The 115,343-nt window shown below is 56.8% G+C and carries 87 protein-coding genes, 2 tRNA genes, 3 rRNA genes and 3 pseudogenes (2 of these 95 only partly in view); 37 read left to right on the top strand and 58 right to left on the bottom strand.

The genetic code is table 11. The features are described 5' to 3' along the window. The 12 genes in view from DAI21_RS05885 to acpT are tightly spaced (at most 3 nt apart) and all read left to right on the top strand, a layout consistent with a single transcriptional unit that may run on beyond the window. Positions 1 to 1,258, top strand: partial view of an AMP-binding protein gene (locus DAI21_RS05885; protein ID WP_107702685.1) — the 3' portion only. 104 nt of this gene lie to the left of the window's left edge; 1,258 of the gene's 1,362 nt are visible here — the last part of the coding sequence; the start codon falls outside the window, past its left edge; its stop codon occupies positions 1,256 to 1,258. Further along, positions 1,245 to 1,598 (top strand): hydroxymyristoyl-ACP dehydratase, encoded by a 354-nt coding sequence (locus tag DAI21_RS05880; RefSeq protein ID WP_100778534.1) that lies wholly within the window; start codon positions 1,245 to 1,247, stop codon positions 1,596 to 1,598. Before DAI21_RS05885 ends, DAI21_RS05880 begins: the two co-directional genes overlap by 14 nt. Further along, positions 1,589 to 3,280 (top strand): glycosyltransferase, encoded by a 1,692-nt coding sequence (locus DAI21_RS05875; RefSeq protein WP_107702684.1) that lies wholly within the window; start codon positions 1,589 to 1,591, stop codon positions 3,278 to 3,280. The genes DAI21_RS05880 and DAI21_RS05875 overlap by 10 nt, the downstream gene beginning before the upstream one ends. A gap of 3 nt (positions 3,281 to 3,283) precedes the next feature. Next, the gene (locus DAI21_RS05870) at positions 3,284 to 3,706 is read left to right on the top strand and encodes a thioesterase family protein (RefSeq protein ID WP_102105299.1); all 423 of its coding nucleotides are present in this window, start codon (positions 3,284 to 3,286) and stop codon (positions 3,704 to 3,706) included. Beyond that, the gene (locus tag DAI21_RS05865) at positions 3,703 to 4,308 is read left to right on the top strand and encodes an outer membrane lipoprotein carrier protein LolA (RefSeq protein ID WP_107702683.1); all 606 of its coding nucleotides are present in this window, start codon (positions 3,703 to 3,705) and stop codon (positions 4,306 to 4,308) included. Before DAI21_RS05870 ends, DAI21_RS05865 begins: the two co-directional genes overlap by 4 nt. Next, positions 4,277 to 6,598 (top strand): MMPL family transporter, encoded by a 2,322-nt coding sequence (locus DAI21_RS05860; RefSeq protein ID WP_107702682.1) that lies wholly within the window; start codon positions 4,277 to 4,279, stop codon positions 6,596 to 6,598. Before DAI21_RS05865 ends, DAI21_RS05860 begins: the two co-directional genes overlap by 32 nt. After that, the gene (locus DAI21_RS05855; RefSeq protein WP_107702681.1) at positions 6,598 to 7,179 is read left to right on the top strand and encodes a DUF3261 domain-containing protein; all 582 of its coding nucleotides are present in this window, start codon (positions 6,598 to 6,600) and stop codon (positions 7,177 to 7,179) included. Before DAI21_RS05860 ends, DAI21_RS05855 begins: the two co-directional genes overlap by 1 nt. Before the next feature lies 1 nt (position 7,180). Further along, entirely contained in the window at positions 7,181 to 8,350 is a 1,170-nt protein-coding gene (locus tag DAI21_RS05850) for a beta-ketoacyl-[acyl-carrier-protein] synthase family protein (RefSeq protein ID WP_107702680.1), read from the top strand. Further along, entirely contained in the window at positions 8,347 to 8,820 is a 474-nt protein-coding gene (locus DAI21_RS05845) for a 3-hydroxy-fatty acyl-ACP dehydratase (RefSeq protein WP_199908236.1), read from the top strand. The genes DAI21_RS05850 and DAI21_RS05845 overlap by 4 nt, the downstream gene beginning before the upstream one ends. Beyond that, a complete protein-coding gene (locus DAI21_RS05840) occupies positions 8,817 to 9,548 on the top strand; it encodes a 3-ketoacyl-ACP reductase FabG2 (protein WP_107702678.1) in 732 nt (243 codons plus the stop codon). The genes DAI21_RS05845 and DAI21_RS05840 overlap by 4 nt, the downstream gene beginning before the upstream one ends. After that, positions 9,545 to 10,774 (top strand): beta-ketoacyl-ACP synthase, encoded by a 1,230-nt coding sequence (locus DAI21_RS05835; RefSeq protein ID WP_100778525.1) that lies wholly within the window; start codon positions 9,545 to 9,547, stop codon positions 10,772 to 10,774. The genes DAI21_RS05840 and DAI21_RS05835 overlap by 4 nt, the downstream gene beginning before the upstream one ends. Positions 10,775 to 10,776: 2 nt before the next feature. Next, a complete protein-coding gene (gene acpT, locus DAI21_RS05830) occupies positions 10,777 to 11,376 on the top strand; it encodes a 4'-phosphopantetheinyl transferase AcpT (protein WP_107702677.1) in 600 nt (199 codons plus the stop codon). On the opposite strand, the gene arnF is transcribed toward acpT, so the two are convergent. From arnF to arnB, 7 genes are read right to left on the bottom strand one after another with little or no spacing between them, the layout of a single operon-like run. After that, entirely contained in the window at positions 11,342 to 11,731 is a 390-nt protein-coding gene (arnF, locus tag DAI21_RS05825) for a 4-amino-4-deoxy-L-arabinose-phosphoundecaprenol flippase subunit ArnF (RefSeq protein WP_107702676.1), read from the bottom strand. The two genes, acpT and arnF, sit on opposite strands and share 35 nt — an antisense overlap. Further along, on the bottom strand, positions 11,728 to 12,066 hold the full coding sequence (arnE, locus tag DAI21_RS05820; RefSeq protein WP_107702675.1) for a 4-amino-4-deoxy-L-arabinose-phosphoundecaprenol flippase subunit ArnE: 339 nt from the start codon (positions 12,064 to 12,066) through the stop codon (positions 11,728 to 11,730). The genes arnF and arnE overlap by 4 nt, the downstream gene beginning before the upstream one ends. Beyond that, the gene (arnT, locus tag DAI21_RS05815; protein ID WP_107702674.1) at positions 12,063 to 13,718 is read right to left on the bottom strand and encodes a lipid IV(A) 4-amino-4-deoxy-L-arabinosyltransferase; all 1,656 of its coding nucleotides are present in this window, start codon (positions 13,716 to 13,718) and stop codon (positions 12,063 to 12,065) included. Before arnT ends, arnE begins: the two co-directional genes overlap by 4 nt. After that, positions 13,715 to 14,617: a 4-deoxy-4-formamido-L-arabinose-phosphoundecaprenol deformylase gene (gene arnD, locus DAI21_RS05810; protein WP_107702673.1), complete on the bottom strand. Its 903-nt coding sequence runs from the start codon at positions 14,615 to 14,617 to the stop codon at positions 13,715 to 13,717. The genes arnT and arnD overlap by 4 nt, the downstream gene beginning before the upstream one ends. Continuing rightward, positions 14,614 to 16,596, bottom strand: a complete 1,983-nt coding sequence (arnA, locus tag DAI21_RS05805) for a bifunctional UDP-4-amino-4-deoxy-L-arabinose formyltransferase/UDP-glucuronic acid oxidase ArnA (protein WP_107702672.1) — start codon at positions 16,594 to 16,596, stop codon at positions 14,614 to 14,616. Before arnA ends, arnD begins: the two co-directional genes overlap by 4 nt. Continuing rightward, on the bottom strand, positions 16,593 to 17,576 hold the full coding sequence (gene arnC, locus DAI21_RS05800) for an undecaprenyl-phosphate 4-deoxy-4-formamido-L-arabinose transferase (RefSeq protein WP_100778518.1): 984 nt from the start codon (positions 17,574 to 17,576) through the stop codon (positions 16,593 to 16,595). The genes arnA and arnC overlap by 4 nt, the downstream gene beginning before the upstream one ends. Beyond that, entirely contained in the window at positions 17,569 to 18,717 is a 1,149-nt protein-coding gene (arnB, locus tag DAI21_RS05795; protein WP_107702671.1) for a UDP-4-amino-4-deoxy-L-arabinose aminotransferase, read from the bottom strand. Before arnB ends, arnC begins: the two co-directional genes overlap by 8 nt. Before the next feature lie 527 nt (positions 18,718 to 19,244). Here arnB and DAI21_RS05790 point away from each other — a divergent pair. Further along, positions 19,245 to 20,039, top strand: a complete 795-nt coding sequence (locus DAI21_RS05790; RefSeq protein ID WP_100778516.1) for an SDR family NAD(P)-dependent oxidoreductase — start codon at positions 19,245 to 19,247, stop codon at positions 20,037 to 20,039. Here DAI21_RS05790 and DAI21_RS05785 read toward each other — a convergent pair. Next, entirely contained in the window at positions 20,036 to 20,563 is a 528-nt protein-coding gene (locus DAI21_RS05785; protein ID WP_102105285.1) for a C40 family peptidase, read from the bottom strand. The two genes, DAI21_RS05790 and DAI21_RS05785, sit on opposite strands and share 4 nt — an antisense overlap. 240 nt (positions 20,564 to 20,803) lie before the next feature. Between DAI21_RS05785 and DAI21_RS05780 the strand changes: the two genes are divergently transcribed. Next, positions 20,804 to 21,463 (top strand): HAD family hydrolase, encoded by a 660-nt coding sequence (locus DAI21_RS05780; RefSeq protein ID WP_100780795.1) that lies wholly within the window; start codon positions 20,804 to 20,806, stop codon positions 21,461 to 21,463. A 75-nt stretch (positions 21,464 to 21,538) separates the two neighbouring features. Here DAI21_RS05780 and DAI21_RS05775 read toward each other — a convergent pair whose 3' ends face one another. The 3 genes from DAI21_RS05775 to DAI21_RS05765 all read right to left on the bottom strand — a co-directional run bounded on the left by DAI21_RS05775 (position 21,539) and on the right by DAI21_RS05765 (position 26,449). Further along, positions 21,539 to 22,564, bottom strand: coding sequence for a TerC/Alx family metal homeostasis membrane protein (locus DAI21_RS05775; RefSeq protein ID WP_100778514.1), 1,026 nt, complete (start codon positions 22,562 to 22,564; stop codon positions 21,539 to 21,541). A gap of 128 nt (positions 22,565 to 22,692) precedes the next feature. Further along, the gene (locus DAI21_RS05770) at positions 22,693 to 25,116 is read right to left on the bottom strand and encodes a DUF3772 domain-containing protein (protein ID WP_107702670.1); all 2,424 of its coding nucleotides are present in this window, start codon (positions 25,114 to 25,116) and stop codon (positions 22,693 to 22,695) included. Between the two features lie 142 nt (positions 25,117 to 25,258). Next, complete coding sequence (locus tag DAI21_RS05765; RefSeq protein ID WP_107702669.1) at positions 25,259 to 26,449, bottom strand: NAD(P)/FAD-dependent oxidoreductase; 1,191 nt, start codon at positions 26,447 to 26,449, stop codon at positions 25,259 to 25,261. A gap of 230 nt (positions 26,450 to 26,679) precedes the next feature. Here DAI21_RS05765 and pitA point away from each other — a divergent pair, with 230 nt between their 5' ends. From pitA to DAI21_RS05750, 3 genes are all read left to right on the top strand, one after another. Next, a complete protein-coding gene (pitA, locus tag DAI21_RS05760) occupies positions 26,680 to 28,179 on the top strand; it encodes an inorganic phosphate transporter PitA (protein WP_100778511.1) in 1,500 nt (499 codons plus the stop codon). 189 nt (positions 28,180 to 28,368) lie between these two features. Continuing rightward, complete coding sequence (locus DAI21_RS05755; protein WP_199174676.1) at positions 28,369 to 28,758, top strand: polymorphic toxin type 44 domain-containing protein; 390 nt, start codon at positions 28,369 to 28,371, stop codon at positions 28,756 to 28,758. Then, on the top strand, positions 28,736 to 29,143 hold the full coding sequence (locus DAI21_RS05750; RefSeq protein ID WP_107702668.1) for a hypothetical protein: 408 nt from the start codon (positions 28,736 to 28,738) through the stop codon (positions 29,141 to 29,143). Before DAI21_RS05755 ends, DAI21_RS05750 begins: the two co-directional genes overlap by 23 nt. Positions 29,144 to 29,180: 37 nt before the next feature. Here the strand turns inward: DAI21_RS05750 and uspB are convergent, their stop codons facing one another. Further along, positions 29,181 to 29,516 carry a universal stress protein UspB gene (gene uspB, locus DAI21_RS05745; RefSeq protein WP_095283811.1) on the bottom strand — a complete coding sequence of 112 codons (336 nt, stop codon included), beginning with the start codon at positions 29,514 to 29,516 and terminating at the stop codon, positions 29,181 to 29,183. A 282-nt stretch (positions 29,517 to 29,798) separates the two neighbouring features. On the opposite strand from uspB, the gene uspA reads away from it, so the two are divergent. Then, the gene (uspA, locus tag DAI21_RS05740) at positions 29,799 to 30,236 is read left to right on the top strand and encodes a universal stress protein UspA (RefSeq protein WP_003861223.1); all 438 of its coding nucleotides are present in this window, start codon (positions 29,799 to 29,801) and stop codon (positions 30,234 to 30,236) included. An 86-nt stretch (positions 30,237 to 30,322) separates the two neighbouring features. Here the strand turns inward: uspA and rsmJ are convergent. Together rsmJ and prlC are read right to left on the bottom strand one after the other, a co-directional pair. Then, positions 30,323 to 31,074: pseudogene (gene rsmJ / locus DAI21_RS05735) on the bottom strand (16S rRNA (guanine(1516)-N(2))-methyltransferase RsmJ). An 8-nt stretch (positions 31,075 to 31,082) separates the two neighbouring features. Then, positions 31,083 to 33,125 (bottom strand): oligopeptidase A, encoded by a 2,043-nt coding sequence (gene prlC, locus DAI21_RS05730; RefSeq protein WP_100778509.1) that lies wholly within the window; start codon positions 33,123 to 33,125, stop codon positions 31,083 to 31,085. Positions 33,126 to 33,309: 184 nt separating this feature from the next. Here prlC and DAI21_RS05725 point away from each other — a divergent pair, with 184 nt between their 5' ends. The 3 genes from DAI21_RS05725 (at position 33,310) to DAI21_RS05715 (ending at position 37,504) form a co-directional block, all read left to right on the top strand. Beyond that, entirely contained in the window at positions 33,310 to 34,152 is an 843-nt protein-coding gene (locus DAI21_RS05725) for a 23S rRNA (adenine(2030)-N(6))-methyltransferase RlmJ (RefSeq protein ID WP_100778508.1), read from the top strand. A gap of 71 nt (positions 34,153 to 34,223) precedes the next feature. After that, positions 34,224 to 35,576, top strand: a complete 1,353-nt coding sequence (gene gorA / locus DAI21_RS05720) for a glutathione-disulfide reductase (protein ID WP_107702667.1) — start codon at positions 34,224 to 34,226, stop codon at positions 35,574 to 35,576. A 278-nt stretch (positions 35,577 to 35,854) separates the two neighbouring features. Then, positions 35,855 to 37,504, top strand: coding sequence for an alpha,alpha-trehalase (locus DAI21_RS05715; protein WP_100778506.1), 1,650 nt, complete (start codon positions 35,855 to 35,857; stop codon positions 37,502 to 37,504). 40 nt (positions 37,505 to 37,544) lie between these two features. On the opposite strand, the gene DAI21_RS05710 is transcribed toward DAI21_RS05715, so the two are convergent. Further along, positions 37,545 to 39,140, bottom strand: coding sequence for an STY4199 family HEPN domain-containing protein (locus tag DAI21_RS05710; RefSeq protein ID WP_102105279.1), 1,596 nt, complete (start codon positions 39,138 to 39,140; stop codon positions 37,545 to 37,547). Positions 39,141 to 39,288: 148 nt separating this feature from the next. On the opposite strand from DAI21_RS05710, the gene DAI21_RS05705 reads away from it, so the two are divergent. Further along, positions 39,289 to 39,828: a GNAT family N-acetyltransferase gene (locus DAI21_RS05705; RefSeq protein WP_107702666.1), complete on the top strand. Its 540-nt coding sequence runs from the start codon at positions 39,289 to 39,291 to the stop codon at positions 39,826 to 39,828. A gap of 4 nt (positions 39,829 to 39,832) precedes the next feature. On the opposite strand, the gene DAI21_RS05700 is transcribed toward DAI21_RS05705, so the two are convergent. Further along, positions 39,833 to 40,591 carry an SDR family NAD(P)-dependent oxidoreductase gene (locus DAI21_RS05700; protein ID WP_107702665.1) on the bottom strand — a complete coding sequence of 253 codons (759 nt, stop codon included), beginning with the start codon at positions 40,589 to 40,591 and terminating at the stop codon, positions 39,833 to 39,835. Positions 40,592 to 40,710: 119 nt separating this feature from the next. Between DAI21_RS05700 and DAI21_RS05695 the strand changes: the two genes are divergently transcribed. The 3 genes from DAI21_RS05695 (at position 40,711) to DAI21_RS05685 (ending at position 44,285) form a co-directional block, all read left to right on the top strand. After that, positions 40,711 to 41,610, top strand: coding sequence for a LysR family transcriptional regulator (locus DAI21_RS05695; RefSeq protein WP_100778502.1), 900 nt, complete (start codon positions 40,711 to 40,713; stop codon positions 41,608 to 41,610). 52 nt (positions 41,611 to 41,662) lie between these two features. Next, positions 41,663 to 42,688, top strand: coding sequence for an inner membrane protein YhjD (gene yhjD / locus DAI21_RS05690; protein WP_107704219.1), 1,026 nt, complete (start codon positions 41,663 to 41,665; stop codon positions 42,686 to 42,688). Between the two features lie 274 nt (positions 42,689 to 42,962). Then, complete coding sequence (locus DAI21_RS05685) at positions 42,963 to 44,285, top strand: MFS transporter (protein WP_100778501.1); 1,323 nt, start codon at positions 42,963 to 42,965, stop codon at positions 44,283 to 44,285. A gap of 89 nt (positions 44,286 to 44,374) precedes the next feature. Here DAI21_RS05685 and DAI21_RS05680 read toward each other — a convergent pair whose 3' ends face one another. Both DAI21_RS05680 and pdeH read right to left on the bottom strand, forming a co-directional pair. Further along, entirely contained in the window at positions 44,375 to 46,435 is a 2,061-nt protein-coding gene (locus tag DAI21_RS05680) for an AsmA family protein (RefSeq protein WP_100778500.1), read from the bottom strand. Positions 46,436 to 46,557: 122 nt separating this feature from the next. Then, the gene (gene pdeH, locus DAI21_RS05675) at positions 46,558 to 47,331 is read right to left on the bottom strand and encodes a cyclic-guanylate-specific phosphodiesterase (protein WP_100778499.1); all 774 of its coding nucleotides are present in this window, start codon (positions 47,329 to 47,331) and stop codon (positions 46,558 to 46,560) included. Positions 47,332 to 47,562: 231 nt separating this feature from the next. Between pdeH and DAI21_RS05670 the strand changes: the two genes are divergently transcribed. Further along, complete coding sequence (locus DAI21_RS05670) at positions 47,563 to 48,492, top strand: sugar kinase (RefSeq protein WP_123429833.1); 930 nt, start codon at positions 47,563 to 47,565, stop codon at positions 48,490 to 48,492. 74 nt (positions 48,493 to 48,566) lie between these two features. Here DAI21_RS05670 and DAI21_RS05665 read toward each other — a convergent pair whose 3' ends face one another. The 9 genes from DAI21_RS05665 to bcsR all read right to left on the bottom strand — a co-directional run bounded on the left by DAI21_RS05665 (position 48,567) and on the right by bcsR (position 64,456). Beyond that, the gene (locus tag DAI21_RS05665; RefSeq protein ID WP_100778497.1) at positions 48,567 to 50,057 is read right to left on the bottom strand and encodes a pitrilysin family protein; all 1,491 of its coding nucleotides are present in this window, start codon (positions 50,055 to 50,057) and stop codon (positions 48,567 to 48,569) included. A 224-nt stretch (positions 50,058 to 50,281) separates the two neighbouring features. Next, positions 50,282 to 51,568, bottom strand: a complete 1,287-nt coding sequence (gene dctA / locus DAI21_RS05660; RefSeq protein ID WP_100778496.1) for a C4-dicarboxylate transporter DctC — start codon at positions 51,566 to 51,568, stop codon at positions 50,282 to 50,284. Between the two features lie 159 nt (positions 51,569 to 51,727). Then, entirely contained in the window at positions 51,728 to 53,734 is a 2,007-nt protein-coding gene (hmsP, locus tag DAI21_RS05650; protein WP_233210367.1) for a biofilm formation regulator HmsP, read from the bottom strand. 119 nt (positions 53,735 to 53,853) lie between these two features. Then, positions 53,854 to 57,351 (bottom strand): cellulose synthase complex outer membrane protein BcsC, encoded by a 3,498-nt coding sequence (gene bcsC / locus DAI21_RS05645; protein ID WP_107702664.1) that lies wholly within the window; start codon positions 57,349 to 57,351, stop codon positions 53,854 to 53,856. Then, positions 57,333 to 58,439, bottom strand: coding sequence for a cellulose synthase complex periplasmic endoglucanase BcsZ (gene bcsZ / locus DAI21_RS05640; protein ID WP_102105272.1), 1,107 nt, complete (start codon positions 58,437 to 58,439; stop codon positions 57,333 to 57,335). The genes bcsC and bcsZ overlap by 19 nt, the downstream gene beginning before the upstream one ends. A 6-nt stretch (positions 58,440 to 58,445) precedes the next feature. Continuing rightward, positions 58,446 to 60,878: a cellulose biosynthesis cyclic di-GMP-binding regulatory protein BcsB gene (bcsB, locus tag DAI21_RS05635; RefSeq protein WP_102105271.1), complete on the bottom strand. Its 2,433-nt coding sequence runs from the start codon at positions 60,876 to 60,878 to the stop codon at positions 58,446 to 58,448. Positions 60,879 to 60,888: 10 nt separating this feature from the next. Beyond that, the gene (gene bcsA / locus DAI21_RS05630) at positions 60,889 to 63,507 is read right to left on the bottom strand and encodes a UDP-forming cellulose synthase catalytic subunit (RefSeq protein ID WP_100778490.1); all 2,619 of its coding nucleotides are present in this window, start codon (positions 63,505 to 63,507) and stop codon (positions 60,889 to 60,891) included. Beyond that, on the bottom strand, positions 63,504 to 64,256 hold the full coding sequence (gene bcsQ, locus DAI21_RS05625; RefSeq protein ID WP_100778489.1) for a cellulose biosynthesis protein BcsQ: 753 nt from the start codon (positions 64,254 to 64,256) through the stop codon (positions 63,504 to 63,506). The genes bcsA (DAI21_RS05630) and bcsQ (DAI21_RS05625) overlap by 4 nt, the downstream gene beginning before the upstream one ends. An 11-nt stretch (positions 64,257 to 64,267) precedes the next feature. Further along, positions 64,268 to 64,456 (bottom strand): cellulose biosynthesis protein BcsR, encoded by a 189-nt coding sequence (gene bcsR / locus DAI21_RS05620; RefSeq protein ID WP_100778488.1) that lies wholly within the window; start codon positions 64,454 to 64,456, stop codon positions 64,268 to 64,270. Positions 64,457 to 64,634: 178 nt separating this feature from the next. Here bcsR and bcsE point away from each other — a divergent pair, with 178 nt between their 5' ends. Genes bcsE through bcsG form a run of 3 tightly spaced genes read left to right on the top strand, consistent with a single transcriptional unit; the run spans position 64,635 to position 68,060 of the window. Beyond that, positions 64,635 to 66,197 carry a cellulose biosynthesis c-di-GMP-binding protein BcsE gene (bcsE, locus tag DAI21_RS05615; RefSeq protein WP_107702663.1) on the top strand — a complete coding sequence of 521 codons (1,563 nt, stop codon included), beginning with the start codon at positions 64,635 to 64,637 and terminating at the stop codon, positions 66,195 to 66,197. Beyond that, entirely contained in the window at positions 66,194 to 66,388 is a 195-nt protein-coding gene (gene bcsF / locus DAI21_RS05610; RefSeq protein WP_100778486.1) for a cellulose biosynthesis protein BcsF, read from the top strand. Before bcsE ends, bcsF begins: the two co-directional genes overlap by 4 nt. Next, positions 66,381 to 68,060: a cellulose biosynthesis protein BcsG gene (gene bcsG / locus DAI21_RS05605; protein WP_100778485.1), complete on the top strand. Its 1,680-nt coding sequence runs from the start codon at positions 66,381 to 66,383 to the stop codon at positions 68,058 to 68,060. Before bcsF ends, bcsG begins: the two co-directional genes overlap by 8 nt. Before the next feature lie 67 nt (positions 68,061 to 68,127). Here bcsG and DAI21_RS05600 read toward each other — a convergent pair whose 3' ends face one another. From DAI21_RS05600 to pepQ, 18 genes and pseudogenes are all read right to left on the bottom strand, one after another. Continuing rightward, positions 68,128 to 69,120, bottom strand: a complete 993-nt coding sequence (locus tag DAI21_RS05600) for a glycosyl hydrolase family 8 (RefSeq protein ID WP_107702662.1) — start codon at positions 69,118 to 69,120, stop codon at positions 68,128 to 68,130. A 7-nt stretch (positions 69,121 to 69,127) separates the two neighbouring features. Continuing rightward, the gene (gene bcsD, locus DAI21_RS05595; RefSeq protein ID WP_107702661.1) at positions 69,128 to 69,607 is read right to left on the bottom strand and encodes a cellulose biosynthesis protein BcsD; all 480 of its coding nucleotides are present in this window, start codon (positions 69,605 to 69,607) and stop codon (positions 69,128 to 69,130) included. Next, positions 69,607 to 73,632 (bottom strand): cellulose biosynthesis protein BcsC, encoded by a 4,026-nt coding sequence (locus DAI21_RS05590; protein ID WP_107702660.1) that lies wholly within the window; start codon positions 73,630 to 73,632, stop codon positions 69,607 to 69,609. Before DAI21_RS05590 ends, bcsD begins: the two co-directional genes overlap by 1 nt. After that, positions 73,629 to 75,911 (bottom strand): cellulose biosynthesis cyclic di-GMP-binding regulatory protein BcsB, encoded by a 2,283-nt coding sequence (bcsB, locus tag DAI21_RS05585; protein WP_107702659.1) that lies wholly within the window; start codon positions 75,909 to 75,911, stop codon positions 73,629 to 73,631. Before bcsB (DAI21_RS05585) ends, DAI21_RS05590 begins: the two co-directional genes overlap by 4 nt. Then, positions 75,908 to 78,007: a UDP-forming cellulose synthase catalytic subunit gene (gene bcsA / locus DAI21_RS05580; RefSeq protein WP_107702658.1), complete on the bottom strand. Its 2,100-nt coding sequence runs from the start codon at positions 78,005 to 78,007 to the stop codon at positions 75,908 to 75,910. Before bcsA (DAI21_RS05580) ends, bcsB (DAI21_RS05585) begins: the two co-directional genes overlap by 4 nt. A gap of 18 nt (positions 78,008 to 78,025) precedes the next feature. Continuing rightward, positions 78,026 to 78,829 (bottom strand): cellulose biosynthesis protein BcsQ, encoded by an 804-nt coding sequence (gene bcsQ, locus DAI21_RS05575; RefSeq protein WP_107702657.1) that lies wholly within the window; start codon positions 78,827 to 78,829, stop codon positions 78,026 to 78,028. Then, the gene (gene bcsO / locus DAI21_RS05570) at positions 78,820 to 79,317 is read right to left on the bottom strand and encodes a cellulose biosynthesis protein BcsO (RefSeq protein ID WP_107702656.1); all 498 of its coding nucleotides are present in this window, start codon (positions 79,315 to 79,317) and stop codon (positions 78,820 to 78,822) included. The genes bcsQ (DAI21_RS05575) and bcsO overlap by 10 nt, the downstream gene beginning before the upstream one ends. A 530-nt stretch (positions 79,318 to 79,847) precedes the next feature. Then, positions 79,848 to 80,810 (bottom strand): bifunctional biotin--[acetyl-CoA-carboxylase] ligase/biotin operon repressor BirA, encoded by a 963-nt coding sequence (gene birA, locus DAI21_RS05565; RefSeq protein ID WP_100778477.1) that lies wholly within the window; start codon positions 80,808 to 80,810, stop codon positions 79,848 to 79,850. Further along, a pseudogene (murB, locus tag DAI21_RS05560) lies at positions 80,807 to 81,834 on the bottom strand (UDP-N-acetylmuramate dehydrogenase). The gene birA and the pseudogene murB overlap by 4 nt, the downstream one beginning before the upstream one ends. A gap of 146 nt (positions 81,835 to 81,980) precedes the next feature. Next, positions 81,981 to 82,096 (bottom strand): 5S ribosomal RNA (rrf, locus tag DAI21_RS05555). 92 nt (positions 82,097 to 82,188) lie between these two features. Then, positions 82,189 to 85,093, bottom strand: a 23S ribosomal RNA gene (locus DAI21_RS05550). A 207-nt stretch (positions 85,094 to 85,300) separates the two neighbouring features. After that, a tRNA-Ala gene (locus tag DAI21_RS05545) sits at positions 85,301 to 85,376 on the bottom strand. A 110-nt stretch (positions 85,377 to 85,486) separates the two neighbouring features. Then, positions 85,487 to 85,563 (bottom strand) — tRNA-Ile (locus DAI21_RS05540). A 71-nt stretch (positions 85,564 to 85,634) separates the two neighbouring features. After that, positions 85,635 to 87,174 (bottom strand): 16S ribosomal RNA (locus DAI21_RS05535). The 16S, 23S and 5S rRNA genes sit together here with 2 tRNA genes alongside, the layout of an rRNA operon. A 380-nt stretch (positions 87,175 to 87,554) precedes the next feature. Continuing rightward, positions 87,555 to 88,096 (bottom strand): annotated as a pseudogene (gene hemG / locus DAI21_RS05530) (menaquinone-dependent protoporphyrinogen IX dehydrogenase). An 11-nt stretch (positions 88,097 to 88,107) separates the two neighbouring features. Further along, a complete protein-coding gene (gene trkH / locus DAI21_RS05525) occupies positions 88,108 to 89,559 on the bottom strand; it encodes a Trk system potassium transporter TrkH (RefSeq protein ID WP_100778474.1) in 1,452 nt (483 codons plus the stop codon). A 39-nt stretch (positions 89,560 to 89,598) separates the two neighbouring features. Next, positions 89,599 to 90,213: an IMPACT family protein gene (locus tag DAI21_RS05520; protein ID WP_107702655.1), complete on the bottom strand. Its 615-nt coding sequence runs from the start codon at positions 90,211 to 90,213 to the stop codon at positions 89,599 to 89,601. Then, the gene (pepQ, locus tag DAI21_RS05515) at positions 90,213 to 91,544 is read right to left on the bottom strand and encodes a Xaa-Pro dipeptidase (protein ID WP_107702654.1); all 1,332 of its coding nucleotides are present in this window, start codon (positions 91,542 to 91,544) and stop codon (positions 90,213 to 90,215) included. The genes DAI21_RS05520 and pepQ overlap by 1 nt, the downstream gene beginning before the upstream one ends. 188 nt (positions 91,545 to 91,732) lie before the next feature. Between pepQ and fadB the strand changes: the two genes are divergently transcribed. Then, the gene (gene fadB, locus DAI21_RS05510; RefSeq protein WP_107702653.1) at positions 91,733 to 93,922 is read left to right on the top strand and encodes a fatty acid oxidation complex subunit alpha FadB; all 2,190 of its coding nucleotides are present in this window, start codon (positions 91,733 to 91,735) and stop codon (positions 93,920 to 93,922) included. A gap of 9 nt (positions 93,923 to 93,931) precedes the next feature. Beyond that, positions 93,932 to 95,095 carry an acetyl-CoA C-acyltransferase FadA gene (gene fadA / locus DAI21_RS05505; protein ID WP_100778470.1) on the top strand — a complete coding sequence of 388 codons (1,164 nt, stop codon included), beginning with the start codon at positions 93,932 to 93,934 and terminating at the stop codon, positions 95,093 to 95,095. A 92-nt stretch (positions 95,096 to 95,187) separates the two neighbouring features. On the opposite strand, the gene fre is transcribed toward fadA, so the two are convergent. Together fre and ubiD are read right to left on the bottom strand one after the other, a co-directional pair. After that, positions 95,188 to 95,889: an NAD(P)H-flavin reductase gene (gene fre / locus DAI21_RS05500; protein WP_100778469.1), complete on the bottom strand. Its 702-nt coding sequence runs from the start codon at positions 95,887 to 95,889 to the stop codon at positions 95,188 to 95,190. Positions 95,890 to 95,919: 30 nt separating this feature from the next. Then, positions 95,920 to 97,425 carry a 4-hydroxy-3-polyprenylbenzoate decarboxylase gene (gene ubiD, locus DAI21_RS05495; protein ID WP_100778468.1) on the bottom strand — a complete coding sequence of 502 codons (1,506 nt, stop codon included), beginning with the start codon at positions 97,423 to 97,425 and terminating at the stop codon, positions 95,920 to 95,922. Between the two features lie 170 nt (positions 97,426 to 97,595). Between ubiD and rfaH the strand changes: the two genes are divergently transcribed. Next, a complete protein-coding gene (rfaH, locus tag DAI21_RS05490; RefSeq protein WP_102105636.1) occupies positions 97,596 to 98,087 on the top strand; it encodes a transcription/translation regulatory transformer protein RfaH in 492 nt (163 codons plus the stop codon). On the opposite strand, the gene tatD is transcribed toward rfaH, so the two are convergent. The 9 genes from tatD to udp form a co-directional block, all read right to left on the bottom strand. Next, positions 98,084 to 98,866, bottom strand: coding sequence for a 3'-5' ssDNA/RNA exonuclease TatD (tatD, locus tag DAI21_RS05485; protein ID WP_107702652.1), 783 nt, complete (start codon positions 98,864 to 98,866; stop codon positions 98,084 to 98,086). The two genes, rfaH and tatD, sit on opposite strands and share 4 nt — an antisense overlap. A gap of 41 nt (positions 98,867 to 98,907) precedes the next feature. Further along, the gene (gene tatC / locus DAI21_RS05480) at positions 98,908 to 99,678 is read right to left on the bottom strand and encodes a Sec-independent protein translocase subunit TatC (protein WP_100778465.1); all 771 of its coding nucleotides are present in this window, start codon (positions 99,676 to 99,678) and stop codon (positions 98,908 to 98,910) included. Between the two features lie 2 nt (positions 99,679 to 99,680). Further along, the gene (gene tatB, locus DAI21_RS05475) at positions 99,681 to 100,220 is read right to left on the bottom strand and encodes a Sec-independent protein translocase protein TatB (protein ID WP_102105638.1); all 540 of its coding nucleotides are present in this window, start codon (positions 100,218 to 100,220) and stop codon (positions 99,681 to 99,683) included. A 3-nt stretch (positions 100,221 to 100,223) separates the two neighbouring features. Further along, complete coding sequence (gene tatA, locus DAI21_RS05470) at positions 100,224 to 100,478, bottom strand: Sec-independent protein translocase subunit TatA (RefSeq protein ID WP_100778463.1); 255 nt, start codon at positions 100,476 to 100,478, stop codon at positions 100,224 to 100,226. A gap of 73 nt (positions 100,479 to 100,551) precedes the next feature. Then, complete coding sequence (gene ubiB / locus DAI21_RS05465) at positions 100,552 to 102,192, bottom strand: ubiquinone biosynthesis regulatory protein kinase UbiB (RefSeq protein ID WP_107702651.1); 1,641 nt, start codon at positions 102,190 to 102,192, stop codon at positions 100,552 to 100,554. Continuing rightward, a complete protein-coding gene (ubiJ, locus tag DAI21_RS05460; RefSeq protein ID WP_100778461.1) occupies positions 102,189 to 102,794 on the bottom strand; it encodes a ubiquinone biosynthesis protein UbiJ in 606 nt (201 codons plus the stop codon). The genes ubiB and ubiJ overlap by 4 nt, the downstream gene beginning before the upstream one ends. Positions 102,795 to 102,807: 13 nt before the next feature. Then, positions 102,808 to 103,563 carry a bifunctional demethylmenaquinone methyltransferase/2-methoxy-6-polyprenyl-1,4-benzoquinol methylase UbiE gene (ubiE, locus tag DAI21_RS05455; protein ID WP_100778460.1) on the bottom strand — a complete coding sequence of 252 codons (756 nt, stop codon included), beginning with the start codon at positions 103,561 to 103,563 and terminating at the stop codon, positions 102,808 to 102,810. 66 nt (positions 103,564 to 103,629) lie between these two features. Next, positions 103,630 to 105,087, bottom strand: coding sequence for a DNA recombination protein RmuC (rmuC, locus tag DAI21_RS05450; protein ID WP_107702650.1), 1,458 nt, complete (start codon positions 105,085 to 105,087; stop codon positions 103,630 to 103,632). A 140-nt stretch (positions 105,088 to 105,227) separates the two neighbouring features. After that, the gene (gene udp, locus DAI21_RS05445) at positions 105,228 to 105,989 is read right to left on the bottom strand and encodes a uridine phosphorylase (RefSeq protein ID WP_095283865.1); all 762 of its coding nucleotides are present in this window, start codon (positions 105,987 to 105,989) and stop codon (positions 105,228 to 105,230) included. Between the two features lie 251 nt (positions 105,990 to 106,240). Here udp and DAI21_RS05440 point away from each other — a divergent pair, with 251 nt between their 5' ends. The 4 genes from DAI21_RS05440 to DAI21_RS05425 all read left to right on the top strand — a co-directional run bounded on the left by DAI21_RS05440 (position 106,241) and on the right by DAI21_RS05425 (position 111,358). Continuing rightward, positions 106,241 to 107,047 carry a dienelactone hydrolase family protein gene (locus tag DAI21_RS05440; RefSeq protein WP_107702649.1) on the top strand — a complete coding sequence of 269 codons (807 nt, stop codon included), beginning with the start codon at positions 106,241 to 106,243 and terminating at the stop codon, positions 107,045 to 107,047. 177 nt (positions 107,048 to 107,224) lie between these two features. Beyond that, entirely contained in the window at positions 107,225 to 109,036 is a 1,812-nt protein-coding gene (locus tag DAI21_RS05435) for a beta-glucoside-specific PTS transporter subunit IIABC (protein WP_107702648.1), read from the top strand. A gap of 7 nt (positions 109,037 to 109,043) precedes the next feature. Then, complete coding sequence (locus DAI21_RS05430) at positions 109,044 to 110,498, top strand: glycoside hydrolase family 1 protein (protein ID WP_107702647.1); 1,455 nt, start codon at positions 109,044 to 109,046, stop codon at positions 110,496 to 110,498. A 23-nt stretch (positions 110,499 to 110,521) separates the two neighbouring features. Continuing rightward, the gene (locus DAI21_RS05425) at positions 110,522 to 111,358 is read left to right on the top strand and encodes a PRD domain-containing protein (protein ID WP_107702646.1); all 837 of its coding nucleotides are present in this window, start codon (positions 110,522 to 110,524) and stop codon (positions 111,356 to 111,358) included. Positions 111,359 to 111,385: 27 nt separating this feature from the next. On the opposite strand, the gene metE is transcribed toward DAI21_RS05425, so the two are convergent. Beyond that, a complete protein-coding gene (metE, locus tag DAI21_RS05420) occupies positions 111,386 to 113,647 on the bottom strand; it encodes a 5-methyltetrahydropteroyltriglutamate--homocysteine S-methyltransferase (protein ID WP_107702645.1) in 2,262 nt (753 codons plus the stop codon). Between the two features lie 115 nt (positions 113,648 to 113,762). On the opposite strand from metE, the gene metR reads away from it, so the two are divergent. Continuing rightward, on the top strand, positions 113,763 to 114,716 hold the full coding sequence (gene metR, locus DAI21_RS05415; RefSeq protein WP_107702644.1) for an HTH-type transcriptional regulator MetR: 954 nt from the start codon (positions 113,763 to 113,765) through the stop codon (positions 114,714 to 114,716). Here metR and DAI21_RS05410 read toward each other — a convergent pair. Continuing rightward, positions 114,604 to 115,343: the 3' portion of a carboxylate/amino acid/amine transporter gene (locus DAI21_RS05410; RefSeq protein WP_107702643.1), read on the bottom strand. Its footprint extends 160 nt past the window's final position; 740 of the gene's 900 nt are visible here — the last part of the coding sequence; the start codon falls outside the window, past its right edge; its stop codon occupies positions 114,604 to 114,606. The two genes, metR and DAI21_RS05410, sit on opposite strands and share 113 nt — an antisense overlap.

Below are 115,343 nucleotides of genomic sequence, written 5' to 3'. Positions count from 1 at the left end.
TCACGACGTCTCCTCCCTGACCAACATGCTCCGTCAGCAGGAGGGCGAGCGCTGGGCGCTGTGCTTTGAAAACAGCTACCTGTTTATCGTCGCCCTGCTCTCGACGCTGCATGCGGGAAAAACGCCGGTGATCCCCGGCCATAGCCGCGTGTCGCTGCTTGAAGAGCAGCGCGCACTGTTCAGCGGCGTGCTGAGCGATCAAACCCTGAGCTATCAGGGCCGTCTGATCGTGGTGAATTCAGCCCGTCGCAGCGCAGACGCCTTTACGCCGTTGCCGCCGATTGGCGAAGACAGTTTTGTCGAGCTGTTCACCTCCGGCTCGACCGGCGCACCGCGACGCATCATAAAACCTGTCGCCCGCCTCGATCGCGAAGCCAGCCTGCTGGCCGACCGTTTTGGCGAGCGTCTGACGGGCTGCAGTATTGTCGCCTCCGTGGTGCCACAGCATTTGTATGGCCTGACGTTCCGCATCTTTTTACCCCTGTCGCAGGGGCTGCCGCTGCACGCGGCAATGCTCTACTACGCCGAACAGCTGGCGGCGCTGCCTCATGACCGACGCTACGTATTTATCAGCAGTCCGGCGTTTCTGAAGCGTCTCGACACCCAGCTTGCACCGCCTCCCGTGGCGATGCTGCTCTCTGCGGGCGGTATGCTGCCGTGGGATGATGTCACCGCCACGCATCGCTGGATGAACGTCTGGCCGGATGAAATTTACGGCAGCACTGAGACCGGCATTCTGGCCTGGCGGCATCGTCAGGAGGCGTCGATTCCGTGGCTTCCGTTCCCCGGCGTGCATTTCCGTCACGACGGGGAGACCTGCCATGTCACCTCGCCGCTGATCCACGAGGCCGAAGGCCTACCGCTCGACGATATCCTGCACTTTGAGGATAACGGGACGTTCAGCATCGCCGGTCGCCGTGGCCGGGTGGTCAAAATCGAAGAGAAGCGCGTTTCGCTCAATGAAATTGAGCAGCGTCTGCTGATGCTGGACGGCATTCGCGAAGTCGCCGCCCTGCCCGTCACACGCGGGGGTCGCCAGGGTATCGGCGTACTGCTGGTGCTCAACGACGACGCGCGTCAACGTCTGCATCAGCAGGGCAATAAAGCGCAGGAGTTTGCCTGGCGCCGCGCCTTGCTGCCGTGGCTTGAGCCGGTCGCCGTGCCGCGCTACTGGCGGATCATCGATGAGATGCCCGTCAACAGCATGAACAAGCGTGTCTATGCGCAGTTACAGGAGTTGTTTCATGAAAATCCATGAAATCGAGCGCCACCAGTCGCAGCCACAGAATCTTGAGATTGTCCTGCATCTCGACCCGATGCTGTTCTGGTTCCAGGGCCATTTTGCCGTGCAGCCGCTGCTGCCGGGCGTCGCACAGCTCGACTGGGTGATGCACTACGCCACCACGCTGCTGGCTCCGGAATACCGTTTTCACAGCATTCAGAATGTGAAGTTCCAGGCGCCGCTGCTGCCGGATGCCACCGTCACGCTGACGCTCAACTGGAATGCCGAACGCCAGATCCTCACCTTTAGCTATCAGCGTCACGACGGCGACGCGCGCCACACCGCCAGCAGCGGGAAGATCCGGTTATGTCGCTGACGTTCCGCCCCTGCGTGCTGATCCCCTGCTACAACCACGGCGCGATGATGGCGAGCGTGCTGTCGCGGCTGGAATCGTGCGCGCTGCCGTGCCTGATCGTCGATGACGGCAGTGACGAGCGCACCCGTCTGGAGCTGGAACGCCTGGCGGGTGCCTATCCGCAGGTCACACTCATCCGGCTGCCGGAAAATGCCGGCAAAGGCACGGCGGTTATTCGTGGGCTGGAGGCGGCTTCTCGCGCAGGGTTTACCCACGCGGTGCAGGTGGATGCCGACGGACAGCACGCCATTGAAGATATTCCGCAACTGTTAGCGCTGGCCGAACGCCACCCGGATGCGCTGATCTCCGGCCAGCCCATTTATGATGATTCGATCCCCCGCTCGCGCCTCTATGGCCGCTGGATCACCCACGTCTGGGTGTGGATCGAAACCCTGTCGCTGCAGCTGAAAGACAGCATGTGCGGGTTCCGCGTCTATCCCGTGGCCCCCACGCTGAAACTGGCAGAACACGCCACCCTCGGCAAGCGGATGGATTTTGATACGGAAGTGATGGTCCGCCTCTACTGGCAGGGCAACACCAGCTATTTTGTGCCGACGCGGGTGACCTATCCCCACGATGGCCTGTCCCATTTCGATGCCCTGAAAGACAACGTCCGCATCTCCCTGATGCACACCCGCCTGTTCTTCGGCATGCTGCCGCGTATTCCTTCGCTTCTGCTGCGTCGCCGTCGCGAACACTGGGCCGAGCAGCAGGAAGTAAAAGGGCTGTGGGGCATGCGCCTGATGCTGCGCGTCTGGCAGCTTTTTGGACGCCGCGCCTTCAGCCTGCTGCTGTGGCCGGTGATCGGTGTTTACTGGCTGATCGCCCGCCCGGCGCGACAGGCGTCGCGGCAGTGGCTGGCGCGCGTGGCTGACGTGCTTCACGCACAAAACCGCCCGCTGCCGCCGCGCTTTAACAGCTTTTTCCACTTTATGCGCTTCGGCAATTCGATGCTGGATAAAGTCGCGGGCTGGCGCGGCGAGCTAAAGATGAACCGGGATGTGGTCTTTGCACCCGGCGCGCGCGAAGCGCTGAACGTTGACGCCCCGCAGGGCAAGCTGCTGCTGGCCTCGCATCTCGGCGATGTCGAAGCCTGCCGCGCGCTGGCGCAACTCGACGGCAGCAAAACCATCAACGCGCTGGTGTTCAGCGATAACGCCCAGCGCTTTAAACAGATCATGCAGGAGATGGCTCCGCAGGCCGGGCTGAACCTGATGCCCGTCACCGATATCGGGCCGGAGACCGCCATCGCCCTGAAAGAGAAGCTCGATCGCGGTGAATGGGTGGCGATCGTCGGCGATCGTATCGCCGTCAATCCACAGCGCGGCGGCGAGTGGCGCGTGATCTGGAGCGAATTTATGGGAAAACAGGCTCCGTTCCCGCAGGGGCCGTTTATTCTCGCCTCTATTCTGCGCTGCCCGGTGGAGCTGATTTTCGCGCTGCGCCAGCAGGAGAAGCTGCACATTCACTGCGAAACCTTTGCCGATCCGCTGCTACTGCCGCGCGGCGAGCGCCAGCAGGCGTTGCAGCAGGCCGTTGATCGCTATGCACAACGCCTCGAGCATTACGCGCTCATGTCGCCGCTCGACTGGTTTAATTTTTTCGATTTCTGGCATCTGCCGGATGCCAAAGAGAAGGAGTAAAGGGTGCTGACCGATCCCCGTTTTACGACTGACGTCGAGCTGACCGTCCCTTTCCACGACGTGGATATGATGGGCGTGGTCTGGCACGGTAACTATTTCCGCTACTTTGAGATCGCCCGCGAGGCGCTACTCAACCAGTTTAATTATGGCTATCGGCAGATGAAGGAATCCGGCTACGTCTGGCCGGTGGTCGATACGCGGGTGAAGTACCGCGATGCGGTGAAATTCGAACAGCGCATCCGCGTCCGGGCGCAGATCGAAGAGTTTGAAAACCGCCTGCGTATCGCCTACCAGATTTTCGACGCCGAAACCGGAAAGCGAACCACCACCGGGTACACCATCCAGGTGGCCGTGGAAGAGAGCAGCCAGGAGTTGTGTTTCGTCAGCCCGGCGATTTTGTTTGAACGAATGGGAGTTACGCCATGAAATGGTTGCCATTGCTGGCGCTGCTGGTCAGCCCGCTGGTCAGCGCGGTTACGCTCGATGAACTGCAGCAGCGCTTTACCGAGCAGCCCGTGGTGCGCGCGCATTTCGAGCAGACCCGCACCATCAAAGACCTGCCGCAGCCGTTGCGCTCGCAGGGCGAAATGCTGATCGCCCGCGACGACGGTCTGCTGTGGGATCAGAAAGCCCCGTTCCCGATGACCCTGCTGCTGGACGACAAACGCATGGTGCAGGCGATCAACGGCCAGCCGCCGCAGACGATCACCGCCGAGAACAACCCGCAGATGTTCCAGTTTAACCATCTGCTGCGCGCCCTGTTCCAGGCCGATCGCCACGTGCTGGAAGAGAACTTCCGCATTGATTTTAAGGATCTCGGCGCGGGCCGCTGGTCGCTGGTGCTCACGCCCATCACCACGCCGCTGGACAAGATTTTCGCCACTATGAATCTGGGTGGCGCGACCTATCTGGAGTCGATCCAGCTCAACGACAAGCAGGGCGACCGCACAGATATCGTCCTTTCCCGCCATCAACTGACGCCCGCCAGCCTGACTCATGACGAACGCCAACGCTTTGCCGCACCGTAACACCCGGCGCCCGGCGCTGCTCTGGGGTGTGGTATGCCTGGTTCTGCTGGGCGTCCTGCTGTCGCTGCTGCCCGGCGCGCGACTCAACAGCAGCGTGCTGGCGATGCTGCCCAAGCAGACGCTCGGGGCGATCCCGCCTGCGCTCAACGACGGGTTTATGCAGCGTCTGGACCGTCAGCTGGTGTGGCTGGTCAGCCCCGGTAAAACGCCGGACCCGCGCGTGGCTCAGCGGTGGTTAACCCTGCTGCAAAAATCGGACGCCCTCAGCCAGGTCAAAGGTCCGATGGATGCCAACAGCCAAAAAGCCTGGGGCGAATTTTTCTGGCAGCACCGTAACGGCCTGCTCGACAGCGCCACCCGCGCCCGCCTGCAAAACGGCGGTGAGGCACAGGCCCAGTGGATCTTATCTCAGCTGTACTCGGCCTTCTCCGGCGTCAGCGGCAAAGAGCTGCAAAACGACCCGCTGATGCTGATGCGCGGTTCGCAGCTGGCGCTGGCGCAAAACAGCCAAAAACTGCGGCTAATGGACGGCTGGCTGGTGACCCAGGACGCCGCCGGAAACTACTGGTATCTGCTGCACGGCGAGCTGGCGGGGGACTCGTTCGATATGCAGCAAACGCACCGTCTGGTGACAACGCTACAGGGTCTGGAAAGTGAGCTTAAAACGGCTTTCCCGCAGGCTCAGCTGTTATCGCGCGGCACCGTGTTTTACAGCGACTACGCCAGCCAGCAGGCAAAACAGGATATTTCGACTCTCGGCGTCGCCACCCTTCTGGGGGTGATTTTACTGATTGTGGCGGTGTTCCGCTCCCTGCGCCCGCTGCTGTTATGCCTGATTTCCATCGGCATCGGCGCGCTGGCCGGAACCGTCGCCACGCTGACAATCTTTGGCGAATTGCATCTGATGACGCTGGTGATGAGCATGAGCATCATCGGGATTTCAGCGGATTACACGCTTTATTACCTGACCGAACGGATGGTCCACGGCGCGCAGGATTCGCCGTGGCAAAGCCTGGCGAAAGTGCGTAACGCCCTGCTGCTGGCCCTGCTGACCACCGTGGCGGCTTACTTCATCATGATGCTCGCCCCGTTCCCTGGCATTCGTCAGATGGCGGTGTTTGCCGCCGTGGGGCTGAGCGCCTCCTGCCTGACAGTGATTTTCTGGCATCCGTGGCTGTGCCGTGGGCTGCCTGTTCGCCCGGTGCCAGCGATGGTGCTGATGCTGCGCTGGCTGGCCGCCTGGCGGCGCAACAAGGCGCTCTCCGTCGGGCTGCCGCTGGTGCTGGCCGTGGTCTCCGTGGTCGGGATCGCCAGCCTGCGGGTGGATGACGATATCGCCCAGCTCCAGGCGCTGCCGAAAGCGATTCTGGCGCAGGAAAAAACCATTACCGCCCTCACCGGGCAGAGCGTCGATCAGAAGTGGTTTGTGGTCTACGGTGATTCCGCCCAGCAAACGCTGGAGCGGCTGGAAGCCTTCACCCCTGCGCTGTCACAGGTGCAAAAAGCCGGTGAAATAAAAGCGTTCCGCACCCTTCCCCTGAACTCGCTGACGCGGCAGAAAAGTGATTTGGCCTTGCTGCACAAGGCCGCGCCGGCAGTGACGAAAGTCTTACAAGACGCGGGGCTGACGAGCGTATCACCCGATCTGAACGCCATGCCCGTGACCACAGACGCCTGGCTCGCCAGCCCGGCGAGTGAAGGCTGGCGTCTGCTGTGGCTGACGCTGCCCGACGGTCACAGCGGCGTGCTGGTGCCGGTCGACGGCGTGAAAAACAGCGCAGCGCTGAGTCAACTGGCGGCAGCGCATCCGGGTGTGGCGTGGGTGGATCGCAAAGCGAGCTTCGACAGCCTGTTTTCCCTGTACCGCAACGTGCTGACGGGCCTGCTGTTGGTCGCGCTGGCGGTGATCGCCTGCGGGGCGATGGTGCGTCTCGGCTGGCGTAAGGGGCTGATAAGCCTGGTGCCATCGGTGCTGTCGCTCGGCTGTGGTCTGGCAGCGCTGGCGGTAACCGGCCATCCGGTGAATCTGTTTTCGCTGCTGGCCCTCGTGCTGGTGCTGGGGATTGGCATTAACTACACCCTGTTCTTCAGCAATCCGCGCGGTACACCGCTTACTTCCATGCTGGCGATTACGCTGGCGATGATGACCACCTTACTGACCCTCGGCATGTTGGTCTTTAGCGCCACGCAGGCGATCAGCAGCTTCGGCATTGTGCTGGTCAGCGGTATTTTCACCGCCTTCCTGCTGGCTCCGCTGGCGATGCCAGCTAAAAGAGAGAGAAAACGATGATGATCCCGTTTGGTCGCGCGCTCGCCCTGATGGCGACTCTGCTGCTGGCAGGCTGTAGCCACTCCACGCAAAACAGTGACGGCACGCGCCCGCAGGCCTGGTTGCAGCCGGGTACCAAGGTGACGCTGCCTGCACCGGGGATTTCTCCGGCGGTCAATTCTCAGCAATTGCTGACCGGCAGCTTCAACGGCCAGACGCAATCGCTGCTGGTGATGCTCAACGCCGACGCGGATAAAATCACGCTGGCCGGGCTGTCGTCGGTGGGGATCCGCCTGTTTCTCGCCACCTATGACAAGACAGGTATTCACACCGAGCAGTCGATTATCGTGCCGCAACTGCCGCCCGCCAGTCAGGTACTGGCCGATGTGATGCTCAGCCACTGGCCGATCGGCGCCTGGTTGCCGCAGCTGCCGAAGGGCTGGACGCTGACGGATAAAGGCGATCGCCGCGAGCTGCGCAACGCCAGCGGTACGCTGGTAACCGAGATTGTCTATCTGCAGCGCAAAGGCAAACGCGAGCCGATCAGCATCCAACAGCACGTCTTTAACTACCACATCACCATTCAATATCTGGGTGACTAAGATGATCTATATTTCTGCCGTGGGCATGGTGAATGCGCTGGGTAATTCGGCCAACGAGATCGCCGAAAACCTGGCGCGTGGCGTCGCACCGGGCATGCACAGCCGCGCAGGCTGGCTTCAGGGCGGTGAGGAGATCGTGCTCGGCGGCGTCGAGGGCGAACTGCCGCCGATTCCGGATCACGCCGCCGCTCACCGCACGCGCAATAATCAGCTGCTGCTGGCTGCGCTGGCGCAGATCCAGCCCGCCGTTGACGAGGCGATTGCCCGTTTCGGCCACGACCGCGTGGCCGTGGTACTCGGCACCAGCACCTCGGGGCTGGATGAGGGCGATGAGCACGTGCGTCTGTCCCTGAACGGCGAAGCGAGTACGCGCTGGCAGTACCCGCAGCAGGAGCTGGGCGATCCGTCGCGCTTTCTCGCCAACTGGCTGAAGCTCGAAGGCCCGGCGTTTACGCTCTCTACAGCCTGTTCCTCAAGCGCGCGCGCAATCATCAGCGGCCGTCGTCTGATTGACGCCGGGCTGGCGGATATCGCCATCGTTGGTGGTGCGGATACGCTGAGCCGGATGCCGGTCAACGGATTCCACAGCCTCGAATCCCTCTCCACCACGTTGTGCGAGCCGTTTGGCCGCGACCGTCGCGGGATCACCATCGGCGAAGGCGCGGCGCTGATGATTCTGACCCGCGAACCGCAGCCCGTCGCGCTGCTGGGCACCGGCGAATCAAGCGATGCCTACCACATCTCCGCCCCCCATCCGCAGGGCGAAGGGGCGATTCGCGCCATCACCCAGGCGCTTAACGAAGCGGGCCTGAAGCCGGATGAGATTGGCTATATCAACCTGCACGGCACGGCGACGCCGCTGAACGACCAGATTGAGTCGCAGGTGGTACATGACCTCTTCGGCGAGGCGGTTCCATGCAGTTCAACCAAATATTTGACCGGCCACACGCTGGGCGCGGCGGGCATTACGGAAGCCGCGCTTAGCTGGCTGCTCCTGACCCGCGATCTGCCGCTGCCGGCGCAGGATTTTACCCGCTACGCACCCGATCCGAGCCTGCCGCCCTGCGGCGTGCTGCATCAGCCCGTCGCGCTGGAAAAACCGGTGATTTTGTCTAATTCGTTCGCGTTTGGCGGCAACAACGCCAGCATTTTGCTGGGGAGAGTATCATGAGTTATTTATCGCCCGTGGAGTATTTGCCCCACGATGCACCGATGCTGCTGCTGGAAACGGTGGAAAACGTCACGGACGAGAGCGCCGCGTGTGGCGTGCGTGTCAGCCCTCAGAGCGTGCTGGCACCGTTTCTCACTGCCGATGGGGATCTACCCGGCTGGTATGCCCTTGAGCTGATGGCGCAGACCGTCGGCGTCTGGTCCGGCTGGCATCGCCACCAGCAGGGGCAAAGCAGTATCGCGCTGGGTATGGTGCTGGGCGCGCGTGAGCTGGTGTGCGCCGAAGGGCGCTTCCCGGCGGGTTCCGCGCTGACAATCAGTGTGAAGCTGCTGATGCAGGACGAACGTTTTGGCAGCTTCGAATGCACCATTGCCGCAGACGGCACCACGCTGGCAACAGGCCGCGTCAATACCTTCCAGCCGAGCGCGGAAGAGTTAACTTCGCTTTTTAATCAGGAATCATCCACATGAATCGTTCCGTTCTGGTCACCGGAGCCAGCAAAGGCATCGGACGCGCTATCGCCCGACAACTCGCCGCTGACGGGTTTATCGTGGGCGTGCATTATCACCGCGACGCCGAGGGCGCGCAGCAGACGCTGGAGTCTATCCAGCAGGCAGGCGGCCAGGGCCGTTTGCTCTCTTTTGACGTCGGCAATCGCGAGCAGTGCCGCGAGGTGCTGGAGCAGCAGATCGAGACCCACGGCGCGTGGTATGGCGTGGTCAGCAACGCCGGTATCACCCGCGACGGCGCGTTCCCCGCCCTCAGCGAGAATGACTGGGACAGCGTGATCCACACTAATCTCGACAGTTTTTATAACGTCATTCACCCGTGCATCATGCCGATGATTGGCCTGCGCAAAGGCGGGCGGATTATCACGCTCTCCTCCGTATCAGGCGTGATGGGCAACCGTGGACAGGTAAACTACAGCGCGGCAAAAGCCGGAATCATCGGCGCCACCAAAGCGCTGGCGATTGAGCTGGCAAAGCGCAAAATCACCGTCAACTGTATGGCACCGGGGTTGATTGACACCGGAATGATCGAAATGGAAGAGGCCGCCCTGAAAGAGGCGATGTCCATCATCCCAATGAAACGTATGGGGCAGGCTGACGAAGTGGCTGGCCTGGCCAGTTACCTGATGTCAGATATTGCGGGCTATGTGACCCGCCAGGTCATTTCCATTAACGGAGGAATGCTATGACACGTCGCGTGGTCATTACAGGCATGGGCGGCGTCACCGCCTTTGGAGAGGACTGGCAGTCGGTTTCGGCGGGACTTCTTGCCGGTGAAAATGCGGTGCGCAAAATGCCCGAGTGGCAGGTCTATGACGGGCTGCACACCCTGCTTGGCGCACCGATTGATGATTTCACCCTGCCGGAGCATTACACCCGCAAACGCATCCGCGCGATGGGCCGTGTGTCGCTGTTGTCGACGCGCGCCACCGAAAAAGCGCTGGAGCAGGCCGGGCTGATTGGCGAAGCGGTACTGACTAACGGCGAGACCGGGATCGCTTACGGCTCGTCCACCGGCAGTACCGGCCCGGTAAGCGAATTCGCCACCATGCTGACGGAAAAGCATACCAACAACATCACCGGCACGACCTATGTGCAGATGATGCCGCACACCACGGCGGTCAACACCGGTCTGTTCTTCGGCCTGCGCGGGCGCGTGATTCCGACCTCCAGCGCCTGCACTTCCGGCAGCCAGGCGATTGGCTATGCGTGGGAAGCCATTCGCCACGGTTATCAGACGGTGATGGTCGCGGGCGGCGCGGAAGAGCTTTGCCCGTCAGAAGCGGCGGTGTTTGATACCCTGTTTGCCACCAGCCAGCGCAACGATGCGCCGAAAACTACCCCGTCTCCGTTCGATAAACAGCGCGACGGTCTGGTGATTGGCGAAGGCGCAGGCACGCTGATTCTGGAAGAGCTGGAGCACGCCAAAGCACGCGGCGCGACTATCTACGGGGAGATCGTCGGCTTCGCCACCAACTGCGACGCCGCCCACATCACCCAGCCGCAGCGTGAAACCATGCAAATTTGCATGGAAAAGTCGCTGAAAATGGCGGGACTGAGCGCGATGGATATGGGGTACATCTCCGCCCACGGTACGGCGACGGATCGCGGTGATATGGCTGAAAGCCTGGCGACGGCGGCGATCTATGGCGATAACGTGCCGATTTCGTCGTTAAAAAGCTATTTCGGTCATACGCTCGGTGCCTGCGGCGCGCTGGAGGCGTGGATGAGCCTGCAAATGATGCGCGAAGGCTGGTTCGCCCCGACCCTCAATTTAAGACAACCGGATGAGCAATGCGGTGCTTTAGATTATATTATGGGGGAAGCCCGCCGGATTGATTGTGAATATCTGCAAAGCAATAACTTCGCATTTGGCGGCATCAATACTTCGATCATCATCAAACGCTGGGCGTGACTATGTACCAGTTTGTACTGGGAAAAATTTCCACTCTTAACGCTGATCCCTATGCATCAGCGCTGGCAGACAGGGCGCCCGAAGGTGCCCGACGCGCCCGCTGGTTAGCGGGCCGGACGCTGCTCACCCGCGCGTTATCGCCCGCCCCGTTGCCGGAAATCGTCTTTGGCGAACAGGGAAAACCGGCGTTTGTGGGCGATCATCCCCTGTGGTTTAACCTGAGCCACAGCGGCGATGATATTGCCCTGCTGTTGAGCGATGAAGGCGAAGTGGGGTGCGATATCGAAGTGATTCGCCCGCGTGATAACTGGCAGGCGCTGGCCAACGCCGTGTTCAGCGTGGCCGAACATCATGAGCTGGAGCGCGAAACGCCCGAGGAAAAACTGCAGGCATTCTGGCGCATCTGGACGCGCAAAGAAGCGATCGTTAAACAACGCGGCGGCAGTGCCTGGCAAATCGTCAGCATCGACAGCGCGGCAAAGCAGCCGCACTCCGTGAGTCAGCTTCAGTTTGGGTCCCTGAGTCTGGCGGTCTGTACGCCAACGCCTTTTACGCTGACACCTGAATCTATTTCGCCTTTTGCACCACTGGCCAAAAAATGACCAACACCCCTGCAATAATCAGCCCAACACCCGCCAGCCCGGTCCAGGAGAACGTATCATTCCAGCCGGGTAGCACGATAGCGGCAATCCACACCAGAATGTAGCTCAGGCTGAGCAGCGCATAGGCCTTGCTCAGCGCCATGCGGTGCAGCGCCAGATACCAACAGCCCATCGACGCGACATAACCGCTTAAGCCCAGCAGCAACATGCCGCTGCCGGGGGCAAAGTGCTGAAATGCCCTAAGCAATGCGATCGGCTCAGCGACCGGCGGCAAAGCCATCATCGCCGAGCGCAGCAGGAGTTGCGCCCCGCTCACCAGCACGACGCTGCACAGCGCCCAGAATGCCCCCTTCACAGGCTACCTCCCAGCAGCACAATGCCGGCCATGATCAGCCCCACGCCCAGCCAGTGATGGAACGCGATCTTCTCGCGCCAGAACGCTTTCGCTGCCAGCGTCACCCAGACAAAATTCAGGCTCAGCATTGGGTAGGCAATCCCTACCGGCAAACGCTGGAGCACCATCAGCCACAGCACCATGCCGACGCCCAGTGCCAGCAGCGCCAGGCCGAGCCAGAAGACGATATGCCTCCCTCGCCCGCCGTCTTTTGCCGGGCGCGTGGCCTGTTTCTGGCAGAGTTGGCCCGCGCAGCTCAGCAGGCTTGCCAGTCCCAGCCAGATCCAGACCGTCATTGCGGGAGATACTGCAGGTAAGCCAGACGTCCCTGAATATAGAGACTGTCCGGTTTCGGCAGATCGGCGCGCGCGAGGTCATCGTTTTTCGACAGCAGAATCACCAGCGAAATTTTCCCCTGCGCGCGATGTTCCGCCAGCCAGCGACGGAAATCATCTTTGCCCACGTAGCGTCCTTGCACGTCAGGATAATCCAGGCCGTATTTCAGCTCGCCACTCTGACCAAACATGATGATATCGCTGCGTTTCAGGTCCCACGCCAGCCCGGAGGCAATGCCGACGTTGTTCGCCAGCACAAAGCGGCTCTCCGTTAACGGTTGTCGCACGGTCTCCACCAGCGACTGCGGCTGCTTGGAATCCACCACCCGATTCGGCACCACAAACCCGAGCAACAGTCCCAGCCCCAGCGGACAGAGCGCCGCCAGCCACCAGCGCTGCTGCGCCCGGCGTAGCGTCCACAAACCGACCAGCGCCCAGACCAGAAATGCCACTACCGCGCAGAAGACTTTGTACAGCTCGACGGAAGTCCAGACCGGATGTCTGGTCGGTCCCCACGGCGAAACGATCAGCGCCGCGACGACGCCCAGCACGCCAAACGCCAGGTTGATGATCGCGTTGACGCGCAGGACCTTGACCCCGTTTCCGACAAGCGACCAGGCATAGCGCGCCATCAGCATTGCCAGCGGCGCGAAGCACGGCAGAATGTAGGTCGGCAGTTTGCCTTTCGCGATACTGAAAAACAGCAGCGGCATCACCACCCAGCCTAACAAATAGAACCCACCGCGCGCCTCTTTCACATCACGCCAGCCGAGGCGCAATGCGCCGGGCAACAGCGCCAGCCACGGTAAGCTCCCGGCCATCAGGAACGGCAGGTAGTACCAGAACGGGGCTTTGTGTTGGGCGTCGCTGCTGGCGAAACGCTGGACATGCTCGACCCAGAAGAAGTAGCGCCAGAAATCCGGCTCGCGATGGGCAATCGCCAGCGCCCACGGCAGGACGATCGCTACGCAGCTCAGAACCGCCAGCCAACCGTACAACAGCACCTCTTTCCAGCGTTTCTGCACGACGACCCACGGCAGCACGGCGACAACCGGCACCGCCAGCGCCAGAAAACCTTTGGTCATCACCCCCATGCCGCAGGCCAGCCCCAGCAGCAGGTAACCGCCGATTTTGCCTGCGCGGGTATTCGCCTGCGCCGCCATCCAGAAGCTGCACATCGCGGCGACCAGCCAAAGGGTGATCATCGGGTCCAGCACCGCGTACGAGCCTACGCCGTAGACCAGCAGCAGAGTCAGGAAGATCACACCCGAGGTCAGCGCCACGCGTTTATCGCGCCACATCCGCCAGGCCAGCCAGATAACCAGAAGCGCGGTCAGCCCCGTAGAGAAGATCGCCCCGGCGCGCACGGCAAAGTTCGAGTCGCCAAACAGCATCTGACCGAGACTGTTTATCCAGTACCCGGCAATCGGTTTTTCAAAGTAACGCAGCCCCAGGAAATGCGGCACCACCCAGTTTCCAGTGGCCAGCATTTCACGGCTGATCTCCGCATAGCGCGTCTCATCCGGCTGCCAGAGCAGACGAATATCGACGGGCAGAAGATAGTAAAGCGCAAAAAGAACGAAAAGAGCGACACTAAAACGCGCAGATTTCATGGCGCTGGGCTCACGGTTTGTTGATAACCAAGCCAGCCTTCGCGGCCAGCCAATTCATCACGGACGATTTTCCCGACGGGCAAGGTGCTGAGATCGTCAGGTAACATCTCGCTTAACGGGCAAAACTGAATGCCTTCCTGGGCGGCCAGTTGCAGCAGCGCGGCGAAATCCTGCTGATACGCAATCCCTTCCACTTCGGCGTGAATGGTATAGACCGGCGTGCCGGTATCGCGATGGATGCAGTCGAGAATAAAACGGTTAAAATTCTCCGCCGTGACTTCCCGCCCGACCACTTCATCCCAGGTCGGAAGCGTCACCGGGATTTGCACGGTGCCGAGCCGGGTCTCGCCGAGCTGCGGTAAAAACGGCCCACTGCCCCGGCAGTCGCTGTTATAGCGAAATGAAAACGGCTCTTTGGCTCGCACCACACGCTGATCTGCGCGCCAGCCCGCCACCGCAGAACAGTGAACCGGCTGGCCGAGGATCGCTTCCAGCTCCATTAGACCACGCTCCACTTCGCGGGTCAGACGGGGAATTTTCCACACGCCACTCCAGGCCTGCCAGGCGTGATGATCCCAGGCGTGTAACCCCACCTCATGGCTCAGTGCAGCGGCGCGGATCACCTCTTCGTTCCCCGCACCAATGCGCTTGCCAGGCCAGGCGGTGCCCGCCAGCAGAATATCCCAGCCGTAGAGGGAAGCCGCGCGTGAACGCAGCATTTTCATCAGAAAGGTCGGTTTAAACAGGCGCCACAGATGACGCCCCATGTTGTCAGGCCCGACGCTGAAGAAAAAGCTGGCGCGCACCTTGTGCTCGCTCAGCAGCTCCAGCAGTCGTGGCACACCGTCGCGGGTGCCACGAAAGGTATCGACATCAATGCGTAAACCGACTTTTTTCATGATGCCTGTTCCGACAGCTCCACGGTGCGCAGGAAGAAATCGAGGGTTTCATCAATGGTCTGAACCATATCCACCGTCGGCGTCCAGTTCAGGCAGCGCTTCGCATTGCGGATGCTCGGCTTACGGTGCTCAACGTCCTGATACCCTTTGCCATAATAGCTGCTGCTTTCCACTTCGCTGAAACCGGCGAAGGGCGGGAAGCGGTCGCGCAGCGGGTGGCGTTCGAAGCTTGCAAGCAGCATTTCGGCCAGTTCGCGGATGCTCGCTTCGTTCTCCGGGTTGCCGATATTGATAATTTCCCCATCGCAAAGTCCGTCTTTGTTCTCGATGATGCGGAACAGCGCTTCGATGCCATCGCTGATATCGGTGAAGCAACGTTTCTGTTTGCCGCCTTCGATCAGCTTAATCGGCGAACCTTCCACCAGATTGAGGATCAGTTGGGTGATGGCGCGAGAGCTGCCAATGCGCGCCGCGTTCAGGTTATCGAGGCGCGGCCCCATCCAGTTAAACGGACGGAACAGGGTGAAGCGCAGATTCTCTTTTTCGCCATAGGCCCAGATCACACGGTCCAGCAGCTGTTTTGAGACGGAGTAAATCCAGCGCTGTTTGTTGATCGGCCCCACCACCAGGTTCGAGGTATCTTCGTCGAACACGCTATCGGTGCACATGCCGTACACTTCCGAGGTGGACGGGAAGATGATGCGCTTGTTGTACTTCACGCAGTCGCGGATGATCTTGAGGTTCTCTTCAAAATCGAGTTCAAAGACACGCAGCGGATTACGGGTATATTCGATTGGCGTAGCGATGGCCACCAGCGGCAGCACCACGTCACATTTCTTGATGTGGTATTCGATCCACTCGGAGTGAATGCTGATATCCCCTTCCACGAAATGGAAGCGCGGGCAGTCGAGGAAACGGCTGATCGCATCCGAGCCAATATCGAGACCATAAATTTCGTAGTTGTCGTCTTTCAGCAGACGTTCGGTCAGATGGTTACCGATAAAACCGTTCACGCCGAGGATCAGCACGCGGGTACGACGCTTCACGGCAACATACGGCGCGCTGGTCACCAGTGCCCCATTCACCAGCCCTAAGGACTGCGCCAGCTGCGTGCCCGGCATATATACGCCGTTCTCCGTCTGGCCGGTGACAATCTCCAGCGCCTGTTCACCGCAGGCGATAATCAGCGGGGAAGCCGAAATGACCGTCCCCGGTCTGGCCGCCGGAATGTCCGCGCGCACGCGGGATTTCCAGACGATAAATTTACTCGCCCCCACATAAGCCACGGCACCCGGCCACGGGTCAGTCACCGCGCGCACCAGGTTGTGCAGCTGTGCTGCCGGTCTGGTCCAGTCGAGACGCCCGTCTTCCGGGGTACGACGGCCATAACAGGTGGCTTCACTGTGATTCTGTTCGGTCTCTTTGAGAATGCCCTGACGCAGCGCAGGCAGTGCATCATTCAACAGCGTCTGTGCCGCCCTACAGAGTTTATGATGCAGGGTCAGCGCCGTGTCATCCGCTTCAATGCTCACGCGCTGCTGGGCGGCAATCGCCCCGGCATCCGCGCGCTTCACCATGCGGTGCAGCGTCACGCCCGTTTCCGTTTCGCCGTTCACCAGCACCCAGTTCAGCGGCGCACGACCGCGATATTTTGGCAGCAGGGAACCGTGCAGATTGTATGCCCCGACGGTCGCGGCGCTGAGGATCTCATCGCACAGCAGGTTGCGGTAGTAGAAAGAGAAAATCACATCAGGCGCGAGCTTCTGAATACGGTCCACCCACAGCGGATGGTTTACGTCATCGGGAGCATACACCGGGATTTCACGTTCGGCGGCGATACGTGCCACAGAGCTAAAGAAGTGGTTCTCGCCTGCGGTATCCGGGTGAGTGAAAATCGCGGCGATGTCATAACCCGCTTCCAGAAGGGCTAATGTCCCCGTACATCCCATATCGTGATAGGCAAAAACAACGGCTTTCATGGGTGATTTCCTTCCTGAGAGGAGGTGTGTTCCTGACGAACAACACGTTGAATAAAGTAGCGCGGACGTGCGCGGACATCGTTATAGATTCGGCCGATGTACTCACCGAGTAACCCCATGCCGACAAACTGCGCGCCGATAAACATGAACAGTACGGCGAAGAGCATAAAGACCCCTTCCGCGGCCCACTGCGGCCCATAGGCCAGACGCAGCACAACCAGCAGAACGGAGAGCGCAAAGCCCATCAGCGCAATGATGCTGCCGAAGACGCTGAGCAGACGCAGCGGCGTGGTGGTCAGGCAGGTGATCAGGTCGTACATCAGATTGATCAGGCGCATGAAGCTGTATTTGGATTCCCCGTGCTCGCGCTCGGCGTGCAGCACAGGGATCTCCGTGGCTTTGCGCGCAAAGGTATTGGCGAGAATCGGAATGAACGTGCTGCGCTCGTGGCAGTGCAGCATTGCATCGACAATGTGGCGACGGTAGGCGCGAAGCATGCAGCCGTAATCGCCCATCGCTTTGCCCGTGGTGCGCTGGATCAGGCGGTTGATGGTGCGTGAGGCCAGCTTGCGGAATACGCTGTCCTGGCGGTTCTGGCGCACCGTCCCGACCACGTCATAACCTTCGTCAGCGGTCGCCACCAGACGCGGGATCTCCTCCGGCGGGTTCTGCAGATCGGCGTCGAGGGTGATGATCAGATCGCCCGTCACGTGGCTGAAACCGGCCATGATCGCCGAATGTTGCCCGTAGTTGCGGTTCAGTAGCACCGCGACGATAGGGCTGCCGTCAGCCTGCGCGGCGTCGGTGAGCATCATCGCGGAGTCGTCACTGCTGCCGTCATCGACCAGCAGGATTTCATACTCCTTGCCCAGGGTGTCGCAGGCGGCTGTGGTGCGGCGAATCAGCTCCGGCAGACTCTCCTGCTCGTTATAAACCGGGATCACCACCGAGACTTTTTTTACAGGCGGTGTGCTAAACATGTCCATGTCCTGCAAGCTGATGGAGCGCGGCAATGACGCGGGTTGTGTCGTCATGAGTCATATCCGGGAAAAGAGGGAGTGAACAGATACGCGCGCTGTTCCATTCAGTGTTCGGTAAGGACACATCCGGGAAGCGCTCGCGGTAGTATTTTTGCGTGTGGGCGGCGCGAAAATGGAGACCAGTGCCGATGCCCTGAGCTTTCAGGGCTTCCATCAGCGCGTCGCGGGTAATGCCACATTTGGCTTCGTCCACGCGAATGATGAACAGATGCCAGGCGTGCAGATGCGGCCAGGCGGGTACGCTCAGAGGCATGAACGGCGTGTCGGCAAGTTCCAGCAAATAGCGGCTGGCGATCTCCGCGCGACGGTGGTTGGCATTGCCCAGTTTACCGAGCTGCACCAGGGCCAGCGCGGCGTTGATATCCGCGAGGTTGTATTTAAACCCCGGAGAGATCACTTCCGCCTGCGGCGCGCGGCCAAGCGTCTGACGGTCGAACGCATCAACGCCAAGACCGTGGAATTTGAGGCTGCGAATGCGCTGCGCCAGCTGTTCGTCATCCGTCACCACTAACCCGCCTTCTGCGCAGGTCATATTTTTGATGGCGTGGAAGGAGAAGATCGCCGTCCCCTGCCAGCCGACGTGATGGCCTTTGTAGTAAGTTCCGGCGGCGTGGGCGGCATCTTCGATCACCGGAATCCCGTAGCGCTCGCCAAGGGTGTGGATGGCGTCAATGTCCGCCGGGGCGCCGGCATAATGCACCGGGATAATGGCTTTGGTGCGCGGCGTGATGGCCGCTTCGATCGCATCCGGCGTGACCATCAGGTTATCGCGATCGACGTCGATCATCACCGGCGTGGCGCCCAACAGCACGATCATATTCAGCGTCGACACCCAGGTCATGGACGGGGTGATCACTTCATCGCCGGGACCAATACCCAGCGCCATCAGCGTGACGTGCATTCCGCCCGTGGCTGAGCTAACGGCAATCGCGTGACGGTTTCCTGTCAGGGTGCAAAATACCTCTTCCAGCGCCTGGTTTTTTGGCCCGGTGGTGATCCAGCCCGACGCCAGAACATCCTGCAGGGCTGCTATTTCTTCCGCACCCATCGACGGGCGTGAAAAAGGCAGAAAATCACTCATTATTAATTTCCTTGCGGTATTAAAGGCATCATCAACTGACTGTCTTTACAGGCAACTCACCGAAATAGTGCGGGATGTTTTTTAAATAAAGTTGAAATAAAATCCAGTCGGACCTTCATTAATGTCAACAAAGCCTCAACTAACCCCAAAGTAACGTTCTTTTATTAGGAAAAAATTAAGAGAGGAATAATAAAAAAAGGATTACAAGCGAAGGGATCACATAAAATAACTTCAATAACATAACGTTACACAGCAGGTCATTGAGAATTAATTATGTGAACCTGCTCACGCCATGTTAAAGATATATTTCAGTACGCGACGAAGAGAAATAGTAAACGAATGCTTAACCAAAGCGAAAAAGGGCGTTTTCTTTAATTAAAAGGATAAATTCCGGGGAACTTTTCTTTGCAGCGCATTGTCGCTTCTATTTAATATTAACGGCCAAAACTGCGCGTGTTTGAAATCCCGCTTCTCTCTAAACTGCTACGCTTTATGGTCTGAACTTTTATCATCATAAGGAACAGACCATGAAAATCGATCTGACGGGGAAAGTCGCACTGGTCACCGCTTCAACGGGCGGGATTGGGCTTGCCATCGCTCGCGGACTGGCGGAGAGCGGTGCCGAAGTGATCATTAACGGGCGCAGCGCGGAATCGGTCAATAACGGTATTCAGCAGCTTCAGCAGGCGGTGCCTGGCGTGCAGGTGCGGGCGACAATCGCCGATCTCAGCACATCTGAAGGCGTGGAATCGGTGCTGAAGGTGGCGTCGAACGTCGATATCCTGGTGAACAACGCCGGGGTTTACGGGCCGGAAGATTTTTACGCCACCGACGATGACACCTGGAATCGCTACTGGCAGACCAACGTGATGTCCGGCGTGCGTCTGTCGCGCGCCCTGCTGCCGGGCATGGTGCAAAAAGGCTGGGGTCGGGTGGTGTTTATCTCGTCCGAATCGGCCTGCAACATTCCTGCGGATATGATCCACTACGGCGTGACGAAGACCGCGCAGCTGTCGCTGGCGCGCGGCCTGGCGAAATTCGTGGCGGGTAGCGGCGTGACCGTGAACAGCGTCCTGCCGGGGCCGACGATGTCCGATGGGTTTGCGGCGATGATGAAAGATGAAATGGAGAAAACCGGCAAACCGCTTGAGCAGCTGGCGAAAGAGTTTGTCATGGCCAATCGCCCAACGTCGGTGATTCAGCGCGCATCGACTGTGGAAGAGGTCGCCAATATGGTGGTTTATGTCTGTTCCACCCAGGCGTCCGCCACCTCCGGCGCTGCACTGCGCGTGGATGGCGGCGTCGTGGACGATATTATTTAGGCATCACTGCCCGTCACCCGGCGGGCGGTAATAAAGTGCGTCTGCCAGTAGCGGTTCGCCAGGGTTGAAACCGTCACCCCCGCGCTGGTTGAGGCATGGATAAATTGCTGATCGCCGATATACACACCGACGTGACGGCGGTGCGGACCCGTCTGGAAGAAAATCAGATCCCCGGCTTTGAGGCGATATTCCGCCACCTGCACGCCACGGTTGATCTGTTCGCCTGTGGTACGCGGCAGCGAGAGGTCAGCGGCATCGCTAAACAGATGTTGCATCAGCGCCGAGCAGTCAACGCCGTGATGCGTAGACCCACCCCAGAGGTAGCGCGTCCCTTTCCATTTTTGGTATTGCGTCAACATACGGCCACGCAGCGGGTCAGTATCCTGATGCTCAAGCGACGTTTTTGCCGGTGAAAACGACAGCTCATGTTGTTGCGATAACATCGAGGCAGGCAGTTCAAAACTCATTGCGGAAAACGAAGCAACACTTAACAGCAGGGTTGAAATTAGCAGTCTAAACATCATAAAGGTTCTAAGAAGTGAGTGAATTCTTCCTTACGCGTGAGGGGGCAATGTTCCCTCGAATCAGCTTTCGAGGTGGCGATAATATAGGCAGCTCACTTTTCATCCAATCACAGCGAGGTCCAAAAACGGACTTTGCCGCCGGGTCGCAACTTTGTGAAAAAAAAGTACGTGATTGCGGGACTGTGAAGGTAAAGCAGGTAAACTAATGTGCAGAATGTGTATTTCAGCAAAGACCTATTTATGACCAATATGATTGCCGATGAGGCAGTGGCAAAATCCAGCGTGCTTTCCGTTTTCGACTTTGACGGAACGCTGACGCATCACGACAGCTTTATCCCCTTTCTGCGCTTTGCCTTTGGTAAACGCTACTTTGCCGGGCGTCTGGTGCGTATGGCGCTGCCCACCATCAACTGCGTACGCCGTAAACTGACGCGCGACGAGCTGAAAGAGGTGCTGGTGAGGACGTTCCTGACGGGCGTGGACGAGCACTGGCTGCGCCAGCAGGCCGAGCTGTTTTGCGAGAAATACTGGAGCAAGCTGATGCGCCCGGCAGGCGTGATGGCCGTGGCGGCGGAGGTCAACTCCGGCGCGGAAGTGACGATCTGTTCAGCCTCTCCGGCGCTGGTATTGCAGCCCTGGGCCGATAAGCTCGGCATTAAACTGATTGGCACGCAGCTGGAAGTGGTGGACGGGAAACTGACCGGCCGCATCACCGGGCATAACTGTCGCTGCGCGCAGAAAGTGGCGCGGCTGGAGAGGGTTTACGGCAATCTGAACGATTACCACCTGCGCGCCTGGGGCGATACGCGTGGCGATCATGAACTGCTGGCCGCAGCGCAGGACCCGCACTGGCGGCATTTCCATCCGCCAAGAGCGCGACGTCATTCGCCTATTAAATAAATGCAAAACGGCAACCCAGGGTTGCCGTTTTTGTTTTTGTCCCCTCACACTAGGGAGAGAGCCGGGATAAGGGCGTCAGGCCGCTCGTTTCCCGGGGAACACCACGCTCGCAATGATCCCTAACGCCAGCACGCCCAACACCACAAACAGGCTCATGTTCGCGGTGATGTTATAGCCGTGATGCCAGAAGTGGTCGGTCGCATTTAGCCCCAGCTTGAAGGCCACGAAGAACAGCAGCAGCACCACCGATTTCTCCAGATGGACCAGATACTGTTTCATCGCTTCCAGCACGAAATAGAGCGTACGCAGGCCGAGGATCGCAAACATCATGGCGCTGTAAATAATCAGCGGTTCACGGCTGACGGCGATAATCGCGGGCACGGAGTCGAAGGCAAACATCACGTCCGACAGCTCCACCACCGCCACACACAGCAGCAGCGGCGTGGCGTAGCGCTTCGCTTTCTTCACGCGGCCCACCATCACATCCTGGTTTTCCGGTTTTTCCAGCTCGGCGTCCACCTCTTTCTGAGTCAGCAGAAACGCGTTGCTGCTGATCTTCGGCCAGACCGGATAAAAGCGTTTCACCAGCCGATAGGCCAGATGGTGAGAATAGTCCTCGACCTCGTCGCTCTCTTCGTTACGACGGAGCATCATCAGCGCGGTCCAGCCGACCACCAGCGCAAAAATCACTTCGACGTATGGCCCAAGGCTCAACAGGCTGGTGCCGATCGCCACGAAAATCCCACGGAAGACAATCGCCCCGAGCACGCCCCAGTAGAGCACGCGGTGACGGTATTTATCCGGTACACCGAACCAGGCGAAAATCGCCATCATCACGAACAGGTTATCGACGGACAGCACCTCTTCCAGCGCATAACCCGTGAGGAACAGGCTCGCCATTTCGGCGCCGTGGTGAACGTACAGGAACCCGGCAAACGCCATTGCTAACATGAGCCAGAAAATGGACCACATTACGGCGCTTTTCAGCGAGACCGGTTTGTCGTGGCGATGCATGAAGAGATCGATAAACATCGCCCCCACCGCCATCACTACGAATACAACAACGGTTTCCGTCGGGAAACCGAGATGAGCAGATGTCATTACACAACCCTTTTTAAGAACAAAACACACACCATGCAGAATTCAAAAAACAGACAAAATGAAAAGTGGGCCGTTGCCAGCCCTGAAGAAGTTTATCACCGTCAGGCTGCGACGGGATAAATGAGAATTTACGCCTCTTCCACTGGCGTGATTTTATGTGGTTGCTCCAGCACCATCGTTTGAGTCTGGCTCAGACTAATGCCCGCCGCACGCAGCATTTTGAGGATCTCATACAGCAAATCGCTGCGCGTAGAGCTGACCATACGCGGACTGTTTACATACCCGGTCACGCTGAGCACAATCCCGTTCGGCCCCAGTTCCTTGAAACTGACCGACGGCGCGGGCGCTTCCAGAATCGACTCATGCAGGGTATAGGCATCCAGCAGCAAATTGCGCACCTGTTCCGGATCGATATCCAGCGGGAAGGTCAGCGTGATAGTCGCCACGCCCTGCGCATTGCCCATGGTAGCGTTACGCACGTTCTGGGAAATCAGCTGCGAGTTCGGCACGATCACCGTTGATTTATCGCCGAGCTGAATCTCTGTCGCACGAACGTTGATGCGGCGAATATCCCCTTCGACGCCGCTGATACTCACCAGATCCCCCACTTTCACCGGACGTTCTGTCAGCAGAATCAGACCGGAGATAAAGTTCTTCACAATCTCCTGCAGGCCAAAACCGATACCGACCGACAGGGCGCTGACGATCCACGCCAGACGGTTCCACTCAATGCCGAGCATCGAGAGGGTGAGCATAATGAGGAGCACGTAGCCGACGTTGGTAAAGAGCGTCACCAGCGAGGCGCGAAGCCCTCTGTCCATCGTGGTTTTTGGCAGGAAATCGTGATCCAGCCAGCGGCGCGAGGAGCGCAGGATATACCACCCGACCACCAGGCACACCACGGCATTGACCGCATGCGCCGGGATAATATTCATGCTCTCGAGGCCCTTACCGCCCCAGATATCCGCGATTTTGCTCACTAATTCGAGCGGCGTGGTGGTGCCAAAAGTGCCGTTCAGCAGCGCCACGACGGCCATCAGCAGCAGCATGGTTTTACCCAGCGCAGAAAACAGCGTGGAGGCCAGCGACAGATGGCGCTCATTGAGGCTGAGGGTACTTTGTAAAATCTTGCCGCTGTGGGTCGTGGGCGAGAACACGGCCTCGCACAAATCCACCACGAAATGAATCAGCAGGTACAGGCAGCTGACCACCAGGCCAATCCACAGCAGTTCGAAGGTGACAAATCGCGCCAGCGGGATGTAACCGATCAGCAGGGCAATCAGAATGACAAACGCCGTCAGACTGATCACCAGGTGGATCAGCCCCGCCATCGTCGAGCGCGCCTCGGTTTGCTCACCTTCGGCACGCATTTTACGGCGCATACGGTTAACGCGGATGGGGGCGATCAGGCAGTTGAGCGCCACCAGCAGTGCTGACAAGCCGTTGCCGAACAGCGTTGCATCAATGCTCGACCCGACCAGCCCGTTCAGCTGCTCGATAATGCCGAAGATAAAGATAAACGCCGCCAGCAGGATCGGGAACGAGGCGAGCGTTTTCGCCAGCGAGTCAGCGATGCCCGGCAGACGCCACGACGGATGGCTGTTCGACAGCAGCGCGACACCCAGCCCGGCAATCACCGCCGAGAAATAGGTCAGCTCAACCAGTTGATCGGCAAAATCCAGCACCAGACGGGACGTGTCTGGCAAACGTGTGAAGATATAGCACAGCAGCTGCATGCTGATGCCGAGCGTCACCGTGGTGCTCAGCGTCGTGAAACAGGCCAGGAAGCTGCGGCGAAAACGTCCCTGCGGCAGCCAGCGCGGCAAGATCCAGTTCATCGGTTTGTCCAGCGCCTTGCGCCCGAACAGGCCGATGACCAGCGCTAACAGCAGATAGAAGCCAGAACCGATATACCAGTCTTCGCTCCAGGCCTGATCCCAGGCATCGCCGATCTGCGAGCCGAATTCGTCAAACCGCTGCGTGTCTTTTTCGTTAGGAGAAATCAGAGGCGACCAGAATTTCTCACCCAAAATGCTGCCGGTATTCAGGGCGATCTGCGTTTTCAGCGCATCACGGCGCAGCCCGTAGATTTGGCTGGAGAGATTCTGGGCGTTAACGGCGATGGCTTTGATCTGTTCAATCTGGGTCGTTAGCAGCGTTTTCCTGTTATTAAGCTGCTTACGCTGGCCAACCACCTGCGCCGTTTCGGTAACGGTGCCCGGAGCGGGCGCCGGGCCGAGTACGTCGAGCTGCGCCTGAATCTGCGTCAGCTGCGGCGCAAGGATAACGGCCAGTTTGTTCGCGTCTTCGGCAAGCTTTAGGGCATCGTCATTCAGGGCGGTGAATTTTTTGTCGGTTTTAACCGCAGAGACCTGCTGCTTGAGGGTATCCAGGCGCTTTTGGAGCGCAGGCAGCGCCGTGCTGACGTTGACCTTTACAGGCTGCTCCGCCTCGGTTTGCGTTGGCGCGTCGTCTGCATGAGAGAACAAGGGCGTCAGTATCAGACACGACAACAATGCCAGTAGCAGCGGCATTCTTAACATTTTTTGCATAGTGTGGTGAGATCCGCGAAATCGAAAAATGAACGACCAACAACAGATCCCTAAGGATACCTGCTAATTGCAGGAAGAGTAGCGGGAAAGTCCGTATTCTCTCGATATCAGCCCGAATGGCTTCGGGCTTTTTCAGTGCCGCTTATTCCGCCAGTGCCTGCGCACAGGCCCAGGCGCTCGCCCAGGCCCACTGGAAGTTATATCCGCCCAGCCAGCCTGTCACGTCCATTACTTCACCAATAAAATAGAGCCCAGGGACGTTACGGGCCTCCATCGTACGGGACGAGAGTTCATCCGTGTCCACGCCGCCAAGCGTCACTTCCGCCGTGCGATAGCCTTCGGTGCCGTTTGGCTGAACGCGCCAGTGGGTCAGCGTCTCGACCAGCGCCTGCTGATCGCGCACGTTGAGCTGCTTGAGGGTGACGTCCGGGATCTGCCCCAGCAGTTGCAGGCACTCAATCAGACGCTTCGGCAGCTGCATCGCCAGCGTGTTTTTCAGGCTTTGATTCGGATGCGCGGCGCGTTGTTCATCGAGGAACGCCGCCAGATCGCAGTCCGGGACTAAATTCACCGTCACAAATTCCCCCGGCTGCCAGTAGCTGGAGATTTGCAGCACGGCCGGGCCTGACAGGCCACGGTGCGTGAACAGCAGGTTTTCGCGGAAAAGGGTGCCGTCTTCGGCGGTAATGGTCGATGCCACCGACACGCCGGAAAGCGTCTGAAGCTGCTCCAGCAGCGGTTTGTGCAGGGTGAACGGCACCAGACCGGCGCGGGTCGGCAGGACTTTCAGACCAAACTGTTCGGCGATTTTATAGCCGAACGGCGTTGCGCCAAGCCCCGGCATCGACAGACCACCGCTGGCAATCACCAGTTTGTCCGCGCTGACCGTGTCACCGTTCAGTTCAAGCGTGTAGCCGCTGTCGTCACGCGAGACGCTCAGCACCTCGGTACGCAGGCGTGTGGTCACACCGCCCTTCTCGCATTCAGCCACCAGCATATCGACAATCTGCTGCGCGGAGTCATCGCAAAACAGCTGACCGAGCGTCTTTTCGTGCCACGCAATGCCGTGTTTACCGACCAGATCGATAAAGTCCCACTGGGTATAGCGCGCCAGAGCAGATTTGCAAAAATGACGGTTTTGACTCAAATACGCGGCGGGTTCGACATATAAATTAGTAAAGTTACAGCGACCCCCGCCAGACATCAGGATCTTGCGGCCGGGTTTCTTGCCATTATCGAGCAACAGCACACGACGACCCGCCTGTCCGGCCATGGCCGCACAGAACATTCCCGCCGCACCGGCGCCAATAATTACGGCATCAAACCTTTCCACGTCGAAATCCTCTTGTTTAACAGGCTCGAATTGTAAAGTTTCCTATGTGGTCGCACCAGCGCAAAAAACCGATATGTCAGTCATTTAATTGAAATATAAAATATATTTCTTTACCAGACGCAAACAAAGCAGAAGGTATATCAAAAAAAAGCTATATTTCACTTTGCCCGTTGCGCATTTGTCCTGGATAATGCGCCGCGTTCATGTCCTCCAAAATGGCGTAACGTCCTATGCTACATTTGTTTGCTGGTCTGGATTTACATACCGGGCTTTTACTATTGCTTGCTCTGGCATTTGTACTGTTTTACGAAGCTATCAATGGCTTCCACGACACTGCGAACGCAGTCGCAACGGTTATCTACACTCGCGCAATGCGATCGCAAGTTGCGGTTGTTATGGCGGCTGTCTTTAACTTCTTTGGTGTTCTCCTCGGAGGTCTCAGCGTAGCCTATGCCATTGTGCACATGCTACCAACGGACCTGTTACTGAACGTGAGTTCAGGCCATGGTCTCGCCATGGTGTTTTCAATGCTGCTTGCCGCCATTATCTGGAACCTCGGTACCTGGTATTTCGGCCTGCCTGCATCCAGTTCTCATACGCTGATTGGCGCGATTATCGGTATCGGTTTAACCAATGCCCTCATGACCGGTACGTCTGTGGTTGATGCGCTGAACATTCCTAAAGTTGTCGGGATCTTCGGCTCCCTGATTATCTCCCCTATTGTGGGTCTGGTCGTGGCAGGTGGATTGATTTTCATCCTGCGTCGTTACTGGAGCGGTACCAAAAAACGCGCCCGTATTCACCTGACACCCGCAGAGCGTGAAAAGAAAGATGGCAAGAAGAAGCCACCGTTCTGGACCCGTATTGCACTGATTATTTCCGCTATCGGCGTCGCCTTCTCTCACGGCGCAAACGACGGTCAGAAAGGCATCGGCCTGGTCATGCTGGTTCTGATTGGCGTGGCTCCGGCAGGTTTCGTGGTTAACATGAATGCCACCGGATACGAAATCACCCGTACCCGTGACGCCGTCAACAACGTCGAAGTTTACTTCCAGCAGCACCCTGATCTGCTGAAGAAAGCCACCGGCGTTGATCAGCTCATTCCTTCTCCAGAGCCAGGCGCTGCAACCGCACCGGGCGAGTTCCACTGCCACCCGGCCAACGCGATTAACGCGCTGGAACGTGCGAAAGGGATGCTGGGCGATATCGAAAGCTATGACAAACTGACCGTAGAACAACGTGGTCAGATGCGTCGCATTATGCTGTGCATCTCTGATGTGACCGATAAAGTGGCGAAGCTGCCGGAAGTGAACGCTGATGACCAGCGTCTGCTGAAGAAACTGAAAAGCGATATGCTCAATACCATTGAGTACGCGCCTATCTGGATCATCATGGCGGTCGCGCTGGCACTGGGTATCGGCACCATGATTGGCTGGCGTCGAGTGGCGACCACCATCGGCGAGAAGATTGGTAAGAAAGGCATGACGTATGCGCAGGGTATGTCCGCGCAGATGACAGCGGCTGTTTCTATCGGTCTGGCGAGCTACACCGGTATGCCGGTTTCAACCACCCACGTTCTGTCTTCTTCGGTTGCCGGTACGATGATTGTTGATGGCGGCGGTTTGCAGCGTAAAACCGTGACCAACATCCTGATGGCCTGGGTGTTCACCCTCCCGGCGTCCATTCTGCTTTCAGGCGGTCTGTACTGGATCTCGCTGAAACTGATTTAATGCAGGATAAGCAATGAAAAAGCGGGTCAGGAAACTGACCCGCTTTTTTTTTTGCACTCATTTTAATTTAGCTTCCAACATGCTGATGACATTAGAATAATCTGAGCTTTTTTTGTACAGAAGAAACGCCATTTACTGCTTATCCTCTCGAACCTCACCATAAAAAAAGAAAAGATTAGAGGAAGGAAAATGGCTTCTGTACCCACCCCAGGGCCGGGGTCTATCGTTATCGCCAACAACATGCGGGAAGCCCGCCTGCGCGGAATGTCACGCAATATGGCAACAGCCTCAACCTATTATTGGTTCTATCAAAAAGTCAGGAATGGCGGCCCGTGGGATTACAAAAAATTTGATCCCTACTTCGCGGCTTTTGGAAATTTTAATTTCGGTGCGGCAGGAACAGCAGCCGGTATCCCTGCAAATATCTTACTGATGGGAGCGGGATGGGCCCAGGGACGTGCAGGTACCTCGAAGCCACAATGGGGAAAATGGTATGAAAAACCGCCCTATGGCGATGACCCTACTGACCAACGCAATATCAGAGACGGAATAAATTATGCCATTCAAAACGGCTATTAAATGGATACATCGGCTGGTCACACTTTCACTGGTTATTTTGGTTGCAGGCTTTTTGTGGCTCAGTCACCAGCCTGATAACAGGGACAGCGACGAACTGCAGAGAGCTTATAAGCTATCAGATCATGTTTGGCTCTATATGACCATCAACAGCAGCGGCGGCGCGACGGTGCCTACTCTCTACCGTTACTATCTTTCCTCGGAGATCCACGGGGAAGATGTGGATGTGCTGCACCAGCTAAAAACGATAACGCCTTTCCTTGAAGGGACAGGAAGTATTACCAGTGCCAGCGTTGAAAAAAATGGAGAAGTGACAATTTCATATAGCGGGAATGTTTTCTCATTGCGGGATGAGGTATCCAATCTTCGGTTTACCGTTAAACCCTGATCACAGGACGGCGGGCATCACCCCGCCTCCTGCTCACTCAGTGCCAGATGACCAGCGCCACCATACTCACCACCACCAGCCCGCACAGGGCGCTGGTTAAAATGAACTGACGACGCAAGCGCTCACAGCGACGGATAAATTCGTCGTCATGATGATCGCGATAGCGCTGGGCGTAGATATACCACACCAGACGCATCTGTTTGCTGGGCTGTCCATGCGACGTGAAGAAGCCTCCACCATCCACATACTGATAAAGCAACGGATCGCAACCACGAAGTACCACTAACAGCGCGCGTAACGATGAGAAATAACGCGCCATATTCACTATGCAAACCACACATAACGCCCAAAACAATGCGACGGTGCTAATCATACTTCCTCCCCGGCGCCCGCCCACGAAGCAAGGCCTCTGGACAACCGCACCCCAATGCCCTGACAGACAGATCAGTGAAAGAATGACGAAAGTCGATCGGGTTCACGTTTTAATATCCGAACGGCTCATTAAATAGTGTAGGAGATCCGTTAATTTTTTTGCCACAAGGTTAATCGTTATCAACACCAAAGCTTGAAAAATTTGTTGAACTGGGCCGTAATGAAGACATAAAGGCGACGGCTTACCTGATAGTCATCGATAACTTAAGGAAGGAGTAACACTATGGCTTACAAACACATTCTCATCGCGGTAGACCTCTCCCCGGAGAGCAAAGTGCTGGTTGATAAAGCGGTATCCATGGCACGCCCATACAACGCGAAAGTTTCTTTGATTCACGTTGATGTGAATTACTCCGATCTCTACACCGGTCTTATCGACGTCAATCTTGGCGATATGCAAAAACGCATCTCCGAAGAGACTCACCACGCGCTGTCTGAGCTTTCCACCAACGCAGGCTATCCGATCACCGAAACCCTCAGCGGCAGCGGCGATCTGGGTCAGGTGCTGGTCGATGCGATTAAGAAATACGATATGGACCTGGTCGTTTGCGGCCATCACCAGGATTTCTGGAGCAAACTGATGTCCTCCGCGCGCCAGCTGATCAACACCGTCCACGTGGATATGCTGATTGTTCCGCTGCGAGATGAAGAAGACGAGTAAGTTTGACATTGCCGGGCGGCGCTAGCGTTTGCCCGGCCTATGATCAGATGTGTAGGCCCGGTGAGCGCATGCGTCACCGGGCTTTGTTATTCTGGCGTGCCCGAATAAATATCAAACCGATGCCCTTTCGTGACGACCGCGTTGGTGGTTGCCACATCCGCCAGCGGCGGTGCGTAGTCCGGGCGCTTCACCACCACCCGTTTGGTCGCCAGCTGGCGTGCGGGTTCAAGCAATCCATCCGCATCCAGATCCGGTCCCACCAGCGACTGAAACACGCGCATCTCTTTCTTTACCAGCGCACTCTTCTGCTTGTGCGGGAACATCGGATCGAGATAGACCACCTGCGGGCGCGGCGTGATATCTGTAAGCGCCGTCAGGCTGGAGGCGTGGATCAGCTGCAGGCGTTCCTGCAACCACGGGCCTATCTCCAGGTCGGCATAGCCACGCGCCAGACCATCGTCAAGGAGTGCAGCGACCACCGGGTTACGCTCAAGCATCCGTACACGGCAGCCTACAGACGCCAGCACAAAGGCATCACGCCCCAGCCCTGCCGTCGCGTCCACCACGTCCGGCAGATAGCTGCCCTTCACGCCGACCGCCTTCGCCACCGCTTCACCGCGACCGCCGCCAAACTTGCGGCGATGCGCCATCGCACCGCCCACAAAATCGACAAAGATCCCGCCAAGCTTTGGCTCATCGCATTTGCGCAGTTCCAGATGTTCCGGCGTCATCACCAGCGCCATCAGGTTATCGGCATCGTGCTCAAGCCCCAGCGGGCAGCCAGAACAGATAAGGCGCCGTCTCCGGCGCCTGTTTCATCTATCAAACAAATTTTCACGAACGCGATTAGCCTTTGATTCCGTAATGTTCCAGCATCGCATCCAGCTGCGGCTCGCGGCCACGGAAGCGTTTGAACAGCTCCATCGGCTCTTCGGAACCGCCGCGTGTCAGGATGTTATCCAGGAACGACTGACCGGTATCACGGTTGAAAATCCCCTCTTCTTCGAAGCGAGAGAACGCATCGGCTGCCAGAACGTCGGCCCACAGGTAGCTGTAGTAACCCGCCGCATAACCGCCCGCGAAGATATGGCTGAAGGCATGCGGGAAACGGCCCCACGATGGACCCGGAATGAGCGCCACCTGCTTCTTGATTTCGCCGAGGGTTTCGAGGATTTTCGCGCCCTGCTCCGGGCTGAACTCGGCGTGCAGACGGAAATCGAACAGACCGAACTCCAGCTGACGCAGGATAAACATCGCTGCCTGGTAGTTTTTCGCCGCCAGCATTTTATCCAGCAACGCTTTCGGCAGCGGTTCGCCGGTTTCGTAGTGACCGGAGATAAACGCCAGTGCGTCCGGCTCCCAGCACCAGTTTTCCATAAACTGGCTCGGCAGCTCGACGGCATCCCACGGCACACCGCTGATGCCAGAAACGCCCGCCGCTTCGATACGGGTCAGCATATGGTGCAGGCCGTGACCGAATTCATGGAACAGGGTGATCACTTCGTCATGCGTGAACAGCGCCGGTTTACCGTTTACCGGACGGTTAAAGTTACAGGTCAGGTAGGCGACCGGTTTTTGCAGCGAGCCGTCCGCTTTACGCATCTGGCCGACGCAGTCGTCCATCCACGCGCCGCCACGTTTGTTTTCTCGCGCATACAGATCCAGATAGAAACTTCCGCGCAGCTCGTTTTTCTCATCGTACAGCTCGAAGAAACGCACTTCCGGGTGCCACACTTCCACGTCGTGACGCTCTTTTGCGGTAATGCCGTAAATGCGTTTCACCACTTCGAACAGGCCGTTCACGGCTTTGCTTTCCGGGAAGTACGGGCGCAGCTGCTCGTCGCTGATGCTGTAGAGATGCTGTTTCTGTTTTTCGCTGTAGTAGGCGATATCCCACGGCTGCAGCTCATCAACGCCGCACTCCGCTTTAGCGAATGCACGCAGCTGGGCCAGCTCTTTTTCACCCTGTGGACGCGCGCGTTTTGCCAGATCGGTTAAGAAATCAAGTACCTGCTGTGGGTTTTCCGCCATTTTGGTGGCGAGGGATTTTTCGGCGTAGCTGTCGAAGCCCAGCAGTTGCGCCAGCTCGTGGCGCAGGGCGAGGATTTCGGCCATTACCGGGCTGTTGTCCCATTTACCGGCGTTCGGCCCCTGGTCAGAGGCGCGGGTGCTGTACGCGCGGTAGAGCTCTTCACGCAGCGCCTGGTTATCGCAGTACGTCATCACCGGCAGATAGCTCGGGATATCCAGCGTCAGCAGATAGCCTTCCTGCTCTTTCGCTTCGGCCTGCGCTTTGGCGGCGGCCAGCGCGCTTTCCGGCATACCTGCCAGCTCGGCTTCGTCGGTGATCAGTTTTGACCAGCCCATGGTGGCGTCGAGTACGTTGTTGCTGTACTGGTTGCCCAGCTCAGACAGACGCGCAGCGATTTCGCCATAGCGCTGCTGTTTCTCTTTCGGCAGGCCAATGCCTGACAGCTCAAAATCACGCAGCGCGTTATCGACCGCTTTCTTCTGGGCAGTATCCAGTTTTGCGTAGTTTTCGCCGTCGCGCAGATCGCGATAGGCGTTATACAACCCTTCGTGCTGGCCGACCCAGGTGCTGTACTCAGAGAGCAGCGGCAGGGTTTGTTCATAGGCTTCGCGCAGTTCCGGGCTGTTTTTCACCGAATTAAGATGGCTCACCGGCGAGAAAATGCGACCCAGTACGTCATCCACTTCCGCCAGGCGCTGGCACAGGTTATCCCAGGTGTACGGCGCGCCCTGCGCGACCACTCGCTCTACCGCCTCGCGACAATTATCCAGCGACTGAGTTACAGCCGGGACAACGTGTTCAGGGAGGATTTTAGAAAAGGGCGGCAACGAAAAAGGCGTGAGTAATGGATTGGTCATAAGCGCTGTCCTGTTGAATGAGGTGAATGAAGCGCGCATCCGGCGCTGGGCATATTGTTTCTGTAATGGGGATAAGTGTAGTGAATTTCAATGCCAGGCGCTGCACTTACCGGGCCTACGGGTAATCTGCAGCGTTCTGCTGTAAACTGTGGCAAATCGTTTATTACCTGGAACACCTTTACCCATGCTCAGTTATCGCCACAGCTTCCACGCGGGCAACCACGCCGATGTCCTCAAGCACACCGTTCAGAGTCTGATTATTGAATCTCTGAAAGAGAAAGATAAGCCGTTTCTCTATCTGGACACCCACGCGGGCGCGGGCCGCTACCAGCTCAGCAGCCAGCACGCGGAGCGCACCGGTGAATATCTGGAAGGTATCGCCCGCATCTGGCAGCAGGACGATCTTCCGGCTGAGCTGGAGCCGTACATCAGCGTGGTGAACCATTTCAACCGCAGCGGCCAGCTGCGCTACTACCCTGGCTCGCCGCTGATTGCGCGCCAGCTGCTGCGTGAGCAGGACAGCCTCCAGCTGACTGAGCTGCATCCGAGCGACTTCCCGCTGCTGCGTTCCGAGTTCCAGAAGGATGACCGCGCACGCGTGGAAAAAGCCGACGGCTACCAGCAGCTTAAATCTAAACTGCCGCCGGTCTCCCGTCGCGGTTTGGTGCTGATCGACCCGCCGTATGAAATTAAAACCGACTATCAGGCCGTTGTGACCGGCATCAACGAAGGCTACAAACGCTTCGCGACCGGCACCTATGCCCTGTGGTATCCGGTGGTCCTGCGCGCGCAAATCAAACGTATGATCAAAGAGCTGGAAGCGACCGGTATCCGCAAAATCATGCAGATCGAACTGGCGGTGCGTCCGGACAGCGATCAGCGCGGTATGACCGCGTCCGGGATGATCGTCATCAACCCGCCGTGGAAGCTCGAAGCGCAAATGAACAACGTGCTGCCGTGGCTGCACAAAACGCTGGTGCCGAGTGGTCATGGCCACGCGACCGTCAGCTGGATCGTGCCTGAGTAATCGCAGTCATCGGTGGAACCTATTGATTTCAGGTATACAATCGCGGCAATCAGAAATTAAGGATATGACCCATGAGCAAGCATTATGACTACATCGCCATTGGCGGCGGCAGTGGCGGTATCGCCTCTATTAACCGTGCAGCCATGTACGGCCAAAAATGTGCGCTGATTGAAGCCAAAGAGCTGGGCGGCACCTGCGTGAACGTCGGTTGTGTACCGAAAAAAGTGATGTGGCACGCCGCGCAAATCCGCGAGGCCATCCATATGTATGGCCCGGATTACGGTTTCGATACCACCATCAATCACTTCGACTGGGACAAGCTGATTGCCAGCCGTACCGCTTACATTGACCGCATCCATACTTCGTATGACAACGTGCTGGGCAAAAACAATGTCGATGTGATCCGTGGCTTTGCGCGCTTCGTCGATGCGAAAACGATCGAAGTGAACGGCGAGACGATCACTGCCGATCATATCCTGATCGCCACCGGCGGCCGTCCGAGCCACCCGGACATTCCGGGCGTGGAATACGGTATCGACTCCGATGGTTTCTTCGAACTACCTGCGCTGCCAAAACGCGTGGCAGTAGTGGGTGCGGGTTACATCGCCGTTGAACTGGCAGGCGTGATTAACGGCCTGGGCGCCGAAGCGCACCTGTTCGTACGTAAACACGCGCCGCTGCGCAGCTTTGATCCGCTGATCGTAGAGACGCTGGTTGAAGTGATGAACGCCGAAGGTCCAAAACTGCACACCAACGCCGTACCAAAAGCGGTGGTGAAAAACGCCGACGGCAGCCTGACGCTGGAGCTGGAAGATGGCCGCAGCCAGACCGTCGACTGCCTGATCTGGGCGATTGGCCGTGAACCGGCGAATGACAATTTCAACCTGGCCGTAACCGGCGTGAAAACCAACGACAAAGGCTACATCGTTGTCGATAAGTTCCAGAACACCAGTGTTCCAGGAATTTATGCGGTCGGTGATAACACCGGTGCGGTCGAGCTGACGCCGGTTGCCGTCGCCGCTGGCCGTCGCCTGTCCGAGCGTCTGTTCAACAACAAGCCGGACGAGCATCTGGATTACAGCAATATCCCGACCGTGGTCTTCAGCCACCCGCCAATCGGCACCGTCGGTTTAACCGAGCCGCAGGCGCGCGATCTGCACGGCGACGACCAGGTGAAAGTGTATAAATCGTCCTTTACGGCGATGTACACCGCAGTCACCTCTCACCGCCAGCCGTGCCGCATGAAACTGGTGTGCGTCGGCCCGGAAGAGAAAATCGTCGGTATTCACGGCATCGGCTTCGGCATGGATGAAATCCTGCAGGGCTTCGCGGTGGCGCTGAAAATGGGTGCCACTAAGAAAGACTTCGACAATACCGTAGCGATCCACCCGACCGCGGCGGAAGAGTTTGTCACCATGCGTTAATCCCCAATGCCCCTCTCCCGAGGGGCATTTTGTTTGATCATTCATAAATCGTTGCAAAACGAATGCTCTGAATTTCTCTGGCGACTCTCGCGATTATAAACTCTATTAAAAATAGTAAAATCAAACAGATACCCTTGATTTACTTAAGCCAGTCGATAAACCAAAACGTGATCCACCGCACACTTCGTCCTTCACACACCGAAGCGAGTGTCTAAGCTTAGAAGATGCCCGGGAAACACCCGTATGTGTGACGACGCAAACCGGAGGTCCTAACCACCATGTTCAACCAGAAATTACACGCTGCAGATATCGTCGAGTTCGAGATTGCGGAAGAGATTCGCTACGAAACCGATCCCTGCGAGTTGAAACTGGATGAGATGATCGAGGCGGAACCGGAACCCGAAATGATCGAAGGGCTGCCCGCGTCTGACGCGCTCACGCCTGCCGATCGCTATCTAGAGCTTTTTGAACACGTTCAGTCGACGCGTCTGTTTGCTGATAGCAAAACCTTCCCCGACTGCGCGCCGAAAATGGATCCGCTCGATATCCTTATTCGCTACCGTAAGGTGCGACGCCACCGGGATTTTGACCTTAAGCGCTTTGTCGAAAACCACTTCTGGATGCCCGAGTCGCTGACCACTGAGTATGTCTCAGACCCGAGTCTTTCGCTGAAAGAGCACATTGATAATCTGTGGCCCGTGTTGACGCGCGAGCCGCAGGACCATATTCCGTGGTCATCCCTGCTGGCGCTGCCACAGGCGTACATCGTCCCCGGCGGGCGTTTTAGCGAGACCTACTACTGGGACTCCTATTTCACCATGCTCGGGCTGGCGGAGAGCGGGCGCAACGACCTGCTCAAGTGTATGGCCGACAACTTTGCGTGGATGATTGAACGTTACGGCCACATTCCTAACGGGAATCGCACCTATTATCTCAGCCGCTCGCAGCCGCCGGTCTTCGCCTTGATGGTTGAGCTGTTCGAAGAGGACGGCGTGCGCGGCGCGAAACGTTATCTGGACCACCTGCTGATGGAGTACGCCTTCTGGATGGATGGCGCGGAATCGCTGGTGCTGAATCAGGCCTATCGCCACGTGGTGCGTATGCCGGACGGCTCGCTGCTCAACCGCTACTGGGACGACCGCGACACGCCGCGTGACGAGTCCTGGATAGAAGACGTGGAAACGGCCAAACATTCGGGCCGACCACCAAACGAAGTCTATCGGGATCTGCGCGCAGGCGCGGCGTCGGGCTGGGACTACTCCTCCCGCTGGCTGCGCGATGCCGGGCGTCTCGCCAGCATTCGCACCACGCAGTTTATCCCGATCGATCTGAATGCGTTCCTGTTTAAGCTGGAAAGCGCTATCGCCAACATCTCCGCCGCAAAAGGCGACAAAGAGACGGAAACCGCCTTCCGCCAGAAAGCGAATGACCGCCGCGCGGCCGTGAACCGCTTCCTGTGGGACGACGAAAACGGCTGTTATCGCGATTACGACTGGCGTCGGGAAGAGATGGGGCTGTTCTCTGCCGCCAGCATTGTGCCGTTGTACGTTGGGATGTCTACCCACGAACAGGCCGACCGGCTGGCCGATACGGTGAAAGCGCGCCTGCTGACCCCGGGCGGGATACTCGCCACTGAACACGAAACGGGCGAGCAGTGGGATAAACCGAACGGCTGGGCGCCGCTACAGTGGATGGCGATTCAGGGGTTTAAGCAGTACGGCAATGACTCGCTGGGCGATGAGATCGCCTGGAGCTGGCTGCAAACGGTGAATCACTTCTACAAAACGCACCACAAGCTGATCGAGAAATATCACATCGCCAGCAGCACCCCGCGCGAAGGGGGCGGGGGCGAATATCCGTTGCAGGATGGTTTTGGCTGGACCAACGGCGTGGTGAGACGGTTGATTGGATTGTACGGCGAACCGTGATTTCCCCTCCCCCTTTCGGGAGAGGGCGGCAGGAGCCGGTTTACCGAATCACATCATAAATGGCGGTCTGAATAGATTGCCATTTTTTGCTGCTGGCATCCGGCTGCGCCTGAGCACGTCGCTTAGCCTGGTCGGCTTCATATTTCTGACGCTGCACGACGGCGGGCACCGTACAGAACGCCTGGAGATATTGCTTGCGCATGGAGGTCATCGCCTCCCCGTTCGACATCGCATGGCTCAGAGTGGCAATAAACCGACGGCACGGTTTCTGCTCTACCATTTGCAGGCGATAGCGCAGCAACACCTCCAGCACGTCATCGTACCCGGCGGACATCGCCTGCTCGGTCCAGGCCAGTTTCCAGTCCATCCCGCCCTGCAGGAACAGCAGCGCCGCACGCGTGTCGTTGCGATCGATGGCCGAACGGAAATTGTTCTCATCCCAGGTCACGCCCATACGGGTCAGTTTTTCCCGTGAGGACGGGGCTTCGCGCATCTCTTTCGCCACCTGCTGCGGCTCGGGGCTGACATTCGCCGCCGCCGACGAAGGCGTGCCGCTGGTCACCAGCCACACTCCGCCTGCAATGATGGCGAGCACCATCACCCCCACGGCGCCCCACAGCGCGCTGGAGATCAGCTGATCGCGCTGTTCAGGCGTGCGCGGCGTGCGTTGCGTCGGTTTTTCAATGCTGTCGCGAATTTCAAACAGATCGCCGCCGGTCTGCCGATCCATTTTCTGCGCATTTTCCCAGAAGCTGTGCAGTTCGCTGGCATCGACCGCCATCAGCCCTGTCGGGTTGATGCGCGTGCGTCCCTCTTCAAACGCCCGCTGAATCGGCCCCGCTATCTGGGCATAGTAATTATCGAGCAGCAGAAGTTGCGCCGAGCTGAGCGCCTGCTGCACCGTCAGCATATTGCGGATCTGGCGGATATCATCGAGGAAAGTCTGCAGGGTTTTACGCGGCTCAACGAGCAACGTCAGGTTCGTGCGGTCATTAAACAGCGACGAGTAGTAGCGGCTAAATTCTTTCTTATCCACCAGCATCTGCGCCATTTCGCTGAACAACATGCCGCTCAACACATCGTTGCGTTCGCTGTTCTTCAGCCAGCGCCGGACCCGGTCGGCATTGAAGAGCGTTTTCAGATGGTTATTGAGCCGAACCGGATCGGGCCACGCCTGCATGATCAAGGATTTAATCATCAGCTCAAGGGCGCGCACCTGCTTATGGGCCTGCAATTGCAGGGATTCATTGCCTGGCGCCAGGTCGGTGTTGTAGCCCAGCAGCGGCTGCTGCAACCGCAGATGCTCCAGCGCCGTGACGAAACGCACGGCGGCAATCAGTTGGTTCTGGCTGACGTCCTGGCCGCTTTCATATTGCGGAACGCGCTGCTGCAAAAGGCGTAACTGGAGCGTGAATTCCGACATTTCGGCGTCATTCAGATTCAGCCGTTTTGCTACCGGTCCCCAACCGCCCAGACCCAGGCGGGCATTATCGAGCTGTTCCAGGAACCAGCGTGGATCTTTCCCTTCAGAGACGTGAACATCCAGCAGCAGCAAGATCTCCACGGAGGCGTGGCGAATAATGCCAATACACTGTTCAAATTGTTCACGGATGTGGTGTGAAGTACCCGATGTCATCATTTTCCTTAACGTACTACAAAGCAGAATAAGCTGGCCTTAAAGGCAATTTTTTCTTTTATTTATGTGCTGTTAAACCATAACTGAGATTATGGAGAAATAAAGTGACAGCTCTATAATCATTGAAAATAGTTATGGGAGAATTCGAATGCCGGTACTCACCACTTCGCGTCTGACATGCTCGCCCGTTGAGGAGCAGGACTGGCCGTTTTACCTGTCGCTGCAACAAAACCCCGATGTGATGCGATTTATCGCCGAAAAGCGCCCTATTGCGGTGATCCGTGAGGCTTTTGAGCCACGCCTCCAGCCGTGGGAACCAGGTAGCGCGCACTGGATGTGCCTTATCGTGCGCGACACCGCCAGCCAAACGCCGCTGGGCGCCACCGGATATATTCACAGAGATAATGATTGCGCCGAAGTGGGATTTATTTTCGACCCACACGCACAGGGGAAAGGCTACGGATATGAGTCGCTGCGCGCCGTGTGTGATTACGCGTTTAATGAGGGGGGAATTCGCCGTCTCACCGCCACGGTGACGGTGGGCAACCTCGCCTCCCGCGCCCTGCTGGAAAAAACGGGCTTTGTGCTGGAAGGCGAGCTGCGTGAAAACTACTGGCTTGCTGAGCGCTGGCAAAACGACTGGATATTCAGCCTGTTAAAACATGAGTATCCCGCACAGGGCCGTTAACGATTTACAGGAACATCCCGCCTGAAACTTCGATGCGCTGCGCGTTCATCCAGCCCAGCTCATCGCTCAGCAACGCGGCGATAGCATCACCGATGTCATCCGGCAGCCCGACGCGTCCAAGGGCGGTGTTCGACGCCACCATCTGATTGATTTGGGCATTATCGCGCACTCGCCCGCCGCCAAAATCGGTTTCAATCGCACCCGGCGCGATAATGTTGGCCGTGATTTTACGCGCGCCTAACTCTTTGGCCTGATAGCGCGTCAGCACTTCCATCGCCCCTTTCATTGCCGCATAGGTACTGGAGCCAGGCTGCGCAAAGCGCGCCAGCCCGCTGGAGACGTTCAGGATGCGCCCGCCGTCTTTAATCAGCGGCAGCAGGCGCTGGGTCAGGAAGAACGGGCCTTTGAAATGGACGTTCAGAGCGTCATCAAATTGCGCTTCGGTGGTCTCTGCAAACGGGGCATATAAACCGGTTCCGGCGTTGTTTAATAAATAATCGAAGGTGTCGCGCTGCCACACATGTTTAAGCTGGGAGCGGACTTCAGCGACAAAGCGTTCGAAGGTCGAGGTATCCCCGACGTTCAGCTGCAATGCCACCGCTTTCACCCCTTTTAATTCAATTTCGCGCACAACATCCTGCGCCTCTTTCTGGCTGCTCTGGTAAGTCAGGATGATTCCGGTTCCCTTCGCAGCCAGCTTCAGCGCCGCGTTTTTCCCCAGCCCACGGCTGCCACCTGTCACTAATGCAATACGTTCACTCATGAGAAACCTCGTTTCGTTTGATATGGCGATTGAGAAAGAGCTTATTAGGTGATAGAAAATCAATAAAGAGGGTCAAAAACGCTTCACTGTTTCATTAATAACAATAATGAGCGCAGCCTATGGATAAAATTCACGCAATGCAGCTCTTCATCCGCGTGGCGGAACTGGAGAGTTTTTCTCGCGCCGCGGACACACTGGGTCTTCCTAAAGGTAGCGTATCGCGCCAGATTCAGGCGCTGGAGAACCTGCTCGGTACTCAGCTTTTGCACCGCACGACGCGTCGCGTCAGCCTTACGCAGGACGGCATGGTCTATTACGAACGGGCAAAAGATCTGCTGGCAAACCTCGACGAACTGGACGGTCTTTTCCAGCATGATCCCACCAGCATCAGCGGACGATTGCGCGTCGATATGCCCGTTGGCGTTGCGCGAAATTTAGTCATCCCAAAACTGCCCGCTTTTTTGCAGCAGTACCCCGGCATTGAGCTGGAATTGAGCAGCAGCGATCGGATGGTCGATGTCATCCGCGAAGGATTTGACTGCGTGGTACGCGTCGGCACGCTGAAGGATTCGGGCTTAATCGCCCGCTCGCTGGGTAAACTGTCGATCATTAACTGCGCCAGCCCGGACTATCTGGCGCGTTTTGGCTATCCGGAGACGCTGGACGATCTGGCTTCCCACGCGGTAATTCATTACGCGCTGAATCTGGGTACCCGCCCGCAGGGTTTCGAGTTTTATAACGGCGATGCCACCCAGTGGGTGAAGACCGGCGGCATTTTAACGGTTAACAGCACCGAGACCTACCACGCGGCGTGTCTCGCCGGACTGGGGATTATTCAGGTGCCGCGCGTCGGCGTGCGCGAGGCGCTTAAGGCCAAAAAAATGGTCGAGATCCTGCCGCAATACCGCGCCGAACCGATGCCGGTTTCGCTGATTTACCCGCATCGTCGCAATCTCTCGCGGCGGGTTCATCTGTTCATGGAATGGCTGACGACGATAATGAAAGCTTACGTTGATTAGTCGCGAGCTATAATTCAATAAATTCCCGCCAAACGAAAAAAGGAAAATGCGCGTGACGCCGGAAAACAACCCGCAACGACCCACTCAAGAACTGGAATACGAACCCATCAAAAAGATGGAATCTGAGCCGCAAAAAAGCCCCTCAGCCGCTAAAGCCACCAAAGCGCTGGAGACCGTCACCGGAACCGCGCAAAAGATTCAGCGCCGGCCGATGGTTGCGCACCTGATCCGCGCCGCAGAGCGCTTCAACGACCGCATGGGCAACCAGTTTGGTGCGGCCATTACCTACTTCTCCTTCCTGTCGATGATCCCGATTATGATGGTGTCATTTGCGGCGGCGGGTTTTGTCCTCGCCTCGCACCCGACGCTCTTGCAGGACATCTTCAACAAGATTCTGGTTAACGTGAGCGACCCGACGCTGGCCGGCACCCTGAAAAGCACCATCAACACCGCGGTGCAGCAGCGTACCACCGTGGGGATTGTCGGGCTGCTGATTGCCCTCTATTCCGGTATCAACTGGATGGGGAACCTGCGCGAGGCGATTCGCGCTCAGTCGCGCGACGTCTGGGAGCGCAAGCCGCAGGATCAGGAGAAAATCTGGATTAAGTATTTCCGCGATTTCGTGTCGCTGATTGGCCTGCTGGTCGCCCTGGTTGTGACGCTGTCGATCACCTCTGTCGCCGGTTCCGCGCAGCAGATGATCATTTCAGCGCTCTATCTGGATTACATCGACTGGCTGAAACCCGCCTGGCGGCTGATTGGTCTGGCGATCTCCATTTTTGCCAACTATCTGCTGTTCTTCTGGATCTTCTGGCGATTACCGCGCCACCGTCCGCGCAAGAAAGCGCTGATCCGTGGGACCTTTATCGCCGCGATTGGCTTTGAAGTGATTAAGATCGTGATGACGTACACCCTGCCGTCGCTGGTGAAATCCCCGTCTGGCGCGGCGTTTGGCTCGGTTCTCGGTCTGATGGCGTTCTTCTACTTCTTCGCCCGTCTGACGCTGTTCTGCGCCGCGTGGATTGCCACCGCCGAATACAAAGACGATCCGCGAATGCCGGGCAAAACCCACCGCTAAACGCCGTATCGGGCTGAATAAGAATGCAAAGTTTCAGCCCGATTCACCATTTCAGCATATAAATCCAGCCTGTAACTTTTATTTAACCAAAAACCAGTTTTATCGACTGATATTTAAATTCTGTGAAGCATTTCATGGAAGGTATTTCGTCAGCCTGAATATTATCCGCTTTTTGCTGCTTTTCTCACCGCTTCGCGCCCTTGTTACAGATTGAAATGTCGCTTTTGCTATGCGTAATATGGCCTTTCGTCAGACCAAACAATAAGAAAATTTTATGCAAGCCACAGCCACAACTCTTGATTCAGAACCGGAAAGCACGCCGGTAAACTCGCGTAATAAAGTCGTCGTTGCCTCCCTGATTGGCACCGCTATCGAATTCTTCGATTTCTATATTTACGCGACCGCCGCGGTCATCGTTTTTCCGCATATCTTCTTCCCGCAGGGTGATCCGACGGCTGCAACGCTGCAATCGCTGGCAACGTTCGCCATCGCCTTTATCGCCCGTCCGATTGGTTCGGCGGTCTTCGGACACTTTGGCGACCGCGTCGGGCGTAAAGTGACGCTGGTAGCGTCGCTGCTGACGATGGGGATTTCTACCGTAGCGATTGGCCTGCTGCCGACCTACGAAACAATCGGTATTCTGGCACCGATGCTGCTGGCGCTGGCGCGTTTTGGTCAGGGCCTGGGGCTTGGCGGTGAGTGGGGCGGCGCGGCGCTGCTGGCGACAGAAAATGCGCCACCGCGTAAACGCGCGCTGTACGGCTCTTTCCCGCAATTGGGTGCGCCGATTGGCTTCTTCTTCGCGAACGGCACCTTCCTGCTGCTCTCCTGGCTGCTGACCGACGAGCAGTTCATGAGCTGGGGCTGGCGTATTCCGTTTATCTTCTCGGCAGTGCTGGTGCTGATCGGCCTGTATGTGCGCGTTTCCCTGCATGAGACGCCGGTGTTCGCCAAAGTCGCGGCGGCGAAAAAGCAGGTGAAAATCCCGCTGGGCACGCTGCTGACCAAACACCTTCGCGTGACGGTACTCGGCACCTTCATCATGCTGGCGACCTATACGCTGTTTTATATTATGACGGTCTACTCCATGACCTTCAGTACCGCAGCAGCCCCTGTGGGCCTTGGTCTGCCGCGCAATGAAGTGCTGTGGATGCTGATGATGGCGGTGATCGGTTTCGGCGTGATGGTGCCGATTGCCGGGCTGCTGGCGGATAAATTTGGCCGTCGCTCAAGCATGATCGTGATTACGTCGCTGATTATTCTCTTCGCACTGTTTGTCTTCCCGCCGCTGCTGGGTTCAGGTAGCCCGGCGCTGGTGATGGCTTACTTACTGATTGGTTTGAGCCTGATGGGGCTGACCTTTGGCCCGATGGGTGCGCTGCTGCCGGAGCTGTTCCCGACCGAAGTGCGTTACACCGGCGCGTCGTTCTCCTATAACGTGTCATCGATTCTGGGCGCCTCTGTCGCGCCGTACATCGCCACCTGGCTGCAGGCGAACTATGGGCTGTTCTACGTGGGTGTGTATCTGGCGGCGATGGCAGGACTGACGCTGATTGCGCTGCTGTTGACGCACGAAACGCGGCATCAGTCGTTATAACTAAAAACGGCAACCTCGGGTTGCCGTTTTTATTTCTGTTCACCCTCTCTCATTCGGGAGAGGGCTGGTTGAGAGCATCACCCGCCTCGTTACTTTTTCATCTGCGACAAAATCGTCCGACACTGATTGGTGTCACCTTCAGACGGCGAAATCAGTGCCAGCAGAGCCGCCGCTGGCGTGACAAGCGTTGCCAGCGCTGCCGCGACAGCGCCGCGCGCAATCAACGGCCCGGCTTTGACACCCGCCTGCGGATTTTTGAACGAACCGCGCACATAAAGCGGTGAACGCAGGGTAATAATACGGAAGCCTTTACTCTCCGGATCGATGGTTAAATCCAGCTGCTCCGAGGCCATACTCGCCGTCCCCGTTACGTTGATCACCGCATTTTCCGTATCGAAGGCAAAAATCTGCGGACGCGCCACGCCGTTGACCAGATCCAGATTGGCGGCCGCGCAGTTCACCCGCACTTCATCATCACCAAAAATCTGCCCGATGATAAAGTTACCGACGTTCAGCCCGAGGATCTCCATCAGGTTGCGGCTCACCAGGCCGTCATTCATCAGCAGTTTGAGATTCCCGTTGCTGCTGCCGAGCAGCGCCGCGATGGAGTTCCCCACCCCACGAATATCCGCATCACCGTTCATTTCACCGAGGGTTTTCTGCATCAGCTCCACGTTCGGCATCAGCTGTTTCAGCTTCAGCCTGCGCGCCTGAATATCGGCCCGCCCCTGCATCGGCTTTTTATCGCCTTCGAGGTGAATGTTGGAGGAGATGGTCCCGCCCGCCAGCCCGAATTTCAGCGGCTGCAGGCGCAGATCGGCATTTTTCAGGATGATATGGGTCGAGAGGTCGCTTATCGGCAGCGTGCTGCCGTGCTCGATTTTGCGCCCCTTGAAGCGCACATCGGCGTCCATCACGTCCCATTTGTCGGTTTCAAAACGGTCGTACGGCAGCACTTTGTCCGACGGCTGAATGTCTTTCTCGCCTTTCTTCTGCTCAGAGCGTTTGGATTGCTGAGCGCCTTTACCCGAATCGACGCCAATCAGCGGCCCGAGATCGGCGAGGCGCAGCTGGCGCGATTCCACATCACCTTCCAGTTTCGGGCGCGGTTTGCCGGTGGTGTAGGTGAGCGAGCCGTGAATGTCGCTGTCACCGATGCGGCCATTAAAATTGCGGTAATCAAAGACCGACGATTTTTCTGTATCGATTTTGGCGACCAGCCGACCGTCCGTCTCAAACGGTGGCGTATCCGGGAGCAGGACGCCGGTTAAGTCGTACAGCTCGCCGAGCGAATCGCCGGAGAATTTGAGCTGCAAATCGACGCCGCCCATTTTCATCGGGTCATGTACCGTGCCGACAAACGCCACGCGGGTGTTGCCCGAGCGGAAATCCGCCTGCACCGGGAACGGTGTGCCTTCACTGCGCAGCGCCAGTACGCCGCCAATTTTGCCGGTCCCGGTGAGAGGTTGCTCGTTGTAGCGCCCTTTCGCCTTCAGGCCAAAGACGTAATCACCCACGCGGGTTTTCTCGTCTTTGCCTTTGGTGCCGGTGACTTCGCTGAACGGCAGCGGTTTACCGAGCGGATCGACCAGGATCTCAATATCCGCTTTGCTGACTTTGTCATCGATGGCGATCCGCCCGCGATCGAACAGAATATTATCCAGCCGGAAAGACCAGGCCGACGGCGGCGCATTGGGGTCTTTCTCGCCGCTGCTGGCCAGATTAAAGGTCCAGTTGTTGTTCTTCTCTGACAGGCGAATCAGCCGCGCGTCGGGCTGTTGCAGTTTGATCCACGGGAGATAGACGGTTTTCGTCAGCAGCGCTAACGGTGCCAGCGTCGCTTCCACGCGCGGCAGGTGGACCATGGTGACTTCCGGAATATCGGGCGGGTTGCCGAGAATAATATCGTTGGCATGAACATGCGGCCAGGGCACCCAGCTGCGCCAGCCCGTTTCGTCTTTCTGACGCTCCCAGACCACACCGAGATCGCCGCGAATGGCGAAGGGACGGTTCAGTTCAGTGGAGACTTTCTGGTTGATGGTCGGTTTGAGGCGGTTCCAGTCGAACGTCGCGATGATGATGATGGCGACCACAATCAACAACAAGAAGATCCCTGCTACCCAGGTGACGATCCTGGTGGTTTTGGACATCGTTATCCCCTTTTTTATTACCTTGCCTTTCATGAATATAGCTCAGGCATGGGAAAAAAGGGGGACGCTGCTTCCGGGAATAGCGCGTGTTCGCCACGCGCTATTCTGGGAAACAGCAGAGGTTACAACGTGATAATGACGTTATCGAGCGTATCCATCGGTACCGGACGTGAGAGGAAATACCCCTGTGCGGCCGCTGCGGGGGAGTTCTGCACATCCCGCCACTCTTCGAGCGTTTCGACGCCTTCGACAATCACGCCCTGGCAATAGCGATTCATCAGTTGCAATAGCAGCGTGAACAAATTGCGGCCTTCCTGGGTCTGGCGCAGCATGATGAACAGGTCGCGGGCCACTTTGATGTAGTCGTAGCGTACTTCGCTTAACGCAGAGAAGTTCGCCATGCCCGTGCCGAAATCATCCAGCCACAGGGGGCCAAACTCGCACATCGAGGCAAAGGAGGAGTCCTGCGGCAGGCGCACGTGCTCGACCAGCTCAAAGCGCATCCACGGCAGCGAGGCGACCAGTTTCTGTAGCTGCGGGTTCTGGCGCAGCGCGATCAGCGTTGGGCCGTCGACGTTCACCGACGCCAGAATGTCGTGGCGGGCGAAAAAGTCCCGTTTCGTCCCCAGCATTTCGAGCTGCTCTTCCAGCACATCCAGACGCTGACGTACGCTCACCTCGGCGAAATAGCGATCCGGAGCGATGCGCTGCGTGGGATTCGACGGGTGGGTCACGACAGTCAAGATTTCAATTGCCATGAGTCTGCCGTCAATGCGGTAAATCGGCTGATAAGTATAAGCACGCTCACATTGCAGCCAATAGCGATGCTCCTGCAAGCTTTCAATACTTGCTTCCGGAGTGGTGCATAGCCGCTGGATAACCTGCTCTGACTTCATTTCAGATGTCCTGTTGAAAAGAGATGACGTGTCTGGACTCGTCAAAAGGTTATCGGCCCGGGATGTGAGAACTTTATGTTCAGCTGGCGGGGAAAATGAAATTAAGATGACAGAATCTGCCCGGAACGCGCGCTGGCTCAAAAAAAAATTTGGAACGACGTTTTAATATAGTTGACCATAAAATCCCCACAGCGCACACTTACATTAATTTATCGGTTCAGGTTCACGACTATGTCTAAAAAAATTGCCGTGATTGGCGAATGCATGATTGAGCTGTCACAAAAAGGTGCGGACGTTAGCCGCGGTTTTGGTGGCGATACGTTGAATACTTCGGTCTATATTGCCCGTCAGGTCGCGCCTGACGCGCTGACAGTCAACTATGTGACCGCACTCGGTACCGACAGCTTCAGCCAGCAGATGCTGGAAGCCTGGCAGAGTGAAAACGTCCAGACGTCGCTGATTCAGCGTATGGAAAACCGTCTTCCGGGGCTGTACTACATCGAGACCGACAGCACCGGCGAACGCACGTTCTACTACTGGCGCAACGAAGCCGCAGCCAAATTCTGGCTAGAGAGCGACGAATCTGCGGCCATCTGCGAAGAGCTGGCGACCTATGATTATCTCTACCTGAGCGGAATCAGCCTGGCAATCTTAAGCCCATCCAGCCGCGAAAAACTGCTCTCCCTGCTCCACGAATGCCGCGCGAACGGCGGGAAAGTGATTTTCGATAACAACTACCGTCCGCGCCTGTGGGCGAGCCGCGAAGAGACGCAGCAGGTTTATCAGCAGATGCTGAACTGCACCGATATCGCGTTCTTAACCCTCGATGACGAAGATGCCCTGTGGGGCGAAAAACCGGTCGACGACGTGATCGCTCGTACGCATCAGGCCGGTGTGTCGGAAGTGGTGATTAAGCGTGGCGCCGATTCCTGCCTGGTCTCCGTGGCAGGTGCTGCCGTGGTGGACGTCCCTGCGGTGAAACTGGCGAAAGAAAAAGTGGTGGATACCACGGCGGCGGGCGATTCGTTCAGCGCCGGATATCTGGCCGTGCGCCTGACGGGTGGTACACCTTCGGAGGCCGCAAAACGCGGGCATCTGACGGCCAGTACAGTGATTCAGTATCGCGGGGCGATTATCCCGCGCGAGGCGATGCCTGACTGAGTTCGTGCACGACTCCCGGCTGACAAACAAAAAAAACGGCAACCATCGGTTGCCGTTTTATTATCTTTTCGCCATTACTGCGCTTGCGGAATATCCGTCGCATCCTGATGCAAATCATCGGCCGCAGGCTGAGCGGTACGCTCTTCGTGCGACATGATCTCATCCCAGGTGGCCTGTAGCTCTTTCATGTTGTATTCCGGCTCGCCTTTCGGCTGCAGCAGAACAAGCGCCATATCTTGCGACAACTGCTGACGCAGATCCTGATTAATCATCTCAACGGTCAGGCTGTTCAGGAAGTCCTGGCGCAGTTTCTGATACTGCTCCGGCGCGATATCCACCACCTGATTTTGCAGGGAGCGAATGCGTTGGCTGATCAGGATATCCGTGTCAGTGCGGGCGTAGGTTGCAAACAGTTTTTGCAGCTCCAGATTCTTCTGCGCCACCAGCGCGTTGAACTCTTCTTCGCCCAGGCCATCTTTACGCACTTTGGCCAGCTCTTTGGCGACGACGCTGAGATTCGTGTTCAGCTTGTCGTTTGGCGACTCCACGTTAATTGCACACTGTCCGCGCTGGAACAGCACGCGGCAGTCGAAGCCAATCCCGATATCCTTCGCATTGTTTTTGCTCAACGTCTGCTGAACATGCCAGAACAGCGCTTCACGGGCGAGATCGGCACGCCAGTAGCGCAGCAGCGCGGCGGATTCACGAATCGGCTGCCATGGGGTGTCCCACATCAGCGACAGACGGTCCTGACGCACGGAGTCGGTCATGATGCTCACCGGCTCGGCACGCAGCGGAGCCAGCGTTGAAACCGGCGCAGGCACTTCGCGTTTACCCTTCAGATCGCCAAAGGTTTTGCCAATCTGTTCGATCACCGCGCGGCTGTCGACGTTGCCGACCACAATCAGGGTCATTGCATCCGGGGTGTACCATTTTTGATAGAACGATTTGACCTGCTCGATATCCACCGGCTGTTTGACCGGCTCTGCCGGATCGTGTCCCAGCAGCGATGAGCCTTTCAGGCGGTAACGCCACCAGCCGTCTTTAGTATCCGCAGGCCAGGTCGCCACCATGTCGCTGTTGCTCAGGGCATAGTTAACTGTATCGGGGGTGATCGCCACTTTACCGGCGGTATCGCCCAGCCACGTCAGGGCCTCTTTCAGAAGGTCGTTACGGTTGTTGGGCAGGCTGAGGTTAAACATGGTGTAGTCGTAGGAGACAACTGCAGGTGGAAGTGGACGTTTCGGGTCGATGCCCTGCTGCCACAGTGAACGCACCTGCACTGCTTGCAAACTGCCGCTTTGGGTCAGCGCCAGTCGAGGAATAAAATGGCTAAGCCCGCTCTGCTGCGTGCTCTCGGTTAATGAACCGGTATTGACGGAAAGACGAATTTCGATGCGGTCACTGGGACGTTGCGGAGTGGCTAAAACCTGCCACTGAAAACCATTCGCCAGTGTGCCCTGCTGCCAGGCTGGGTCGGGCTGGAGCGTATCTGCCTGCACATAACTGGCTGCTGCCATCATCAGCAAACCGCCGGTTAAGAGTCGAATTTTTGTGCCCTGCATGTAAACCCCTGATCAACATTCCTGGTTAAAAAGAGTGTCTCACTACATTGAGCACTCTGAAGATAACGTTCAAACACTTCGATTAGACCGCGTGTTCTGCGAAACGTCACGGCGAGAAGTGAAATATACCCGAAAAAAATCTTGTCGAAGTATGACAGGTATGAGCAGTTATTATGCGCAGGAGCCCGCTCCCCGACAAGGGTGAGCGGGCATAAGTGCTGAATTTATGAGGATAAACCGTGGGATTTGCTCTCTGGCACGCGGTTATTCAGCGTATCGTCGAGTTTTTTATGGTCCAGCTCTTTCACCCATTTCGCCACCACCACCGTGGCAACACCGTTACCCACCAGGTTAGTCAGGGCGCGGGCTTCGGACATAAAGCGGTCGATGCCGAGAATGAGCGCCAGGCCCGCCACCGGAAGATGCCCTACCGCCGAGATGGTCGCCGCCAGCACGATAAACCCGCTGCCCGTCACGCCCGCCGCCCCTTTCGAGGAGAGCAGTAGCACCACCAGCAAGGTGATCTGATGGAAGATATCCATGTGGCTGTTGGTCGCCTGGGCGATAAACACCGCCGCCATGGTCAGGTATATCGACGTTCCATCAAGGTTAAACGAGTACCCCGTCGGAATGACCAGCCCCACCACCGATTTACGGCAGCCCAGTTTTTCCATTTTATCGAGCATACGCGGCAGTGCGGATTCGGAGGACGACGTCCCCAGCACAATCAGCAGCTCTTCGCGGATGTAGCGGATAAATTTGAAAATACTGAAGCCCGTCGCGCGCGCAATACTGCCCAGCACCACGACCACAAACAGAATACAGGTGATATAGAAGCAGATGATCAGCTGGCCGAGCTGCACCAGGGTGCCGACGCCATATTTACCGATGGTAAAGGCCATCGCCCCGAACGCCCCGATGGGTGCCAGGCGCATGATCATATTGATGATGCCGAAAATCACCTGTGAGAAGCTTTCGATTACGTTGAAAATCAGCTGCCCTTTGCTGCCCAGGCGGTGCAGGGCAAAACCAAACAGCACGGCGAACAGCAGCACCTGCAGGATATTCCCGCTGGCGAAGGCGCCAATCACGCTGCCGGGAATGACATCCAGCAGGAAGGCGACAATGCCCTGGTCTTTAGCCTGCTCGGCGTAAACGGCGACGGCTTTCGCATCCAGCGTCGAAGGATCGACGTTCATCCCCGCGCCCGGCTGCACGACGTTGACAATAATCAGGCCGATAATCAGCGCAATCGTACTGACCACTTCAAAGTACAGCAGCGCCACCGCACCGGTCCGGCCTACCGCCTTCATGCTTTCCATGCCAGCGATACCGGTCACCACGGTACAGAAGATAACGGGCGCGATGATCATTTTAATGAGCTTAACGAATGCGTCGCCAAGCGGTTTCATTTGAGCGCCCAGTTCAGGGTAGAAATGGCCAAGCAGAATACCGATGGCAATCGCTGTCAGGACCTGAAAGTAAAGGCTTTTAAAGAGAGAGGTTTTCATAGGGTGTCCTTGGAAAGAAAAACCACAGGATTCTTATGGGTACAACTTTCCTGCGGCTTTAAAATAACACCCGTAAAACATGACAGAAATGAACTTAGATCAAATATGAAACATGAATGTTAAAAACTGTGTGCTGACTCGAACAAGCCAGCAACAAAGTTAGACATTTACGTAAGAATTGTCGCCCGTAAAGTAGCGTTTTTCGAACTCTTCCGCCGGAACGGCTCGGGCAAACAGGAAACCTTGTCCACTTTCGACACCCGCCTGCGCCAGCCAGTCGCGCTGGGCTTCGGTTTCGACCCCTTCGGCAATGACGTGCAGATTCAGGCTGCGCGCCATCTGGATAATGGCTTCCACCATGCTGCTGTCGTCCGGCAGGCCGTCAACGAAGGTTTTATCGATCTTCAGGACATCGACCGGCAGCGTTTTCATGTGCTGGAGCTGACGCAGACCGGCGTAACCCATGCCGAAATCATCCAGCGCAATGCGGATACCGGCGTTGCGCAGCGGTTTCAGAATCGCCACCGCTTCGTTTGGATCGTCGATGCGACGGCTCTCCGTCACCTCCAGAATCAGGGTGTCCGGCTTGATGCGGTAGCGGTTGATCAGCTCCAGCATCTCGGAAACCATCGTCGGATGCATTAGCTGTAGCGCCGACAGATTCACCGACAGCGGCATGTTGATACCGCGCTCCTGCCAGGCTGAAAGCTGGCGGCATGACTCTTCCAGCACCCAGTAGCCGACCGTCACCATCAGGCCGCAGGATTCGATGCGCTCAATAAGTCCCTCGGGCAGCTCCCAGGAGCCATCTGGCTGCATGACGCGCAGCAACGCTTCCGCGCTGGTGACGTCGCCCGTGGCCAGATTCACCTGCGGCTGGAGCCAGATCGCAAAGTGGTGATTATCGAGCGCCGTGAGGATATCGCTCTCTTCCGTCAGGCGCTGCTGCGCCTTCTCCATCTGCTCTGGCTCGAAGAACTGGATCTGATTTTTGCCTTTACGACGGGCGGTAAAGGCTGCCGAGAAGGCGCGGCGATAGAGTTGTTCTGCCGTCAGATCGCCATAATACATCGCCAGGCCAATGCTGGCGCTTGGGCGCAGCTGAATCCCCTGGATGGGTAGCCGCTCATTAATGACAGTGAGCACTTGCTGACCTAATGTGATGGCGTGCCACGGCTCTTTCACACCGTGGGCCAGAATCACAAAGTCGTAGCCGCTGACCTGCGTCAGTACCATGCGCGGCGCCAGCACCGATTTGATCTTCTCCACCAGCGTTAAGAGCAGCATTTCACGCTGGCTCTCTTTCAGCACGCCCGCCGTGTCCTGCAGGGTTTCACAGGCCACTGCCATCAGCGCGGTAGTCTGCTGGCGCGCAACGGTCTGCTCCAGCAGGGCCATCAGGAATGCCTTATTCGGCAAATCCGAGACCGGGAAGCGGGTCGCGTTGCTGTTGATTTCATCATGCTGGCGCATCAGGCGCTGCTGATTGATGTTGTAGCTCCGCACCAGCATGCCGATTTCATCGTCGTGGTGCAGGCGCGGCAGGGCAAGCTGGTGTCCGACCTGGTCCTGCGGGGCGAGATTGTCTAGCTCACGGGCAATTTTACGCAGCGGATGGACGATCAGCCGGTTAATGCACCAGGTGAGCGCCACGGTCAGGATCAGCGTCAAAAGTAAGTAAGTGGTTACTAACGTGGAGATCCAGCTCATGACAAACTTATGCATGCGATAGGCATCTGCCTGCAACACCAGATAGGCCAGCGGCTGCGGGTTCGCAGGGCGTTCGAGAGAATAGAGCGGGAGCGAAATCTGCACCGGCAGCTCAAACATCCGCATGATCATCATCGGCACCGGGCGTTCGGGAATAAAGCTCATCCGCAACGCCTGGAATTGATTGGGTAATACCACATCCGCGCGGCTGACGATCCCCGCAGGCTGAATGCGCTTGATGATGGTCTCTGCTTCGGGGATATCCCCTTTGAGAATGGCGGCGGAAAGCGGTTCACGGACCGAGCGGGCAATACTTTCCAGTTGCGAAGCCGTGTTGTAGCGATTCTGCTGTACGGAATGAAACAGCAAAATGACGCAAAAGACGAATACAAACACCATAGTGACGGCTGAGACCATCGCCATTTGTTTGATAGTTAAAGAACGGCTGACACGCAAATTGACTCTCCACAAAACCCGAAGCATAGGGTAACAAAGTGTTACCCTATTCCCGGCAGAGTATACCCGATCGCGACGATTTTAAGAGAGCCTAAGCGGTGGATTAAAGATAAATCCGGTTACCAGTCCGCGTAAGGGATCAGCGGTTGCGGAGGCAGGTCCATATCGCCCTGCCAGCCCTCAGCCGAGTAGCGCACGTAAATTAACGCATGACTCGGGGTGTAATCTTTCGCCTCCTGAATATCAACGCCCAGTCCGACAAACCAGTTTGAGGTCACGCGACGTTCGATAATCGCCCGCGCGGTATAACCGGTACCGGACGAGCTGCTGCCATTTTCCGGCTCTTTTTTGTCGGAATACATCAGGTTGTCATCGATATCGTAGTGATTATCTGGAATCAATCCCTGAATCGGGTAACGCATCCCGTCTTTGGTTTTGGAATGCGACCAGGAGACCGACCCGCCCAGCTCCCATGACCAGTTTTCGGTGCGTTTACGCCAGGTGACCGGCAGCGCGAAGGAGACATACTCCTGCGGGCTGTAGTAGCCGCCCTGTCCCAGAGAATAGGCACTCAAATCTTTGTCGTAATGCCAGAGCATATTCGACACGCCCACCGTCAGACGCTCGTTGTTGTCGTTGATAAGCTTATAGTAATAGCCGGTCATCCAGCGAATACGCCAGTTATCCTCGACGTTTTTGCCCTGCAAAGCGTCCATATTCAGGCTTGACCAGACGCCGTTCGCTTCGCCTTTGTCATAACTGACGCTGACGCCACCGCCGGTTGCGCGCACGCCGCCCCAGGTGGTTCCAGTGTTCGGGTCTTTTTGTCCGGCGAAAGCCAGCAGGGAGCTGGAGATCGGGCGACGATGGGCATTCAGGGTGTAACCGATCGGGCCGAGATCGTTGCTGTAGCTCAGGCCGCCGACCACATCGACGACGTCAAAGCCCATCGGCGTGGTGCCGATGTCCATCTCCCAGGTTTTGTTCTGCCAGCCAACGGCCACGCTGGCGCCGTTTTGTTTCTGGCTGGTGTTGCCGCTACACGGCGTCTCGTAACAGGTACCCCATTTCGGGTCGTAGGTGCCACCGTTGGTATCGAAGGAACCCGCGTCCATGTTCACCATGTCGCTTCGGAAGAACATCCGTCCGTCCGACAACGGCGCATCCACGTGCAGCATGGTGGTGTGCGCTTTCAGGTCGGAATACCCGCCCGTACCGCTGGAACCCCAGTAGTCGTGCTGCAGCGTGACGTTCACATCCTGCTGCTTATAGAGATCCGCCGCATCGCTGCGCACGCCGCGTTTCAGCCAGTCGTCTTTTTCGTCATTGCGCGTCAGACGGGTGAAGCTGTCGTTATCTTCAGGGCGTGACGGGGTGACGCCGGAGGCCACCATTGCATCTTTGTAGGTTTCCAGCGCCTGCTGCGGCTGGCCGCTTTGAGCCTGGAAGTTAGCCGCATCGCGCAGCACCAGCGCGCTTTCCATCGACGGCGGCTGCGATTTGGCCTGCGGAAGGATTTTGCTGTAGGTCTGCTGTGCGGCAGTCGTATCACCGAGATCGGCCTGCACCCGCGCGATACGACGCTGCGTGTTGATCGACGGCGCCTCACCGTTCTGCCCGGCGGGCAGTTTGGCAAGCTCAGCGCGGGCAGCGTCTTTATTGCCTTGCGCGATATAGACTTCCGTCAGGCCGAGCAGGGCGTCAACATTTTGCGGTTCGCGCTGCAGGACAGTGTTGTAGGCCGCAATGGCCGACGTGTTATCCCCGCGCTGCTGCGCCCAGTCGGCCAGCGTTAAATCGATACGTGAGGAGGCAGGCTGCTGGCGCAGCAGCGTTTCGGCTTCCCGCTCCTGGCCGCTTTCACGCAGGCGATTGGCGGTTTCCAGCACCTGATCGCTTTGCAGGCGGTTAGCCAGTTCCTGAATGTTGCCGCTCCACTGCGCGCGCGGCAGAGTGTTCAGGTGCGCAAGGGCCGCGCGATCCTGATTGTTACCCGAAAGATATAACCCGTAGGCATACACCTGCTCCGGATCGGCCGGTTTTTGGCTGGCCAGCTGGCGCATAAGCGTATCCGCCTGGCTGTGCTGTCCGGCACTGTAGAGGTCGCGCGACAGGCGATAGGTAATCCACACATCGCCCGGCGAGAGCGCCAGACGGCGGCGCTGAATTTCCGCTGCCTGTGCAAATTTGCCCTCGTTTTCCAGCTGTTCTGCCTGCTGGGATAATCTGTCGTTGGTCAGGCTGCGTTCGATATCGTCGATACTGCGACGCTGGCTGGCAGAGAGCGAACGGATAAACTGGTCGGCTTTTTCCGGCGATTCCGCGCGATAGATATTCGCCAGCCCGCGCACCGCGTTGCTGTTACCGCTGTCCATCCGCAGGGCCTGCCGGTAGAAACGCTCGGCGGCGGCGTTGTCTTTGCGCGCGACGGCGGCATCACCCAGCCCGAGCACCGCGTAACTGTCGGTGTTATCGATAGTGCGCGCCTGCTGGTAGTAACGTTCTGCCTGCGCGACATTGTTGGCTTTCAGCGCGGCATCGCCCTGCTGGATCAGCAGCCAGTAGCGGTTCACTTTCAGCAGACTGTCCCATTTCCCACGGTTATCACTCTGTGGATCGAGGGCAATGGCTTTTTCAAACTGTGCAACGGCGCGGGCACGATCGCCGCGCTGAGAGTAGGCCTGGCCCAGCGCGCCTACGGCTTCGCTGTCGGTGTGATTGGCGTTTACCGCCTGCTGGAGGTCAGATACCGCTTTATTGCCCTGTCCTGCCTCCACGGCGGCCAGCCCTTCGGCTTTGGCGCGAAACGCCGGATCGGCCAGCTGTTTTTGCTGAGCTTCCAGCTGCGAGCGGGCGGCAGTAACGTTATCGCCCGCGCTGAACACCTGCAGATAATCCTGGAGCGCTTTTACGCTGCCGGCGCTGACCGGCAGGTCTTTGATCTGCTGATACCAGATATCAGAGGCCGCATCGCGCCCGGCGTTTGATCTCGCCATCTGCCTGAGAACGGCAAAGCCCTCATCACGACGGCCGTTTTTGAATAACAGCTGGGATAACGAGTTCTGCAGCTCAGTGTTGCCAGGGCTGCTGAGGTTAATTTTTTTAAGCTGATTAATAGCCTCGTTGCTGCGGGCAGGATTTTTAGCCACCACGGTCCAGTATTCCGCCGCCAGAACGTCGTTCGGCGGATCGCCAGCGAAGATTTTATCGTAGGCGGCAATGGCTTCCTGGGTATGGCCCGTTGTGGCCAGCAGGCGCGCCTGCTGCAGATCCTGACGCCCTTCTGGGGTCGATAGCAGCATCGCGTTGCGCGACGATTTATAGGCGCTGGAACTGGGCGCAAGCCCTTTGAGGCGGTCTAACTCTTTTTGCGCCCCGGCGTTATCACCCTGACGCAGCAAATAGCGGAAACGCGCGGCGACCACATCCGGATTGTTGGGGTCGATCAGTTCAAGACGATACAACGACTGGCGAACCAAATCCTCGCGGTTGGTCGATTCGCCCAGGCGCACCTGTTCCAGCAGCTGTTGCTGCTGCGGAGAATTGGCGGCCTGCGCCAGCGGCATCAGTGTCAATCCAAGGGATAAACTGAGTAAACTTAATGAGAACTTGCGCATTCCTGGCCCCAGTCAGGGTGTAATTCACCCTTTGCGGTGAAACGAAAACGGTGCTGATCCCATCCTTGTCCAAACAGGGTCAGTACGTAGCTGTAATAGGCGTCGTTACCGGGAAAATGGTCGGCGACACGCTGACGTTGTACCGCTTGTGCATCGCGGTTTTGTAAAAACGGCAGCAGTGAGGCGGAGAAACCAACCGGGCCATTCCCCGTGGTTTTACCGCTGGCGACATCGACTTTCTCAGGGGGAACGCCTTTTTTTGTTGTTAGCGTCGCCATGGGTTTAAAACGCGCCAGCAGTCGTGCTTTCTGCGGGTCCCGGTCGTGCAACATGCCCGCCCAGAGATAGACGCGAATCGCATCGTAACTGCCGATAAACGTTTTTTCTGGCTTCAGTTGCCAGCCCTTATTTTTTTGATATTGCACCCAGTCGGGTGAGAACCCTTTTGGCGCGGTTTCCAGCAGCAGGCGCAAATTGGTTTCACGAAGCGTAGTCCAGGGTGCGCCAAAGCGGGTGAAATAGTTCGCCAGCTGCGGCGGGAGATAGCTTGGGTTAAAGCGCCAGGATTTCTCTTCGGCAAAGCCGACTTTGCCGGGCAGCAGCATCAGCCCCAGGCCCGGCACTTTTACCACCTCTTCACTGGCGATGCGCTTGAGCAGCGCTTTCCCGGTGGCGGTGTACTCTGGCGCTTTCCACAGACGCCCCGCCTCCAGCAGCGACCAGGCAATCCAGATATCGGCATCCGACGCTGAATTGCTGTCGATTACCGCCCAGGCGTCTTTCTCTTTCATTCCCCACAGCCAGGCGGGGAGATGCTGGCTCAAATCGCCCTGCGCGAGGTTGTCGCGCGTCCAGCCGAGCAGGCGATCAAAGGTCTGGCGATCGTTCGCCGCGAGGGCAAAAAACAGCGCGTAGCTTTGCCCTTCCGACGTACTGATTTTGCGCGCGTCACTGGGATCAATGACGCGCCCGCCTTCGCTGATATAGTCCTTTTTAAACTGCTCCCATGCAGGCCAGGTACAGGCGGCGCGAACGTTCGCCGCCGCCATTACCACCATAGCCATTACGCACCAGCGAAACCCTTTCATCACCGGTTACTCACGATCCGAATGCAGACGACGACGGCTGATAATGCGCAGCAGACGCCACATCACCCACGCGAGCAGCACGACGCTTATCGCCGCAAAGACTGCCAGCAGCACCGGATGGTTTGCCAGGGCATACCACATGCGCTCGAACCACGGCAGATGACCGACGTAGTAGACGTCACCCACGCGCAGGCTGTTCACGCCGGACTCACGGATCACCGCGACCGAACCAAACATCGCGGCGCGCTTACCGCTGTCATTCATCGCGCCATTCAGCAGCTCATATCCGCGCGGGCTGTCTGCCAGCAGGGCGATAACGCTGCGCTGATCGTTGTAAGGAGACTGGAAGCCGACAATCGCCGCCATCGGTCCCTGGGAGCTGATGTTGGTCTGAACGCTCGCTTCGCGGTCGGCCATATCCGGCATGATGCTCGGGAAGGAGGTCTGGCGCAGCGGTGTGTTCACCCAGGACTCGGTCGCATGGACCAGCAGGTCGATACGTTTATCGTCTTTCAGCTTATCCGGAATGGTGCCAATGAGCATGATATCGGCGTCTTTACCCTGAATCTGGCTGCCATCATCCGTCAACGTGACGTTCAGCGCCGGTAAACCGGTTTGTGCGCCAACGGACGCCATCGCATCGAGCAGGGTCGCCACCTGGCCTTCGTTAGGTGTTTTTGGCATCACAACGATGGTTTCAGAGAGGTCGGCCATACGGCTGAACGGGAAGCTGGCGTTAGCAAACGCGCGCAGATCCGGCAGCGCGATAAAGTGATAATACTTCGAGAAGTCGATGGTTGAGTCGTCGCCGATGACCACATGATTCGCGACCGGCTGGAAGGTGATGCAGTTATCCACCGAGCCGCCAGGCATTGGGTTCATGTACTGGAAATCAAAGCGTAACTGGTTCACCGCCCCGAGTTTCAGCGCCGGAATGGAGACGTCCGTTTTGCCGTCCAGCAGACCCTGAAGGACCGGCAGACGGAGCAACAGCTTGTTGGTGTCCTGGCTGCTGGTCAGCGGGAAGGATTGCAGGAACTGGTTGTTCAGGCTGATATCCATGCGCGAGCTGTCTTTGGTTGGCGGCGCGGTATAACGATAGTTCAGATTGATATCGATCCCGTTGCTGCGCAGGAGATAGAGATCCGGCGGCAGGTTCAGGGAGACGTTAATGGCGGATGGCTCAAGCCCGGTAGACTGGAGCTGCTCTTCATAGGTTTTCAGTTCGCCGAAGGTCACCGCGCGATCGGTGCGGATCCAGTTTGGCGCATCGTAAGGTTTACGCGCCAGCAGCGGTTTCACGTCGCCAATGGCGACGCTATTGCCACGGAACAGCACGTTCCCCTGGGCAATGCCTTTCGCCGCCTGGACCAGATCTTTATCATCGCGACCGAAGACCACTAACAACTTCACATACGGCTTATCCGGATGATTCATCATTTCGACGGTCGGGCCTTTCACCTCAGGGTGATCGCGCAGGAACGCCGGGCGTTTGTCGTTGGTGGCAAACACGATAGCGTTTCTTTCCGGCAGCTTGTCGAACAGTACCGGGAAACTCTGCCCGCGCCAGCCAGAGCGGGAGCCAAACCACGAGGTGACGATGGTCGCCGCCTGCTGTTGCGCCACATCCGGTGAACCGGCAAACACCACCGGCAGGTTCAGCTCGCGGTTATCGCGTGGATCAAAGAACGGAATCGGGAACGCGGAAAGGTCATTTTTGACCGCCAGCGTCTGGTAAGTCATGTTCAGGGAGGAGTTACGACCGACGTCCATCCACAGGGTGCTGCTGGCCGGGTTTTCGCAGACGTCGCGATAGTGGCCGACAAACTCGAGGCGCACGCGGTTAAAGTCGGTGATAAACAGCGGGTTGATCGGCACCTGCGCCAGGGTTTTCTTGCCCAGCTGTTCTTTGGTGACCGGCAGTACGCCCATCAGCTCATCATTGAGATAGACTTTCAGCTGGGACTGAATCGGCAGCAGGGACGGCGATGGGGTGTATTCCAGATTCAGCAGCGCGCTGGAGACCACTTCATCGCTGCGTATGCCAAATTCAACGCCGCCGTTCGGGTTGATCCCGCGCAAGATCATGCTGCCCGGAGGCGGCGCAATCTGCGCAAACGTCAGCTTCACGTCACGCGACGGAACGTTATCCGCAACAATAGGCGCATTCGCACCGTTCACGCCCGGCATCACCTGACCAACCGCCTGCGCGCCCGTCGGCGTTCCCGGCAGGGTGTTCCCCTCCGTTGGCTGATTAGGCACCACGTTTTCGGTTTGCCCAGGTGCTGCGGTAACCACCGGATCCGTCGCTTGCGCCACGACAGGCACGGTCGGCGCAGGGGTTTGCGTCGAATTTTCAGGCGCCGCCTGAGCCATCATTGCGGGCAGCGAACTCATCCCAACCGCCACAGCACATATCCAGGAAAGTTTTCTTTTCATCGCGTTATCATCATTGTTGAGCCATAACCGGGTCCGGTTGTTGTTTCGCCTCATCCCGCTCAGGGCGACGAGGGATAAACGACACCACCCAGGAAACCAGCGAGGTAAGTGAACGGAAAATTATTTTCACTGACGGCGGAGCGAATTCTGCAAGGTGGCGATAACCACGGAACCCCAACTTCAGAATATCCAGCAGACTTTCCAGCGGCTTATCTTCCGGGAAGCTATCCTGCCAGAGTGCCCACGTATCCGCGCGGGCAAAGGTACACTGTACAAAATCAATATGTTGCTTCTTGGTGAGCGGCATCAGCTGCAGCCCAACTTCATTGCCCAACACACGCACAACCTGCGTCGGGAATACGTACTCCTGCTGGCCGCGCTTGAGCAGCAATTTCACCTTCTGCCCTTCGAGCACTTTCGCCTGGCCGTTAATCTTGATGCCTAACCCCCCGTCGGAGAAGTCGTGGACGGTACAGGAGAAGAGATGGCCATCTTCACGGGCAATCGCCGCAGGCATGGAGATTTCGACGCGATGGGAGCGACGAACCTGCTTGCTCTCCACCGATACCGCCACCGCGCCGCCGAGAATGATCAGGTTGTAGAAGACCCATGCGAGGCTGACGAAGACCGTCAGCACTTCGTTTTCCGGGCCGTAGAAGTAGCGCCAGATCCCCACCATCACGCCGAAGATATTCAGCAGGACGAGGAAAATGTACGGGCGGGAGATCACCCAGTCGACGTACTCCTCTTCCACCAGCCCGCCTTTCGCGGTGACGTTGAATTTGCCTTTATGCGGGTTAATCAGCGCCACCAGCGTGGGCGGTGCGATATACCAGGCCAGCACCGTTTCATAGATTTCACTCCAGAACGAATGGCGGTATTTCCCCTGAATTTTCGAGTTAGTCAGGCTGGCGTGGATCATGTGCGGCAGAACGAACAGGGCAATCATCAGCGCCGGGGCAAAGATGATGTACGCGTGCAGCAGCAGGAAGGCCAGCGGTGCCGTCAGGAAGATCAGCCGCGGGATACCGGACAGGAAGTGGAACATGGCGTTGACGTAGCAGAGACGCTGCGCGAGCTTCAGCCCTTTACCCGTCAGCGGGTTATCGAGACGGAAAATCTGCACCATTCCTCGCGCCCAGCGAATACGCTGGCCAATGTGGGCGGATAACGATTCCGTCGCCAGCCCCGCCGCCTGCGGAATACGCATGTACGCCGAGGTGTAGCCGCGACGGTGCAAGCGCAGAGAGGTGTGCGCATCTTCGGTGACGGTTTCGACGGCGATACCGCCAATTTCATCCAGTGGTTTACGGCGAATCACCGCACAAGAGCCGCAGAAGAAGGTGGCATCCCACATGTCGTTCCCGTCCTGCACCAGCCCGTAGAACAGCGTGCCTTCGTTAGGCGTTTTGCGAAAACGCCCGAGGTTACGTTCAAATGGGTCCGGCGAGAAGAAGTGGTGCGGCGTCTGCATCATCGCCAGCTGTTTCTCTTTCAGGAACCAGCCCATGGTCATCTGCAGGAACGAGCGCGTCGGGACGTGGTCGCAGTCAAAAATCGACACGAATTCGCCCGTGGCATACTTCAGCGCGTTGTTGATGTTCCCGGCTTTGGCGTGCTCGTGCGTAGTACGGGCGATGTATTTCACCCCCACGCTGTCGGCGAACTGGCGAAACTCTTCGCGCCCGCCGTCGTCCAGAATCCAGATAGTGAGCTTGTCTTTCGGCCAGTCGATACCGAGAGAGGCGTAAATGGTGTTTTTCACCACGTTCAGATCTTCGTTATAGGTCGGAACGAAAATATCCACCGTCGGCCACTGGGCGGTGTCTTTCGGCAGCGGAACCGGCTGGCGATTCAGCGGCCAGACCACCTGGAAATACCCCAGCACCAGCACCACCCACGCGTAAGTTTCCGCGAACAGCAGGACCAAACCGCAGGTCAGGCTCACCGGGTCATCCCAGTTCAGCGTCGAGGTATAGCGCCACCAGATATAGCGACAGGAGACGGTCAGGGAGAGCACAATCAGCATCAGCGCCGAGAAGCGCCCTGGAATACGCCGCACCAGCAGGGCCACGCCCCACAGCAGAATCAGGAAGATAAACTGCGCCAGCGGATTAAACGGCTGAGTGATACAAAGCAGCGCCAGAATGAGCGAGAAAACGACGATCACCCCGAGAATAAAACGCCGCAAGCCGGGATGCAGATGCCCCAGCTCTTTATGCGAATCGAGATGGCTGGTCTGGTCGCTGAAGCGCTCAGGCAGTGTTTCCAGCCACTGATGGTAACGCCCGCGCACGTTCTTAAAGCGACTGTACGTGCGCCAGCGCGGTTCGGTTTTTTCGCGTTTCGCCTGACTGACGATAAGCCATAACGCCTGAATCGCGTAGCGCGCCGGATCGAGAGGACGCGGTCGATCAGGATCAAGATGCGGATAAAGCTCGCGATGGCGTGCACGAATACGCTGCCAGCGTGGATGTTCGAGTGGGATGAACATCCAGGCCAAAATCACCCAGAAGCAGCCCAGCGCGGCGCTAAAGGCAGACGCACCGTGACGGCGATAATTCCGGTAACGCTCGCTTAAGCGCGCGCTAACGGGCGGGATGAGGAGCGCGTTGGACAGCCGGCTCATAGGCCTCTCCCGGCAGGCTCCGGGCGTCCGGTATAGTGCAACAGGCACCAGTTCGCCAGAGTGAGGATCTCTTCCGCCGCCAGAGAATCGCTGCGGTATTCGCCGAGCGGCTGTTTGGATGCCATGCACTCGGCGATGGCTTCATCGCGATGAATGACCATCGGCAGCAGACGACGCTGGCTTTGCAGCCAGACCTGGTAGAGATCGTCCTGAATTTGGCTGTTCAGACGTAAATCGTTGATCAGAATATGCGCTCCGTTCGGGAGCACCTGCTGATGCAGGCGAACATGGCAGTTGGCATCCGCGTTCACAATCGTCAGCGTGTGATCGCAGTGTTCGATTAACTGGCGGGTGAGCGGTGAGAAGCCGCTTGGGAGATCGAGCAAAATCCACTGGTAGTGGCTTTTTTCCTGTAACAGCTGCAATGCATCGGCAAAATAGCCCAGCGTGCCATAGCGGGTGTAAATGGACTCTTTTTCGCTGGCGGTCAGCTGGCCGAACGGCAGGATATCGAGCTGCGACGTGTAACGTTGTGCGGTGTCTCGCCAGTCGCGACCGTCGAGCAACGCCCGCGCCCAGCCATCAGAAGTGTCAAAGTCAACGTTAAAAGACATCCGCAGCAAATTATCGGGACAGGCATCAATAACCAGTACCGATTCGCCTAATATCTGTAATGACCATCCCAGCGCTGCTGTTATTGACGTCGTGCCAACACCGCCACGAATGCCCTGTAATCCAAGTATGGCCATCAATGGCTCCCTTATTGTTGACGGGCAAATTCAGCTAATAATGGCCAGCGTTTAATCGCCGCTGCCAGCTGTTCTCGCTGTGAAATATCGGTGTAGTCTATTTCAGGCAATGAGAAAGCCTGGCTTAACGCCAAAAAATCATTTTGGAATGTGTACCCAAGGCCAGAATCAACCGGCGTTGTTGGTTCGTTATTATGCATTTTAGTTTCATTCCTTTATTAATTCTCAACGAACAACAGAGGTAGTTGCACGGCTTCCTGCCTGCGAAAATTCATTCATATGCTAAATCTGATGGTCTTTAATTTCAATGTTAGGTTTATTTCTGAGCTTTCGCTAGTAAACTGAGATACAGGTAAATTAGTCGCAAAGAGGGACACCGTGAACCCCATATTTTCAGTTGGTATCCAGTCATTATGGGATGAATTGCGCCACATGCCAGCCGGCGGAGTCTGGTGGATCAGTACGGACCGCAATGAAGACGCTATTAGTCTTGTGAATCAAACAATTGCAGCGCAAGAGAAAAGTGCCCACGTCGCTGTGGTGACCATGGGCGAGGACCCTAAAGATATCATCAGCCTGAGTAATGAACAGGGGCCGGATAAAGTGCGTCTGTTTTCCATGCCAAACCAGGAAGATGGTCTATACTTTTTGCCCCGCGACATTCAATGCAGCATCGATCCTCATCGTTATTTACTGGTGCTTAAATGCGCGAACAATACCTGGCAAAATATACCCACAGAAAAATTGCGAGTCTGGCTGGAAAAAATCAATAAATGGGTGCGCGATCAAAATTGCACGCTGCTGGTGATCAGTCCTGGTAGTAATAATGATAAGCAGTTCTCATTTTTAATGAGTGAATATCGTTCCCTGTTTGGTTTGGCCAGTACGCGCCATCAGGCCGATAGCCATCTTTACGATATTGCGTTCTGGTGCAATGAAAAAGGGGTGAGCGCCCGACAACAGCTGACGCTGAAGCATATTGCTGGCGAGTGGCATGTCGCCCAGCAGGAAGAAACCGTCGTTCAGCCACGAAACGATGAAAAACGCATTCTGAGCCACATCGCTGTATTAGAAGGCGCCCCTGCCCTCTCTGAATATTGGTCTTTGTTCGAAACCAACGAATCGCTGTTTAATGAAGCCCGCACCACGCAGGCCGCGACGATTGTCTTTTCACTGACGCAGAATAATCAGATTGAGTCGATAGCCCGACAGATCCACACCCTGCGTCGCCAGCGCGGCAGCGCACTGAAAATCGTGGTCCGTGAGAACAACACCAGCCTGCGCGCCACCGATGAACGCCTGCTGCTCGGCTGCGGCGCGAACATGGTGATCCCGTGGAACGCCCCGCTTTCTCGCTGCCTGACGCTCATCGAAAGCCTCCAGGGTCAGCAGTTTAATCGCCACGTCCCGGAAGAGATCTCAACGCTGCTCTCCATGACCCAGCCGATGAAGCTGCGCGGCTACCAGAAATGGGATACGTTCTGCGACGCGGTGAGCAACATGATGAGCAACACGCTACTGCCGGCAGACGGTAAAGGGGTGATGGTCGCGCTGCGTCCGGTTCCGGGTATCCGTATCGAGCAGGCGCTGACGTTGTGCCGCCCGAACCGTACCGGGGATATCATGACCATCGGCGATAATCGCCTGGTGCTGTTTTTATCCTTCTGTCGCATCAACGACCTGGATACCGCCCTTAACCACATTTTCCCGCTGCCAACCGGAGATATCTTCTCCAACCGCATGGTCTGGTTTGAAGACAATTTGATCAGCGCCGAAATTGTGCAGATGAAACAGCTGCAGCCGGAACAATGGGGCAAACCGCTGCTGGTCGCGAGCGACAGCAAGCCGGTGCTGAACGCCACCCACGACGGACACGTTTGGCGTCGCGTCCCTGAGCCGCTGCGTTTGCTGAGTGATGCAGAGGAGAGAGCATCATCATGAACAATACTGACATTATTCAGCTCGTGATCCTGTGCGCGATCATCTTCTTCCCACTTGGCTACTATGCGCGCCATTCGTTACGCCGTACCCGCGATACGGTAAGACTGCTGTTTGCAAAACCTCGCTATGTAAAACCAGCTGGAACACTGAAACGGGCTTCACACGTCAAGGCAAACCGAAAACATGACTAATTCTACCTATACTGCTTCGGCACCTTCGCCGCTTTGGCAATACTGGCGCGGCCTGTCCGGCTGGAACTTCTATTTTCTGGTGAAATTCGGCCTGCTCTGGGCGGGCTATTTGAATTTCCATCCGCTGCTTAACCTGGTGTTTATGGCATTTTTGCTGATGCCCATTCCGAACCTGAAGCTGCACCGCCTGCGCCACTGGGTAGCGATACCGATTGGCTTCGGGCTGTTCTGGCATGATACCTGGCTTCCAGGCCCGGATAGCATCATGAGCCAGGGCTCGCAGGTGGCGGGCTTTAGCAGCGATTATCTTCTCGATCTGACCGAACGCTTTATCAACTGGCAGATGATTGGCGCCATTTTTGTGATGCTGATTGCATGGCTGTTCCTCTCCCAGTGGATCCGCATCACGGTGTTCGTGGTGGCGATTATGATCTGGCTGAACGTCCTGACGCTGGCAGGCCCGAGCTTCTCCCTGTGGCCAGCCGGTCAGCCGACAGAAACCGTGACTACCACGGGCGGCAGCGCCGCGCCGACAGTTGCTACCGCTGGCGATACGGCCGTGATCGGGGATATCCCGGCGCAAACCGCGCCACCGACCTCCACCAACCTTAACGCCTGGCTGTCCAGCTTCTATAACGCGGAAGCCAAGCGTCAGACGAAATTCCCGGCGTCACTGCCTGCCGACGCGCAGCCGTTTGAATTGCTGGTGATCAACATCTGTTCCCTCTCCTGGGCCGATGTGGAGGCTGCAGGTCTGTCGTCGCACCCGCTGTGGTCGCATTTCGATATTCAGTTCAAAGATTTTAACTCGGCCACCTCGTACAGCGGCCCGGCGGCGATTCGTCTGCTGCGCGCCAGCTGCGGTCAGCCGTCGCATAAAAATCTGTATCAGCCTGCGGGCAATCAGTGCTACCTGTTCGATAACCTCGAAAAACTGGGCTTTACCCAGCACCTGATGCTCGGCCATAACGGTATCTTTGGCGGCTTCCTGAAAGAAGTGCGCGAGAACGGCGGGATGCATGCGCCGCTGATGGACCAAACCGGTCTGCCAGTGCCACTGCTGGGCTTTGACGGTTCACCGGTGTATGACGACACCGCCACGCTGCAACGCTGGCTGCAAACGGTCGGGAAAGAGGAAAACACCCGTAGCGCGACCTTCTACAACACCCTACCGCTGCACGACGGTAACCACTATCCTGGCGTGAGCAAAACGGCGGATTACAAAGTTCGTGCGCAGAAGTTCTTCGATGAGCTGGATGCGTTCTTTACCGAACTGGAAAAATCAGGCCGTCGGGTGATGGTGGTTGTGGTGCCAGAGCACGGTGGCGCGCTGAAAGGCGACAGGATGCAGGTCTCCGGCTTGCGCGATATCCCAAGCCCGTCCATCACCAACGTGCCCGCCGGGATTAAGTTCTTCGGCATGAAAGCACCGCATCAGGGTGCGCCAATCGAAATCACCCAGCCGAGCAGCTATCTGGCAATTTCCGAGCTGGTTGCGCGTGCGGTAGACGGGAAGTTGTTTGTGGAAGACAGCGTGAACTGGAATCAGCTCACCAGCGGTCTGCCGCAGACGGCGGAAGTGTCTGAGAACGCGAATGCGGTGGTGATTCAGTACCAGAATAAGCCGTATGTACGGTTGAACGGTGGTGATTGGGTGCCATACCCGCAATAAGGTTCAGTAACTCCCCCACCCTGACGACTCTCCACACAGGAGAGCTGCCGGGGTGGGGAGATCCGTTCTACTGTCCCGCCACCCACACCAGCATCTTCAGGCTCGCCGAATAATAGTCATCTTTCGCCGTAATCTCCGGCTCACTCATCGCCTGCCCCATCGTTAAATCCCTTACCGCCAGCAGGCCACCTTCCATCATGTACGGCGCATAGTCGTTGGTCGTGACATTGACCCAGGCCGGGGTTTGCTCCCGACTGAACTGACCGAACCAGCTGCGCCACGGCGTGAGCTGCGGGCTTTGTGGGTTAAACCAGTGCACATATAGCGGTATGCGGATCGCATCGTAGCTCATGCGCGGTGGCCACGCTTTCGCAGGCGTCAGCGTGCCGTCTGCGGCCAGAGAAACCCAGTCGGTCGGCAGATTGGCCTTACCGCTTCCCATTTTTCCGAGCAGAGTTTGCCCGTCTTTGATCAGCTCGCGCCACACCTGCAAATGGCTGCGGTCAGCAAACGCCTGCCAGGCGGGGAAGATAAAATACGACGGATTGAGGACCACTTCGCTGTTGAGGTTAAACCCCTGCGCGCCCGGCAACATCACGCGCTGGCCTGCGTAGCGAATCACCGTGTGAGCCACCAGCGCTTTGGTAATGGCATCCGAGGCGGTGCTGTAGCTTTTGTCATGCCAGCGGGCGTCGGCTTTTAACAACGCCCAGGCGATCATCGTATCGCCATCGGTGGCGTCATTTTTGTCGGTAATCGGGTCCGGCTCGACGGGGTTGTAGCGCCAGTAAAACAGGCCGTTCTCTTTATTTTTTAGAGTTCTGTCGGTCCACTGCCAAAGCTTATCAAACGCCGCTTTGTCATCGCTTGCCACCGCCATCAGCATGGCGAAACCTTGCCCTTCCGTATGGGAAACGTTGCCGTTGCCGGTATCGACAATGCGGCCATCCGGCATTAAAAAGCGCGCTTTATAGCTCTCCCAGGCCTGACCGGCCTGAGAAAACGGCGAAAAACAGAGACTCATCATGACCGCCAGTGCGGCGCATGCAGGCTTTCTCATCATTTACTCACTGTGGGTTGTGGTAACGGAACTGCACGTCGGAAAGGGAATAGAGACGCTCGCGACTCACCGTCACATGCGCTTTCCCGCCCTGCCCCTGCATCCAGCGGACATACAGCCCTTCCAGTATTGCACAGAAGGCGTGACACCAGCGGCTTTGCTGGTCCTCACGACGGCTTACGGGCAGCGCCAGATGGCGCAGGGTGAGGTCGGTGTCGGTGGTGTTGATCTCCACGCAGCCCCAACCAAAACGCGCCAGCTGGGCGTTGATGTTGGCTTCCAGTTCGCCCACCGTTTCTGACGGCGGCAACGGAAACTGTTCGGCCAGCGCCACCCCCATCTGATGCAGGAACGGCTGGCTCTCCAGCTCACCGACGTTACGCACCATGCCGTCAACGATCAGCGCCAGTAGGTCAAACCAGCCTTCCGGCGTTTGCTGCGCGCGAAACCAGCTCAGGATCGCAGGGTTTTCCAGCGTCGTTGTCATTATTTATCTCCCAGCATGTAGCGGAAATAGAGTCCCGCCGTACTTTCGTTATAGCTGCCAAAGGTGTCATAACCGACCTTGCCGCCGATGGTCATGTCTTTGTTGACGTTGTAATCGACCCCGGCGCGGACGGTGTAGCCAATGCCGTTTTCAGAGGTGCCTTTGTAGGACGCTTCTTTCGCAAAGCCGCTCTCGACGGCCCCTTCCAGCAGTTGCTGCCAGCCGTCGTTAGTCGGGAAGTAGTCGCTGCTGTCCTGGCTGTAAGACTGGTAGCCCACCGAGCCGCCCAGTTTCAGCTTCCAGTTATCGATTTTTTGCGCGTAGTCGATCGGCAGCGAGACGCTAACGTAGTTCTGCGGGCTGAAGTATCCGCCCTGGCCGAAGGTAAACTGGCTGAGATTTTTTGAGAAATCCATCCAGCTCATGCTTAGCCCGGTTTTCACTTCGCGGAAGTCGTCGTGGTAAGGACGCAGATAGACCCCGGCGTTCGCATTGATGCTGGTGTTGCTCGCCACGTTTTCACCGAGATAGCTGTAACCACCGCCGCCCGCGTAGAAACCGGCATCGCCGTCGTCATAACTCAGCTGCAGGCTGCCGCCATTTTTAGTGACGCGCCCCCAGCGTTTGCCGGAATATTTATCTTCCAGCCCCACGTAAGATAGCAGGCTGTCTGTTACCGCGCGGCGCTCTCCGGTCATGATCAGCGACAGGTAATTGGTCAGTTTTGGCGACCATTTCACGCCGCCCACCAGCGTGCTCAGATCCTGTCCCAGCGGCGTGCTGCCGACATCAAGACGATAATCCTTCCCGCTCAGCGCCATGTTCAGCTCCACGCCATTCGCTTTTTGCGCATCCGTAGAGACATCCCCTGGCTGATTGACGTTGGCCTTCAGGTTCGAGGCTTCAAGGTATTCCCCGACCTTGCCGCCGTCGTAGGCTCCGAGCTTCGCCAGATTCAGCTGGCCGTCGGAACTCGTCAGGTTAAAGTCGTTGCTGTCCAGATCGCCTAAGCCCACCAGCGATGCAGCTCCCGGGTGCGCAGCAAGATAGGTTGCGCGCTCTGTGGCGTTCATCGCTGCAATGGCTTTCTGCTCGTTGGTCGCCGTTGCCACCATGTTCGACGCGGCGTTTGCCAGCGGGTTAGAGCCGAAGCGGCGCCACGCGTCACCGCTGGCACTGCCCGCGCTGAGCGTAATGGGCGTCGCGGTGAATTCGAAGCGAGACTCACCAAACGGCGAGCTGGACCAGGTGAGCGGCGCTTTGGCTTCCGTCAGCTTGCTGGTGCCCGATTCGCCATCGCGCCCGCGTACGTCCACCCCGCCCTGCAGCCACATACCGGTCTGCTCGTTCATCTGCTGCATCATCTCATCGACCTGACGCAAGGTGCGGCTCTGGGCCGTCTCCTGCGGCAGATCGGGACGCGTGGTGCCCGGCAGCGTCGAGCCTGGCTCGCGTGCCGTTTGCGCCAGTTGCCACGGCAGCCCGTTATCACTGGAGGCCGTAGCGCCGACCGCCTGAGCAGTGCGGCTGGTGCTCACGAACGGGTTATCCGCCAGCAGCAAGCCGCCCATCGTCGGCGTCGCCGCGCTGTTGGTGGATTGCAGACCCAGCAGTTTGCCGCGCGCGCTGCGCAGATAGGTCATCGCCTGCTGATGGTTGCCCTGGGCTTCTTCCAGACGCGCCAGTAACACCAGGCGGTCCGGCGAGCTGTTATTTTGCAGCCCGTTGGCGAGCTGCTTCGCTTTCACCACGTTGTCTTCAGCCAGCGCCACGTCGATGGCACCCGCGCGGGCATCCTGATCCGGCGTATCCCGCGTCATCAGGTAGTCGTAGACCACACCCGCCTCTTTGTTCATTTTGCCGGTCTGATACAGACGCGCCATCGCAAACATCAGGTCGGTATTTTGCGGATCGCTTTGCAGGGCGCGGATCAGTTTGTCATACGCTGCCGCATAGTTGCCCTGCTCGCGCAGCTGGTCGGCTTCGTTGATCACATACCCGTTACGCACGCCCGCCAGCTGAGTCGGCGAGCTGCGCGCCAGCAGTTCAGGATTCGCGAGGAAGCTCTGGGCTTCGCCGCTCAGCCCGGCCTGATTGAGCACTGACACCTGATCGGCGTAATCGCCCGCGTTACCCTGCACACCCTCACGCATATTGCTGCGCACCACCGCCACCGCGCCCGTCAGATCGCCACTTTGCGCCAGCATTCGCGCCAGTTTCCCCGCATCGGCCGGGTTTTCCGGTGGCCGCGTTGAGAGGGTTTTCAGGGTATTGGCCGCCGCGACGGAATTACCCTGCGCCAGGTAACGCTCTGCCGTCGCCATTTGCAGGTTGTAGTTCACGCGCTGAGCCAGCTCGCGCATTTGCGGCGTCTGGCTGGCGGGCGAGATGCGCGACAGAATGGTTTGCGACTGCTGCCACGCTCCGTTTTCGCTGGCGAACAGCGCCGCCGCATACAGCGAACTGGCCCCCGCTCCCTGACGAAATGCGGGCTGCATCACCGAAGCGGCTTCGCCGTCGGCACCGGATTTTTGCAGCAAACGCGCCAGATCGAGGCGGAGCCACGGATCGTCCGGTAGACGGGCAATCCCCTCGCGCAGAACCGCGATCGCCTGCTGAGTGTTCCCGCTTGCCGCCGCCTGCTGCGCCTGACGACGAATCGGATCGCCCGGTAAACCGGTTACCACGCGCGGCTGAAGTTTCGCCTGCAAACCGGCGGGCAGCGTGCGCAGCATCGCCTGGGCTTCGGCGGTTTTGTTCTGCTCTTTCAGGACGTAATAGAGATTTTCCCGCGCGGCGCCGTTGTTTGGCTGCTGGTTCAACAGCTCGCGCAGGGTCTGTTCGGCCTGTGGATAATCTTTGTTGTGGCGCAACACATCGGCGCGGAACAGGCGAGCCGCCGTGCCGCGCTCACCGCTCTGCTGCACCAGCGGAGCCGAAAGCGCCAGTGCCTGGCTGACATTGCCCTCTTTCAGCGCCTGCTGCGCCTGAGCGAGCTGACCGTAAAAGGCGGCGTCATCGGCCTGCTGCTGGCGTTCGCTGGAGGCGTCGCCGTCCTGGGTGGCTGCGCGTCCGAGATACTGCGCGGCAGCCTGATAGTCACCGCTGCGCTGCGCGATGTAGCCCATCCCGGCGAGCGCGTCGGCGTCCTGCGGGTTGGTTTGCAGCACCTGCTCAAACTGACGTTTGGCGGCCTCGGTGTTGCCGCTGTTGAGCGCCGTGAAGCCTTCGCCTTTCGCCGCGCCGCCCACGTTTTTGCGGTAGTACGCCTGCACTTCGCTGTCCTGCGGATGGCGTTGCAGCCAGGTGTCGTAGAATTGCTCGTCACCTGCTTTTGGCCCTAACCACAGCAGGGCCTGACGCAGGCCTGCATCCGCGTCTTTGCTGCCGCTCGCCATCTGCTGCAGCTGAATGATCCCGTCGCGGCGCGTGCTCTCCTGCCAGGTGAGCATTTTGCCCAGCGCCACGCGTGCGGCGTTGTCCTGCGGATTTTGTGCCGCAAAACGCTGCAGCTCAGCCAGAGCCTCAGGAAAGAGGGATTTGTCGCTGCCCATCGTCTGGTAATACTCTGGCGCGAGGCTCGCGGGCGGTGTGTCGCCGTTGAACAGCGTTTTCCAGGTCGCCAGCGCCGCCGGAATGTTTCCGCTGCGCGCCTGCTGGCGAGCCAGCGTCAGCGTGCCCTGCGGAACCTGAGTCATCTGTTTGGCATTATCCAGCGCCTGCAGGCCGCCATCATTTGGCGAGACGTTTGCCAGCCGCGCGCGCCACTGCGCCGCCGCCTGCAAATCGCCGTTTTGCTGCGCCCACAGGGCCATCAGGTAGAGCGCCTGGGTGTTGTTGGCATCGACCATCAATACTTTTTTCAGCGATTCGCTCGCCAGATCGTCGTGGGATTTTTCGTGCCAGTAGTTGGCCTGGTCAAACAGCGCCTTCAGCGCCGCCTCGTTTTGCGCCGCCTGCGCGGTGCCGCCAAAGGCCAGCACACCGGAAAGACAGAGGACCGATTGTAAGCTGTTTTTTTTCACTTTCCGCTCTCCGGATTCAGGCGCTTACGCGCACGCTTTTTCAGCCAGGCGTACAAGCCCAGACCGGCCAGCGAACTCATGATCAGACCCAGGATCGCCAGCAGCGCCGAGTGCTGGTTGGCATACCAGACAATCATCATGTGGGCAGGCATTTCACCGCTCGGGAACTGCGAGCCGACGCGGAAACTGCGCACACCGTTTTCGTTGGTGATGATTGCCGCGTCGCCACGAATTCCGGCGTTAATGCGCGCGGAGGTTAAGTCGTCATGCAGGCGCGAAAGCTGGTCGTCGTTGCTGCCCAGCGCCATCACTACCAGGCGGTCGCTGCTCCACGGCGAGCGGAAGCTGACAAATCCGCGCCACGCTTCGTTGGAGGAGAAATAGCGGTCTGCTTCGACGCCGTCGGAGGTCCAGTCGCCCGCCAGCCAGCGCTGCAGTTTTTGCCAGGTTGACGGCGTACGCACGCCCAGCGTGTTGTCGTGGGAGGTAAACGGCGATGCGTTCAGCAGGGCCTGGTTAAAGTCGTGCTGCCCCATACCGCTGACCGCCAGCACATCACGCGTGCGCAGAAGCTCAAGATTTCCGCCTGCCGTGGGCACGCCGAGCACCACGCGGTTGTTGTACAGCGCGGTGCCGGTGGCGTTACCGGAACGCGCCGCCATATCCAGCAGCGTGGCGATTTGCGTCTCCGTTGGCTGTTCAGGCAGCAGCAGCACCGTCTGGGAGTAGTCCGCCAGACGCGTGAACGGGAACGACGCGCCGACAAAGTAAGAGAGATTCGGCAGGAGCGAGAAGTGACGCGTGTGGCTCAGATCGATCCACGAGTCTTCATCAATGCGGCTCTTGATGTTGTTGTTCAGCAGCACGCTGCACGGCGCGTTCTCTTTCGCCGTGATGTTGAAATAGAGTGAGAGCTGGTTGTCGCCGTAAATCATGTACGGCTCAAGCGGCATATCAAACTTCTCCTGCCGCGCGTCGCCGCCCACTTTGTGCCATATGGTTTCCAGCGCGCCCTGTTTGTTCACCGGCAGATTGTGCAGGAAGGTGTCGTTAAGAGTCATGCTGAGCCAGGACCGGTTTTCGTCAATCCAGCTCTCCGTCGGGAAACGGTAGCCGATGTGCAGCGGAATGGTTTCCCCGTCCCAGAGGAAAAGGTCCGGCGCGGCGCGGAAAGCCACCCGCAGCGGCGCATGCCAGATCCCGGTGACGGTCAGGCTTTGATCCTTGCGGATCAGCTCCGAGAGCTTCACCGGACGATCCGTTGGGATCCAGCGCGGCGCATCGTAAGGCTTGCTCGTCGGGATCGTCTGCGCGGGGATCGAAATGGTGGCGGTTTGCAGGGCAAAGTTGCCGCGCGTCAGTCGCCATGCCGCCGTGCGCAGCGCCGCGTCGTCGTTCCCGACGACCAGCAGCAGTTTGTACACCGGGTTCGCCGGGTTATCGATCACCTGCAGCATCGGCTCGGTGGATTGCGGCAGCGTCAGGCCGCCGATTTTGTCACCCGGATGGCCAATCAGAATGCCGTTTTTCTCCGGCAGGATGTCGTGCAACGCCGCGAAAGAGACGCCGCGATAGTCAGCCTGAATCCCCAGCCAGGAGGAGATAAGCGCCGCTGCGCTGAGTGCATCGCTGCTGAGCGTGGGGGCGAAGGCAAAAGCGATGGCCGCAGGCGTCATCTGCATACTGTCGAAGAACGGGCGCGGGAAATGGCTCAGGTCCGAGCCGATATCCAGCTGCTGCCCTTCCAGCTCGAACCGGGAATCCGGCAGGATGGTGACGCGATATTTATCCGACAGATCGCGCTGGCACTGCATCGCGTCGCCGTCATTGATCTGCAGGCTCAGGTTATTGCTGGAGACCAGTAGCGCCGCTGGAATATCCAGCTGGAAGCGGGAGATATCGCTGTCCGCCGCGCCCAGAGGCACGGTACCCAGCGGCTGTCCGTTGAGCATCAGCTGCAGGGTGGCGTTACGTGTCGCCATCGCTGGCGAGACTTTCAGGTTCAGCGAGAGCTGGGCATTCGTGATCACCTGATCGACCGGCAGGGTGAAGTTCATTCCCCCCTGAAGCTGGCCGCCGCTCAAGACCAGCCCCTGCGGCTGGCCCATCTGTGCCACAGTGATGCTGTTCACCGTCGAAGGGACAAAAATCGGAAGCGCGGCCGCCGTTGGCGCAGGCATCTCGACCGGTAGCAGCGAGGCGACGGTGGTCTCTTCACTGTGGAGCGGCAACGCAAACAGGGATGCCGCAAGCAAGGTGAGTTTTGTCAGCTGTTTCATGCGTTGCCGTCCTCCTGCACCTGCGCTTGCGCACGCCGGTTTTCCCGACGCGTTTTCCACGTCAGCCAGAAGAGATCAAACACGCAGCGCACAATGGTGAACAGCGAACGGAATGGGTTGTCCTGCGGTTTCGGTGGCTGGATCCATGCATCTGCACGCGCGAGGACCACGCGCACCAGCTCACGGCGGCGCGCCAGAGGAATATCTTCGAACATCAGGCGGATAAAGTGTTCGTCCGTCGCGACAACGTTGACGGGAATGCTGATTGCACCTGATTGCAGCAGCAGCTCGACCTCTTCGATATCATCTGTCAGATGGCGATCGTCCGGCAGCTCAACGCGACAGCCGCCCATCGACAGGTCGGCGGTCTGGCTGCGGGAGGAGATGCCGCTGGCGTAGTGGATCAGCACCGGGATTTTGACCTCGATGCGGATGGTTTTGCGCGTCTGGCGCGTTTCCCGGGCGACGGCAATCGCCGCCAGCAGGAAGATCAGACTGTAGAGTCCCCAGCCAACGTTCAGGGCGATCACGCTCGGATCAACGCCGTAGTAGTCGTGAGCGCAGGCGCGGACGATACCGGCGATGACGCCAATGCCCAGCAGGATCGCAATCACCAGGTGCGGGCGAACGACGCGGAAATCGAAATAACCGACGTTAAGCAGCGCCCCTTTGTCCGTTACGTTGAACTTGCCGCGCTTCGGGAAAACCATGGTGACCACGGTGGGCAGTACCAGATGGAACGCCAGCACCAGGTCGTAGATTTCGCCCCAGAAGCTGTAGCGATAGCGACCGTTCATGCGCGAGTTCAGGTAAATCGCCAGGAACAGATGCGGCAGCGCGTAGGCAAAGACCAGCCCCGCCGAGGAGTGGATGATGTTGAGGTTAAACAGCAGATAGGCCAGCGGCGCGGTCAGGAAGGCAATGCGCGGCAGGGCAAACTGGTAGTAAAGCATGGCGCTGAGGTAGCACAGACGCTGCTGGATGGTCAGCCCACGACCAAAGAGCGGGTTGTCCAGACGGAAAATCTGCGTCATCCCGCGCGCCCAGCGCGTACGCTGAATGACGTGCAGCACCAGACGTTCGGTTGCGAGGCCTGCTGCCAGTGGAATATCGAGAAACGCGGATTTCCAGCCGAGACGCTGCATTTTCAGCGCGGTGTGGGCATCTTCCGTGACCGTTTCTACCGCGAAGCCGCCGATCTCCTCCAGCGCGCTGCGACGAATCACGGCACACGAACCGCAGAAGAAGGTGGCGTTCCAGTTGTCGTTGCCCTGCTGAATCGGGCCGTAGAACAGCGTCCCTTCGTTCGGGATATTGCGCCCGACGGAGAGGTTACGCTCGAACGGATCGGGTGAGTAGAAGTAGTGCGGCGTCTGCACCAGCGCCAGCTTCGGATCTTTCAGGAACCCGCCCACGGTGGCCTGCAGGAAAATGCGCGTGGCGACGTGGTCGCAGTCAAAAACGGTGATCAACTCGCCCTGGGTGAGTTTCATCGCATGGTTGAGGTTGCCCGCTTTCGCATGGGAATTGTCGTTACGCGTGATGTATCCCACGCCGACATCTGCCGCAAAGACGGCGAACTCGCGACGCTTGCCGTCATCGAGCAGGTAGATCTTCATTTTGTCGCGCGGGTAGTCAATACATTGCGCGGCAAGGACCGTATCGCGCACTACATCCAGCGATTCGTTATAGGTGGGGATGTAGACGTCGACCGTCGGCCAGAGTGACATGTCATCCGGCAGCGGCACGATCTCGCGCTTGAGCGGCCAGATGGTTTGCAGATAATTTAGCAAGAGCAGGACCCAGACGTAGACCTCTGCCAGAAAAAGCCCCATCCCGAGAATGGTCTCAATCTCGGAATTAAAATGCAGGGTTTGCGTCAGGCGGAAATACATATAGCGGGTCGACATCAATAATGACATCACCACCATAATCACGGAGATACTGCGTCTTTTGCTGAAGCCCATTAAAAACAGCAGGCCAATGCTAATAAAGCCAAAGATATATTGTTTCTGGCTGTCCATTGGCGTGATGACGATCAGCAGCGCGACGGGAAGCATTGCTAACGTCAGCAAAATATAAAGAAACTTTTTCATAGGTCGTCCTGGGTGGATTTAAAACCCTGACTTACGCGGAAGGGTATGGACAGTGCCGTCGCCCACTTTTACGCCAAGAATACCTGCGACTTTTTTGGCAATAAGCTCAATGTCGAAGGCGGCGGCTGACGCCGGGCTAAAGTCGAATATGGACTGTTGAGAGGCATTGGCTTCTCCGACGCTTTCATCGCGGTGAACCACACCCAGCAGCTTGTCGCCGAGTTTATTCTCCACGAAGGTGGTGACATCGCGGCTGATCTGACGGCGGTTGTCACTTTGGTTGAGGACGAAATAGTGTCCGGCTTTGTGATTGAGCACCCCGCCCGTCAGACGCTGATTATCAATTTGCGGCAGCAGTGAGAGTGAAGCGGTGTCTGCCAGCAGCGTGATCAGATGCAGATCGGCCAGGCGCGACATCGCTTTTAGCGCCGGTGACGGGCCAGGAGGAAAGTCAGCAACAATAATCAGGCCCGGATAGTTGAGCAGCGTACTCAGCCCACGCGTGAGGAAGTGCTCATCATTCTTGAGTCGCTCTTCAAACGCCATGCGCTGATCTTCGCTGGCGTCGCCGTACGGCAGCACGAACAGGTTTCCGCCCGCCGTGAGGACAAACTGGCTCCAGTCGGAGGATTCCGCGGCTTTGGCAACGTAACCCCGGCAGTCGGCAAGCGGCACGCCAAAGTGCAGACGCAGCGCGTTTTGCACATCAAAATCCAGCGCTAATACTTTGCTGCCCGAGCGCGCCAGCGCATAAGCCAGGTTTGCGGTCATGGTCGTTTTCCCCACCCCGCCCTTCGGCGAGCAAACGCAAACTAACGGCATGTGGCGATCCTTTCCAGCAGGGAATTGAGTGGCTGATTCTTTTCAGCCGCGGGTTTTGGCGCACTTGCGGCAGGCGCAAACAGACGTGAAAAATTCACCTCTGTCGGGGCATGGACGGGTGCCGGTGCCGCAATGTGAACCGGCGCAGGTGTGGGCATCGGGAGGCTTTCTGCCGGAGTAGCAAGTTGCTCAGCAACGCCCTGAAAAATCGGCGAGGCATTGGCTGGAGTGATATCGAAAGCAGCAACATCGGGTAGTGGCGTTCCCTCAGCCTGGGTGAAGGTTTCTGCACTGACAGGCTGCGGCGCGGCTAGAGACACATGCCCCCCGTGCGCGAAAGTATCGGTTTCAGCCTGTGGCCGAAGCTGGTTGAGAATGGCCCAACTCCCTTGATCGCTCACCTGGTTTTGCCCTGAAAAGTCTTTGAAATCGAGCGCTTGATTGCGCGTTTTATCCTTAAATCGCTGCAAATCATCATAATGATTCATAGTTATACTCATGATTTACAAATAAATAATGTACACACCACGTTTTGACTTCAGTGGCCATTCACGGTCAACAGACGTGTTTTATTCAGGCGCAGGCGTACATTCACGTTTCGGTTTAAACCGAACGCTTATTTTTGGCATGTTTAAATTATGGGTTTATTACCGATTTGCTTATTTACGGCATAAGCTTAAACATCGACTCGACACATGCTAACTGTTTTTAACACATAAAAATATCGAAGTGTTTTTGGTTTAATCTAACCAAAACTGTGGCGATTTAGGAGGGATAATAACAATAAAAGCAGCGTGATAAATTGCTAACTTGAAAATACTAAGAATTAAAAACCAACCATGATGAATCTCATTTTAATAAAAAGTTACTCTGTGAAATATTTAGAAATACTTTTATGTCGTTATTATTTTGAGAAAATCAGTAACCCCTTCTTCTCATTACTGATCTTTGAAACCTACCCGTTTAGGTAGGGCGCGTTAAATGGAGATTAAAAAAGGGAGCCAGCGGCTCCCTTTGATTATTCCGCGCTTCTGAGGGAGATTTCTCCGCCCACCCACGGCTTCAGAATGCCATCCTGCTCCAGCATGAGTGCACCCTGGGCGTTAATACCGCGTGAAATCCCGAAGATTTCTTTGTCGCCAATGATCAGTTTTACCGGACGATGAATAAAGTTATCCAGTTTCTCCCAGCGGGAGAGGAAAGGTGCAAGTCCGTCCTGCTCAAAGAGCGTCAACGCCTCACGCAGCTCTTTAATCAGACGAACGGCGAGCGTGTTACGGTCCATAGTGATGCCCGCTTCCTGCAGCGTAATCCAGCCCTGGTTAACGATATCTGCCTGGACTTGTCGCATGACCATATTGAGACCTGCGCCGATCACGATTTGCGCGGCATCGCCGGTTTTGCCTGTCAGTTCCACTAATATGCCTGCAAGTTTACGATCGTTCAGGTAGAGATCGTTCGGCCATTTTACGCGGACTTTATCGGCACCGAGGTCATGTAACACTTCGGCCATCACAATGCCGATCACCAGACTTAAGCCAATTGCCGCCGCCGGGCCTTGCTCAAGGCGCCAGAACATCGACAGGTAAAGGTTGGCACCAAAGGGTGAGAACCATTTGCGGCCACGACGACCACGACCGGCTTGCTGGTATTCCGCGACGCAGCAGTCGCCGGAGTTGAGGGTGCTGATACGGTCGAGAAGATATTGATTGGTGGAATCGATAACCGGCAAGACCGTCACCTTACCCTGATCAAGCTGGCGGCAAATCACTGATTCATCCAGTAACTGGATAGGTTCGGGCAGGCTGTACCCTTTTCCCGGAACAGTGAAAACATCTACACCCCAGTCGCGAAGGGTCTGAATATGTTTGTTAATGGCGGCACGACTCATCCCGAGATGTTCACCCAGCTGCTCACCAGAGTGAAATTCCCCATCAGACAGGATGCTAATCAGCGTTAAGGGTACGGTGTTATCTTTCACGCAATTGTCTCCACGGCGTTCACCTCACCTGTACGGCCGATAAAGCGAACTTCTGGCTCAAGCCAAACGTTGAATTTATCGCCTACGCACTGGCGAACGTGGTGCGCCAGACGCACAACATCTTCACTGGTCGCATTATTTTCATTGATTAACACCAGGGCTTGCTGGCGATGCACCACTGCCCCCCTTCAACCGCACCTTTTAACTGACATTGATCGATAAGCCAGCCTGCAGCCAGTTTTACACTGCCATCAGCCTGCGGATAATGTGGCGCGTTTGGCCATTGGGCGAGCAGCGTTTGCGCGGTTTCGCTGCTGATCACCGGGTTTTTGAAGAAACTGCCGGCGTTTCCATTCACCTTTGGATCGGGCAGTTTTGTCATGCGCATGTGGCAGACGGCGTCGAACACTTCGTGAGGCGTTACGGTCTGCGGATCAAGGCGCGTTAAATCACCGTACGTTAGTACTGGCTGCCACTGTTTTGCCAGGCGTAGTCCTACAGAAACAATGACATAACGATCCTGATACTCATGCTTGAAGATGCTGTCGCGGTAGCCAAAACGGCACTGTTCAGCGGTCAACCGGATGGCTTTGCCCGTCGCCAGCTCAATGCAATCGACATACTCACAAACGTGTTTTAACTCGATGCCGTAGGCACCGATATTTTGAATGGGGGATGATCCTGCACAGCCGGGAATGAGCGCCAGGTTTTCCAGGCCAGCCATTCCGTGTTCCAGGGTGAATTGCACCAGATTGTGCCAGTTTTCACCTGCCCCAACGTGCAAATGCCAGCTGTCGTCTGTCTCGGTGACATCGATGCCTGAAATGCGGTTAACAATAACCGTACCGGCGAAATCATCAAGAAAGAGAACGTTACTTCCCTCGCCTAGAATCAGGACAGGTTGGTGATTTTCAGTGGCGGTTTTCCACGCATCGAGCAGTTGCTGAGCGTTCTCTGCACGCACGATATTATTAGCATTACGTTGAATGCCAAAGGTATTCCAGGGCTTAAGGGAGTGGTTCATAGATGCTATCCTGATGCAAAATCAGGGATAGTTTACCGTATATGTGGGGGGATGGGTGATTAGTTTGACGCGTAGTAAAGGGGATCTGATGTACGACAAAAACGCAAAAAGGCCATCCTTTCGGATGGCCTCTTCACTTGTTTGATGCCTGGCAGTTCCCTACTCTCACATGGGGAGACCCCACACTACCATCGGCGCTACGGCGTTTCACTTCTGAGTTCGGCATGGGGTCAGGTGGGACCACCGCGCTAAAGCCGCCAGGCAAATTCTGTATCAACACGCATCTCTGCGCATTAAGTAATCTGTATCAGCTGAAAATCGGTCTCTGCTTCGCCAAAACATCTTCGGCGTTGTAAGGTTAAGCCTCACGGTTCATTAGTACTGGTTAGCTCAATACATCGCTGCACTTACACACCCAGCCTATCAACGTCGTAGTCTTCAACGTTCCTTCAGGACCCTTAAAGGGTCAGGGAGAACTCATCTCGGGGCAAGTTTCGTGCTTAGATGCTTTCAGCACTTATCTTTTCCGCATTTAGCTACCGGGCAATGCCATTGGCATGACAACCCGAACACCAGTGATGCGTCCACTCCGGTCCTCTCGTACTAGGAGCAGCCCCCCTCAATTCTCCAGCGCCCACGGCAGATAGGGACCGAACTGTCTCACGACGTTCTAAACCCAGCTCGCGTACCACTTTAAACGGCGAACAGCCGTACCCTTGGGACCTACTTCAGCCCCAGGATGTGATGAGCCGACATCGAGGTGCCAAACACCGCCGTCGATATGAACTCTTGGGCGGTATCAGCCTGTTATCCCCGGAGTACCTTTTATCCGTTGAGCGATGGCCCTTCCATTCAGAACCACCGGATCACTATGACCTGCTTTCGCACCTGCTCGAGCCGTCACTCTCGCAGTCAAGCTAGCTTATGCCATTGCACTAACCTCCTGATGTCCGACCAGGATTAGCTAACCTTCGTGCTCCTCCGTTACTCTTTAGGAGGAGACCGCCCCAGTCAAACTACCCACCAGACACTGTCCGCAACCCGGATCACGGGTCTACGTTAGAACACCAGCCATTAAAGGGTGGTATTTCAAGGTTGGCTCCACGCAGACTGGCGTCCACGCTTCAAAGCCTCCCACCTATCCTACACATCAAGGACCAGTGTTCAGTGTCAAGCTATAGTAAAGGTTCACGGGGTCTTTCCGTCTTGCCGCGGGTACACTGCATCTTCACAGCGAGTTCAATTTCACTGAGTCTCGGGTGGAGACAGCCTGGCCATCATTACGCCATTCGTGCAGGTCGGAACTTACCCGACAAGGAATTTCGCTACCTTAGGACCGTTATAGTTACGGCCGCCGTTTACCGGGGCTTCGATCAAGAGCTTCGCGTTGCCGCTAACCCCATCAATTAACCTTCCGGCACCGGGCAGGCGTCACACCGTATACGTCCACTTTCGTGTTTGCACAGTGCTGTGTTTTTAATAAACAGTTGCAGCCAGCTGGTATCTTCGACTGGTTTCAGCTCCATCCGCAGGGACTTCACCTACACACCAGCGTGCCTTCTCCCGAAGTTACGGCACCATTTTGCCTAGTTCCTTCACCCGAGTTCTCTCAAGCGCCTTGGTATTCTCTACCTGACCACCTGTGTCGGTTTGGGGTACGATTTGATGTTACCTGATGCTTAGAGGCTTTTCCTGGAAGCAGGGCATTTGTTACTTCAGCACCGTAGTGCCTCGTCATCACACCTCAGCGTTAAAAAGGTACCGGATTTACCTGGAACCTCCGCCTACATGCTTAAACCGGGACAACCGTCGCCCGGCTAACATAGCCTTCTCCGTCCCCCCTTCGCAGTAACACCAAGTACAGGAATATTAACCTGTTTCCCATCGACTACGCCTTTCGGCCTCGCCTTAGGGGTCGACTCACCCTGCCCCGATTAACGTTGGACAGGAACCCTTGGTCTTCCGGCGAGCGGGCTTTTCACCCGCTTTATCGTTACTTATGTCAGCATTCGCACTTCTGATACCTCCAGCATGCCTCACAGCACACCTTCAACGGCTTACAGAACGCTCCCCTACCCAACAACGCATAAGCGTCGCTGCCGCAGCTTCGGTGCATGGTTTAGCCCCGTTACATCTTCCGCGCAGGCCGACTCGACCAGTGAGCTATTACGCTTTCTTTAAATGATGGCTGCTTCTAAGCCAACATCCTGGCTGTCTGTGCCTTCCCACATCGTTTCCCACTTAACCATGACTTTGGGACCTTAGCTGGCGGTCTGGGTTGTTTCCCTCTTCACGACGGACGTTAGCACCCGCCGTGTGTCTCCCGTGATAACATTCTTCGGTATTCGTAGTTTGCATCGGGTTGGTAAGCCGGGATGGCCCCTAGCCGAAACAGTGCTCTACCCCCGAAGATGAGTTCACGAGGCGCTACCTAAATAGCTTTCGGGGAGAACCAGCTATCTCCCGGTTTGATTGGCCTTTCACCCCCAGCCACAAGTCATCCGCTAATTTTTCAACATTAGTCGGTTCGGTCCTCCAGTTAGTGTTACCCAACCTTCAACCTGCCCATGGCTAGATCACCGGGTTTCGGGTCTATACCCTGCAACTTAACGCCCAGTTAAGACTCGGTTTCCCTTCGGCTCCCCTATACGGTTAACCTTGCTACAGAATATAAGTCGCTGACCCATTATACAAAAGGTACGCAGTCACCCCATAAAGAGGCTCCCACTGCTTGTACGTACACGGTTTCAGGTTCTTTTTCACTCCCCTCGCCGGGGTTCTTTTCGCCTTTCCCTCACGGTACTGGTTCACTATCGGTCAGTCAGGAGTATTTAGCCTTGGAGGATGGTCCCCCCATATTCAGACAGGATACCACGTGTCCCGCCCTACTCTTCGAGTTCACAGCGTGTGCATTTTTGTGTACGGGACTTTCACCCTGTATCGTGCGACTTTCCAGACGCTTCCACTAACACACGCGCTGATTCAGACTCTGGGCTCCTCCCCGTTCGCTCGCCGCTACTGGGGGAATCTCGGTTGATTTCTTTTCCTCGGGGTACTTAGATGTTTCAGTTCCCCCGGTTCGCCTCATGCCACTATGTATTCATGACATGATAGTGTGTCGGAACACACTGGGTTTCCCCATTCGGGTATCGCCGGGTCAAAGGTTCATATCACCTCGCCGACGCTTATCGCAGATTAGCACGCCCTTCATCGCCTCTGACTGCCAGGGCATCCACCGTGTACGCTTAGTCGCTTAACCTCACAACCCGAAGATGTTTCGTAAAACATCGTCGTGTCGCGAAAATTTGAGAGACTCGAACACACCGTCACTCTGTTCTTATTACGGAGAACAGACGCAGCGTGTCGTTTCAATTTTCAGCTTGATCCAGATTTTTAAAGAGCAAAACTTCGCAGTGAACCTTTTCAGGTACACTCTGAAGTTTTCTTGTTGTTCGCAGTAAAAGGATGGTGGAGCTATGCGGGATCGAACCGCAGACCTCCTGCGTGCAAGGCAGGCGCTCTCCCAGCTGAGCTATAACCCCATCACAAATGCTAAATCTCATTACCGGTAATTTAGACTGAGACAAGGCGTGGAAGGACGAAGCATACTGAAGTATGCGAGTCGTTTCACAACGCAGTATCAGGATAAATTTGGTAGGCCTGAGTGGACTTGAACCACCGACCTCACCCTTATCAGGGGTGCGCTCTAACCACCTGAGCTACAAGCCTGCAGAGATTTTTTACTGCTTATTTTTCATCAGACAATCTGTGTGGACACTACAAAGGCAGGTTCTTTCAGGTAAGGAGGTGATCCAACCGCAGGTTCCCCTACGGTTACCTTGTTACGACTTCACCCCAGTCATGAATCACAAAGTGGTAAGCGCCCTCCCGAAGGTTAAGCTACCTACTTCTTTTGCAACCCACTCCCATGGTGTGACGGGCGGTGTGTACAAGGCCCGGGAACGTATTCACCGTAGCATTCTGATCTACGATTACTAGCGATTCCGACTTCATGGAGTCGAGTTGCAGACTCCAATCCGGACTACGACGTACTTTATGAGGTCCGCTTGCTCTCGCGAGGTCGCTTCTCTTTGTATACGCCATTGTAGCACGTGTGTAGCCCTACTCGTAAGGGCCATGATGACTTGACGTCATCCCCACCTTCCTCCAGTTTATCACTGGCAGTCTCCTTTGAGTTCCCGGCCGAACCGCTGGCAACAAAGGATAAGGGTTGCGCTCGTTGCGGGACTTAACCCAACATTTCACAACACGAGCTGACGACAGCCATGCAGCACCTGTCTCACGGTTCCCGAAGGCACTAAAGCATCTCTGCTAAATTCCGTGGATGTCAAGAGTAGGTAAGGTTCTTCGCGTTGCATCGAATTAAACCACATGCTCCACCGCTTGTGCGGGCCCCCGTCAATTCATTTGAGTTTTAACCTTGCGGCCGTACTCCCCAGGCGGTCGACTTAACGCGTTAGCTCCGGAAGCCACTCCTCAAGGGAACAACCTCCAAGTCGACATCGTTTACGGCGTGGACTACCAGGGTATCTAATCCTGTTTGCTCCCCACGCTTTCGCACCTGAGCGTCAGTCTTTGTCCAGGGGGCCGCCTTCGCCACCGGTATTCCTCCAGATCTCTACGCATTTCACCGCTACACCTGGAATTCTACCCCCCTCTACAAGACTCTAGCCTGCCAGTTTCGAATGCAGTTCCCAGGTTGAGCCCGGGGATTTCACATCCGACTTGACAGACCGCCTGCGTGCGCTTTACGCCCAGTAATTCCGATTAACGCTTGCACCCTCCGTATTACCGCGGCTGCTGGCACGGAGTTAGCCGGTGCTTCTTCTGCGAGTAACGTCAATCACTGTGGTTATTAACCACAATGCCTTCCTCCTCGCTGAAAGTACTTTACAACCCGAAGGCCTTCTTCATACACGCGGCATGGCTGCATCAGGCTTGCGCCCATTGTGCAATATTCCCCACTGCTGCCTCCCGTAGGAGTCTGGACCGTGTCTCAGTTCCAGTGTGGCTGGTCATCCTCTCAGACCAGCTAGGGATCGTCGCCTAGGTGAGCCATTACCCCACCTACTAGCTAATCCCATCTGGGCACATCTGATGGCAAGAGGCCCGAAGGTCCCCCTCTTTGGTCTTGCGACGTTATGCGGTATTAGCTACCGTTTCCAGTAGTTATCCCCCTCCATCAGGCAGTTTCCCAGACATTACTCACCCGTCCGCCGCTCGTCACCCGAGAGCAAGCTCTCTGTGCTACCGCTCGACTTGCATGTGTTAGGCCTGCCGCCAGCGTTCAATCTGAGCCATGATCAAACTCTTCAATTTAAGTTTGATGCTCGTGAATTAAACTTCGTAATGAATTACGTATGTTCACTCAGAGACTTTGGTATTCATTTAGCGTCTTGCGACGTTTAGAATCCATGTCACTTTGAGTGCCCACACAGATTGTCTGATAAATTGTTAAAGAGCAGTGCCGCTTCGTTTTTCTCAACGGCGCGGGGTGTGCATATTACGCTTTCCCGCTTCAGAGTCAAGCTTTATTTTCGCTTATCTCTGTTGGTGTTCATCTCTGAACCCCGCTAACCCGGCGGCGTGTATGCCGTTGTTCCGTGTCAGTGGAGGCGCATTATAGGGAGTTATTCTGGGGTGACAAGCATAAAATCGAAAAAAGTTATCGTTCGCTTATTTTTCAAACTTACCGTCGATTAAACCCGCGAATCGACCGTTAATTGCGCGATTTCCCGCGCAAAACTGGCCACCTGCGGCCAGTCCGTATAAACCACTTCTTTACGGGTATCCGTCTCCCCCCGGTCATCTTCATAATGAGGCGGATCATAAAGCGGTCATACCAGCTATAGCGTGGATAACGCAGCGCGCCCGCAAACACAGCACAGCGTTCTGGCTGCCACGGCGAGTTCAATAAAAACTTACGCGTATAGCTGTTGGTCTGCGGCGTGCGTTTCTCCGCTTTACGTGCGACCAGGTTCACCGAATAGAACGCACCAGGCAGGCTGTTTAATGTCGCCAGATGTTTTTTCACAAAGCGATCCAGCGCAGGATGGAAATGGCCATAACGAATAGAAGCGCCAATCACCACGCGATCGTAATCCTGCCAGTGAATCTCTTCCGTCCGATTGAGATTCACCACATCAGCGTAAACGCCCTGCTCTTTCAATTCAGACGCCAGATAAAAGGCGATCTCACGCGTCTGACCATCTCGTGTCGAAAATAAAATAAGTGTCTTCACCAGCTAGATCCTTACTCGCGCCAGAATGTTGGGGTGAACAGCACCAGCAATGTGAATACTTCAAGACGCCCGAACAGCATGTTGGCAATCAGGATCCACTTCGCTACCGGGTTCATGCTGGCAAAGTTATCCGCCACCACGCCAAGCCCCGGCCCAAGGTTATTGAGCGTTGCTACTACGGAAGCAAACGCCGAGAAATCATCAACGCCGGTGGCGATAATCGCCAGCATGCTGACGATAAAGACCAGCGCGTAGGCAGAAAAGAAGCCCCACACCGCTTCAAGAATACGTTCCGGCAGCGCGCGGTTGCCAAGCTTAATGCTATAAACCGCATTCGGGTGTACCAGACGTTTCAGTTCACGGTTACCCTGCTTGAACAGCAGCAGAATACGGATGACCTTCAGGCCCCCGCCCGTGGATCCCGCACAGCCGCCGATAAAAGCAGAGCACAGAAGCAGTACCGGCAGGAACAACGGCCAGCGGGCAATGCTGTCCGTGGTAAAGCCTGCCGTCGTAGCCATCGACACCACCTGGAAGAAAGCCTGGTTAAGGGTCATCACGGCCGAGCTGTAAACATCATGGAACCACAGCACCAGCGTACAGATGATGACCAGCGTCAGTTGCACGCCGATAAACATTCTGAACTCTGGATCGCGCCAGTAGACCCTCAGGCTGCGCCCACTCAATAAAGAGAAATGCAGACCGTAGTTACAGCCTGAGATCAGCAGGAAGATAGCAATAATAGTGTTGATAGTCGGGCTATCGAAATAGCCCACGCTGGCGTCGTGGGTCGAGAACCCGCCAATCGCAATCGTGGAGAAGCTGTGTCCAATCGCATCGAAGGCAGGCATCCCGGCAAACCACAGGGCCAGCGCACACGCGACGGTCAGTAATACGTAGATGAACCAGAGCGTTTTTGCCGTCTCGGCAATACGCGGACGCATCTTGTTATCTTTCAGGGGGCCCGGCATTTCAGCGCGATAGAGCTGCATCCCACCGACACCCAGTATCGGGAGAATCGCCACGGCGAGGACGATGATCCCCATACCGCCGAACCATTGCAGCATCTGCCGATAAAAGAGAATGGCATGCGGTAGCGAGTCCAGCCCCACCAGCGTGGTCGCACCCGTGGTCGTTAACCCGGAAAAGGATTCAAAAAACGCGTCGGTCACGGTCAGATTCGGCTGTTCCGCGAAGATAAACGGCAGCGCACCCACGCTCCCCAGCACGGTCCAGAACAGCACCACAATCAGAAAGCCCTCGCGAGACTTCAACTCGCCCTTCTCGCGACGGTTAGGCCACCAGAGAATTGAGCCAATCACCAGCGCGGCGAAAAAGGTCTGCGTGAACGCACGCCCCGCGCCGTCCCGATAGATAAGCGCTACCAGCCCTGGGAGGATCATCGTCCCGGAAAAGAGTATGACCAGCAGTCCAACAATTCGGGTTATGGCACGAAAATGCATCTCTGCCGTTCCTTTGGTATTCAAAAAGTAAGGTGGGGATTATTCTTCAATCGGCAGTAATTGCAACGCACCACGACTAAAATCAGCCAGTTTTGCTGAAAAAGCCGCCAGTTCCGCCTGAGGAAGCGCCACGCGTAATTGTACCGTCGCCTGGTAATCACTCTGCACAATCACGCCGTTAACATTTTTAAGCAGCGTTTCGATGCCAGATAACTGAGCGTAATCACAGAACAAAGTATATTCGGTAAGTGGCGTTTTGCGGACCGTCTGCAGCAGATTAAGCGCCTGCTGCACTCCTCCGCCGTAGGCTTTTACCAGCCCACCGGTTCCTAACAGGATGCCGCCGTAGTAGCGAACCACCACAGCGGTGATCTCCCCGACGCCGCTTCCCATCAACTGAGAGAGCATCGGTTTACCCGCTGTTCCTGTGGGCTCACCATCATCAGAAAAGCCAAGCTGTTGCGAATCATTCGGTGGACCGGCGACCCACGCTACGCAGTGGTGGCGGGCATCAGGATGGTCTGCACGAACAGATTCAACAAAGGCCTTCGCCGCCTCCACGCCGTCCGTATGGGCCAGCAGCGTGATAAAGCGGCTCTTTTTGATCTCTTCGACGAAGGTGACCGGCTCAGCCGGTATCAGCCAGCTGTCCATCACGCCAGTTTCTGATCTCGCGTCATGTTTTCGATGCTGTTTTCGTGAATCACCACGTTATCTTCGATACGAATGCCACCAAACGGCTTCAGCGCTTCAATTTTCTGCCAGTTGAAATGTTTGCTGAACGGGCCTTCACGCCACGGCTGCAGCAGAGAGTCGATGAAGTAAATGCCTGGTTCAATGGTCAGCACCATGCGCGGTTGCAGCACACGGGTGCAGCGCAGGTAAGGATACTTCGACGGCGCAGCCAGATGCGTGCCGGTATCATCCTGCATAAAGCCAGCCACATCATGAACTTGCAGGCCCAGCGGATGACCAATCCCGTGCGGCATGAACGGCCCGGTGAGATCGTTTTCCACCATCGCCTCTTCGCTCATATCCGTCAGAATCTGGTGCTTACGCAGCAGTTTGGCGATGCGCTGATGGAATTGAACGTGGTAATCGACGTAGCTGGTACCCGCCTTCAGGGTGCTGATAAGCGCCAGCTGTTCGTCATTCACGTCTTTGATCAGCTGCGCGAAATCCGTATCGGCGTTCGCCGCCCAGGTACGGGTCAGATCGGCTGCATAACCGTTGTATTCAGCGCCCGCATCCAGCAGAAAACTGCGCATCTCGGCCGGCGCGCGGTGATCCAGTTTTGTATAGTGCAGCACGGAAGCATGCTCATTCAGCGCCACGATGTTGCTGTAAGGCACGTCCGTATCGCGATGGCCGGTCGCCGTCAGGTACGCCTGATTAATGTCGAACTCGCTCATCCCGGAAAGGAAGGCTTCCTGGGCCGCCTGATGACCGTTCACCGCCGTTTTCTGCGCTTCGCGCATGCAGGAGAGTTCATAGTCGGTCTTATACGAACGGTAATAGTGCAGATAATCAATCACGCCTTTCGGGTTGATGTTATCCGCAGAAATATCCAGACCCCGAGCACGTTCTGGCACCGGACCAATATACCCGATGTTGCCACGCGCAGCAGGCAGCTGGCTGCCGATACCGTCGGCTTTTGGCAGGGCAATCACATCCACTTCTTCGGTCCAGAAGCTGGTCGGCAGCGGCTCCACGTTGTGCCAGTAATCGACCGGCAGATAGAACCACAGTTTCGGCTTGTTCACGCCATCCACCAGCAGCCAACAGTTGGGAACCTGCGTCACCGGCACCCAGGCTTTAAACTGCGGATTGACCTTGAAGGGATACGGATGGTCATCCAGGAAGACGTTGACCAGCTCACCAGAGTGAATAAGCAGCGCATCGAGCTTAAAACGGGCCAGTACATCGCGGGTACGTTCCTGTAACGTAACAATATGATTTTTATAAAGTGAGGCCAGTGAGTCCATCATTCTTCCTTTCTTTATTGAGCTCAAGTCTTCGCATCTTAGCACACCTCGCTTTTACTGCGTCATTTCCACCGAGCGTGATCAATGCAGCATTTATTTAATGAGTGATTTGCATTTTATTAACATAAATTCCACACTCGACTTCATCTGGTATGACCAGATCCAATTGCTGGATTCAGGAGACTGACATGCTCTACAAAGGCGACACCCTGTACGTAGACTGGCTGGAAGATGGCATCGCCGAACTGGTGTTCGATGCCCCCGGCTCAGTCAACAAACTCGACACCGCGACGGTGGCCAGCCTCGGCCACGCGCTGGATGTCCTCGAAAAACAATCTGATTTGAAAGGGCTGCTGCTGCGTTCTGAGAAAGCCGCCTTTATTGTCGGTGCCGACATCACCGAGTTCCTCTCCCTGTTCCAGGTGCCGGAAGAACAGCTCAGCCAGTGGCTGCATTTTGCCAACAGCGTCTTTAACCGCCTGGAAGACCTTCCTGTTCCCACGATCTCTGCCGTCAACGGCTACGCGCTGGGCGGCGGCTGCGAATGCGTGCTGGCGACAGACTATCGTCTCGCCACGCCGGATCTGCGCATCGGCCTGCCGGAAACCAAGCTGGGCATCATGCCGGGCTTTGGCGGTTCCGTTCGTATGCCACGCATGTTGGGCGCCGACAGCGCGCTGGAAATTATCGCTGCAGGGAAAGACGTAGGCGCAGATCAGGCACTGAAAATCGGCCTGATTGACGGCATCGTGAAGCCGGAAAAACTGCGCGACGGTGCGATCAGCATTCTGCGTCAGGCGATCAATGGCGATCTCGACTGGAAAGCCAAACGACAGCCGAAGCTTGAGCCGCTGAAACTCAGCAAAATTGAAGCCACCATGAGCTTTACCATTGCCAAAGGCATGGTGATGCAGACCGCCGGAAAACACTATCCGGCACCGATCACCGCCGTTAAAACCATTGAAGCCGCCGCACGCTTTGGCCGCGAAGACGCGCTTAAATTAGAAAACCAAAGCTTCGTGCCGCTGGCGCATACCAGCGAAGCGCGCGCGCTGGTCGGCATTTTCCTCAACGATCAGTACGTGAAAGGGAAAGCCAAACAACTCACCAAAAACGTTGAAACGCCAAAACATGCGGCGGTACTCGGCGCAGGCATTATGGGCGGCGGGATTGCCTACCAGTCGGCCTGGAAAGGCGTGCCGGTAGTGATGAAAGATATCAACGAGAAATCCCTGACGCTGGGCATGAACGAAGCGGCCAAGCTGCTCAACAAACAGCTTGAGCGCGGCAAAATTGACGGTCTGAAGCTGTCGGGTGTGATCTCAACCATTCAGCCAACGCTGGAGTACACCGGTTTTGACCGCGTGGACATCGTCGTTGAAGCGGTCGTCGAAAACCCGAAAGTGAAAAAAGCAGTACTGGCAGAAACGGAAGAGAAAGTGCGCCCGGATACGGTTCTGGCGTCCAACACCTCGACTATTCCGATCGGCGAACTGGCAAGCGTTCTGAAGCGTCCGGAAAACTTCTGCGGCATGCACTTCTTTAACCCGGTCCATCGTATGCCACTGGTCGAAGTGATTCGCGGGGAAAAAACCTCCGACGAAACCATCGCCAAAGTGGTGGCGTGGGCCAGCAAAATGGGTAAAACCCCAATTGTGGTGAACGACTGCCCAGGCTTCTTCGTCAACCGCGTGCTCTTCCCGTACTTCGCCGGATTCAGCCAGCTGCTGCGCGACGGCGCGGATTTCCGCAAAGTCGACAAAGTGATGGAAAAAGTATTCGGCTGGCCAATGGGCCCGGCGTATCTGCTTGACGTGGTCGGCATTGATACGGCGCACCATGCGCAGGCTGTGATGGCCGCGGGTTTCCCACAGCGGATGCAGAAAGATTATCGCGACGCCATCGATGCGCTGTTCGACGCCAGTCGCTTTGGGCAGAAAAACGGTCTGGGTTTCTGGCGTTATAAAGAAGACAGCAAAGGCAAGCCGAAGAAAGAGGACGATGCTGCCGTTGAAGATCTGCTGGCTGGCGTCAGCCAGGCAAAACGTGATTTCAGCGACGAAGAGATTATCGCCCGCATGATGATTCCGATGGTCAACGAAGTGGTGCGTTGCCTGGAAGAAGGCATTATCGCAAGCCCGGCAGAAGCAGATATGGCGCTGGTCTACGGCCTCGGCTTCCCTCCGTTCCACGGCGGTGCGTTCCGCTGGCTGGATACGCTCGGCAGCGCGAAGTATCTCGACATGGCGCAGCACTATCAGCATCTCGGGGCGTTGTATGACGTGCCGGAAGGCCTGCGTAATAAAGCGCGTCATAACGAACCGTACTATCCCCCAGTTGCGCCTGCCCGTCCGGTTGGCGAGCTGAAAACGGCTTAAGGAGTCACAATGGAACAGGTTGTCATTGTCGATGCAATTCGCACCCCGATGGGCCGTTCGAAGGGCGGCGCATTCCGCAACGTGCGCGCGGAAGATCTCTCCGCGCACCTGATGCGTAGTCTGCTGGCGCGTAATCCTGCGCTGGAAGCGGCTGCGCTGGATGATATTTACTGGGGCTGTGTACAGCAAACACTGGAGCAGGGTTTTAACATCGCCCGTAACGCTTCCCTGCTGGCCGAAATCCCGCATTCGGTTCCGGCGGTCACCGTCAACCGTCTGTGCGGTTCGTCGATGCAGGCGTTGCACGACGCGGCTCGCATGATCATGACCGGCGATGCGCAGGTCTGTATGGTCGGTGGTGTGGAACACATGGGCCACGTGCCGATGAGCCACGGTGTCGATTTCCACCCAGGCATGAGCCGTAACGTGGCGAAAGCCGCGGGCATGATGGGTCTGACCGCCGAAATGCTCTCCCGCATGCACGGCATCAGCCGCGAAATGCAGGACGCCTTTGCTGCGCGCTCTCATGCCCGCGCCTGGGCCGCAACGCAGTCCGGCGCCTTTAAAAATGAGATCCTCCCGACCGGCGGCCACGACGCTGACGGCGTACTGAAACAGTTCTACTTCGATGAAGTGATCCGCCCGGAAACCACCGTCGAAGCGCTTTCCACGCTGCGTCCGGCGTTTGACCCGGTGACCGGCACGGTGACGGCAGGCTCATCCTCTGCCCTTTCCGACGGTGCAGCGGCGATGCTGGTGATGAGCGAAAGCCGCGCTCGCGAGTTAGGCCTGAAGCCGCGCGCTCGCGTCCGTTCCATGGCCGTAGTGGGCTGCGATCCCTCGATTATGGGTTACGGCCCGGTTCCGGCGTCAAAACTGGCGCTGAAAAAAGCCGGGCTGACGGCCAGCGATATCGACCTGTTTGAGATGAATGAGGCGTTCGCCGCGCAGATCCTGCCGTGCATTAAAGATCTGGGGCTGATGGAGCAGATCGACGAGAAGATCAACCTCAACGGCGGCGCGATCGCGCTGGGCCATCCGCTGGGTTGTTCGGGCGCGCGTATCAGCACCACGCTTATCAACCTGATGGAACGCAAAGACGCTCAGTTTGGTCTGGCGACGATGTGTATCGGGTTGGGCCAGGGGATCGCGACGGTGTTTGAGCGGGTGTAATGAGAAAGCCGGGGGCGTTTCGCTCCCCGGCCTGTAACAGAATAAATGATTTAGTTGCCGTTTTTCCCGCCTGTCAGGGGCGGGTTTTTTATTTAGATAAACGCAAACGCATCGCCGAACAGGCGATCTTCCCGCGCATCACGCTCATGGCAGAACAGGTCGCGAGCAATCTTCGCCATCTCAAAACGCCCGGCAATATAGATATCGTGTCCGGCGAGCGTCCCGTGATCCTGCAACACCGCTGTCAGCACCGTACCTGAGCGCCCGCGCCAGCCCTCTTCCGGCTGCTCAACTACAGGCTCAACGCGCAGATTCGGGTGCGTTACGCTCAGTGCTTCCAGCTCGGAAAGATCGTAGAGATGTTTCTCTTCGCGACCGCCCCAGTAGATGGTGATGTCGCGGTCCGGATTTTGCGCCAGCGCAGTCAGCAGAATCGAACGCACATAGGAGAAACCCGTTCCCCCGGCAATCAGAATCAGCGGACGATCTTCGTCTTCACGCAGCCAGGCTTCGCCGTGCGGGATATCGACATTGATTTCACGCTCTTTCAGAATACGGTCCATCACTGCCATGGCATACAAGTTAAGCTCTGACGCACCAATATGCAGCTCAATAAATTCCTGCTCCGCTGGCGTAGACGCCATAGAGAAAGGGCGCTTATCACGTTCATCCATCACCACCATCAAATATTGGCCAGCGCGGAAAGAGAACGCCGCCTCCGGAACCAAACGGACGCGATATACGGTGTCGGTGATAGCATCTACCGAGGTCACTTTACAGCTTAAGGTTGTCATTCGCTCTCTCTGTCGGGAAGTCTATAGGGCTTAACGGTCAGACTCGGGCTTACCGTCATTCAATATGGCCAACTCGTCCCAAATCGCGTCAATTCGCGCGGTCACTTCAGGATCTTTTTTAATCGGGCGACCCCATTCACGCTCAGTTTCGCCGGGCCATTTATTGGTGGCATCCAGTCCCATTTTTGAACCAAGCCCAGAAACCGGCGAGGCAAAATCCAGATAATCAATCGGTGTATTTTCCACTAACACCGTGTCGCGCGCCGGGTCCATACGCGTGGTGATGGCCCAGATAACGTCATTCCAGTCGCGGGCATTGACGTCGTCATCACAGACAATAACAAATTTGGTATACATAAACTGGCGCAGGAATGACCACACGCCCATCATCACGCGCTTGGCGTGACCTGCGTACTGTTTCTTCATCGTCACCACCGCCAGGCGGTAGGAACATCCTTCTGGCGGCAGATAGAAATCGACAATTTCCGGGAACTGCTTTTGCAGAATCGGTACGAACACTTCATTCAGCGCGACGCCTAATACAGCAGGCTCATCCGGCGGACGGCCGGTGTAGGTCGAGTGATAAATCGCATCTTCACGCTGCGTAATGTGCGTAACGGTAAACACCGGGAAGCTATCCACTTCATTGTAGTATCCCGTATGGTCACCATAAGGCCCTTCCGGTGCCAGCTCGCCCTGTTCGATATAGCCTTCAAGCACGATTTCCGCGCTGGCAGGCACTTCCAGGTCGTTAGAAATACACTTCACCACTTCGGTTTTGGTGCCGCGCAGCAGGCCTGCGAAAGCGTATTCCGACAATGTATCAGGCACCGGCGTCACGGCGCCGAGAATGGTCGCCGGATCGGCACCGAGCGCCACTGAAACCGGGAAACGCTCGCCCGGATGCGCCGCACACCACTCCTGGAAATCAAGCGCACCGCCGCGATGCGACAGCCAGCGCATAATCAGTTTGTTTTTGCCAATCAGCTGCTGGCGATAAATACCGAGATTCTGACGCTCTTTATGCGGGCCACGGGTAACCGTCAAACCCCAGGTGATCAGCGGCGCGGCATCTTCAGGCCAGCACTGCATGATAGGGATTTTGGTCAGATCGACGGCATCGCCTTCGAGGATTTTCTGCTGGCACGGCGCACCGCGCAGGCGTTTGGTTGGCATATTCAACACCTGCTTAAACTGCGGCAGTTTGTCGAACAGATCGCGGAAGCCTTTCGGCGGCTCTGGCTCTTTCAGGAATGCCAGCAGTTTACCGACTTCACGCAGCGCACTGACATCTTCCTGGCCCATCCCCATCGCCACACGCTTAGGCGTGCCGAAGAGGTTGCAGAGCACCGGCATGGAATAACCTTTCGGATTTTCAAACAGCAACGCGGGGCCACCGGCACGCAGGGTGCGGTCAGCGATTTCTGTCATTTCCAGATAAGGATCAACAGGGAGCGTAATGCGTTTGAGTTCGCCCTGCTTTTCCAGCAGCGCCAGGAAGTCGCGTAGATCGTGGTATTTCATGCAGTTAGTCATGGCCTCTCTGTAAGCGCTTCATTATACGGCGTTCGTCATCATGACGCTGTAATTTTGTTAAATAAGCGTGAAGTTCTGCCTCAACTTCCGCTTTCGGCCATTATAATCACCTTAGCGATCCCTTCGGGGTTTTGATATGCTTGCGCCGCGAACAAAGGGAAAGAGTGATTATGCAAGCCTGGTATTTACTGTATTGCAAACGCGGGCAAATTCAGCGTGCGCAGGAACATCTTGAGCGTCAGGCAGTCAATTGTCTGATGCCTGTTATTACGCTCGAAAAAATGCTGCGCGGCAAGCGTACAACAGTCAGTGAGCCGCTGTTCCCTAACTACCTTTTCGTCGAATTCGACCCGGAAGTGATCCACACCACCACCATCAATGCCACGCGGGGTGTCAGCCACTTCGTGCGCTTTGGCGCGCATCCGGCCACCGTGCCGTCGACGGTGATCCACCAGCTTTCGGTCTACAAACAGCCGGAAGATATTACCGACCCTGAAACGCCGTTCCCCGGCGATAGCGTTGTTATCACCGAAGGGGCATTCGAAGGGTTTGAAGCAATATTTGCCGAGCCAGACGGCGAAGCGCGCTCCATGCTGCTGCTGAACTTCCTTAATAAACAGGTACGTCAGAGCGTCAAGAATACCGAATTCCGCAAGGTTTAAAACCTCACGCCGAACAGACGACGGACGTTTTCATCCGTCTGTGCGTCCAGCCACTGCAATTCTTCGCCCCGCCAGTGCGCGATCCGCTCCACGATATGGCCAAGATAAGCCGGTTCGTTGCGTCGTGAGGCGGGTTTGGGCCGCATGTCGCGCGGCAGAAGGTACGGTGCATCCGTTTCGACTAACAGCCGATCGGCAGGAATAACCGGCAGCAGTTCGCGCAACTCCAGTCCACGTCGTTCATCGCAAACCCAGCCGGTAATGCCCAGATACAGCCCGCGATCCAGACACTCAATCGCCTCCTGGCGGGAGCCGGTAAAGCAGTGCAGCACCGCGCCAGGCAGCTTATCCAGCCAGGGTTCCAGCAGCGTCAGAAAACGTTCGTGGGCGTCGCGGCAATGCATAAACACCGGCATCCCGAGTTCTGCCGCCAGCGCCAGCTGTGCGGTAAACGCCCTCTCCTGCTCGGCAGGGGTAGAAAAGTTGCGGTTAAAATCGAGACCACATTCGCCAATCGCCACCACCTCTGCTGTTTTCGCCAGCGCATACAGCGTCCCGGCGCTTTCATCACTCCAGTGGCTACTGTCGTGAGGATGTACGCCTGCGGTTGACCAGCAGTGCTCAAAGCCCTGCGCCAGCCGCTGCGCATGCTCGCTTTCCTGAAGGTTGGTGCCCGTCAGCAACAGCCCGTTGACGCCCGCAGCAAAGGCACGCGCCACCACCTCATCACGATCTTTGGCAAACTGCGAACTGGTCAGATTTAAACCGATATCAAACATGCTCTCTCCCATATGACAACCGCCCTGTCGGGCGGCTGGTTTTACTCTTCTGTCGGATTTTCTGGCTCATCTTCTTCGTCATCCCGTGAGCGACGTTTGCCCACATAGAAGCGCGAGAAGAACACGCCAACCTCAAACAGGCAGTACATCGGTATCGCCAGCAGGGTTTGCGAGAAGACATCAGGCGGCGTCAGCAACATCCCGACCACGAACGCGCCCACCAGCATATACGGGCGTTTCTTACGCAGATCTTCCGGCGTGGTGACGCCCATCCAGCAGAGCAGGACGATCGCGACCGGCACCTCGAAGGCCACGCCGAACGCCATAAACAGCGCCATCACAAAGCTTAGGTAGCTGGCGATGTCCGTCGAGACCTGCACCCCTTCCGGCGCGGTGTGCGTCAGGAAGCCAAAGGCCAGCGGGAAGACGACGAAGTAGGCAAAAGCCATGCCGATATAAAACAGCAGCGAGCTGGAGACCAGAAGTGGGATTACCAGCTTACGTTCATGTTTGTAGAGCGCTGGCGCCACAAACGCCCACACCTGGTAAAGAATCACCGGCGCAGACGCAATCAGCGAGACCCAGAAGGTCAGCTTGATTGGCGTGAAGAACGGCGACGCCACATCGGTGGCAATCATCGTTGCACCCAGCGGCATCTGCTTAATCAACGGCGCGGAGACAACCTGATAGATGTCGTTAGCGAAATAGACCAGGCACAAGAAAATCAGGAAAACGGCAATAATGCAGTTTAACAGACGCTTACGCAGCTCAATGAGGTGCGTAATAAGTGGTTGAGTATCATCTACTGCCATGTTTACGCTTTATCACTCGACGAGGGGGCGGATTCGGAAACGGGCGCGGCGGCTTTTGCTTCTGCGGCTTTCGGTTTTACCTCAGGCTCTTGTGCAGGGACGGGCTCTTGCAGATCAGGGGCTTGCGATGGCGCACTGGCCTGATGCTCCGCTTCGGCAGGCGTAACGCCTTCACGCTGAGCATCGCTATCTTTTACCAGCGGATTACGAATAGTGTTCGCTTCATCGCTCGCTTTTTCAGGATCGTTGACGCTGTAAGAACGCTTCATGGACTCCGCAGCTTCACGCAATTCATCCATCGACGCTTTCAGCTCAGGCGACAGATTATCCATGCTCGCCTTTTCAACCTTTTTCAGGCTGTCCTGAAACTCCTGGAGCTTGAGTTCCTGCGCCAGTTCATTTTGCACCGTCGTGGCCAGCGAGCGCAGCGCGCGTACCCAGCCTGCGACAGTTTTTACTGCCACCGGCAGACGTTGCGGGCCTAATACAATCAGGCCAATCACGAATACCAGCAGCAGTTCACCAAAACCAATATCGAACACGACTTACACCTGCTCTTTATCGTGGCGTTTAGCGTCTTCCTTTTTGGCTTCGTCCTGTTTGTCTGCGATGGTTTTAGCCGTGAAATCCGCGTCCTGGCTGGATTTTTCTTGCTTGTCTTCATCATCGCTGATGGCTTTCTTGAAGCCTTTGATGGACGCGCCAAGGTCGGAACCGATAGAACCGAGCTTTTTGGTGCCGAACAGCAGCACGACGATGACGGCAATGATTAACAATTGCCAGATACTGATACCACCCATACTACATCCTCGATAGATGATTAATTAATCAGGTTGCATTATACGTATGCAACCTGGCGATAGCGACGCAAATTCAGCGCGTTTTTCTCCAGCCGATCAGCCAGACCACAAGGCCTCCGGCCATCACCCAGGCGGGCATCATCTCCCAGTCCGGGCGGTTGATCAGCAACAGCGTGCCGCTGAGCAACAAGGTAGCGCCAATGCCAAAGAGGTAGCGAGACTGCCCCTGACGCACGCGATTGGACTGAAGCTCGATGGCGATTTTATCCATGCTGTGCTGAAGGTTCTTGCTCTGACGCAAAGTGTCGTAAACCAGTTCAGGGATCTCTGGCATTTTTTCGATCCAGAACGGCGCTTTGTCTTTAAACGCACGCACCAGCGAAGGAAGGCCCACCTGATCCTTAATCCACGACTCAAGGAAAGGTTTCGCTGTTTTCCATAAGTCTAACTGAGGATAGAGCTGGCGGCCTACGCCCTCAACGTAAAGTAGTGTTTTCTGAAGTAAAACTAACTGCGGTTGCACTTCCATATTGAAGCGTCGCGCGGTGTTAAAGAGATTCAGCAGAACGTGACCAAATGAGATTTCTGACAGCGGCTTCTCAAAAATCGGCTCGCAGACGGTGCGGATCGCAAACTCGAACTCTTCGACGTTGGTATCCGGCGGAACCCAGCCCGAATCCACGTGCAGCTCGGCCACCTTACGGTAATCGCGATTAAAGAAGGCGATAAAGTTTTCTGCCAGGTAGCGTTTATCTTCTTTGTTCAACGAGCCGACAATACCGCAGTCGATGCCGATGTATTTCGGATCTTCCGGATGTTCGTAGCTGACAAAAATATTACCTGGGTGCATGTCGGCGTGGAAAAAGCTGTCGCGGAATACCTGAGTGAAGAAGACCTGCACGCCGCGCTCCGCCAGCAGTTTCATGTTGGTGCCCTGATTTTCCAGCGCCACCACATCCGAGACGGGAATGCCGTAGATGCGCTCCATCACCATCATGTTTTGACTGCAGTAGTCCGAATAGACCTCAGGCACATACAGCATCGGGCTGTTTTCAAAGTTACGGCGCAGCTGAATGGCGTTAGCCGCTTCGCGCAGTAAATTCAGTTCATCGATCAGCGTTTTTTCGTACTCACGCACCACTTCGACTGGGCGCAGACGACGACCATCCGGCAACAGGCGCGGGACCCAGCGGGCCAGACGGTAAATCAGCTTCATGTCTGCTTTAATGATCGGCAGGATATCCGGGCGAATGACCTTGATGACGATCTCTTTGCCGTTCTCTTTCAGGCGCGCAGTATGCACCTGCGCAATGGAGGCAGAGGCCAGCGGGGTGATCTCAAAATCATCGAACCAGGTTTCAACAGGAATGCCGCCCATCGCCTCTTCAATCTGCTGCTTGGCACGCGCACCGTCGAAGGGTGCAACGCGGTCCTGAAGCAACGCCAGCTGATCGGCAATTTGCGGTGGGAAGAGATCGCGGCGGGTAGAGAGCATCTGCCCAAATTTAATCCAAACCGGGCCGAGCTCCTGCAACGCCAGTCGCAACCGCTCGCCGAGCGGCTGATCTTTATGACGGTTTGGCATCCAGAACAACATGCGCCGCCCGAATCGCAGCGGCAGCGTAATACGCATTTTGGGGATAAGCTCGTCGAGCCCGTAACTCAAAAAGGTGCGGACGATAAAGTAGAGGCGCCGAATTTCACCAGGCGTCATTTGCCCTCCAGTTTTTCCAGCCGTTGGGTTAGCGCGTCAACCGCGCGTTCGACAGCGGCGGTTTCTTCTGCAAACCACGCCATCTCAAGCGGACCGGGCGCCATTCGCCACTCTTCGGTCAGCACTTCAGCCACGTAGCGTTGCTGGCGCTGCACGCCTTTACGTAAAAAGGACGACCCGCCGCGCAGAAACTTGCCGATGCCTTCGGCCACGATGTCACCGGTATAAGGTGCCAGCAGCTCCGCCGGGTCAAACTCGGCCAGATCGGCCAGTGCGACAAAGTTTTGCACCACCTGAATATCGCCTTCGACTTCCAGCTCACCGCTGCGGATTAGCGCCGTGAGTTGCTGACGGTCGCGCAGTTTTGGCAGCACGCTCATGTGCGTAATGACAGAGCAATCGGCGTCGCCTTCCCACTCGCCCACGACATCCAGCTGGCGTTCGCTGAACACCAGCACCAGCGGCGTCGAGAACTCTTTTAGCACCACGCGAAGTACCTTGCCGTTTAGCCGCTGGCGCGCCGTTTTCAACGCAGGCGAGCGATACAAAAAGGTATTCAGGACATTCTCGATGCCTGCGGTGACTAACGGTTTAAAAGGCATACGTTGCCTCCAGTCAGAACTTGTAGCCGCGATGCAGCGCAACAACACCCGCCGTCAGGTTGAAATACTCAACGTTTTCAAACTCGGCATCCTGCATCATGGCTTTCAGGGTGTCCTGATCCGGGTGCATACGGATAGACTCCGCCAGATAGCGATAGCTTTCTGCGTCTTTTGCCACTAATTCGCCAATACGCGGCAAAATGTGGAACGAGTAGGCGTCGTACGCTTTGCTCAACGGCTCAATAATTGGTTTGGAGAACTCCAGCACCAGCAGACGTCCACCCGGCTTCAGCACGCGATACATAGAACGCAGCGCTTTTTCTTTTTCGGTAACGTTACGCAGACCGAAAGAGATGGTGATGCAGTCGAACGTGTTATCGGGGAACGGCAGGGCTTCGGCGTTAGCCTGTACATATTCAACGTTACCGACCACACCGATGTTACGCAGTTTTTCGCGCCCCATTTTCAGCATGGAATCGTTGATATCAGCCAGTACAACGCGGCCCGTTTCACCGACCATGCGGGAGAATTTTGCGGTCAAATCACCGGTACCGCCGGCTAAATCCAGAACGGTTTGACCACGGCGAACACCGCTACAGTCGATAGTGAAACGCTTCCACAAGCGATGAATGCCGAATGACATCAGGTCATTCATGACATCGTACTTTGCCGCCACGGAATGGAATACGTGGGCCACCATGTCTGCTTTCTGCTCTTTGGCGACAGTCTGAAAGCCAAAGTGCGTTGTTTCTTGTGAATCTTCAACCATCTCAGTGCCTGCTAATCAGTCAAATGTGCATGAAGTGTAACAGATTGGGCGCGTTTGCCCTACGATTCAACCACCCTGAAAGAATCGTTCTGACTGCGTTTCAGGGGCGGTTTGTGCCACTAACTCACTGTCATCACTGCTCATATTTCGTTCATTCACGCCTTCGCGCAGACGATACTCTTCATCCTGGGCCGTTGCCTGCTCCGCCAGTTCCGGATTAATCTCGCGCTTAACTTCTACGCCCAGCGTGCGAAACGCTTCGGCTTGTGCCAGCAAATTACCCCGCCCGGAGGAGAGTTTTTTCATCGCCTGTCGATAGTTATCCTGCGCGCGATCCAGGCTTTGCCCCACGGAAGACATATCGTCGACAAACAGGCGCATTTTGTCATACAGCTTGCTGGCGCGATCGGCAATCTGCTGCGCGTTACGGCTTTGATGTTCGTAGCGCCACAGGTTGGCAATGGTGCGCAGTGCCACCAGGAGCGTGGTCGGGCTGACCAGCATAATGTTGTTTTTCAGCGCTTCGGTGATAAGCTCTGGCTGCCTGTCGAGCGCCAGCAGGAACGCCGGTTCGACCGGGATAAACATCAACACATAGTCCAGCGACCGCAGGCCGGGTAACTGCTGATAATCCTTACGGCCCAGCAGACGAATGTGATTGCGCACGGAGGCGATGTGTTCCTGCAGCGCGGATTCGCGGGTGAAATCGTCTTCCGCATTGAAGTAGCGCTCGTAGGCCACCAGCGTCATTTTGGCGTCAATCACCACGTCTTTGCCCTGCGGCAGGCGCACGATCACATCAGGCTGCATCCGCGAGCGGGAATCGGTCTCAATGCTGACCTGCGTTTCATATTCGTAGCCTTCGCGCAGCCCAGAGGCCTCCAGCACGCGGGTTAGCACCACTTCTCCCCAGTTGCCCTGGGTTTTGTTGTCGCCTTTCAGGGCGCGCGTCAGGTTGACCGCCTCTTGCGCCATTTGCGCATTTAACTGCTGAAGATTACGGATCTCGTGCGCCAGCGTATGACGTTCACGGGCTTCCTGACCAAAGCTGTCCTGCACCTGGCGGCGAAAGCCGTCGAGCTGTTCGCGCAGCGGCGTCAGCAATCCATTCAGGCTCTGGCGGTTTTGTTCATCGACGCGGCGATTGCTCTGTTCAAAAATACGATTGGCGAGGTTTTCAAACTGCTCGCTGAGGCGCTGTTCGCTGTTGATCATCTGGCGGATTTTATCTTCCGCATGCAGCTGGGTGGATTCGAGGCGGGTGGTGACTTCGCGGAGATCCGCTTCAAGGGAGGTATTAATATCGCGCAGATTGCGCAGTTCGTTGTTGAGCAACTCGCACTCATCGCGCCAGTGGCTGCTCTGGGCCAGCTGCTGTTTGGCAGCGCTCAACTCAGCGACGATCTCTTCACGATCGAGCAGTTGTTCCGCTTTATGCTGAGCATGTTGATAGCTGGAGATCAGCCAGCCAATGACCAGCCCCGCCAGCGCTATCGCCGCATAAACGATGATTGAGATATCCACAACGCCTCCTGCATCAAACCATTACCCGCACAAAATAGAATTGTGCTGTATAAACGTCCAGTTTGAAAGGAATTTCCTGCGAAGCGTTACGCAAAAAAGAAAAGGCCGAACGTGTCGGCCTTGTACAGATTGAAGTGCGATTAGATCAGGCGGCGAGCCGCTTCGACCACAATTTTCACCGCGTGGCTTTCGGTTTGCTTCATGGTTTCTGCGTTCGGGATCTCTTGCTGAGTACGGTTAACGATTACGCCCGCCACCATACCCGCACGCAGACCCTGGCTTGCGCACATGGTCAGAAGCGTTGCCGATTCCATTTCGTAGTTCATGACGCCCATCGACTGCCACTCTTCCATAGAACCTTTAAAGCGGCTCACCACGCGACCGGAGAAGGTGTCGTAGCGCTCCTGGCCTGGGTAGAAGGTGTCAGAGGAAGCGGTCACGCCAATGTGCGTGGTTGCGCCGATAGATTTTGCCGCTTCAACCAGCGCCGTTGTGCATTCGAAATCAGCAACAGCCGGGAATTCCATTGGTGCGAAGTGCAGGCTAGCACCGTCCAGACGCACAGACGCGGTCGTCACCAGAACGTCACCGACGCTGATGTGCGGCTGAATCGCACCCGTGGTGCCGATACGCAGGAAGGTACGAATGCCCAGTTGCGCCAGCTCTTCCACAGCAATAGAGGTAGACGGGCCGCCGATACCGGTCGAGCACACAATCACCGCTTTGCCATCCAGCTCAGCACGCCAGGTGGTGAATTCACGATGCGCTGCCAGCTTAACCGGCTTATCCATCAGCGCGGCGATCTTTTCCACACGCTCAGGATCGCCAGGGACGATAGCCAGCGTAGCCCCTTGTAAATCGTTTTTAGTGAGGCCGAGATGAAAAACATCAGACTTAGACATAGGTGACTCCTCTGTGGGTCGGTGTGTCAGAAGAAGTAAAACGGTACTTTACAGAAGCACCAGGCTTAATTTCGTGACACACCTCACCATGAATGAAAATGGTTGCAGTTAATTTCCACAAAATAGTGATTTACATCACATTAACAAGTTATATCGTTCAGGGCTGCACAAAAGATAGCCCGTTTCGGGCACTGTGAGTTGTTAACTTGAGGTCTATATTTACTTTTGCGCTTACAGGTACGGAGAATACCATGACACAAAAGACCCATTTTGCACCTGCTGCTGCCCCTCTCGCCGCGACCATCGTCTCCACGTCAGAAGAAGCCATTACCGCAGGCGAAACCTCGATCCCCTCGCAGGGTGAAAACATGCCTGCTTATCACGCGCGCCCGAAAGAGGCCGACGGTCCGTTGCCGATCGTGATTGTGATACAGGAGATTTTTGGCGTTCACGAACATATTCGCGATATTTGCCGCCGTCTGGCGCTGGAAGGCTATCTGGCCGTTGCGCCGGAGCTTTATTTCCGCCAGGGCGATCCGAATGATTACAGCGATATCCCGACGCTTTTCAGCAATCTGGTCAGCAAAGTGCCGGATGCGCAGGTGCTTGCCGATCTGGACCACGTCGCCAGCTGGGCCGCGCGCAACGGCGGTGATCCGCACCGTCTGCTGGTCACCGGTTTTTGCTGGGGTGGGCGCATCAGCTGGCTGTATGCTGCGCACAATCCGCAGCTGAAAGCCGCCGTGGCGTGGTATGGCAAACTGGTCGGTGAGAAAACGCTGAATTCACCGAAACATCCGGTGGATATCGCGACCGATCTTAACGCGCCGATTTTAGGGCTGTACGGCGGCCAAGACACCGGGATTTCGCTTGAGAGTGTGGACACCATGCGCCAGGCGCTGCGTGCCGCCAATGCCAAAGCCGATATCGTGGTCTATCCCGACGCGGGACATGCCTTTAACGCCGACTATCGCCCGAGTTATCACGAAGAATCCGCCAAAGATGGCTGGCAACGTATGCTGGCCTGGTTCAGGCAGTATGGGGCGAAAAAGGGTTAAGTTGCTCACACATTGACGCAACAACCGCAGCCGTTGTTTGACTTTTAAACAGAATTTCGACGATATAAAAAGCACAGGCGTGTAACTACGATCCGTAGGCAAGACCTGAAGCCCATCTCTCTCTTTCGGGGGAAATGGGCTTCAGGTCTTTTTTTGCTCTGGAGACAGGGGCCAGACATGAATCACTTGCAGACAGCACTGGATATCATCGCCCAGGTGGGCGGCGCTGAAAACATCGAACATCTCGAGCACTGCTCCACCCGCTTACGGCTGAGCCTTTACGATAACGGGAAAGTGAACGAGCGCGAACTGGCGAAAATTGATGGCGTGCTCGGCGTGCGCGTCAACGTGCAGTGCCAGGTCATTATCGGTCATGAAGTGGTGCAGGTTTACGAAGCGGCGCGCTCCCTCATCGGCACACCTCAGGCAAATGCGTCAGCTCAGACGGTCAAACCGCATCGTGGCGCGCAAATCGTCGACTTTGTGATCAGCGTCTTTCAGCCGCTGGTCCCGGCCATTGCGGGCGGCGGCGTACTGAAATCGCTGCTGCTGTTGCTGGATGTACTTGGCTGGCTCAGCCGCGACAGTTCCACTTACAAAGTGCTGGATAATATCGGCTCGGCCCCACTCTATTTCCTGCCGATTCTGGTGGCGATAACCACTGCGACAAAGCTCAAAGTGAACGTGCTGGTTGCCGTCTCCGCCGTGGCGGTAATGGTGTTACCGGCAATGACGAAGCAACTGGCTGATGGCGCAGAGTTTATGTCGTTTGATCTGCGCAATGTCGCCTATGCCTCGCAGGTCTTCCCGGCCATTCTGTGCGTGCTGTTTTACGCTCAGACCGAGAAGTTGTTCAATCGTTACTCTCCCGGCGCACTGCGTATTTTTCTCTCGCCGATGCTCTCTCTGCTGGTCACGGTGCCAGTGACGTTGCTGATCCTGGGACCATTGGGCTATGAGCTTGGCGCGGGCCTGGCCACGGTGATCTTATGGCTCTATGGCAAGCTGGGATTTGTGGCGACCGGGTTACTCGCGGCAGCGCTGCCGTTTATGGTCGCAGCCGGAATGCATAAGCCGATGCTGCCTTATGCCGTCGCCTCGATGAGCCAGTTCGGGCGTGAAATGCTCTATCTGCCTGCGTCGCTGGCACACAACATCGCTGAATCTGGCGCCTGTCTGGCCATTGCACTCCGGAGCAAAGATAAGGTACTGAAATCCACCGCCTTCTCCGCAGGAATTTCCGCGCTGTTTGGTATTACCGAACCCGCCCTGTATGGCGTCACGCTTCTCAATAAAAAAGCACTGTATAGCGTGCTTGCGGGTAGCCTGGTTGGCGGCGCATTTATTGGCTGGATGGCCATCGAAGCCTTTGCGCTGGTAGGGCCTGGCCTTGCCAGCATCTCCATGTTCGTCTCGCCCGATAACCCAATGAACATCGTCTGGGCCTTTGCGGGTGCCGGTTTATCTTTTGTCATCGCCTTTCTGAGTGCTCTGCTGTTATGGCGCGATAAAGCCCCGGAACAGGCCGATGAACTGCACTTTATCCGTCCCGTAGAGGGGCAAATTATCCCGCTGGAAAATGTTAACGACGACGTTTTTTCGCGCAAAATCATGGGCGATGGCGTAGCCATTGTCCCTTCGCAGGGCGTCCTGCGTGCTCCCGCCGACGGCACGGTCGTTAACGTCTTTGAAAGCGGTCATGCCCTAAGCCTCTTAACGGATGCAGGGGTTGAGCTGATTTTCCACATCGGCATCGACACCATCAGGCTGCAAGGCAATGGATTCCACCCGCTGGTGAAAGAAGGCCAGCACGTGAAAAGCGGCGACACACTGATTGAGTTTTCTCTCGACATCATCACCGCCGCCGGGCTGGATCCGGTTGTGGTCATGATCGTCACAAATGGCGAACGATTCTCGCTGACACCAGGCAGTAACCACGACAAAGACACTCATCCTCACATCATCATGACGCTAAAGGAGTCCGTGTAATGGATAAATCCCCCCGTTTCCGCAAGGTTTTTTATGGGGCGGCGCGATTGCCGCTAATCAGGCTGAAGGAGCATGGAACGTTGATGGCAAAGGGCCGTCCGTCGCTGACGCCATCACCTGGAAGCCGAACCTGTCGCTGAAGGATTATGACGGTCATATGGCGCTGACGGATGAAAATATCCGCGATGCGTTTGAAGGGCGCAACGACGCGCTTTATCCCAAGCGTCGCGGCATTGATTTTTATCACCGCTATAAAGACGATATCGCCCTGTTTGCCGAGATGGGCTTTAAGGTTCTGCGCGTGTCCATTGCCTGGTCGCGTATCTTCCCGACAGGCGAGGACGCGGCCCCTAATGAAGCGGGCCTGCAGTTTTACGAGGAGATGTTCCGCGAGCTGCGCCGCCATAATATTGAACCGCTCGTCACGCTCTCACATTATGAAATGCCGCTGGCCCTGAGCGAGAAGTACAACGGCTGGGTACATCGTAACGTGGTGGATGCTTTCGTGCGGTTCAGTAATGTCTGCTTTGATCGCTACAAAGATCTGGTGCGCTACTGGCTCACCTTTAACGAAATCGACAGCATTCATCGCCATCCGTTTACCACCGCCGGGATTCGCGAAGAGAAAAGCGCGCCAGGAAAAGCGCAGCAGGACATTTACCAGGGGCTGCACCACCAGTTCGTGGCCTCTGCGCTGGTGACCCGCGACTGCCACGCCAAAATTCCCGGCAGCCAGGTCGGGTGCATGCTGACGAAGCTCACCACCTATCCTCACAGCTGTCGCCCGCAGGACGTAGAGGCCACGCTGAAAAAAAATCTCGAAAACTACTTTTACGCCGATGTGCAGGTCTTTGGTGAATATCCGCCGCTGATCCTGCGCGATCTCGCCAGCCGTGATATTCAGATTGAGATGCAGGAAGACGATCATCGTATTTTGAAAGATCACACCGTCGATTTTGTCTCCTTCAGCTATTACATGTCCCTCACCGAATCGACGCAGGCTGATGTCGAGCGCACCGCGGGTAACACGATTCTGGGGGTAAAAAACCCGTACTTGCCTGCATCCGAGTGGGGCTGGCAGATTGATCCCGTCGGGTTGAAAATCTCCCTGCTCGAACTGTACGACCGTTACCAAAAGCCGCTGTTTATTGTCGAAAATGGCCTAGGGGCAAAAGATACCGTCGAGGAAGGGAAGATCCACGACAGCTATCGTATCGACTATTTCCGCGCCCACTTCGAACAAACATTGGCAGCTATCAACGAAGGGGTAGATGTGATGGGATTCACCACCTGGGGTTGTATCGACATTATCAGCGCGGGCACATCGCAGATGTCCAAACGCTACGGCTTTATTTATGTCGACCAGGATGACGAAGGTAACGGCACGCTGGAACGCGTGAAAAAAGAGTCGTTCTGGTGGTACCAAAGAGTGATTGCCAGCAATGGCGCTGACATGAGCTAAACGGCCAGGCCGCAGGAATAACCGTGATAACGATAAAAAAATCGCTCAATAACAGTATGCTGCTGGTCGACCACGACCAGCGGGAGATGATCCTGTTTGGTAAAGGGATAGGTTTCGGAGCCAAACCCGGTACGCATATCGACCTGGCGCAGGTGGAGAAAGTCTTTCTGCCGCTTAGCGATCTGAAATCCCGCCATTTTTTATCCCTGACGGATACCATTCCTGCGGCGTACTTTGACGTCAGCCATGAGATTCTCACGCTCGCCCGCAGCCTGTGCGGCGAAAAGCTAAACTCCGTGCTGCTGTTTACGCTCGCCGAACATCTGCATTTTGCGGTGGAGCGTAGCCGTAACGGGCAGTTGATCCTGAATAAGTTGAGCTGGGAAGTGAAGCGCTATTACCCGCAAGAATACCGCGTCGGAATGCAGGCGCGAGACAACGTGAATGAACGCTTTTACGTAGAGTTACCGGAAGAAGAAGCGGTCAATATTGCGTTCCATCTGATTAACGCCAGCAGCCAGGATGACAACAGCTCCGCGCATCAGCAGGTCGAACTGGTGAATCGCATCGCCGAGATTGTGCGCTACAAGCTGAGCAAAGCGATCGATACGGAGTCGGTGAATTACCGGCGGTTTATCACCCATCTGCGCTATTTCGCGGAACGCGTGTTAAGTGGAAGCGTGGTGGTCAGTGAGACCGAGGATTTTTATCAGGAGCTGATGCGCCATCGTCCGGACGCAATGACCGTCGCGTGGGTGATTCGCGATTACGTGCAGGAGAAGTATCAGCTAACGCTGCCGAAAGATGAGCTGACGTGGCTGAGCATTCACATCAGCCGGTTAATGGACGGTCATACCTAGGCCGGGCAATCGCCCGGCCATATCGCATTACGCCTGACGCAGGTTCTGCGCGGCTTTCACCATGTTCGCCAGTGCGGCACGGGTTTCTGGCCAGCCGCGGGTTTTCAGGCCGCAGTCCGGGTTGACCCACAGACGCTCAGCCGGAATACGCTGAGCCGCTTTCTGCAGCAGGGCTTCAATCCACTCCACGCTGGGTACGTTCGGGGAGTGAATGTCATACACGCCCGGCCCGATTTCGTTTGGGTAGTCGAACTCTTCAAACGACTCCAGCAACTCCATATCGGAACGCGACGTTTCGATGGTGATCACATCCGCATCCAGCGCGGCGATAGAGTCCATGATGTCGTTAAATTCGCAGTAACACATGTGGGTGTGGATCTGCGTGTCGTCCTTTGCCACGGCGGCATTGATGCGGAACGCTTCCACGCCCCACTCCAGATACGCCGCCCAGTCGCTGCGACGCAGCGGCAGACCTTCGCGCAGTGCCGGTTCGTCAATCTGGATGATGCCAATGCCTGCCGCTTCCAGATCCGCTACTTCATCACGCAGCGCCAGCGCAATCTGTTTGGCGATGGTTTCGCGGGTCACGTCTTCGCGCGGGAAGGACCAGCACAGAATAGTCACCGGACCGGTCAGCATGCCTTTGACCGGTTTGTCGGTCAGAGACTGGGCGTACTTCGCCCATTCGACGGTAATCGCTTCCGGGCGGCTCACGTCGCCAATCACCACCGGGGGTTTCACGCAGCGTGAACCGTAGCTCTGCACCCAGCCGTTCTGGGTAAAGACGAAACCGTCCAGATGCTCACCGAAATATTCCACCATGTCGTTACGCTCGGCTTCGCCGTGAACCAGCACGTCCAGACCCAGACGTTCCTGCTCAATAATCGCCTGTTTGATGTGTTCAGCGATGCCTGTGCGGTAGTTATTGGCGTCGAGATTGCCTTTTTTGAAGTCCAGACGCAGGCCGCGAATTTCAGTGGTCTGCGGGAATGAGCCAATAGTGGTGGTTGGCCAGGCCGGCAGATTAAAGCGCGCGCGCTGGGCTTCAGCACGAACTTCATAGGCATTTTCACGCTGGCTGTCTTTTGCGGTGATCGCCGCCAGACGTTTTTCCACCGCCGCATTGTGAACACGAGTCGAGTGACGGCGTGCCTGAATCGGTGCACTCCATTCGGTAATCGCAGCCGTGTCGCCGCTGTTCAGCGCATCGCGCAGCAGGGCCAACTCTTCACATTTTTGCAGGGCGAAGGCAAACCAGCTTTTCACTTCCGCATCCAGACGCGTTTCCACGCTTAAATCGATCGGGCTGTGCAGCAGGGAGCAAGACGAGGCTACCCACAGATCACGTTTGCCGACAATGTCTTTGATCTGCGCGTATTTCTCGGTCAAATCGGCGCGCCAGACGTTACGTCCGTTGACCAGACCGGCAGAGAGCAGCCAGTCAGACGGCAGCCGTTTGTGCAGCTCTGCCACGTCATCTTTGCCGTGAACCAGGTCAACGTGCAGGCCCTGCACCGGCAGCGCGGTGATGGTGTCGAGGTTCGGCGTGACCCCTTCGAAATAGGTGGTCAGCAGCAGTTTAACCTGCCCGGAGAGAGCGTCGTAAGCCGGTTTGAAGGCATCCAGCCACGCCTGCGGCAGCTCCAGCACCAGCGCCGGTTCGTCGATTTGTACCCACTCGATGCCGCGTTTTGCCAGCTCAGCCAGCACCTGCTGGTACACCGGCAGGATGTCTTTCAGCAAGCTCAGGCGGTCAAACTGCTCGCCTTTCACTTTGCCCAGCCACAAGTAGGTTACCGGGCCGAGCAGTACAGGTTTGATTTTGTGGCCCAGCGCCAGCGCTTCGTCCACTTCATCCAGGATTTGCGTCCAGGTCAGTTTGAACTGCTGGCCTTTCACAAACTCCGGCACCATGTAGTGATAGTTGGTGTTAAACCATTTGGTCATTTCTGCGGCTGCCGCTGGCTCGCCGGTCGGTGCGCGGCCACGCCCCAGGCGGAACAGGGTGTCGATATCTACCGATCCATCGTTGTTCTGATGACGAGCCGGCACATTGCCGAGCAGCAGGCTGGTGGTCAGAACATGGTCGTACCAGGCAAAATCGCCCACCGGCAGCAGATCCACGCCTGCCTGTTTTTGCTGATCCCAGTGACGCGCACGCAGCTCGCGTCCAACCGTCAGCAGCTCTTCACGGGTGGCGTTGCCCGCCCAGTAACTCTCTTGTGCTTTTTTCAGCTCGCGGCGAAGGCCAACGCGAGGAAAACCGAGGGTGTGGTTAATAATTGTCATGTCGCTGCCTCTTATGAATTCGTTATTTAGCCATCCAGATGTTTACACATCCATAATGTGAATGTACTGTATGATCCACAAGCGCAAATTGTTCATGGCGAAGTGAAGGACTTTCATGATCGAGATAAAACACCTGAAAACGCTACAAGCGTTGCGGAACTGCGGTTCGCTCGCAGCGGCTGCGGCCACGCTGCATCAAACACAATCCGCCCTGTCCCACCAGTTCAGCGATCTGGAACAACGCCTTGGCTTTCGTCTGTTCGTGCGTAAGAGCCAGCCGCTGCGCTTTACGCCGCAGGGCGAGATTTTGCTGCAGCTGGCGAATCAGGTGCTGCCGCAAATCGCCAGCGCCCTGCAATCCTGCAATGAGCCGCAGCAGACACGGCTGCGCATCGCAATTGAATGTCATAGCTGTATTCAGTGGCTGACGCCCGCGCTTGAGAATTTCCGTCAGAACTGGCCGCAGGTAGAGATGGACTTTAAATCGGGCGTGACCTTTGACCCGCAGCCGTCTCTCCAGCAGGGCGAGCTGGATCTGGTGCTGACCTCCGATATTCTGCCGCGCAGCGGTCTGCACTATTCGCCGATGTTTGATTATGAAGTGCGCCTGGTGCTGGCGCCTGACCATCCGCTGGCGGTGAAAACGCGCGTCACGCCGGAAGATCTGGCGACTGAAACGTTGATGATCTATCCGGTGCAGCGCAGTCGTCTGGATATCTGGCGCCATTTCCTGCAACCGGCAGGCATCAGCCCGAACCTGAAAAGTGTTGATAACACCCTGCTGCTGATTCAGATGGTGGCGGCTAAAATGGGGATCGCGGCGCTGCCGCACTGGGTGGTGGAGAGCTTTGAACGTCAGGGCCTGGTAGTAACCAAAACCCTGGGCGAGGGATTGTGGAGCCGACTGTACGCTGCCGTGCGCGATGGCGAGCAGCGTCAGCCGGTCACGGAGGCGTTTATTCGCTCAGCGCGGAATCACGCTTGCGACCATCTGCCATTTGTTCGGAGCGCGGAGCGACCCAATGGCGATGTACCCACAGGGAAGCCAGAATCACCGTTCCCCCAATAATAAAGCTCGGCCAGTGGGGTTGTTCCTGCCAGATTGCCAGGTTCACCAGCAGCCCCGCAGGCACGTGAACGTTGTTCATGATGCCCAGCGTTCCGGCATCCACCTGCGTAGCTCCATAGTTCCACATAAAGTAGCCCAGTCCTGAAGCGACCACCCCAAGCCAGATCAGCACGCTCCATTGCAGTGTGGTGGTTGGCAATTTTTGCGGATTGCCCAGCATAAACCACGCCACCACCGCCACGATGAACGCCCCCACATAAAACCAGGCGAACGCGTTGTGCTGCGGCATCGGGTGGATCTCCATCAGGCGTTTGTAACCCACCATGCCAATCGCAAAGCTGATGTTCGCGAGCTGGACAAACATCAGCCCGGTCCAGAAGTGATCGCTCACTTTGTCGTAGCGAATAATCGCCGCACCGGCCACCGCCAGCAGCGCGCTCAGGACGTAGCCCCAGCGCAGACGGCGTTTGCTCAGCAGGTCATAAATCAGCGTGATGTAGAGCGGCGTCAGTACCGTGAACAGCAGGAATTCCGATACCGACAGATAGACATAGGCGCGGAAACTGAACAGATACATGATGCCGAGCTGCATTGCGCCCACCAGCATGTACAGCAGAATGGTTTTGA

This window comes from Lelliottia sp. WB101, from assembly GCF_003051885.1.
Classification (GTDB): domain Bacteria; phylum Pseudomonadota; class Gammaproteobacteria; order Enterobacterales; family Enterobacteriaceae; genus Enterobacter; species Enterobacter nimipressuralis.
Note: the sequence above shows the minus strand (reverse complement) of the source record. Positions and strands in the feature narration are given on the sequence as shown.

Bases quoted from the DNA above. Each gene is read 5' to 3' on its own strand.
- DAI21_RS05880 (WP_100778534.1), top strand. From the start codon at position 1,245: ATGAAAATCCATGAAATCGAGCGCCACCAGTCGCAGCCACAGAATCTT.
- DAI21_RS05875 (WP_107702684.1), top strand. From the start codon at position 1,589: ATGTCGCTGACGTTCCGCCCCTGCGTGCTGATCCCCTGCTACAACCAC.
- DAI21_RS05865 (WP_107702683.1), top strand. From the start codon at position 3,703: ATGAAATGGTTGCCATTGCTGGCGCTGCTGGTCAGCCCGCTGGTCAGC.
- DAI21_RS05860 (WP_107702682.1), top strand. From the start codon at position 4,277: ATGACGAACGCCAACGCTTTGCCGCACCGTAACACCCGGCGCCCGGCG.
- DAI21_RS05855 (WP_107702681.1), top strand. From the start codon at position 6,598: ATGATCCCGTTTGGTCGCGCGCTCGCCCTGATGGCGACTCTGCTGCTG.
- DAI21_RS05850 (WP_107702680.1), top strand. From the start codon at position 7,181: ATGATCTATATTTCTGCCGTGGGCATGGTGAATGCGCTGGGTAATTCG.
- DAI21_RS05845 (WP_199908236.1), top strand. From the start codon at position 8,347: ATGAGTTATTTATCGCCCGTGGAGTATTTGCCCCACGATGCACCGATG.
- DAI21_RS05840 (WP_107702678.1), top strand. From the start codon at position 8,817: ATGAATCGTTCCGTTCTGGTCACCGGAGCCAGCAAAGGCATCGGACGC.
- DAI21_RS05835 (WP_100778525.1), top strand. From the start codon at position 9,545: ATGACACGTCGCGTGGTCATTACAGGCATGGGCGGCGTCACCGCCTTT.
- acpT (WP_107702677.1), top strand. From the start codon at position 10,777: ATGTACCAGTTTGTACTGGGAAAAATTTCCACTCTTAACGCTGATCCC.
- arnE (WP_107702675.1), bottom strand. From the start codon at position 12,066: ATGACGGTCTGGATCTGGCTGGGACTGGCAAGCCTGCTGAGCTGCGCG.
- arnT (WP_107702674.1), bottom strand. From the start codon at position 13,718: ATGAAATCTGCGCGTTTTAGTGTCGCTCTTTTCGTTCTTTTTGCGCTT.
- arnD (WP_107702673.1), bottom strand. From the start codon at position 14,617: ATGAAAAAAGTCGGTTTACGCATTGATGTCGATACCTTTCGTGGCACC.
- arnA (WP_107702672.1), bottom strand. From the start codon at position 16,596: ATGAAAGCCGTTGTTTTTGCCTATCACGATATGGGATGTACGGGGACA.
- arnC (WP_100778518.1), bottom strand. From the start codon at position 17,576: ATGTTTAGCACACCGCCTGTAAAAAAAGTCTCGGTGGTGATCCCGGTT.
- arnB (WP_107702671.1), bottom strand. From the start codon at position 18,717: ATGAGTGATTTTCTGCCTTTTTCACGCCCGTCGATGGGTGCGGAAGAA.
- DAI21_RS05790 (WP_100778516.1), top strand. From the start codon at position 19,245: ATGAAAATCGATCTGACGGGGAAAGTCGCACTGGTCACCGCTTCAACG.
- DAI21_RS05785 (WP_102105285.1), bottom strand. From the start codon at position 20,563: ATGATGTTTAGACTGCTAATTTCAACCCTGCTGTTAAGTGTTGCTTCG.
- DAI21_RS05780 (WP_100780795.1), top strand. From the start codon at position 20,804: ATGACCAATATGATTGCCGATGAGGCAGTGGCAAAATCCAGCGTGCTT.
- DAI21_RS05775 (WP_100778514.1), bottom strand. From the start codon at position 22,564: ATGACATCTGCTCATCTCGGTTTCCCGACGGAAACCGTTGTTGTATTC.
- DAI21_RS05770 (WP_107702670.1), bottom strand. From the start codon at position 25,116: ATGCAAAAAATGTTAAGAATGCCGCTGCTACTGGCATTGTTGTCGTGT.
- pitA (WP_100778511.1), top strand. From the start codon at position 26,680: ATGCTACATTTGTTTGCTGGTCTGGATTTACATACCGGGCTTTTACTA.
- DAI21_RS05755 (WP_199174676.1), top strand. From the start codon at position 28,369: ATGGCTTCTGTACCCACCCCAGGGCCGGGGTCTATCGTTATCGCCAAC.
- DAI21_RS05750 (WP_107702668.1), top strand. From the start codon at position 28,736: ATGCCATTCAAAACGGCTATTAAATGGATACATCGGCTGGTCACACTT.
- uspB (WP_095283811.1), bottom strand. From the start codon at position 29,516: ATGATTAGCACCGTCGCATTGTTTTGGGCGTTATGTGTGGTTTGCATA.
- uspA (WP_003861223.1), top strand. From the start codon at position 29,799: ATGGCTTACAAACACATTCTCATCGCGGTAGACCTCTCCCCGGAGAGC.
- prlC (WP_100778509.1), bottom strand. From the start codon at position 33,125: ATGACCAATCCATTACTCACGCCTTTTTCGTTGCCGCCCTTTTCTAAA.
- DAI21_RS05725 (WP_100778508.1), top strand. From the start codon at position 33,310: ATGCTCAGTTATCGCCACAGCTTCCACGCGGGCAACCACGCCGATGTC.
- gorA (WP_107702667.1), top strand. From the start codon at position 34,224: ATGAGCAAGCATTATGACTACATCGCCATTGGCGGCGGCAGTGGCGGT.
- DAI21_RS05715 (WP_100778506.1), top strand. From the start codon at position 35,855: ATGTTCAACCAGAAATTACACGCTGCAGATATCGTCGAGTTCGAGATT.
- DAI21_RS05710 (WP_102105279.1), bottom strand. From the start codon at position 39,140: ATGACATCGGGTACTTCACACCACATCCGTGAACAATTTGAACAGTGT.
- DAI21_RS05705 (WP_107702666.1), top strand. From the start codon at position 39,289: ATGCCGGTACTCACCACTTCGCGTCTGACATGCTCGCCCGTTGAGGAG.
- DAI21_RS05700 (WP_107702665.1), bottom strand. From the start codon at position 40,591: ATGAGTGAACGTATTGCATTAGTGACAGGTGGCAGCCGTGGGCTGGGG.
- DAI21_RS05695 (WP_100778502.1), top strand. From the start codon at position 40,711: ATGGATAAAATTCACGCAATGCAGCTCTTCATCCGCGTGGCGGAACTG.
- DAI21_RS05685 (WP_100778501.1), top strand. From the start codon at position 42,963: ATGCAAGCCACAGCCACAACTCTTGATTCAGAACCGGAAAGCACGCCG.
- DAI21_RS05680 (WP_100778500.1), bottom strand. From the start codon at position 46,435: ATGTCCAAAACCACCAGGATCGTCACCTGGGTAGCAGGGATCTTCTTG.
- pdeH (WP_100778499.1), bottom strand. From the start codon at position 47,331: ATGAAGTCAGAGCAGGTTATCCAGCGGCTATGCACCACTCCGGAAGCA.
- DAI21_RS05670 (WP_123429833.1), top strand. From the start codon at position 47,563: ATGTCTAAAAAAATTGCCGTGATTGGCGAATGCATGATTGAGCTGTCA.
- DAI21_RS05665 (WP_100778497.1), bottom strand. From the start codon at position 50,057: ATGCAGGGCACAAAAATTCGACTCTTAACCGGCGGTTTGCTGATGATG.
- dctA (WP_100778496.1), bottom strand. From the start codon at position 51,568: ATGAAAACCTCTCTCTTTAAAAGCCTTTACTTTCAGGTCCTGACAGCG.
- bcsC (WP_107702664.1), bottom strand. From the start codon at position 57,351: ATGCGCAAGTTCTCATTAAGTTTACTCAGTTTATCCCTTGGATTGACA.
- bcsZ (WP_102105272.1), bottom strand. From the start codon at position 58,439: ATGAAAGGGTTTCGCTGGTGCGTAATGGCTATGGTGGTAATGGCGGCG.
- bcsB (WP_102105271.1), bottom strand. From the start codon at position 60,878: ATGAAAAGAAAACTTTCCTGGATATGTGCTGTGGCGGTTGGGATGAGT.
- bcsA (WP_100778490.1), bottom strand. From the start codon at position 63,507: ATGAGCCGGCTGTCCAACGCGCTCCTCATCCCGCCCGTTAGCGCGCGC.
- bcsQ (WP_100778489.1), bottom strand. From the start codon at position 64,256: ATGGCCATACTTGGATTACAGGGCATTCGTGGCGGTGTTGGCACGACG.
- bcsR (WP_100778488.1), bottom strand. From the start codon at position 64,456: ATGCATAATAACGAACCAACAACGCCGGTTGATTCTGGCCTTGGGTAC.
- bcsF (WP_100778486.1), top strand. From the start codon at position 66,194: ATGAACAATACTGACATTATTCAGCTCGTGATCCTGTGCGCGATCATC.
- bcsG (WP_100778485.1), top strand. From the start codon at position 66,381: ATGACTAATTCTACCTATACTGCTTCGGCACCTTCGCCGCTTTGGCAA.
- DAI21_RS05600 (WP_107702662.1), bottom strand. From the start codon at position 69,120: ATGAGAAAGCCTGCATGCGCCGCACTGGCGGTCATGATGAGTCTCTGT.
- bcsD (WP_107702661.1), bottom strand. From the start codon at position 69,607: ATGACAACGACGCTGGAAAACCCTGCGATCCTGAGCTGGTTTCGCGCG.
- bcsB (WP_107702659.1), bottom strand. From the start codon at position 75,911: ATGAAACAGCTGACAAAACTCACCTTGCTTGCGGCATCCCTGTTTGCG.
- bcsA (WP_107702658.1), bottom strand. From the start codon at position 78,007: ATGAAAAAGTTTCTTTATATTTTGCTGACGTTAGCAATGCTTCCCGTC.
- bcsQ (WP_107702657.1), bottom strand. From the start codon at position 78,829: ATGCCGTTAGTTTGCGTTTGCTCGCCGAAGGGCGGGGTGGGGAAAACG.
- bcsO (WP_107702656.1), bottom strand. From the start codon at position 79,317: ATGAATCATTATGATGATTTGCAGCGATTTAAGGATAAAACGCGCAAT.
- trkH (WP_100778474.1), bottom strand. From the start codon at position 89,559: ATGCATTTTCGTGCCATAACCCGAATTGTTGGACTGCTGGTCATACTC.
- DAI21_RS05520 (WP_107702655.1), bottom strand. From the start codon at position 90,213: ATGGACAGCTGGCTGATACCGGCTGAGCCGGTCACCTTCGTCGAAGAG.
- pepQ (WP_107702654.1), bottom strand. From the start codon at position 91,544: ATGGACTCACTGGCCTCACTTTATAAAAATCATATTGTTACGTTACAG.
- fadB (WP_107702653.1), top strand. From the start codon at position 91,733: ATGCTCTACAAAGGCGACACCCTGTACGTAGACTGGCTGGAAGATGGC.
- fadA (WP_100778470.1), top strand. From the start codon at position 93,932: ATGGAACAGGTTGTCATTGTCGATGCAATTCGCACCCCGATGGGCCGT.
- fre (WP_100778469.1), bottom strand. From the start codon at position 95,889: ATGACAACCTTAAGCTGTAAAGTGACCTCGGTAGATGCTATCACCGAC.
- ubiD (WP_100778468.1), bottom strand. From the start codon at position 97,425: ATGACTAACTGCATGAAATACCACGATCTACGCGACTTCCTGGCGCTG.
- rfaH (WP_102105636.1), top strand. From the start codon at position 97,596: ATGCAAGCCTGGTATTTACTGTATTGCAAACGCGGGCAAATTCAGCGT.
- tatD (WP_107702652.1), bottom strand. From the start codon at position 98,866: ATGTTTGATATCGGTTTAAATCTGACCAGTTCGCAGTTTGCCAAAGAT.
- tatC (WP_100778465.1), bottom strand. From the start codon at position 99,678: ATGGCAGTAGATGATACTCAACCACTTATTACGCACCTCATTGAGCTG.
- tatA (WP_100778463.1), bottom strand. From the start codon at position 100,478: ATGGGTGGTATCAGTATCTGGCAATTGTTAATCATTGCCGTCATCGTC.
- ubiB (WP_107702651.1), bottom strand. From the start codon at position 102,192: ATGACGCCTGGTGAAATTCGGCGCCTCTACTTTATCGTCCGCACCTTT.
- ubiJ (WP_100778461.1), bottom strand. From the start codon at position 102,794: ATGCCTTTTAAACCGTTAGTCACCGCAGGCATCGAGAATGTCCTGAAT.
- ubiE (WP_100778460.1), bottom strand. From the start codon at position 103,563: ATGGTTGAAGATTCACAAGAAACAACGCACTTTGGCTTTCAGACTGTC.
- udp (WP_095283865.1), bottom strand. From the start codon at position 105,989: ATGTCTAAGTCTGATGTTTTTCATCTCGGCCTCACTAAAAACGATTTA.
- DAI21_RS05440 (WP_107702649.1), top strand. From the start codon at position 106,241: ATGACACAAAAGACCCATTTTGCACCTGCTGCTGCCCCTCTCGCCGCG.
- DAI21_RS05435 (WP_107702648.1), top strand. From the start codon at position 107,225: ATGAATCACTTGCAGACAGCACTGGATATCATCGCCCAGGTGGGCGGC.
- metE (WP_107702645.1), bottom strand. From the start codon at position 113,647: ATGACAATTATTAACCACACCCTCGGTTTTCCTCGCGTTGGCCTTCGC.
- metR (WP_107702644.1), top strand. From the start codon at position 113,763: ATGATCGAGATAAAACACCTGAAAACGCTACAAGCGTTGCGGAACTGC.